This window comes from Mycobacterium sp. (genome assembly GCF_050701515.1).
GTDB lineage: Bacteria > Actinomycetota > Actinomycetes > Mycobacteriales > Mycobacteriaceae > Mycobacterium.
This window is the reverse complement of record NZ_JBOGDB010000054.1, coordinates 1-101632: the sequence shown is the minus strand read 5'-3', so window position 1 is coordinate 101632 and position 101632 is coordinate 1. Positions and strand designations below refer to the sequence as shown.

At 67.0% G+C, this 101632-nt stretch carries 96 protein-coding genes, 4 tRNA genes and 3 pseudogenes; 53 read left to right on the top strand and 50 right to left on the bottom strand.

The annotated features are described in order from the left end of the window. The 3 genes and pseudogenes from ACRDU5_RS04885 to ACRDU5_RS04875 all read left to right on the top strand — a co-directional run. A pseudogene (locus ACRDU5_RS04885) lies at positions 1-270 on the top strand (hypothetical protein); the annotation flags it as partial. 61 nt (positions 271-331) lie between these two features. Next, positions 332-823, top strand: coding sequence for an ImmA/IrrE family metallo-endopeptidase (locus tag ACRDU5_RS04880; protein ID WP_526613237.1), 492 nt, complete (start codon positions 332-334; stop codon positions 821-823). Next, entirely contained in the window at positions 820-1989 is a 1170-nt protein-coding gene (locus ACRDU5_RS04875; protein WP_526613236.1) for a hypothetical protein, read from the top strand. Before ACRDU5_RS04880 ends, ACRDU5_RS04875 begins: the two co-directional genes overlap by 4 nt. A 48-nt stretch (positions 1990-2037) precedes the next feature. Here the strand turns inward: ACRDU5_RS04875 and ACRDU5_RS04870 are convergent, their stop codons facing one another. The 4 genes from ACRDU5_RS04870 to ACRDU5_RS04855 form a co-directional block, all read right to left on the bottom strand. After that, positions 2038-2436, bottom strand: coding sequence for a transcriptional regulator (locus tag ACRDU5_RS04870; RefSeq protein ID WP_526613234.1), 399 nt, complete (start codon positions 2434-2436; stop codon positions 2038-2040). Positions 2437-2842: 406 nt separating this feature from the next. Beyond that, complete coding sequence (locus tag ACRDU5_RS04865; RefSeq protein ID WP_526613253.1) at positions 2843-3526, bottom strand: TMEM165/GDT1 family protein; 684 nt, start codon at positions 3524-3526, stop codon at positions 2843-2845. 257 nt (positions 3527-3783) lie between these two features. Beyond that, a complete protein-coding gene (locus ACRDU5_RS04860) occupies positions 3784-4317 on the bottom strand; it encodes a peptidase (RefSeq protein ID WP_526613232.1) in 534 nt (177 codons plus the stop codon). Positions 4318-4380: 63 nt separating this feature from the next. Then, the gene (locus ACRDU5_RS04855; protein WP_526613252.1) at positions 4381-4665 is read right to left on the bottom strand and encodes a S24/S26 family peptidase; all 285 of its coding nucleotides are present in this window, start codon (positions 4663-4665) and stop codon (positions 4381-4383) included. Positions 4666-4750: 85 nt separating this feature from the next. On the opposite strand from ACRDU5_RS04855, the gene sodN reads away from it, so the two are divergent. Then, positions 4751-5173 (top strand): superoxide dismutase, Ni, encoded by a 423-nt coding sequence (gene sodN / locus ACRDU5_RS04850; protein ID WP_526613230.1) that lies wholly within the window; start codon positions 4751-4753, stop codon positions 5171-5173. Positions 5174-5184: 11 nt separating this feature from the next. Here the strand turns inward: sodN and ACRDU5_RS04845 are convergent, their stop codons facing one another. Further along, positions 5185-5343 (bottom strand): hypothetical protein, encoded by a 159-nt coding sequence (locus ACRDU5_RS04845; RefSeq protein WP_526613229.1) that lies wholly within the window; start codon positions 5341-5343, stop codon positions 5185-5187. A 322-nt stretch (positions 5344-5665) separates the two neighbouring features. Here ACRDU5_RS04845 and ACRDU5_RS04840 point away from each other — a divergent pair, with 322 nt between their 5' ends. Then, the gene (locus ACRDU5_RS04840; protein WP_526613227.1) at positions 5666-6709 is read left to right on the top strand and encodes a DUF4328 domain-containing protein; all 1044 of its coding nucleotides are present in this window, start codon (positions 5666-5668) and stop codon (positions 6707-6709) included. Positions 6710-6713: 4 nt separating this feature from the next. Next, on the top strand, positions 6714-7568 hold the full coding sequence (locus ACRDU5_RS04835) for a glycerophosphodiester phosphodiesterase (protein WP_526613226.1): 855 nt from the start codon (positions 6714-6716) through the stop codon (positions 7566-7568). Between the two features lie 458 nt (positions 7569-8026). Here the strand turns inward: ACRDU5_RS04835 and ACRDU5_RS04830 are convergent, their stop codons facing one another. Genes ACRDU5_RS04830 through ACRDU5_RS04820 form a run of 3 tightly spaced genes read right to left on the bottom strand, consistent with a single transcriptional unit; the run spans position 8027 to position 10796 of the window. Next, positions 8027-9190, bottom strand: a complete 1164-nt coding sequence (locus ACRDU5_RS04830; protein ID WP_526613224.1) for an LCP family protein — start codon at positions 9188-9190, stop codon at positions 8027-8029. A gap of 31 nt (positions 9191-9221) precedes the next feature. Then, positions 9222-9986, bottom strand: coding sequence for a CPBP family intramembrane glutamic endopeptidase (locus tag ACRDU5_RS04825; RefSeq protein ID WP_526613223.1), 765 nt, complete (start codon positions 9984-9986; stop codon positions 9222-9224). A gap of 24 nt (positions 9987-10010) precedes the next feature. Further along, positions 10011-10796 carry a DUF2470 domain-containing protein gene (locus ACRDU5_RS04820; RefSeq protein WP_526613222.1) on the bottom strand — a complete coding sequence of 262 codons (786 nt, stop codon included), beginning with the start codon at positions 10794-10796 and terminating at the stop codon, positions 10011-10013. A 118-nt stretch (positions 10797-10914) separates the two neighbouring features. Here ACRDU5_RS04820 and pheA point away from each other — a divergent pair, with 118 nt between their 5' ends. Beyond that, positions 10915-11865 (top strand): prephenate dehydratase, encoded by a 951-nt coding sequence (gene pheA, locus ACRDU5_RS04815; protein WP_526613221.1) that lies wholly within the window; start codon positions 10915-10917, stop codon positions 11863-11865. Continuing rightward, a complete protein-coding gene (locus ACRDU5_RS04810; protein WP_526613220.1) occupies positions 11862-12548 on the top strand; it encodes a histidine phosphatase family protein in 687 nt (228 codons plus the stop codon). The genes pheA and ACRDU5_RS04810 overlap by 4 nt, the downstream gene beginning before the upstream one ends. Before the next feature lie 7 nt (positions 12549-12555). Here ACRDU5_RS04810 and ACRDU5_RS04805 read toward each other — a convergent pair whose 3' ends face one another. The 3 genes from ACRDU5_RS04805 to ACRDU5_RS04795 form a co-directional block, all read right to left on the bottom strand. Next, positions 12556-12777, bottom strand: coding sequence for a hypothetical protein (locus ACRDU5_RS04805; protein ID WP_526613218.1), 222 nt, complete (start codon positions 12775-12777; stop codon positions 12556-12558). A gap of 118 nt (positions 12778-12895) precedes the next feature. Continuing rightward, complete coding sequence (locus ACRDU5_RS04800; protein ID WP_526613217.1) at positions 12896-13246, bottom strand: metallopeptidase family protein; 351 nt, start codon at positions 13244-13246, stop codon at positions 12896-12898. Between the two features lie 5 nt (positions 13247-13251). Next, on the bottom strand, positions 13252-14727 hold the full coding sequence (locus tag ACRDU5_RS04795; protein WP_526613215.1) for a septum formation family protein: 1476 nt from the start codon (positions 14725-14727) through the stop codon (positions 13252-13254). A gap of 112 nt (positions 14728-14839) precedes the next feature. Between ACRDU5_RS04795 and serS the strand changes: the two genes are divergently transcribed. Further along, positions 14840-16096 (top strand): serine--tRNA ligase, encoded by a 1257-nt coding sequence (gene serS, locus ACRDU5_RS04790; RefSeq protein ID WP_526613214.1) that lies wholly within the window; start codon positions 14840-14842, stop codon positions 16094-16096. On the opposite strand, the gene ACRDU5_RS04785 is transcribed toward serS, so the two are convergent. Both ACRDU5_RS04785 and ACRDU5_RS04780 read right to left on the bottom strand, forming a co-directional pair. After that, positions 16093-16434 (bottom strand): hypothetical protein, encoded by a 342-nt coding sequence (locus tag ACRDU5_RS04785; RefSeq protein ID WP_526613212.1) that lies wholly within the window; start codon positions 16432-16434, stop codon positions 16093-16095. The genes serS and ACRDU5_RS04785 overlap by 4 nt on opposite strands. After that, the gene (locus tag ACRDU5_RS04780; RefSeq protein WP_526613210.1) at positions 16431-18008 is read right to left on the bottom strand and encodes a Rieske 2Fe-2S domain-containing protein; all 1578 of its coding nucleotides are present in this window, start codon (positions 18006-18008) and stop codon (positions 16431-16433) included. The genes ACRDU5_RS04785 and ACRDU5_RS04780 overlap by 4 nt, the downstream gene beginning before the upstream one ends. A 183-nt stretch (positions 18009-18191) precedes the next feature. On the opposite strand from ACRDU5_RS04780, the gene ACRDU5_RS04775 reads away from it, so the two are divergent. Genes ACRDU5_RS04775 through ACRDU5_RS04765 form a run of 3 tightly spaced genes read left to right on the top strand, consistent with a single transcriptional unit; the run spans position 18192 to position 20546 of the window. After that, positions 18192-18965: a lysophospholipid acyltransferase family protein gene (locus tag ACRDU5_RS04775; RefSeq protein WP_526613209.1), complete on the top strand. Its 774-nt coding sequence runs from the start codon at positions 18192-18194 to the stop codon at positions 18963-18965. Positions 18966-18972: 7 nt separating this feature from the next. Further along, complete coding sequence (locus ACRDU5_RS04770) at positions 18973-19734, top strand: lysophospholipid acyltransferase family protein (protein WP_526613208.1); 762 nt, start codon at positions 18973-18975, stop codon at positions 19732-19734. Then, on the top strand, positions 19731-20546 hold the full coding sequence (locus ACRDU5_RS04765; protein ID WP_526613206.1) for a Cof-type HAD-IIB family hydrolase: 816 nt from the start codon (positions 19731-19733) through the stop codon (positions 20544-20546). The genes ACRDU5_RS04770 and ACRDU5_RS04765 overlap by 4 nt, the downstream gene beginning before the upstream one ends. Positions 20547-20553: 7 nt before the next feature. Here the strand turns inward: ACRDU5_RS04765 and ACRDU5_RS04760 are convergent, their stop codons facing one another. Beyond that, the gene (locus ACRDU5_RS04760; protein ID WP_526613250.1) at positions 20554-22134 is read right to left on the bottom strand and encodes an N-acetylmuramoyl-L-alanine amidase; all 1581 of its coding nucleotides are present in this window, start codon (positions 22132-22134) and stop codon (positions 20554-20556) included. A 121-nt stretch (positions 22135-22255) separates the two neighbouring features. Then, positions 22256-23173: a hypothetical protein gene (locus ACRDU5_RS04755; RefSeq protein ID WP_526613205.1), complete on the bottom strand. Its 918-nt coding sequence runs from the start codon at positions 23171-23173 to the stop codon at positions 22256-22258. A gap of 176 nt (positions 23174-23349) precedes the next feature. Between ACRDU5_RS04755 and glf the strand changes: the two genes are divergently transcribed. The 12 genes from glf (at position 23350) to ACRDU5_RS04695 (ending at position 42800) form a co-directional block, all read left to right on the top strand. Further along, a complete protein-coding gene (glf, locus tag ACRDU5_RS04750) occupies positions 23350-24546 on the top strand; it encodes a UDP-galactopyranose mutase (RefSeq protein WP_526613203.1) in 1197 nt (398 codons plus the stop codon). Between the two features lies 1 nt (position 24547). Then, on the top strand, positions 24548-26464 hold the full coding sequence (locus ACRDU5_RS04745) for a glycosyltransferase family 2 protein (RefSeq protein WP_526613248.1): 1917 nt from the start codon (positions 24548-24550) through the stop codon (positions 26462-26464). 34 nt (positions 26465-26498) lie between these two features. Further along, positions 26499-27029 (top strand): phosphatase PAP2 family protein, encoded by a 531-nt coding sequence (locus tag ACRDU5_RS04740; protein WP_526613246.1) that lies wholly within the window; start codon positions 26499-26501, stop codon positions 27027-27029. Further along, positions 27026-27982: a decaprenyl-phosphate phosphoribosyltransferase gene (locus ACRDU5_RS04735; RefSeq protein WP_526613202.1), complete on the top strand. Its 957-nt coding sequence runs from the start codon at positions 27026-27028 to the stop codon at positions 27980-27982. The genes ACRDU5_RS04740 and ACRDU5_RS04735 overlap by 4 nt, the downstream gene beginning before the upstream one ends. Next, the gene (gene aftB, locus ACRDU5_RS04730; RefSeq protein WP_526613200.1) at positions 27960-30038 is read left to right on the top strand and encodes a terminal beta-(1->2)-arabinofuranosyltransferase; all 2079 of its coding nucleotides are present in this window, start codon (positions 27960-27962) and stop codon (positions 30036-30038) included. The genes ACRDU5_RS04735 and aftB overlap by 23 nt, the downstream gene beginning before the upstream one ends. A 146-nt stretch (positions 30039-30184) precedes the next feature. Next, a complete protein-coding gene (locus tag ACRDU5_RS04725) occupies positions 30185-31246 on the top strand; it encodes an alpha/beta hydrolase (RefSeq protein WP_526613199.1) in 1062 nt (353 codons plus the stop codon). Between the two features lie 143 nt (positions 31247-31389). Further along, the gene (locus tag ACRDU5_RS04720) at positions 31390-32274 is read left to right on the top strand and encodes an alpha/beta hydrolase (protein WP_526613197.1); all 885 of its coding nucleotides are present in this window, start codon (positions 31390-31392) and stop codon (positions 32272-32274) included. A 56-nt stretch (positions 32275-32330) separates the two neighbouring features. Then, positions 32331-32816, top strand: coding sequence for a DUF732 domain-containing protein (locus ACRDU5_RS04715; RefSeq protein WP_526613196.1), 486 nt, complete (start codon positions 32331-32333; stop codon positions 32814-32816). A 9-nt stretch (positions 32817-32825) separates the two neighbouring features. Continuing rightward, entirely contained in the window at positions 32826-33836 is a 1011-nt protein-coding gene (culp6, locus tag ACRDU5_RS04710; protein WP_526613194.1) for a carboxylesterase Culp6, read from the top strand. 188 nt (positions 33837-34024) lie between these two features. After that, entirely contained in the window at positions 34025-35917 is a 1893-nt protein-coding gene (gene fadD32 / locus ACRDU5_RS04705) for a long-chain-fatty-acid--AMP ligase FadD32 (protein WP_526613193.1), read from the top strand. Positions 35918-36018: 101 nt separating this feature from the next. Further along, the gene (pks13, locus tag ACRDU5_RS04700) at positions 36019-41253 is read left to right on the top strand and encodes a polyketide synthase Pks13 (RefSeq protein ID WP_526613244.1); all 5235 of its coding nucleotides are present in this window, start codon (positions 36019-36021) and stop codon (positions 41251-41253) included. Then, positions 41250-42800, top strand: a complete 1551-nt coding sequence (locus ACRDU5_RS04695; RefSeq protein ID WP_526613191.1) for an acyl-CoA carboxylase subunit beta — start codon at positions 41250-41252, stop codon at positions 42798-42800. Before pks13 ends, ACRDU5_RS04695 begins: the two co-directional genes overlap by 4 nt. Here the strand turns inward: ACRDU5_RS04695 and katG are convergent. The 11 genes from katG to ACRDU5_RS04640 form a co-directional block, all read right to left on the bottom strand. Continuing rightward, complete coding sequence (gene katG, locus ACRDU5_RS04690; protein WP_526613189.1) at positions 42797-44986, bottom strand: catalase/peroxidase HPI; 2190 nt, start codon at positions 44984-44986, stop codon at positions 42797-42799. The genes ACRDU5_RS04695 and katG overlap by 4 nt on opposite strands. Further along, positions 44979-45425 carry a Fur family transcriptional regulator gene (locus tag ACRDU5_RS04685; protein WP_526613242.1) on the bottom strand — a complete coding sequence of 149 codons (447 nt, stop codon included), beginning with the start codon at positions 45423-45425 and terminating at the stop codon, positions 44979-44981. The genes katG and ACRDU5_RS04685 overlap by 8 nt, the downstream gene beginning before the upstream one ends. Before the next feature lie 125 nt (positions 45426-45550). Beyond that, positions 45551-48757, bottom strand: coding sequence for an arabinosyltransferase domain-containing protein (locus ACRDU5_RS04680; protein ID WP_526613188.1), 3207 nt, complete (start codon positions 48755-48757; stop codon positions 45551-45553). Further along, the gene (locus ACRDU5_RS04675) at positions 48721-52050 is read right to left on the bottom strand and encodes an arabinosyltransferase domain-containing protein (protein ID WP_526613186.1); all 3330 of its coding nucleotides are present in this window, start codon (positions 52048-52050) and stop codon (positions 48721-48723) included. The genes ACRDU5_RS04680 and ACRDU5_RS04675 overlap by 37 nt, the downstream gene beginning before the upstream one ends. A 24-nt stretch (positions 52051-52074) precedes the next feature. Next, positions 52075-55299: an arabinosyltransferase domain-containing protein gene (locus tag ACRDU5_RS04670; protein WP_526613185.1), complete on the bottom strand. Its 3225-nt coding sequence runs from the start codon at positions 55297-55299 to the stop codon at positions 52075-52077. After that, positions 55299-57164 (bottom strand): arabinofuranosyltransferase, encoded by a 1866-nt coding sequence (locus ACRDU5_RS04665; RefSeq protein ID WP_526613183.1) that lies wholly within the window; start codon positions 57162-57164, stop codon positions 55299-55301. The genes ACRDU5_RS04670 and ACRDU5_RS04665 overlap by 1 nt, the downstream gene beginning before the upstream one ends. Before the next feature lie 2 nt (positions 57165-57166). Continuing rightward, the gene (gene dprE2 / locus ACRDU5_RS04660) at positions 57167-57928 is read right to left on the bottom strand and encodes a decaprenylphospho-beta-D-erythro-pentofuranosid-2-ulose 2-reductase (RefSeq protein ID WP_526613182.1); all 762 of its coding nucleotides are present in this window, start codon (positions 57926-57928) and stop codon (positions 57167-57169) included. Continuing rightward, positions 57929-59299 (bottom strand): decaprenylphosphoryl-beta-D-ribose oxidase, encoded by a 1371-nt coding sequence (gene dprE1, locus ACRDU5_RS04655; RefSeq protein WP_526613180.1) that lies wholly within the window; start codon positions 59297-59299, stop codon positions 57929-57931. Positions 59300-59330: 31 nt separating this feature from the next. Then, positions 59331-59726 carry a GtrA family protein gene (locus tag ACRDU5_RS04650; protein ID WP_526613241.1) on the bottom strand — a complete coding sequence of 132 codons (396 nt, stop codon included), beginning with the start codon at positions 59724-59726 and terminating at the stop codon, positions 59331-59333. A 28-nt stretch (positions 59727-59754) separates the two neighbouring features. After that, positions 59755-61350 (bottom strand): HNH endonuclease signature motif containing protein, encoded by a 1596-nt coding sequence (locus ACRDU5_RS04645; RefSeq protein ID WP_526613178.1) that lies wholly within the window; start codon positions 61348-61350, stop codon positions 59755-59757. Positions 61351-61440: 90 nt separating this feature from the next. After that, positions 61441-61917 (bottom strand): nitroreductase family deazaflavin-dependent oxidoreductase, encoded by a 477-nt coding sequence (locus ACRDU5_RS04640; protein ID WP_526613176.1) that lies wholly within the window; start codon positions 61915-61917, stop codon positions 61441-61443. A gap of 69 nt (positions 61918-61986) precedes the next feature. Between ACRDU5_RS04640 and ACRDU5_RS04635 the strand changes: the two genes are divergently transcribed. After that, positions 61987-62757, top strand: coding sequence for a phosphotransferase family protein (locus ACRDU5_RS04635; protein WP_526613175.1), 771 nt, complete (start codon positions 61987-61989; stop codon positions 62755-62757). Here the strand turns inward: ACRDU5_RS04635 and ACRDU5_RS04630 are convergent. The 7 genes and pseudogenes from ACRDU5_RS04630 to ACRDU5_RS04600 form a co-directional block, all read right to left on the bottom strand. After that, entirely contained in the window at positions 62754-63083 is a 330-nt protein-coding gene (locus ACRDU5_RS04630; RefSeq protein WP_526613173.1) for a TFIIB-type zinc ribbon-containing protein, read from the bottom strand. The two genes, ACRDU5_RS04635 and ACRDU5_RS04630, sit on opposite strands and share 4 nt — an antisense overlap. Positions 63084-63129: 46 nt before the next feature. Continuing rightward, positions 63130-63960 carry a galactan export ABC transporter permease subunit Wzm/RfbD gene (wzm, locus tag ACRDU5_RS04625; RefSeq protein WP_526613171.1) on the bottom strand — a complete coding sequence of 277 codons (831 nt, stop codon included), beginning with the start codon at positions 63958-63960 and terminating at the stop codon, positions 63130-63132. Continuing rightward, positions 63957-64919, bottom strand: coding sequence for a galactofuranosyltransferase GlfT1 (gene glfT1 / locus ACRDU5_RS04620; RefSeq protein ID WP_526613170.1), 963 nt, complete (start codon positions 64917-64919; stop codon positions 63957-63959). Before glfT1 ends, wzm begins: the two co-directional genes overlap by 4 nt. Beyond that, entirely contained in the window at positions 64916-65716 is an 801-nt protein-coding gene (wzt, locus tag ACRDU5_RS04615) for a galactan export ABC transporter ATP-binding subunit Wzt/RfbE (protein WP_526613168.1), read from the bottom strand. Before wzt ends, glfT1 begins: the two co-directional genes overlap by 4 nt. Before the next feature lie 11 nt (positions 65717-65727). Next, entirely contained in the window at positions 65728-66249 is a 522-nt protein-coding gene (locus ACRDU5_RS04610) for a proteasome activator (RefSeq protein ID WP_526613167.1), read from the bottom strand. A 28-nt stretch (positions 66250-66277) separates the two neighbouring features. Next, positions 66278-66466 (bottom strand): annotated as a pseudogene (locus ACRDU5_RS04605) (hypothetical protein); the annotation flags it as partial. A gap of 1 nt (position 66467) precedes the next feature. After that, a pseudogene (locus tag ACRDU5_RS04600) lies at positions 66468-66983 on the bottom strand (DUF6541 family protein); the annotation flags it as partial. Between the two features lie 110 nt (positions 66984-67093). On the opposite strand from ACRDU5_RS04600, the gene ACRDU5_RS04595 reads away from it, so the two are divergent. Then, positions 67094-68290: a cysteine desulfurase-like protein gene (locus ACRDU5_RS04595; RefSeq protein ID WP_526613165.1), complete on the top strand. Its 1197-nt coding sequence runs from the start codon at positions 67094-67096 to the stop codon at positions 68288-68290. A 4-nt stretch (positions 68291-68294) separates the two neighbouring features. Here ACRDU5_RS04595 and ACRDU5_RS04590 read toward each other — a convergent pair whose 3' ends face one another. Then, a complete protein-coding gene (locus ACRDU5_RS04590) occupies positions 68295-69278 on the bottom strand; it encodes an NAD(P)H-quinone oxidoreductase (protein ID WP_526613163.1) in 984 nt (327 codons plus the stop codon). A gap of 65 nt (positions 69279-69343) precedes the next feature. Here ACRDU5_RS04590 and ACRDU5_RS04585 point away from each other — a divergent pair, with 65 nt between their 5' ends. The 3 genes from ACRDU5_RS04585 (at position 69344) to ACRDU5_RS04575 (ending at position 70841) form a co-directional block, all read left to right on the top strand. After that, on the top strand, positions 69344-69856 hold the full coding sequence (locus ACRDU5_RS04585; protein ID WP_526613161.1) for a MarR family winged helix-turn-helix transcriptional regulator: 513 nt from the start codon (positions 69344-69346) through the stop codon (positions 69854-69856). Between the two features lie 18 nt (positions 69857-69874). Then, positions 69875-69961, top strand: a tRNA-Ser gene (locus ACRDU5_RS04580). A gap of 22 nt (positions 69962-69983) precedes the next feature. After that, positions 69984-70841, top strand: a complete 858-nt coding sequence (locus ACRDU5_RS04575; RefSeq protein WP_526613160.1) for a class I SAM-dependent methyltransferase — start codon at positions 69984-69986, stop codon at positions 70839-70841. Here ACRDU5_RS04575 and ACRDU5_RS04570 read toward each other — a convergent pair whose 3' ends face one another. Together ACRDU5_RS04570 and ACRDU5_RS04565 are read right to left on the bottom strand one after the other, a co-directional pair. After that, complete coding sequence (locus ACRDU5_RS04570) at positions 70842-72686, bottom strand: glycosyltransferase family 2 protein (RefSeq protein ID WP_526613159.1); 1845 nt, start codon at positions 72684-72686, stop codon at positions 70842-70844. A gap of 20 nt (positions 72687-72706) precedes the next feature. Next, positions 72707-73150: an SRPBCC family protein gene (locus ACRDU5_RS04565; protein ID WP_526613157.1), complete on the bottom strand. Its 444-nt coding sequence runs from the start codon at positions 73148-73150 to the stop codon at positions 72707-72709. A 31-nt stretch (positions 73151-73181) separates the two neighbouring features. Between ACRDU5_RS04565 and ACRDU5_RS04560 the strand changes: the two genes are divergently transcribed. Then, entirely contained in the window at positions 73182-73475 is a 294-nt protein-coding gene (locus tag ACRDU5_RS04560) for a dihydrofolate reductase family protein (RefSeq protein ID WP_526613156.1), read from the top strand. Here ACRDU5_RS04560 and pdxR read toward each other — a convergent pair. Next, a complete protein-coding gene (pdxR, locus tag ACRDU5_RS04555) occupies positions 73435-74820 on the bottom strand; it encodes a MocR-like pyridoxine biosynthesis transcription factor PdxR (RefSeq protein WP_526613154.1) in 1386 nt (461 codons plus the stop codon). The two genes, ACRDU5_RS04560 and pdxR, sit on opposite strands and share 41 nt — an antisense overlap. A 46-nt stretch (positions 74821-74866) precedes the next feature. Between pdxR and ACRDU5_RS04550 the strand changes: the two genes are divergently transcribed. Then, positions 74867-75283: a DUF4345 family protein gene (locus ACRDU5_RS04550; protein WP_526613153.1), complete on the top strand. Its 417-nt coding sequence runs from the start codon at positions 74867-74869 to the stop codon at positions 75281-75283. Then, complete coding sequence (locus tag ACRDU5_RS04545; protein ID WP_526613152.1) at positions 75283-76194, top strand: NAD-dependent epimerase/dehydratase family protein; 912 nt, start codon at positions 75283-75285, stop codon at positions 76192-76194. The genes ACRDU5_RS04550 and ACRDU5_RS04545 overlap by 1 nt, the downstream gene beginning before the upstream one ends. Positions 76195-76267: 73 nt before the next feature. On the opposite strand, the gene ACRDU5_RS04540 is transcribed toward ACRDU5_RS04545, so the two are convergent. Together ACRDU5_RS04540 and ACRDU5_RS04535 are read right to left on the bottom strand one after the other, a co-directional pair. After that, positions 76268-77092: a crotonase/enoyl-CoA hydratase family protein gene (locus ACRDU5_RS04540; protein WP_526613151.1), complete on the bottom strand. Its 825-nt coding sequence runs from the start codon at positions 77090-77092 to the stop codon at positions 76268-76270. Positions 77093-77111: 19 nt separating this feature from the next. Continuing rightward, positions 77112-77573 (bottom strand): hypothetical protein, encoded by a 462-nt coding sequence (locus ACRDU5_RS04535; protein ID WP_526613150.1) that lies wholly within the window; start codon positions 77571-77573, stop codon positions 77112-77114. Between the two features lie 40 nt (positions 77574-77613). On the opposite strand from ACRDU5_RS04535, the gene ACRDU5_RS04530 reads away from it, so the two are divergent. Next, on the top strand, positions 77614-78198 hold the full coding sequence (locus tag ACRDU5_RS04530) for a TIGR03086 family metal-binding protein (RefSeq protein ID WP_526613148.1): 585 nt from the start codon (positions 77614-77616) through the stop codon (positions 78196-78198). Here the strand turns inward: ACRDU5_RS04530 and ACRDU5_RS04525 are convergent. Further along, positions 78195-79256 (bottom strand): pyridoxal phosphate-dependent aminotransferase, encoded by a 1062-nt coding sequence (locus tag ACRDU5_RS04525; protein WP_526613146.1) that lies wholly within the window; start codon positions 79254-79256, stop codon positions 78195-78197. The genes ACRDU5_RS04530 and ACRDU5_RS04525 overlap by 4 nt on opposite strands. A gap of 82 nt (positions 79257-79338) precedes the next feature. On the opposite strand from ACRDU5_RS04525, the gene ACRDU5_RS04520 reads away from it, so the two are divergent. Together ACRDU5_RS04520 and ACRDU5_RS04515 are read left to right on the top strand one after the other, a co-directional pair. Then, positions 79339-79430 (top strand) — tRNA-Ser (locus ACRDU5_RS04520). 15 nt (positions 79431-79445) lie between these two features. Beyond that, a tRNA-Arg gene (locus ACRDU5_RS04515) sits at positions 79446-79518 on the top strand. Here the strand turns inward: ACRDU5_RS04515 and ACRDU5_RS04510 are convergent. Then, positions 79484-80107: a TetR/AcrR family transcriptional regulator gene (locus ACRDU5_RS04510; RefSeq protein WP_526613145.1), complete on the bottom strand. Its 624-nt coding sequence runs from the start codon at positions 80105-80107 to the stop codon at positions 79484-79486. The genes ACRDU5_RS04515 and ACRDU5_RS04510 overlap by 35 nt on opposite strands. 1 nt (position 80108) lies before the next feature. Next, positions 80109-81863, bottom strand: a complete 1755-nt coding sequence (locus tag ACRDU5_RS04505; protein WP_526613143.1) for an N-acyl-D-amino-acid deacylase family protein — start codon at positions 81861-81863, stop codon at positions 80109-80111. A gap of 83 nt (positions 81864-81946) precedes the next feature. Between ACRDU5_RS04505 and ACRDU5_RS04500 the strand changes: the two genes are divergently transcribed. The 4 genes from ACRDU5_RS04500 to ACRDU5_RS04485 are packed head-to-tail and all read left to right on the top strand — an operon-like array spanning position 81947 to position 84088. Next, on the top strand, positions 81947-82333 hold the full coding sequence (locus ACRDU5_RS04500) for a nuclear transport factor 2 family protein (protein ID WP_526613142.1): 387 nt from the start codon (positions 81947-81949) through the stop codon (positions 82331-82333). Positions 82334-82336: 3 nt separating this feature from the next. After that, positions 82337-82843, top strand: coding sequence for a metallophosphoesterase family protein (locus ACRDU5_RS04495; protein ID WP_526613140.1), 507 nt, complete (start codon positions 82337-82339; stop codon positions 82841-82843). Further along, a complete protein-coding gene (locus ACRDU5_RS04490; RefSeq protein WP_526613139.1) occupies positions 82836-83246 on the top strand; it encodes an MmcQ/YjbR family DNA-binding protein in 411 nt (136 codons plus the stop codon). Before ACRDU5_RS04495 ends, ACRDU5_RS04490 begins: the two co-directional genes overlap by 8 nt. A gap of 8 nt (positions 83247-83254) precedes the next feature. Further along, positions 83255-84088, top strand: a complete 834-nt coding sequence (locus ACRDU5_RS04485) for an SDR family NAD(P)-dependent oxidoreductase (protein WP_526613137.1) — start codon at positions 83255-83257, stop codon at positions 84086-84088. On the opposite strand, the gene ACRDU5_RS04480 is transcribed toward ACRDU5_RS04485, so the two are convergent. Beyond that, positions 84085-84630, bottom strand: coding sequence for a cupin domain-containing protein (locus ACRDU5_RS04480; protein WP_526613136.1), 546 nt, complete (start codon positions 84628-84630; stop codon positions 84085-84087). The genes ACRDU5_RS04485 and ACRDU5_RS04480 overlap by 4 nt on opposite strands. Positions 84631-84679: 49 nt before the next feature. Between ACRDU5_RS04480 and ACRDU5_RS04475 the strand changes: the two genes are divergently transcribed. Then, on the top strand, positions 84680-86557 hold the full coding sequence (locus tag ACRDU5_RS04475; RefSeq protein WP_526613134.1) for an alkyl/aryl-sulfatase: 1878 nt from the start codon (positions 84680-84682) through the stop codon (positions 86555-86557). Positions 86558-86560: 3 nt separating this feature from the next. On the opposite strand, the gene ACRDU5_RS04470 is transcribed toward ACRDU5_RS04475, so the two are convergent. Next, a complete protein-coding gene (locus ACRDU5_RS04470) occupies positions 86561-87322 on the bottom strand; it encodes an SDR family NAD(P)-dependent oxidoreductase (RefSeq protein ID WP_526613132.1) in 762 nt (253 codons plus the stop codon). A 17-nt stretch (positions 87323-87339) separates the two neighbouring features. On the opposite strand from ACRDU5_RS04470, the gene ACRDU5_RS04465 reads away from it, so the two are divergent. Continuing rightward, positions 87340-87948, top strand: a complete 609-nt coding sequence (locus ACRDU5_RS04465; protein WP_526613131.1) for a histidine phosphatase family protein — start codon at positions 87340-87342, stop codon at positions 87946-87948. A 9-nt stretch (positions 87949-87957) separates the two neighbouring features. Beyond that, a complete protein-coding gene (locus ACRDU5_RS04460) occupies positions 87958-88995 on the top strand; it encodes a phosphotransferase family protein (protein WP_526613129.1) in 1038 nt (345 codons plus the stop codon). 2 nt (positions 88996-88997) lie between these two features. On the opposite strand, the gene ACRDU5_RS04455 is transcribed toward ACRDU5_RS04460, so the two are convergent. Continuing rightward, a complete protein-coding gene (locus tag ACRDU5_RS04455) occupies positions 88998-89396 on the bottom strand; it encodes a LapA family protein (RefSeq protein ID WP_526613239.1) in 399 nt (132 codons plus the stop codon). Between the two features lie 129 nt (positions 89397-89525). On the opposite strand from ACRDU5_RS04455, the gene ACRDU5_RS04450 reads away from it, so the two are divergent. Genes ACRDU5_RS04450 through ACRDU5_RS04430 form a run of 5 tightly spaced genes read left to right on the top strand, consistent with a single transcriptional unit; the run spans position 89526 to position 93622 of the window. After that, positions 89526-90464, top strand: a complete 939-nt coding sequence (locus tag ACRDU5_RS04450) for an ABC transporter substrate-binding protein (RefSeq protein WP_526613128.1) — start codon at positions 89526-89528, stop codon at positions 90462-90464. A gap of 7 nt (positions 90465-90471) precedes the next feature. Beyond that, positions 90472-91569 (top strand): ABC transporter ATP-binding protein, encoded by a 1098-nt coding sequence (locus ACRDU5_RS04445; protein ID WP_526613126.1) that lies wholly within the window; start codon positions 90472-90474, stop codon positions 91567-91569. A 3-nt stretch (positions 91570-91572) separates the two neighbouring features. Beyond that, positions 91573-92253, top strand: a complete 681-nt coding sequence (locus ACRDU5_RS04440) for an ABC transporter permease (RefSeq protein ID WP_526613124.1) — start codon at positions 91573-91575, stop codon at positions 92251-92253. Continuing rightward, the gene (locus ACRDU5_RS04435; protein WP_526613123.1) at positions 92250-93029 is read left to right on the top strand and encodes an ABC transporter permease; all 780 of its coding nucleotides are present in this window, start codon (positions 92250-92252) and stop codon (positions 93027-93029) included. Before ACRDU5_RS04440 ends, ACRDU5_RS04435 begins: the two co-directional genes overlap by 4 nt. After that, a complete protein-coding gene (locus ACRDU5_RS04430; RefSeq protein WP_526613122.1) occupies positions 93026-93622 on the top strand; it encodes a putative glycolipid-binding domain-containing protein in 597 nt (198 codons plus the stop codon). Before ACRDU5_RS04435 ends, ACRDU5_RS04430 begins: the two co-directional genes overlap by 4 nt. Here ACRDU5_RS04430 and ACRDU5_RS04425 read toward each other — a convergent pair. Next, positions 93585-94544: a prephenate dehydrogenase gene (locus ACRDU5_RS04425; protein ID WP_526613120.1), complete on the bottom strand. Its 960-nt coding sequence runs from the start codon at positions 94542-94544 to the stop codon at positions 93585-93587. The genes ACRDU5_RS04430 and ACRDU5_RS04425 overlap by 38 nt on opposite strands. A gap of 94 nt (positions 94545-94638) precedes the next feature. Here ACRDU5_RS04425 and ACRDU5_RS04420 point away from each other — a divergent pair, with 94 nt between their 5' ends. The 3 genes from ACRDU5_RS04420 to ACRDU5_RS04410 all read left to right on the top strand — a co-directional run bounded on the left by ACRDU5_RS04420 (position 94639) and on the right by ACRDU5_RS04410 (position 95726). Beyond that, positions 94639-95154 carry a tRNA adenosine deaminase-associated protein gene (locus tag ACRDU5_RS04420; protein WP_526613119.1) on the top strand — a complete coding sequence of 172 codons (516 nt, stop codon included), beginning with the start codon at positions 94639-94641 and terminating at the stop codon, positions 95152-95154. After that, positions 95151-95606 (top strand): nucleoside deaminase, encoded by a 456-nt coding sequence (locus tag ACRDU5_RS04415; RefSeq protein WP_526613118.1) that lies wholly within the window; start codon positions 95151-95153, stop codon positions 95604-95606. Before ACRDU5_RS04420 ends, ACRDU5_RS04415 begins: the two co-directional genes overlap by 4 nt. Positions 95607-95635: 29 nt before the next feature. Continuing rightward, positions 95636-95726 (top strand) — tRNA-Ser (locus ACRDU5_RS04410). Between the two features lie 32 nt (positions 95727-95758). Here ACRDU5_RS04410 and ACRDU5_RS04405 read toward each other — a convergent pair. The 3 genes from ACRDU5_RS04405 to ACRDU5_RS04395 form a co-directional block, all read right to left on the bottom strand. Further along, the gene (locus tag ACRDU5_RS04405) at positions 95759-96427 is read right to left on the bottom strand and encodes a cutinase family protein (protein ID WP_526613116.1); all 669 of its coding nucleotides are present in this window, start codon (positions 96425-96427) and stop codon (positions 95759-95761) included. Positions 96428-96485: 58 nt separating this feature from the next. Beyond that, positions 96486-97442 (bottom strand): antibiotic biosynthesis monooxygenase, encoded by a 957-nt coding sequence (locus ACRDU5_RS04400; RefSeq protein ID WP_526613115.1) that lies wholly within the window; start codon positions 97440-97442, stop codon positions 96486-96488. Positions 97443-97515: 73 nt separating this feature from the next. Beyond that, positions 97516-97980, bottom strand: coding sequence for a lipoprotein LpqH (locus tag ACRDU5_RS04395; protein ID WP_526613113.1), 465 nt, complete (start codon positions 97978-97980; stop codon positions 97516-97518). A 157-nt stretch (positions 97981-98137) separates the two neighbouring features. Between ACRDU5_RS04395 and tgt the strand changes: the two genes are divergently transcribed. Together tgt and ACRDU5_RS04385 are read left to right on the top strand one after the other, a co-directional pair. Further along, positions 98138-99361: a tRNA guanosine(34) transglycosylase Tgt gene (tgt, locus tag ACRDU5_RS04390; RefSeq protein WP_526613112.1), complete on the top strand. Its 1224-nt coding sequence runs from the start codon at positions 98138-98140 to the stop codon at positions 99359-99361. A 67-nt stretch (positions 99362-99428) separates the two neighbouring features. Then, a complete protein-coding gene (locus ACRDU5_RS04385) occupies positions 99429-100652 on the top strand; it encodes a cytochrome P450 (protein WP_526613111.1) in 1224 nt (407 codons plus the stop codon). On the opposite strand, the gene ACRDU5_RS04380 is transcribed toward ACRDU5_RS04385, so the two are convergent. Then, a complete protein-coding gene (locus ACRDU5_RS04380) occupies positions 100653-100937 on the bottom strand; it encodes a hypothetical protein (RefSeq protein ID WP_526613109.1) in 285 nt (94 codons plus the stop codon). A 34-nt stretch (positions 100938-100971) separates the two neighbouring features. Here ACRDU5_RS04380 and ACRDU5_RS04375 point away from each other — a divergent pair. Beyond that, positions 100972-101632 (top strand): saccharopine dehydrogenase family protein (locus tag ACRDU5_RS04375; protein ID WP_526613108.1); only part of this gene is annotated, 661 nt, incomplete at its 3' end.

Below are 101632 nucleotides of genomic sequence, written 5' to 3'. Positions count from 1 at the left end.
GGTCCGGGCTTGCCGGGGTCCCCCCGCGGCGCAGAGCCGCCGGCGGGGCGTGAACGGCTGCCGGCCAACATCGGCGGTAACGCCGCTGCGTCGTACCGGATCGGATACACCCAATACCTGCGGACCGCAGGACTGCCGCAGGTCGCGGCCTTGGCAGTTCCGGGCGTTGGGGGCATCCTGGTACTCACCGGTGCCGGGGGATTGCTGGGGTACCGCCAAGCCAAGGCGGGCCACGCGGTGCGCTCGGGCACCGCGCGGTTCATGACCTAGGCCAAACCGTCCCCATTGACCAAGGGGACAGCACATAGTGGACTCGTCCAGAGGGGGTCATATGCCAGCCAGTCGCCGCGTTACCCGCGCCGTGAGTGCGGTGCTGGATCTCGCTCCACGACGGGGTGAAATCTCGTTGCCCTGTCTTGTCGACGCCGTCAGCAAGGATCGCTCGCGGCCGATCGAACTCAAGATGTCGGACCTGCCGCCCGGGGTATGCGGGCAATGGCGCCAATACACCGACCGTGACGTCTTCATGATTCAGAAGGGCCTGCCGGCCTGGGACCGCACCCTGGCCCACGAACTCGGGCATCTGGTCCTCGGCCACGAGGGCATCCCGGTGGTCCAGGCGGCCCGCGAGAAAACCGAGATCGCCAGCTCCGACTTGATCGGATACATGCTCAACCAGCGGACGGGCTGTATGGGTCCGAGCGGTGAAGAGGCCGAGCAGGAAGCGGAGGATTTCGCGGCCCTGCTCATCTATCGGCTGGGCAGGCTGCCATCCGACCGCTCCTCGATCGTCCAGGTCCGGCTGGGGGAGGCGTTTGGTTGATCATCTGGGTGATCGCCGGACTGCTCGGTCTAGCCACCGGCCTGCGCATCGGTTGGGCCCTCGTCAACAAGCAATCGCTGGTGAGCACCGCGATGATTCTGGCGCTCGGCAGTCTCGGGTTGGTGGCTGCGCTCAACTGGCAGCCGTTGACGCTTCTGCTGGACACCCTGCTGCGCTGGCCCAACATCTCGATGAGTCTCAGCCAGGTGGCGTTGATCGGCTGCGCCGCCGGCAGCTGCGTGATGATCACGACGGTTTCATCGGCGCGTAAACCCGCCACCCTTCGCCGGATCGCGATCGCGCAGTATTGCCTTGCCGTTGTCATCGCGGTCGTGAGCATGGTGACGTTCCTGGCCGCCGGCCAGCAGCCGGAGATGTCACCCGCGGAGTATCTGAGACGCAACCTCGGTTCCAATGGGACGTCGTTGCCGTGGCTGCTGCCACTGCTGTACGTGCTGCTGGCGCTGACGCTGGTGTCCTGGGCCGGGATGCGTCACTCGAACCGCAGCCGCCGCGGCAGAGCGTTGTTCGTGTTCAGCGTCGGCATCGTGCTGATCGTGCTGGCCAGCGCATTCTTCTTGCTACGCGCGGTGGGCACCACCCACCTCGTCGGTGTCGGTGCGGCCGCCACCCTGCTCGGGTGCGCCATGCTCGTGGTGGCCGCCGGATCGCTGCTACCCAGTGTCGAAGACTGGTTCGGCGCGCGCCGCGAATTGCGCACCATCGAGCCGCTGCTCGACGAGCTCGGACGCCGCCATCCCGACGTGGGTATCGGCGTGCGGCCACGTGGACCGCTGGTGTTCCGGGTCGCCGAGCGGATGTCGCTGATCTCGGATGCGCTGTTTCTGGAGGCGACCGCCGCAGACGCCGCCCGGCGCCGCAGAGTTGATGCCACCGCTACCTTGCCCGGTCGCGAACAAGAGCGGCAGCTGGGTGACTTTTCCGATGTCGAGCCGCCGCCGGTCACGCCCGAGGAACAGGCGCACGCGATTGCGGAGTGGATCTACGCCGGGCGCGGTCAACCCGACCAGCACACCGAACCCGAATCGTTCCCAGGCCTGGGATGGCTGCGTCAGCCCACGTCATACTCGGATCGGGAATGGATCCTGGCCATCGCCCAGCAATACCGCAAACTGGACCGCACGGGTGCCCCGGCAGTGACGTAGCGACGTCTAGGCGGACTTCGCCGGGGCCGCGTTGCGGCGCCCAGCGGGCTAACCGTCGAGATGCTCCCTGCGGCGCAACTCGTCAACCTTTTGGACGATATCCTGCTGCGCTTCTGCGGACAGGCCGACGGTGCGCGCCGCAATACGCCGCACACCCTCGTCGCGCATATTGGCGAGCCACGACAATTCCTTGTCGAGCTTCTCGTAGTACTCGTCGTCGGTGAAGTAAGCCGGCTTGATACGGAAGAAGTTGGCAAGGGCCGCCATGGTCGCCGCAGAGGGGTTCGTGCGGTTGCCTGAGCGGAGCTGTGACAGGTAGGGAGCCGACATGGTGACGCCCTCTGCCTTGAGCGCGGCAATCACCTCGGCCGACGTATGCGGACCACGCCCGGGCGGGTAAACCGTGTCAAACAGCCGGTTTAGGCGGGCGGCGAACGTCTTGCTCATCGATTTGACCTCCACTTGCGGACTGAGCGGACTAACTTGGCGGCATATTTGCTGATTATCGTAGCGAGACTTCCGCCAACAGCCAAGTGCAAACTACGGATAAGTTAACTTAGCTTTTATCTAAAGGCGCTCGATACCTCGGGTAGCAGCGTGTTTGCCCGATATCGGCTACCCGTGTTCATGGTGCTGGAAAGCAAATTTTGACGCTGGCGTAGCCATGCCGCGCCTCATTTAGCGACAGGTCATGGTTACCCGCTCGCCAGGACCGCCCCGGGCAACGGACCGCACGGGCCACGGATCGAATCTTTGCGTTTGCTAAATCCGCGCCCGCGCGGGACCGGAACAGCCGGGATCGCGGCCCTGCGACCACCTGACAGCCGTTAGCGCGGGGACTGACGAGCGCAGCTCAATCCCGCACCCGGGCATTGCCGAGGGGTGGCGAGCCAACGAATCGGGTTGCGACGGTGGCCGCGGCAACCGTGGCCACCGTTCCGGTCGCGGCGATGGCAGCCCACCTGTAGCCCAACGCGCCATCGAACAGCAGCCACAGGCCGAACAACAGGAACAGCACCCCGGCGAGGTTGTGCAAGAACCGCTCGGGCAGCCGCTTGTGCAGCACCGCGCCGGCGGCGATCGCGACACCGTCGGCCAGCACCATGCCCGCGGTGGCCCCGAGCCACACGCCCGCCCAGTGGTAGTCGCTGGCCAGCGCGACCGTTGCCAGCATGGTCTTGTCGCCGAGCTCGGCCAGCACGAACGAGGAGATGACAGCGAGCAGCACGTGACGGGGCTCGGCGACCGGCCTAACCCCGTGCTCGTCGACGTGCCGACCATCGCGCCAGGTCCACAGCGCAAACAGCAGGAATGCGATGGCTGCGGCGAACGCAATGGGACGGTCGGGCAGCGTCAGCCCGAGGAAGTGACCGATCGTCACCGAAATGCCGTGTACCAGGAACGAGGCGATGCCCACCCCCGACAGCACCACCCACCAGCGATGACGCAGGGCGTACGTCATCGTCATCAATTGGGATTTGTCGCCGAGTTCGGCGACGAATACGACTCCGAGGCTGATAAGTGTGGCGGCGAGCACGTGAAACCTTTCGACACGTCGCCGGCGGCCGAAATGCTCACGGTCCGTCGGACATTCGGTCGAAGGTCTCACCCACCGCAATCCTGCGGTTCGCCGGCCGGGCTATTCGCCAGTATGTCGACGCGACGATTTGGGGCTACTCCCCTTCGCTGATGAACCAACAATAACGTCGGATTGGAACTTGCGCCACCTCGCGGCAGAAGTTCGGACACCCTTATCCAGCGTTTCGCGTACTGAACTAAAAGCTTCGAAAACCCTTATGCGGCAAGCAGCATCGCCAAGATCGCGGTATCGGGGTGGCTGATGGGATCGACGCCGACGCGGCTGACCATCGACGTGACGGTGCCGTCGGATTCCGCTTCCACCCATGCGGCGCGGTGTTCCAGGCCGAGGTGGGGAAGGCCGGGCAGCAGCACACAGCCGGACGCCGCGCCCGAACACTCCGGTAATGACGGGGTCGTCTCCGACGGCGGATGCAGCATGAGCAGGGCGGGCGGTTGGTGGTCAGCGAAATACCCTGGCGGCACGGCACTTTCACCAACGACGGTGCCTTCGGCCATTACCAGACCGACAGTGCCGGGCTCAGGCGATTCCGGCAGCTCTTCCCGTGCGCCGAAAATCGTTGTGGTGGAAAGCAATCCGGGCAGCGAGGCGACCCGGACGGCGACCATCAGCACTTGAGCCCATTCTTTGGTGGAATCGGGCCAGCGGCCCGACACCACGAATCCCTTGAGTGACCCCCGCGAATGAAATGGGGCGATCTCGATCGCCCGACCGGACCCCGTATCCATCTCGCCTCCTAGATCCGCTCAGCATGCGTTAGCCGACGCCTGGCACGCAAGAGGACACGACTGCTAACGGTCAAGTTTCGTGTTTGCCCGGACGGTCCACACCACGCGGTAGGAGCCGGCCGCGGGCACCCAGCCGAACTGCCGTGAGTCAACAACGCCGGATGCGTGCGGATTGTCGGAGCGGGCCTCGAATGCCACGCCGCGTCCGGCGCCGCGCACGTCGCCGACGCGCTTGACGAGCCACCGCGACGGCTGCGTCGGGTCACGGAACACCCGCAGCTGGCCGGGCCGAGGATCGCCGCCGCGTATCGCCAGCAGCCCGTCGCCGGGGCCGAGCGCCGGGCTCATCGAGTCTTCTACGACGGCGAACCGACGCAGCGGCCAGCATCGCAACGGATGGTTACGGCCCACCCTCAAAGGGTAAGTTAGGACCATGCTGCATCGACTCTTCGCAAACGCTACCCCTGCCCACGCCCACTGCGACCTGTACTGCGGCGTCTACGACCCCGCACAGGCCAAGATCGAGGCACTGTCGTGTCTGAAGAGCCTCGAGAAGTTCCACGACTCAAAAGATGACCATTTCCGCACTCGCGCCATCGTCATCAAGGAGGAGCGCGCCGAATTGGTCAAGCACCACCTGATGGTGCTGTGGGCGGACTTCTTCACCAAGGACCACTTCGAGCAGTTCCCCAACCTGCACCAGCTGTTCTGGGACGGCATTCACGGGGCGGGTGAGGTCAAGAAGTCGCTCGACACCGCCGAGGCCGAGAAGCTGCTCAAGACGATCGACGAGATCGCCGACATCTTCTGGCAGACCGAGAAGGCCAAAAACTCGGGGGTCTACCCACCCGCCTGAGAACGGGCGGTTCAGAACAAAACGATGACGGCCAGAATGGCCAACAGCACAAGCGCGATCACGCCGGCGCGCAGGAACGCCATGAGTTGGCCACGGGCGTATACGTGTGCCGACGAGTGCCACTCAGGCGACGGCACAGCGGATCCCGGTCCGACCGGATGTGACGCCATCAAATGCTCCTGACCTGCACAATCAATTCCCGCCCCGGTGAGATCTGTCACAAGCTGCTCGTTGTGACGCCGATCATAGCCTCTCCGGTGGCGGGAGCAACAATCGTTAGCGCGGCAACCGATTTCGCTCGGGGGCGTCCGAGCCTGTTGATCACCGCCGTCGGCGGTGCCTCGTTATCCACAGGATTGCCGGGACCCACCCAGATGTCGAAGCTCAAACCGGGTTTGCCCCGATTGGGCCTGTGGATGAACCTGTGGAAACTGTGGATAGGCCCACATTGCTGACAGGCACCGTCTGGACAACCGTCGCTAGGCTGGTCCGATGATCCAGGTGTGTTCCCAGTGCGGAACGCGGTGGAACGTGCGCGATCGGCGACGGGTCTGGTGTCCCCGGTGTAACGGCACTCTGCTGGCGCCGTCGGGCCCGCCGCCGCATCCGGAGTGGAGCGCGCGCGCGACCTCGCCGGCGATCCGCCCGAACGGGGCCCCGCCGCGACTGCCACCGGGATACCGGTGGATCGCCGTTCGGCCCGGTGCCGCGCCGCCGCGCCGACGCAAGCGGGTGCTGGGCCCCACTCCGCGCTATCCGGTGATTCCCCGCTGGGGCTTGGCGGAGCGATTCGACACCGCCGACTTCGATCAGCTGCCGATGCCGCGTACCGGGCCATCGCTCGCGGCATTGCGCGCCACGCTGGTAGCCACGATGCTGGTGCTCGGCGTGGCCGCGCTGGTGCACCTGGTGCGCCACCTGTTGCTCATTGTGAACCGCACCACGCTGCTGAACCCGGTGGTGGCGTGGTTGGCCACCTGGCTGGGCGTCCTGGTCAGCGTGGCGGCGATCTTCATGGTGTTCGCCAGCGCGGTGGTGCTGACGAACTGGTTGATCGCCCGCCGCGCCGCCGCCTTCAAACACGTTGGGCGCGAAGAACATCGTCCGCTGGGGGCATTGCGCGCAGGCTGTTTGATGCCGCTCGTCAATCTGGTCTGGGCACCTGTGTTCGTGCTCGAATTGGCCGCCGTCGAAGATCGCTTGGCCCGGCTGCGCCATCCGATCATCGTGTGGTGGATCGTCTTTCTGCTCAGCACCGCAATATCGCTGTTCTCGATCGCGACCAGCTTCACCACCGACGCCCAGGGCATCGCTGACAACACCGTCACCACCACGGTGGCCTACCTGTTCGCATTGGCGGCGCTGCTGTTGGCAGCTCGGGTGCTCATGGGCTTCGAGCGCAATCCGGTCGAACGGCCGGCCAACCGCTGGGTGATGGTTCCCGCCGGGGAGCCCACAGAACCGGCACCGGAGGGCGACGCCGAGCGCGAATCCGGCGTTCCGGTTGAGTCCAAAGGGCAGAACCCGGCAGCATAGCCCTATGAATTCGGGCGACGCCGGAGCCGCCTGGTCGGCGCCATCCGGCCCGGCGCTCGGCGGTCACCCGTTCGTGGTGGCACATCGGGGAGCGTCGGCGGACCGCCCGGAGCACACGCTGGGCGCCTATGAGCTGGCGCTTCAGGAGGGCGCCGACGGCGTGGAATGCGATGTCCGGCTCACCCGAGACGGGCACCTGGTGTGTGTGCACGACCGCCGGGTGGATCGCACATCCAACGGAACCGGTCTGGTCAGCGAGATGCCGCTGGCGCAGTTGAAGGAACTGGACTTCGGTTCCTGGCACGCCAGCTGGCGCCCCGACGGCTCGCACGGCGACACCGGGCTGCTGACCCTGGACGATTTGGTCTCGCGGGTGCTGGACTGGCATCGGCCGGTGAAGATCTTCATCGAGACCAAGCATCCCGTGCGCTTCGGCGCATTGGTGGAAAGCAAGGTGCTCGCGCTGCTGCATCGGTACGGGATCGCGTCTCCGGCGTCGGCCGACCTGGCTCGCGCGGTGGTGATGTCTTTCTCGGCGGCCGCGGTCTGGCGAATCCGAAGGGCAGCGCCGATGCTGCCGACCGTCCTGCTCGGTGACACCTCCCGCTACCTCGGCGGCGGCGCGGCCACCACGGTCGGCGCGACCGCCGTCGGCCCCTCGATCGCGACGCTGCGCGAGCATCCCGAGCTGGTCGACCGCGCCGCCGCGCAGGGCCGCGCCCTGTACTGCTGGACGGTCGACCATTACGAGGATGTCCGGTACTGCCGCGATCTGGGTGTGGCATGGGTCGCGACGAACCACCCCGGCCGCACCAAGGGCTGGCTGCAGAACGGGCTGACCGGCGCCGAGCGCGACTAGCGCGGCCGCACGCGGCCTGCCGGCTAAACGCGGTGTCCGGCAGTGAGGTCAGCTAGCACGCCTTCTGCACTGCGTGTCGCTGCGCGACAGAGCCGAGTGGTGAACGCGTTGTTCAGCGGGTGGCGGGATCGCTTGCCCCAGCGGGCTACCGTGTCGAGCGCCACTTTGTGGCCACAGGATTCGACGTCCTGGGACTCCAGCGCCAGCCGACTCGCCGCGTCGGTGCCCATCCCTCCCATTAGCCGGCATGCCGCCGCGATCTCATCAGCGGTCAATGACGTTGGGTAGCTCCGACATTGACTGAGTAGTCGGAGTTCCTCGAACGCATGAGTGTCGCGAGCAAGGGGTCGATGTCAGCGAGAATGCGTTGGCTTGACTTACGACGCCGGGGCAGCGCTGCAATCGATCGTGGCCGAGGAAGAGACACAGGGGCCGTTCTAGGCCTGCTATAGCGCTGGCTACGGCTGTGCGGCGTCCAGTACTTCCTGCGGTACCGGTGTGTCGGACGACAGCGCGGCGAACAACTGGTCGGCGGTGTCGCTGTCCCAGACCACCGAGCCGCCGCCGGTGAAATCGCCGATCGGCACCGAGGTAGTCGTGACGTCGCCGCGAAGTGCCCACGCCAGCCGGGCCAGATCCCAAACGTGGTCGCCATCGTCGACCGTGAGCGCGTCGGTGACCCCCTGGGCCATCGAATACCAGCGGAACGGATTGAGCGCGACGGTCGGGCTGGCGGCCCGGCGCATCAGGGCCGACATGAACTGACGCTGGTTGATCATGCGGTCGAGATCGGCCCGCGGCGTGGCGCGCGAACGGACATAGCCGAGCGCGTTGCGGCCGTCCAGCTTCTGGCAGCCGGCCGGCAAGTCGACGCCGGCGAGCGGATCGGCGATCGGCTCGGTGGGGCAGACCGTCACCCCGCCAACGGCGTCGACGAGCACCGCGAACCCGTCGAACTCGATCTCGGCGTAGTGGTCGAGTCGCAGACCCGTTGCCTGCTCGACGGTCTGCGCCAGCAGCGGGGCGCCGCCGAGCGCGAACGCGGTGTTGATCTTGTCGCTGCCGTACTCGGGGATTTCCACGTAGGAGTCGCGGGGAATGGAAACCATCGTGGTCGGTGTGCTCGACCCGAAGGCGGGGACGTGCACCAGCATGATGGTGTCGGTGTGCCCGGTGCCGATGTCGCCACCGGTGGTCAGCTCGGCCTGTTGCTCGGGGGTGAGCCCCTGCCGGCTGTCCGACCCCACCAGCAGCCAGGTGGTGCCCTTGCCCGCGGCGGGTCGCTCCGGGTAGTCGGCCAGCGCCGCAATGCGATGCAGCTTCGTGTCGATCCAGAAGCCGGTGCCGATTACCCCGGCGACGCCCAGCACGAACAGTAGGAACAACGCCAGCGCGACGCGACGCCAGCGCCCTTTGCGGCGCGTCTTGCCTACCGCGGCCGGCGGGCGCGGCGGGGCCGGTCGTCGACCGGGCGGTGGTGGGGCCGGTGGGGGCGGCGGTCGCCTCGGTGGTGTCGGCGGATTGACCGGCCACGCTGGGGGCGGCCGATAGCGGGGGTCGCGGCGGATCACCTGTGACGGCTCGCGCGGTGGAACCGGTCGACGCCGCAGCGGGTCATTCACGGCTCAGAATCTACGCGGAGGATCTGCACGATCAGTTGAGCCAACCGAGCTGGCCGGCCAGCAATGCGTAGCCGACGAACGCCACCGAGTCGATCAGGCCGTGCGCGATGACCAGCGGCCACAGTCGCCCGGTGCGCCGCCACACGTACCCGAACACCAGGCCCATGGCCAAGTTGCCCAGCCCGGCGCCCCAGCCCTGGTAGAGGTGATAGGCCCCGCGCAGCAGGCTGGTGCCCACCAATGCCACGACCGGGTTGACCCGCAGCTGTTGCAGCCGGGTGAGCAGGAAAGCGACGACGATCACCTCCTCCGCCCATCCGTTGGCGAACGCCACCGCGATCAGCACCGGAATGCGCCACCAGGTGTCGTCCAACGCCGACGGCACCACCGACACGTTCATGCCCAACGCCCGCGCGGCGAGATAGAGGCCCAGACCGGGCAGACCAACCAGCGCGGCAAGCCCGATGCCGCCAAGCACATCCGAGCGCACGCGGATCCGCCCCAATCCGATTCGCGCCATCGCAAAGCCGCTGCGCCACAACAGATATACCCCGAGCGCGCCCCAGGCGACCAACTGCGCAACCCGGGCCAGATGCAGCCCGAGGTTGATCAGGTCGAACGGGGAGAGGCGCGGGTTGAGCGCCACGGTTTGGGCGGCCAGATTGAGCAGGATCGCCTCGATGAGCGCCAGCAGCGCGGTGTACGCGCTGAGCCCGAAAGTGACCGCCAGCACGATGACGATCTCGATGCGCAGCGCGCGCCGCTCGGATTCGGTGAGCTCATCGGGCTCGGTCACCGGAGCTACGCTAGCGGGCCTTCGTCAGGGTCGCCGAGCCCGCAGCCCGTTGAGGAACGGGCAACCCATCAGTATCCGAATCGCCTGGCTGAGCCCGGTGACGTCGTCGACGGGCTTGGCGAAGGCCAACCGCACATCGTGGTCACCGTCGTCGTTCTCCACCCGCAGCCGCACGCCGTATCGGTCCAGCCCGAGTGGGCGGACCCGCCCGCGCCGCAACGCCATGGGCAGCCGCGCGGCCAGGCGGTCGACCACCTCACGATGGGCCGCGTCGATGTGCTGCAGCCAGCATGACTCCATCGCGCAGAACGGGTCCGGGCTGGCTTGCAGCAACGTGGGGACTCCGACCGCCTCGGCGCCGGTGGCGTCGGCGACGACGACCGATTCGACCTCGAGCCGCATCAGTGTCAACCGGGTATCGCCCTCGACATCGGCGGCGGTATTGATTTGCAGGAGTGCCGGATTCGGATCCTTGGCGGCGATCAGATCGAGCAGGCCGGGCACCTCGGCTGCCGGGACGTGGTGTACGCGGCCCCGGATCCACACCAATGACCGCACCGGCTCCCGCAGCGGAAGCGGGGCATAGTCGGTCATCTCCAAGACGGCCTGCACGCCCGCGGTTCCGGCGGCGGCGACCATGTCGGCGACCAGGCCGTCGACGGGAACGGTGATCGCGAACGAGCCGTCGTCGAGCAGGTGGTGCACGGCGGTAGCGGTCGGCTCGATGCCCTCGACGGCGAGCATGGCGCCGCCCGCCCGCACGCAGGTGCTACGGATCCGCTCGGCCGTTGTCGGCGCCGCTGCCGGCATCACATCGCCTTCCGTCGACGAAATAAGGTAAGCCTAACTTAACTACTCCGGGCCCGGCTGGCAAGACGCACCTCGCGACGTCAAAGGGCCGGGCCGGCTCAACCGATAGGGTTGAAATGTGCCCCGCATCGCCTACCTCGGACCCGAAGGGACCTTTACCGAGGCGGCGCTGATCCGGATGGCGACCAACGGCATGGTGCCCGGTGACGGGCCATCGCATCAGGTCACACCGGTTCCCGCCGAGAGCACCACCGCCGCGCTGGCGGCGGTCCGGGCCGGAGAGGCCGACTACGCGTGCGTGCCGATCGAGAACTCGATCGAAGGCTCGGTGCTGCCCACGCTGGACAGCCTCGCGACCGGGACGGAGCTTCAGATCTTCGCCGAACTCACCCTCGATGTGGCGTTCACGATCGTGGTGCGGCCCGGGGAGACGGCGGCCGATGTGCGCACGGTGGCCGCGTTCCCGGTGGCCGGCGCACAGGTGCGGCACTGGCTGGCCGCGAACCTGCCGAAGGCTCAACTGGTTCCGGCCAATTCCAACGCGGCGGCTGCGCAGGACGTCGCCAACGGCGATGCCGACGCCGGGGTGAGCACCGCCCTGGCCGCCGAACGCTACGGCCTGACCGCGCTGGCCAATGACGTCGTCGATGAGCCCAATGCCCGGACCCGCTTCGTGCTGGCCGGCCCGCCGGGGCCGCCGCCGCCCAGCACCGGCGCCGATCGGACGTCTGTGGTGCTGCGGCTCGACAACGTCCCGGGCGCGCTGGTATCGGCACTGACCGAATTCGCGATCCGCGACATCGACCTGACTCGCATCGAATCCCGGCCCACCCGAACAGAGTTGGGTACCTACATCTTCTTCCTGGACTGTGTTGGGCATATCGAAGACGACGCCGTCGCCGAGGCACTCAAGGCGCTGCATCGTCGTTGTGCAGATGTGCGATATCTGGGTTCGTGGCCGACGGGATCGCCAGCCGGTGCCCTGCCGCCACCGTTGGACGAGCCGTCGCGGTGGTTGATGCGGTTGCGAACGGGAAAGCCGCCGGCCGATACGGGGTCCGGCCGGTGAGTGGACGGCTGGTACTGATCCGGCACGGACAGTCCTACGGCAACGTCGAGCGCCGGCTGGACACCCGCCCGCCGGGGGCGGAGCTCACCGATCTCGGCCGTGACCAGGCCCGGACATTCGCCCGAAGCTGGTCGCACAGCATCGCGATGATTGCGCATTCGGTTGCACGGCGGGCGGGTCAGACGGCCGCCGAGATCGGCGACGAACTCGGTCTGCGGCCCCAGGAGTTCGAGGGCATCCACGAGGTCCAGGTGGGCGAACTCGAGGACCGCAGCGACGACGCGGCCGTCGAGGAGTTCAACACCATCTACCAGCGTTGGCACCAGGGCGATCCGGACCTGCCGCTGCCCGGTGGTGAGACCGCCGCTACGGTGCTGGACCGCTACCTTCCGGTGGTCAAGCAGCTGAGGATGCGATACCTCGACAACGACGCGTGGCGCGGTGACATCGTGGTGGTCAGCCACGGGGCGGCAATCCGGCTGGCGGCGGCCACGCTGGCGGGCGTGGACGGCAGCTTTGCGCTCGATCACCATCTGGGCAACGCCGAATCCGTTGTGCTGACGCCGATCACGGACGGGCGATGGAGCTGCGTGCAGTGGGGCTCGCGGACGCCGCCGTTCTATCCGGAGCCCGACGTCCACCCGGTCGAGGACGCGTTGCAGTCGGCCGATCCGCTGGGCTGACCGCGGTTTACATCGCCAGCGCCACGGCTGCCCCGCAGCTGCAGCCGACCGCCTCGCAGTCGATGCCGTATGCGTGCACCACGTCGGGGGTGGTGCAGTCGCCCTCGGTGCACTCCGACCGACGCAGCGCGTGGTGGATGAGCGTGCCGTGGCAGTGCGCAAGACCGGCTCGACACTCCCGGCACTCGCTGCTGTCTGTTCTTCGCGCAAGCGGCTCATCACCACTCATGGCGCTCTTTTTAGCACCACCCGCCGACAATCCGGGGTTGCCGCGCTGATTGCCTCGGCTTCTGCTCGCTCCGGTCCTCGCTCCGCTGCGATCCTCACTCGCACGCGCCTTCGGGTGCTTACGCCCAGCCGAGTTCATGCAGGCGATCGTCGTCGATTCCGAAGTGGTGGGCTATCTCGTGGATGACCGTGACCGCGACCTCGTCGACGACTTGCTCCTCGGTATCGCAGACGTCGAGCAGGGCGTCGCGGTAGATCGTGATGGTGTCCGGTAGCGACCCGGCGTACCAGGAATCCCGTTCGGTCAGTGCGACGCCCTGATACAGGCCCAACAGTTCGGGTTCCTCTGGGTTGCGCGCCTCGACCAGCACAACGACGTTGTCGATTGCCGCGGCCAGTTCGGGTGGGATCAGATCAAGTGCGTCCGACACCAGCTCGTCAAACCGTTGCGGGCTCATCCGCACGGTCACGACGGCTACGGCACCGGCGGCGGGACGGGTTCGGCCGGCGGGGGTGCGGGCGCCGGCGGTGGTGGTGGCGGCGGCGCGAGCCCCGGTGGTGGTGGCGGCGGTGGCGGTGCCAGCTCCGGTGGTGGTGGCGGTGGTGGCGGTGCCAGCTCCGGTGGTGGTGGCGGCGGTGGCGGTGCCTCGGGTCCCGGCGGTGGTGGTGGCGGTGGTGCCTGTCCCGGCGGTGGTGGTGGCGGAGGCGGTCCGCCCACGAACGTATTGCCCTGCTCGGCGGGTGTGGCCGGCTGACCGTGCGTCGCTGTCCCGTCCGACTGCTGTGGCCCATGTTGGCTCTGGGTCGACTCGGTTTCGTCGGACTGGCCGGTCTGACCGGTCGACGACGAGGTGTCCACGGCGTCGGGCAGCGGGATCGGCGGGACGTTCAGCCGCTCCTCCGGGATGTCCGGCGGTGGTATCGGCGGCTGGCCGTTGATCATCAGTCCGGCCTTGGCGCTGTTGAGCAACGTCGACCAGCCGCCGTTGCCCAGCGTGGCGCCGATGCTGCACGACACCTGGTGGCTGCCGGCCGACCAGCCGGGCAGCGAGATCGTGCTGTAGATCAAGGTGAGCGTGGTGCTGCGCAGCTGGATCGGCGCCAGATACGCGTCGGTCATCCGGGTGCACGCGTCCTTGATGAACGCGTCCTGTTCGGGTTCGGGTGGCAGCCCAGCGGGGAACTTCTCGGCCAGGTTGACCGCGCCGGTCACCTCCATGGCGTGCGGGCCCGCGCAATCGACCGGGATGTCGGTGGGCTGGTTGGTGACCTGATCGATGCCCAAACAGGTACCGGTCGGCCAGACTTTCGACTGATCGACCTCGGCGACCTTGCCCTGGAACGCCAGCTGCTGATTGTTGGGGCCGGGCAATTGCAGGCCGCACAACATCCGGCGCTCACCCGACTGCCGCCACGCTTTGTCGCCGGACCACATCATGCTGACGGTGAACCGGCTGTTGGGGTCGAAACGCGGGCCCAGGTAACGGCGCACCGCCACCTGGCATTGCTCCTGGCTGATCTGCTGGATGCGGGCGGGCGACGGCGGTGCGGCGTTGGGCCCGTACTCGCTGCCCGGGAAGGTGCGCATGTCCACGGACTCGGCCACCTCGAAGCGGTGATCGTCGCGGCAGTCGACGATGGTCGCCGCGTCGGGGGTGCGCTCCGGCCAGTTCAGGCAGTCGCCGGCCTTGGCCTTGTTGAACGTCTGGGTGCCCCGCGCGCCCAGGGGTATCGCGCTGGCCTCCAAACCGGCCCGCCCGCCCGCGCCCTCGCTGCGCGGCAGCGCGGTCAGCAGCCCGGCGATGAGCAGCCCACCGAGCGCGGTCAACAACAGCGCGCGCCGCGTGGGCGTGGCGTGCAGACTTCGCCACCACGTCAGGTGACGCCAGGGCTGTTCTGCCCCGTCGGCGAGCGCTTCGTTCCGCTCGGGTGCCTCCAACATCTGCTCCATTGTGACAGGCGTGGCAGGTGCTGTGACAAATGATGCAGTTGTAAAGTTATGGGGTTGTGCTGCGGCGCGCCCCGGCATGTCCGGCGCCGGCGGCCAAACGTAGGGTTGCGCCGTGATCGACCTCAAGCTGCTGCGCGAACATCCGGACGTGGTGCGGGCGTCGCAGACCGCCCGTGGCGAAGATCCCGGACTGGTGGATGCGCTGCTGGATGCCGACGCGGCGCGGCGTGCCGCGGTCTCGACCGCGGACAACCTGCGTGCCGAACAAAAGGCGGTAAGCAAGAAGGTGGGCGCGGCGTCGCCGGAAGATCGCCCGGCGCTGCTGGACAGCGCCAAGGAGCTCGCCGAAAGGGTCAAGGCTGCCGAGGCCGAGCAGGCCGATGCCGAAAAGGCTTGCACCGCAGCGCAGATGGCCATTTCCAACGTCATCATCGACGGTGTCCCGACCGGTGGCGAGGATGAATTCGTCGTGCTGGATAGCGTCGGCGAGCCGTCGGCCATCGACAACCCGAAGGACCATGTCGAACTGGGCGAGTCGCTTGGCCTGATCGACCTGGAGCGCGGCGCGAAGGTTTCGGGCTCACGGTTCTACTTCCTCACCGGCTACGGTGCGCTGCTGCAACTCGGCCTCATGCAGCTCGCGGTGCAGTTGGCAACGGAGAACGGCTTCACCCTGGTCATCCCACCCGTTCTGGTACGACCCGAGGTGATGTCCGGCACCGGGTTCCTGGGCGCGCACAGCGAGGAGGTGTACCGGGTCGAAGGTGACGACCTCTATCTCGTCGGAACCTCCGAGGTGCCGCTCGCCGGCTACCACGCCGACGAGATCCTGAATCTGACTTCAGGACCGCTGCGCTACGCCGGTTGGTCGTCCTGCTTCCGCCGCGAGGCCGGCAGTCACGGCAAGGACACCCGCGGCATCATCCGGGTGCACCAGTTCGACAAGCTCGAGGGCTTCGTGTACTGCCGGCCGGAGGAGGCCGAGGCCGAGCACGAGCGCCTGCTGGGTTGGCAGCGGCAGATGCTTGCGGACATCGAGGTGTCTTACCGCGTAATCGATATCGCTGCAGGCGATTTGGGGACATCCGCGGCGCGGAAGTACGACTGCGAGGCCTGGATTCCGACCCAGCAGACCTACCGGGAGTTGACCTCCACGTCGAACTGCACGACGTATCAGGCCCGCCGGCTCGCGATTCGTTACCGCGACGAGAACGGCAAGCCGCAGATCGCGGCCACGCTCAACGGGACATTGGCCACCACCCGATGGTTGGTCGCGATCCTGGAGAACCACCAGCAGCCCGACGGCAGCGTGCGGGTGCCTGCTGCGCTGGTGCCGTTCGTCGGCACCGAAGTGCTGGAGCCCCGCTAACGGGAGTCCAGGAGCTCGTCGAGCTTCGCGAGAAACTCCTTTGGGCGCTGCGGGGTGAACGCGGGTTTGGGCCGCGCACCCGCCACGTCGAGCGTCACCAGCGTGGACTTGACCGGCCGCCATACGTCCAGTGGCAGCCAGCGGCGCAGATCCGAGCTGCCCCAGAGCCGGAACCGCTGCATGAACATCCCGAGCGGTTCGGCCTTGTAGCCACGGATCGCCCGCAGTGGAATGACCTTCGACGTGCCCGACGGAAAGTGATAGCGGCGCAGCGTGATTGCCTGGCGGTCCAGCTGGATCAGCCCGTCGTCGTAGTACTGGCGAGGTGCGCCGCTCATGCCGGCTCGCTCGGTGATTTCTGCTCCTTGCGTGCGCAGCGAAGTTCGTGGCCTTTGGACGTCAGGCAGCGGCCGGTCGCCAGATTCCATTGCCAGCCGTGCAGGTTGCAGGTCAATGTGCTGCCCTCCACCACACCGAACTTCGACAGGTCTGCCTTGAGATGGGGGCAACGGCGTTGCATCCGGAAGCCATCCAGGTCGATCGACGCGGTGTCGTCGTGTGCTTCGGCGAACCAGCCGTCGGCGTATGCGATGCGTTCGTCGGTCAAGCACTTGAAGAAGGTGTACAGGTACTCGTTGTAGCCACCCACCCGCCAGGCCTTGAACCGGGTGGACAGGAAGATGGTGTTGACCCAGTCCGGCTCGCCATCCCGCAACACCGTGCGCACCAGCTCCGGGGCGATGGCAAAGCCGTAGCGGAACTTCTCATCGGGGATGGCTTCGCGCACTGCGCGTTTCGGGAAGTCGAGCACTACGGTCTCCGGACCGAGACGCAATTCCACCGGGTACCCGATGCCGTCGCAGATTTCGTCGCTCTGGCTCATGATCGGCTCGAGTGCCGCGCGCAGCGGCTCCAGCAGCGGTTCACCTTCGGCTTCTGCCCAGCATGCTGTCTCCGCCGCCAGCACCGGCGCCATTCGGCCGGCATAGTCGGCGATGTAGTCGGCCTTGCCGGTGGTGAAGATCGACCGTACCTCCTCCTCGGGCAGGGGATGAGTCAGCGAATTCAACTGTGTACCAGTGAAATCAGCGGTCGAGCCGGGAATCATCAGCAGCCCGCCGTCATGCCCGTGGGCGCGCATCTGGTCGAGGAACACCACCTGGTCGGGGAAGATGTTGGCCGGGTCGCCGTGGTCGTCGTTGAGGTCGCGCAGCTCCGGATCAAGGAAGCACGGCGGGCCGGCGGACGGGATCACCCAGGTGGCGCCGACCTGGGTGATGTACTGGCGGCACCGGTCCATCTGACGCTGGCGCTTCTGGGTGCCGAACGCCTCCTTGGCGCGCGCCGGCATGTCGTAGACCATCGGATACCAGATCGCCCCGGAGTACTGCAGCATGTGCACGTCCACCTGGCCGAAATCCGCGTGCACCACATCCAGGTCGACGGGCCGGGCGTCGTTCATGTTGAACGCCACCGTTTCTCCGTCATCGACGACCAGGCCGGAGTCGCCGATCGGGCCGTCGGCCGGGGCGCGCAATGCGATGATCATCACCTCCAGGTCGCCCTTGGGGCCGCTGACGGTGTGCTTGACCGAGTCGGTCGTCTGGAAAAAGCGGTGGAAGCCAAGCTTTTCCAGCTCGCGCTGCAGATCGGGCACCGGGTAATCGGGCAGCAGTACGACCGCGTCCTTGTTGACGTGCGCGCGCAGATTCTTCGGATCGAAGTGGTCCTTGTGCAGATGCGAGACATAGAGGTAGTCGCAGTCGCCGAGGGCGTCCCAGTCCAGCTCGCTGTTGTCGGGGAATGGGAACCACGAAGCGAAGTAGGCCGGGTTCACCCAGGGGTCGCACAGAATGCTCCCGGCCTGCGTGTCGATCCGGAAACCGGCGTGCCCGACGCTCGTGACCTGCACCAATACCCTTTCCCTGCGAAACTCCGTCCGGCCAAGCTTAATGGGAGGAGATGTCGCCGGCGTTCCAGACGGCGCCGACCGGCCTGCCCGCCGCGATGTCGGCGACGACCTCGGGCACCGGCAGTGACTCGGATGGGATGCTCACCTGTCGCCCTTTCTGTGCGGAGCACTACGCTTGCGGCTGTGGAACCGGTATACGGGACTGTCATCCAGCTCGCCCGCCTGATATGGCGGTTGCAGGGGCTGACGTTCACCGTCACCGGTGTGGAGAACCTGCCCGTCACCGGCGGCGCGGTGGTGGCCATCAACCACACCAGCTACTTCGACTTCACCTTCGCCGGGCTGCCCGCCTACAAACAGCACCGCGGCCGCAAGGTCCGCTTCATGGCGAAGAAAGAGGTCTTCGACCACAAGATCGCCGGCCCGCTCATGCGCAGCCTGCGCCATATCGAGGTGGACCGGGACGACGGCGGGGCGTCCTACGACCAGGCCTGCAGGACGCTCAAGGAAGGCGAACTGGTCGGCGTCTACCCGGAGGCGACCATCAGCCGCAGCTTCGAGATCAAGCAGTGCAAGTCGGGCGCCGCCCGCATGGCGATAGCCAGCGACGTGCCGATCGTGCCGCACATCGTCTGGGGCGCACAGCGGATCTGGACCAAGGGCCACCCGAAGAACATGTGGCGCCCGAAGGTGCCGATCTCGGTGGCCGTCGGCGAACCGATCGCTCCCACGCTGCCCGCGACCGAGCTGACGGCGCTGCTGCATTCGCGCATGCAGCATCTGCTGGAACGGGTACAGGACGGCTATGGTCCCCAACCCCCCGGCGAGTTCTGGGTGCCGCACCGGCTCGGTGGCGGAGCGCCGTCGCTGGCCGAGGCGAACCGGATGGACGCCGAGGAGGCCGCCGAGAAGGCCGCCCGTCGTGCCCAGCGGGGCCCGGCCGGAGCGCCGGGGTAGGTGCCCGATGGAGCCGGTTTTCCGGATGCTGGAGATCGCCGTCCCGGCGGCCGTGGCGGTCTCCGGGAGCCGCATCACCTATCACGGTTTGGAGAACATCCCGGAGCGTGGCGGCGCGGTTGTCGCGATCAACCACACCAGCTACATCGACTGGTTGCCCGCCGCGGTGGCCGCCTACAAGCGGCACCGGCGGCTGCGGTTCATGATCAAGGCCGAAATGGCGGAGGTGAAGGGCGTTCGGTTCCTGATCAAGCACAGCGGAACCATTGCGGTCGACCGACGGGCCGGAGCCGGCGCTTTCGCGGTGGCGGTGGAGCGGCTGCGGGCCGGCGAGCTCGTCGCCGTCTACCCGGAAGCCACCATCAGCCGCAGCTTCGAGCTGAAGGAGTTCAAGACCGGCGCGGCCCGAATGGCGCACGAAGCGCAGGTTCCGATCATTCCGATGATCGTCTGGGGTGCGCACCGGCGCTGGACCAAGGATCATCCGAGGAAGCTTGGCTACGCCAAGATTCCGATCACCGTCGCGGTCGGTCCGCCGGTGTATGCGGCCGAAACCATGGAGCAGACGGATGCCGCAATGCGTGAGTCGATGACGGCGCTGCTGCACGGGGTTCAGCAGGCTTACCAGCACCCGGAGGGGGCGTACTGGGTGCCGCGCCGGATGGGCGGGTCCGCGCCGACGATGGCCGAGGCCAAGCTGCTCGACGAGGCCGAGCTGGCTGAGCGCGCCCGCAAGCGGGCCGAAAAAGAGGCGAGAAGCCGCCGGTGACACTGCCCGCACTGATCGCCAGTGACGTGGATGGCACTCTGCTCAACAACGACGAGACGATCAGCTCCCGTACCCGCAACGCCGTTCTATCCGCGGTGGATGCCGGCGCCCGATTCGTGCTGGCCACCGGGCGCCCGCCGAGGTGGGTGCACCCGGTCATCGACGCGCTGGGCCTGCAGCCGATTGCGGTGTGCGCCAATGGCGCGGTGATCTACGACCCGGCTACCGACCGCATCGTTTCGGTTCGCACGCTGTCGGCCGACGCGCTGGGTGAGCTTGCGGAGATCGCCACCCGCGTCATTCCGGGGGCCGGTCTGGCGGTAGAGCGGGTGGGCCGCAGCGCGCACGACGCGGCGACACCACAGTTCATCAGCTCGCCGGGATACGAGCACGCCTGGCTCAATCCCGACAACACCGAGGTATCCGTCGAGGATCTGCTGAGCGCCCCGGCGGTCAAGCTACTCATCCGCAAGGCCGGTGCCCGCAGCTCCGAGATGGCGGCCGCATTGACCAAACACGTTGGCCTGCAAGGCGATATCACCTACTCCACCAACAACGGTCTCATCGAGGTGGTGCCGTTGGGCATCAGCAAGGCCACCGGCGTGGAGGAGGTCGCGCGTCCGCACGGCATCACCGCCGAGGACGTGGTGGCATTCGGTGACATGCCCAACGACGTGCCGCTGCTGCAGTGGGCCGGGCTCGGCGTGGCGATGGGCAACGCGCACCCCGAGGCGGTCGCGGCGGCCAACGAAGTGACCGCGCCCAACACCGACGACGGCGTGGCGCGCGTGCTGGAACGCTGGTGGCTCTAAGTGCGGCTCAGCCCGGATCGATCGGCTTGAACCGCTCGAGCTGCATGGGCGGTCCGTCCGCCGGCGGCGGCGGCAGTTCCACCGGAACCCCATCGATGACCCTTGTCACCGTGCCGTTCAAGCGGTCGAAGTTCAGCGTGCCGTGCTGGAAGTTCTGCACGATCCATTGCGGCTCAGGTATCTCGCCGCTGGTCGGCAGGCCAAGGGCGCCGCGCTCATAACCAAGCGAGGCCCACGCGGTGTAGATCGCTCCGGTGACGGCTTCGGCGCCGCTATCCGGCGACCAGTACACCGCGCCCTTGTCGAAGGTGACATAGCGGGCCCCACCCGCGCCGGATGCTTCGGGTGACTTCGGTGCCCCGAGTGGGCCGTTGGGGCCGCCCATTGACTCCCATCGGGCGAAGATCGCGCCACCGCGCAGGGAATCGGCCAGGTCCGGCGGGTCGTTGAAGCGGGCGGCGATGTCGCGGATGTGGTTCATCGCCGCGTAGGCCGCGTTGCCGGGGCAGTCGGTGTTGCCGGCGTCGCGGTGGGTGAAGATCGCGGGCAGCGTCGGGGTCGCGCCACGCGGGAAGTGGCTGGACGATCCACCGGCCGACGTCAATACCGCTGTGCCCCTTGGGTCGACGTGGTCCATGCCCAGCCGCCAGCCCAGCAGCCGCCCCACCGTGCGCAGCTGAATCGGTGTCGGCGGCACGGTGTCGAAGTTGCCGAGCATCGCCACTCCCCAGGTGTTCCTGTTGAACCCGCCGGTGTGGGATCCCGCGACCGGTCTGGTCATGCCGCCGGCTCGGCCCTCGAAGACCTGACCGTACTTGTCCACCAGCGCGTTGTACGCCACGTCGCACCAGCCCAACGTGCGGGTGTGATAGGCGTAGATCGATCGGACGATCGCTGCCGAATCCTGCGGCGAGTAGTCGTTGCTGCCCGCCGTATGGTGCACGACGCCGGCCCGAATCCCGTCGTCGTACACCGGATTTGGGCACCGCATCGACTCGTCGGCACCCCAGTGTGCGCGGCTGATGATGTGGGGTGGCTGGCCGGGCGCGGTTACCGCGTTCGGCAGCGGCAAGTTGTCCATCGGCGTCTGCGGCGGGCTGATCAGTACCGCGTTGACGTTCTGCCCGAACGGCCGATCGGCGGTGGCCGGCAGGTAACCCAATTCGGGCTTGGCGGGGCCGCTGGCCGTCGGCTGGACCGTCACCGCGGCACCGGCCGGCCGGGACACCGCGATCTGCACGGTGGTGGTTCGGCCGACGAACACCGGCTCGGTGCCGCGCGGGCCGGGCGCTCCGTCGCCAACGCCGTCGAGGGCCTCGGCCTCGTACCACGGCCCCCAGGACCCGTCGGCCTTCTTCGCCCGCACCCGGGCCGATGTGCCGCTGAGATCCTCGGCGGTCAGCGCGACGAGTGAAAACGGCGTGTGCTGGTGGATCTCGCGGATGGTCTCACCGCCGCCGAGACCGGTCAGCGGCTGCTGGGTCAGCTGGGTCTGTGCGGCAAGCGGCGGCCGGTCCGCGGCGGACGGCAGACTCTGGACTGCCCACGGCAGGATCACCACGGTGCCCGCGATCGCGGTAAACAGCATCGACGGCGCGGGTCGGCGGGACGGCACGGCCCGATGTTACGTATGGGTCAGTTGTTACAGGTGTTTCGACACGGCGGATTGGCCGACCTATGTGTCCTGTGTGTCCTGCAACGGCACCGACTTATCCGGCGGGGGCCGGCGGCGGCGCCGGAACCGGCGGCGCCGGAGCCGCCGGAGCGGCTGCCGCGGGCAGTTTCGTCGCCGACATGATCGCCGGCATGACCACGCCCTTGAGCAGGTCGATCGCCTGGCCGGCACCCAGCTGCTGCGCCGCGCTACTCAGATCTCCCATGAGACCACCGCCACCGCCGGTGGCCGGCATGGCCGGCAGGGCGCCCAGCGATGGATCGCCGAGGATCGGGTAGGTACCCGCAGCGGGGTCGAGCCCGATCGGCGCCGAGATCGGCACCTCGCCGGGCGCGGGCAGTCCCGCGGCGTTGGAGATCGGGGTGGTCGCCAGTGCCGGGTCGGCACCGGGAATCGGCGGCGTCGTCAATCCGCCCGGAGTCTGTCCGGTCGGACTGGTCAACGCGGGGTTGGTCGCTGCGGCGGGGTCGGTCAGCGCCGGGTTGGTCAGCGCCGGGTTGGCCGCCGCCGGATCAGTCAGCGTCGGGCCGGCCGCCGCCGGATCGGTGAGCGCCGGAGCGGCCGGCGTGGTGAGACCCGGTGAGGTGAGGCCCGGAGTCAGGCCCGGTGAGGTGAGGCCCGGAGTCAGGCCCGGAGTCAGGCCGGGTGAGGTCAACCCCGGTGAGGTCAGGCCCGGTGATGTCAGCGCCGGCGGGATCGATGAGCCAGAGCCGGTCAAAAGGCCGGTCGGCATCGGCGGCAGGTTGACGCCGAATTGCGACAGCCCCTGCGACAGCGCGGACATCAGCTCGTTGGGCAGGTCGGTAATCATGGCGGCCTGCACGAACTCACGATGCTGTGGGGCGGGTTTGGTCAGATCGGTTATGGCGATAACGGCAAATGGACTCGCAACGGCCAGGGCGGCGACTGCGCTCATGGCTGTCGAGAGCTTGCGTCGACGTCGGTTTGGCACGGAAGTCTCCTCAATATCTGGACTACGTATTCTTCTGCGTTCAAGAGCCAACGTGATCGATGGTACTGGTGTGACTGATGGGTCTAGAGTGGCGATACAGAATTGTGAGCTAATCGCGACCTTGGGCCGTTAGTGGATTCGGGTCGGGTGCGCGTGGTCGGATACCCTGGCTGCCGATGACCGCTCGTTTTGACCTCTTCGTCGTCGGTTCCGGATTCTTCGGCCTGACGATTGCCGAGCGCGTGGCGACCCAACTGGACAAGCGCGTGCTCGTCGTCGAGCGACGCCCGCATATCGGCGGCAACGCCTATTCCGAGCCGGAGCCGGAGACCGGCATCGAGGTGCACAAGTACGGTGCCCACCTGTTCCACACCTCCAACCGGCGGGTGTGGGATTACGTCCGGCAGTTCACCGAATTCACCGGCTACCAACACCGGGTGTTCGCGATGCACAACGGGCAGGCCTATCAATTCCCGATGGGCCTGGGACTGGTGTCGCAGTTCTTCGGTAAGTACTTCACCCCTGACGCGGCGCGCCAGCTGATCAGGGAGCAGGCGGCGGAGATCGCGACGGCCGACGCCCAGAACCTTGAAGAGAAGGCCATCTCGTTGATCGGCCGCCCACTCTACGAGGCGTTCGTCAAGGGCTACACGGCCAAGCAGTGGCAGACCGACCCGACGGAGCTGCCCGCCGCCAACATCGCCCGGCTGCCGGTCCGCTACACCTTCGATAACCGCTACTTCAACGACACCTACGAGGGCCTGCCGGTCGACGGGTACACAGCGTGGCTGAAGAACATGGCCGCCGACGACCGCATCGAGGTGCGGTTGGACACCGACTGGTTCGAGGTGCGCGACCGGCTGCGCGCCGAGAGTCCGGACGCCCCGGTGGTATACACCGGTCCGCTGGACCGCTACTTCGACTACGCCGAGGGCCGGCTTGGCTGGCGCACACTGGATTTCGAGGTCGAGGTGGTGCCGACCGGTGACTTCCAGGGCACCGCAGTGATGAACTACAACGACCTCGATGTGCCCTACACCCGTATCCACGAATTTCGGCACTTCCACCCCGAGCGCGATTACCCAGGAGACAAGACGGTGATCATGCGGGAATACTCGCGGTTCGCCGACGACGACGACGAGCCGTACTACCCGATCAACACCGAACCCGATCGCGCCCTGTTGGCCGCCTACCGGGCCAGGGCCAAGACCGAGACAACCAAAGCCAAGGTGTTGTTCGGCGGGCGGCTGGGCACGTACCAGTACCTCGATATGCACATGGCCATTGCCAGCGCGCTGAGCATGTACGAAAATGTCCTTGCGCCGCACCTACGCAACGGTGCTCCGCTAGACGAAGGCGGCACCGGTGAGTGACATCCCGTCCGGCCCGCGGGAGTCCCGGGATTCACGGGCGGTGAGCCTGCTGGGCCGGGTGATCCTGCCGCGGCCCGGCGAGACATTGGATGTCCGCAAGCTCTATATAGAGGAATCCACCACCAACCGCAGCCGTGCGCACGCGACGACCCGTACCACGCTGCAGATCGCCGCCGAGTCAGAGGTGTCGTTCTCGACATACTTCAACGCGTTTCCGGCCAGCTATTGGCGCCGGTGGTCGACGCTGAAGTCGGTCGTGCTGCGCGTCGAGCTCACCGGGACCGGACGCGTCGACGTCTACCGCACCAAGGCGACGGGAGCACGGATCTTCGTCGCGGGTGGGGCATTCGGCAGCGACGGGGACGAGCCGACCGGCTTGGAGTTCGAAGTGGGGCTGGAGCCCTTCGAGGACGGTGGCTGGATCTGGTTCGACATCACCACGGACAGTGCGGTCGTCATGCACGGGGCGGGGTGGTATGCGACCGATCCTGCGCCCGGTGTCGGGAACATCGCGGTGGGAATGCCGACGTTCAACCGGCCTAATGACTGTGTCAACACGCTGCGCGCGCTCACATCGGATCCGTTGGTGGACAAGGTAGTCGGTGCCGTCATCGTGCCGGACCAGGGCAAGGACAAGGTACGCGACCACCCGGACTTCGCCGAGGCCGCTGCGCCACTTGGCAATCGGCTGTCGATCCACGACCAGCCGAACCTTGGCGGCTCCGGCGGGTACAGCCGGGTGATGTACGAGGCGCTGAAGAACACCGACTGCCAGCAGATCCTGTTCATGGACGACGACATCCGCGTCGAGCCCGACGCGCTGTTGCGAACACTGGCGATGAACCGATTCGCCAAGTCCCCCATGCTGGTTGGCGGCCAGATGCTTAATCTGCAGGAGCCGTCGCACCTGCACATCATGGGTGAGATCGTCGGCAGGGGGAACTTCATGTGGACCCATGCCCCGAACACCGAGTACGACCACGACTTTGCCAAGTACCCGTTGAGCGACGACAACAAGCACAGCAACCTGCTGCACCGGCGGATCGACGTGGACTACAACGGCTGGTGGATGTGCATGATCCCGCGGCAGGTGGCCGAGGAACTGGGCCAGCCGCTGCCACTGTTCATCAAGTGGGACGACGCCGACTACGGGCTGCGCGCGGGGGAACACGGCTACCCGACCGTAACCATGCCCGGCGTTGCCATCTGGCACATGGCCTGGAGCGACAAGGACGACGCCATCGACTGGCAGGCCTACTTTCACCTCCGCAACCGGCTGGTTGTGGCGGCGTTGCACTGGGACGGCGACGTCAAGGGACTGGTCCGCAGTACGGTGAAGGCAACCCTGAAACACCTTGCTTGCCTTGAGTATTCGACGGTTGCCATCCAGAACAGGGCCATCGACGATTTCCTTGCCGGCCCGGAGCACATCTTCTCGATCCTGGAGTCCGCGCTGCCGGAGGTACACCGGATGCGCAACAGCTTCCCCGACGCGGTGGTGCTGCCGGCGGCCAGCGAACTGCCGCCACCGTCGGGCGCGGTCGGCGCCATCGGTGAGCCGAAAACGGCGGTCGGCAAGGTGATCCGGCTGGCCCAAGGCGTACTGCACAACATCACCAAGGCCGACACCGCACACCACGAACGGCCACAGCTGAATGTGGCTACGCACGACTCCCGGTGGTTCTTGTTGTGCAATGTCGACGGTGTCACGGTCACCACGGCCGATGGCCGTGGTGTGGTCTACCGACAGCGCGACCGAGCGAAGATGCTTGCGCTGCTGTGGGAATCGCTACGCCGGCAGCGCAAGCTGCTCAAGCGTTTCGACGAGATGCGCAAGGCCTACCGCGAAGCTCTTCCGGTGCTCACCGGCGTGCAGAACTGGGAGGCGGTTCTTTTGGAGTCGCCCGCACATGGATGAGACCTCCCTCCCCTGCCCTTCGGGCGTGGGCCCAGTGCTTCGCGCGTGGGCCCAGCGCGGTGAGGAAGCCGCGTTGGTGGCTGTGCAGTCGGCGCTGGCCGACCGTCCCGGCGTGCTGCCCGGAGCGCGCGTGCTGTCGCACTTCGGTGAGCACAGCATCGGCTGGCTGGCCGTCGCGGCGCTGGGCGCGCTGCTGCAACCGCGGCGCCGCCGGGCATGGCTGGCCGCGGGCGCCGGGGCGTTTACCGCCCATGCCGCCGCCGTCGTGATCAAGCGGCTGGTGCGACGGGAACGACCGCGCCACCCGGCGGTCGCCGTCAACGTCGGCACCCCGAGCCGGCTCAGCTTCCCGTCTGCGCATGCCACGTCGACCACCGCCGCGTCGATGCTGATGGCGCGCACCACTGGCCTGCCGTTGCCGATGCTGCTGGTGCCGCCAATGGCATTGTCCCGCTTGGTACTTGGGGTGCATTACCCCAGCGACGTGCTCACCGGGGTGGCGGTCGGCGCGGCCGTCGCGAAGGCGGTGGGCACCTTCGCCGACCGGGCCGAAGGAGAACGATGAGCATCTCAAAGGAAAGCAGCGCCGAGAGCGCGGCACAGCGCAGCGATGAACCGGCGGCGGACGGCGGCCCACCCCGCAATGTCGTCACCGGTCTGGTCAAGGCGGTCCGTCCGCGGCAATGGGTGAAGAACCTGCTGGTGCTGGCGGCGCCGGTAGCGGCCCTCGGTGGAGACGTCCGCTACGACTACTTCGAGGTGCTGATCAAGGTCGCCATCGCGTTCGTGGCGTTCTGCCTGGCCGCTTCGTCGGTGTATCTGGTCAACGACGCGCGTGACGTCGAGGCGGACCGGCAGCACCCCACCAAGCGGTTCCGGCCCATCGCGGCCGGGGTGGTCCCGGAATGGCTGGCCTACACCGTGGCGGCGGTGCTCGGTGTTGCGTCGCTGGCGATTTCCTGGCTGGCGACGCCGAACCTCGCTGCCGTCATCGGCATCTACATAGCCATGCAGCTGGCCTACTGTTTCGGCCTGAAACACCAAGCGGTGCTGGACATCTGCATCGTGTCATCGGCGTATTTGATCAGGGCGATCGCCGGTGGCATCGCGGCGAACATCCCGCTTTCGCAATGGTTCCTGCTGGTGATGACGTTCGCCTCGTTGTTCATGGTGGCGGGCAAGCGCTACGCCGAGCTGCAGCTTGCCGAACGAACCGGCGCCAAGATCCGCAAGTCGCTGCAGAGCTACACGTCGACCTATCTGCGCTTCGTCTGGACGCTGTCGGCCACCGCGACGGTCGTCTGCTATGGACTATGGGCCTTTGAACGTGACGGCGCCAACGCGTCCTGGTACGCGGTGACGATGATCCCCTTTACCATCGCGATTCTGCGCTATGCCGTGGACGTCGACGGTGGGCTGGCCGGGGAGCCGGAGGAGATCGCGTTGAAGGACCGAGTTTTGCAGCTTCTCGCCGTGGCGTGGATCGGAACCGTCGGTGCCGCCGTCTTCCTCGGTTGACAGGGTGAGTTCGACGGTCGCCGGCCGGCTGGCACGCTGGCCGGCCTTTCCCTATGACGCCACCGCTCGGATCAGCCTGTGGATGAGCGTGCTGGTGGTCACCGCGCTGTTCGGCTGGGGTGCCTGGCAGCGGCGCTGGATCGCCGACGACGGACTCATTGTGCTGCGCACCGTGCGAAATCTGTTGGCGGGCAATGGCCCGGTCTTCAACAAGGGTGAGCGGGTCGAGTCCAACACCTCGACGCTGTGGACCTATCTGCTGTATGTGGGCGGCTGGGTCGGCGGCCCGGTGCGGCTGGAGTACGTGGCGCTGGTGCTCGCCCTGGTGCTCAGCGTGGCGGGTGTGGTGTTGGCGATGTTGGGGGCCGGCCGTTTGTATGCACCGAGCCTGCTGGGCCGGCGGGCGCTGCTGTTGCCCACGGGCGCGCTGGTCTACATCGCGGTGCCGCCCGCCCGCGACTTCGCGACCTCGGGGCTGGAGAACGGATTGGTGCTGGCCTACCTGGGCCTGTTGTGGTGGATGATGGTCTGCTGGTCGCAGGCCTTGCGTGCCTCCCCCGCGGTGGATGTCCGGCCCGCGCTCGCCCGCCGCGGCAGCCCCCCGGCCGGCCGGACCGTCGAAGTGACCGGGCACAACGTGGTCGGTCGGGGCTTCGATGCTGCGCTGGCCTTCGTGGCGGGCCTGTCCGTGCTGGTGCGACCGGAACTTGCACTGATCGGCGGGCTGGCGCTGATCATGATGCTCATCGCCGCCCGCGGCGGACGCCGCAAAGTTCTGATCGTGGTGGCCGGCGGGTTGGTGCCGGTGGCATACCAGATCTTCCGAATGGGCTACTACGGCTTGCTTTTTCCCGGGACCGCATTGGCCAAGGAGGCTGGGGGCGCCAAATGGCCGCCGGGCTGGATGTACGTTGCCAACTTCGACGAGCCCTACCTGTTGTGGCTTGCGGCGGTGCTGCTGGTCGCGTTGACGGTGGTGCTACTCGTCACGCGCAGCCGGCCCTGGTGGATCCGGCGGGCGGCCCCGCCGGGCTACGGCAGGTTGTCGCGCATGGTGCAAAGCCCTTCGGCGGTGGTGATTTTCATCCTGGTGAGTGGCCTGCTGCAAGCGTTGTACTGGATCCGGCAGGGCGGCGACTTCATGCACGGCAGGGTGTTGCTGACGCCGTTGTTCTGCCTGCTGGCACCGGTGGCGGTGATTCCCGTCGTATTGCCGGACGGAACCAAGTTCAGCCGCGGAACCGGATACCAGCTCGCCGGTGTGACGGCGGTGCTGTGGCTGGCGTTGGCGGGCTGGTCGCTGTGGGCGGCGAACTCACCGGGTATGGGTTACGAAGCCACCAGGGTGACCTACTCCGGCATCGTCGACGAGCGGCGGTTCTATTCCCAGGCCACCGGCAACGCGCACCCGGTGACGGCCGCCGACTATCTGGACTATCCACGGATGCGGGCGGTGCTGGTCGCCCTCAACAACACCCCCGATGGTGCACTGCTGTTGCCGTCGGGCAACTACGACCAATGGGACGTGGTACCGGCGATACCTCCGCCCCCACCGCCACCGGACGCACCGCCGCCGAACCCCGACACGTCCCAAAACCGGCCCCACACAGTATTTTTCACCAACCTCGGCATGCTTGGCATGAACGTCGGACTCGACGTCCGCGTCGTCGACCAGATCGGTCTCGCCAACCCGCTGGCGGCGCACACCGGGCGGCTGGAAGACGGACGCATCGGGCACGACAAGAATCTCTTTCCGGACTGGGCGATTGCCGACGGGCCGTTCTTGAAGACCCATCCGTTCATCCCGCCGTATATCGACCAGGATTGGGCCGCGCAAGCCGAAGCGGCATTGAAATGCCCGGCGACCGACGCCATGCTCACCTCGGTGCGCGGGCCGTTGACCCCCCGGCGGTTCTTGTCAAACGTCCTGCATGCGTACGAGTTCACCAACTATCGGATCGATCGGGTGCCGGCCTATGAGCTGGCCCGGTGCGGACTGGAGGTGCCGGAGCCGTCCGGTACCCCCTACACTGGCTTGCCGGCAACGGGGCCTTAGCCGCACTGAACGGCCGAGGGTGACCTGCGAGGACACCCGCTGAAGAGAGAGATCACCCGAAGGTGTGGTTGACTACACGGGCGCCTGAGCCGGGGGGGTGCCTCGGATCTTGGGTGCGGCATACGACAGATGGGATAGGTAGAAGCATGAATTTGGTTGGGAGAGTCCGGGACACGGCCAGGGGAATGTCGCGCCGGCTCACGGTTGCGGCCCTGATGGCCGCGGTGCTGCCCGGCCTGGTCGGCGTCGCCGGGGGCTCGGCGACTGCTGGGGCGTTCTCACGCCCGGGCCTGCCGGTGGAGTACCTGATGGTCCCGTCCGCCGGGATGGGCCGGGACATCAAGGTCCAGTTCCAGAACGGCGGTCCGAATGCACCGGCGGTGTACCTGCTCGACGGCCTCCGTGCCCAGGAGGACTTCAACGGCTGGGACATCAACACCCCGGCCTTCGAGTGGTACCTCGACTCGGGTCTTGCGACGGTCATGCCGGTCGGTGGCCAGTCCAGCTTCTACAGCGACTGGTACGAGCCGGCCTGCGGTAAGGCTGGCTGCACGACGTACAAGTGGGAGACATTCATTGCGCAGGAGCTGCCGGCCTATCTGGCGGCGAACAAGGGCGTGAACTCCAGCCGCACCGCCGCGGTAGGCCTCTCGATGGCTGGCTCGGCCGCAATGGTCATGGCGATGTACTACCCGGAAAAGTTCCAGTACGCGGCCTCGCTGTCGGGCTTCCTGAACCTCTCCGAGGGCTGGTGGCCGATGCTGCTCGGGATGTCGATGGGTGACGCCGGTGGCTACAAGACCGAGGACATGTGGGGCCCGAAGGACGACCCGGCGTGGAAGCGCAACGACCCGATGGTCAACATCGACAAGCTGGTCGCCAACGGCACCCGGCTCTGGGTGTATTGCGGTGACGGCAAGCCGTCCGAGCTGGACGCCGGCATGAGCTCGGGCAACCTGTTCAACGCGAAGTTCCTGGAGGGCTTCACCCTCCGCACGAACAAGACGTTCCAGGAGAAGTACATCGCCGCGGGCGGCAAGAACGGTGTGTTCAACTTCCCGTCCAACGGCACCCACCAATGGAACTACTGGGGTCAGCAGCTCCAGCAGATGAAGCCCGACATCCAGCGGGTACTGGGTGCGACGCCGCAGTCATCCACCCCAATCGCGACCGAGGCGTCGGCTGTGACGCCAGAGGGCGAAGGCTGAGCGGCTAGCGCTAGATATGAGGTCGGCGGCGGCGATACCCATGCGGGGGTCGCCGCCGTCAGCCGTTTCCGGAGCGGCCCGTCGCACAGATGTGATTGGATGTCTTGCGGTGGGGACTGGCCGAGCGACGTGAGGTGGGGTAGATGCGTGGTGGGTTCGTTCGAGCGATCTTGACCGTGGTGCTGGCCGCCGGATTGGCCTCGGCCACACCTCCAAGCGCCGGGGCCGAAGCCGTCGAGTACCTGATGGTGCCGTCGGCGGCGATGGGACGCGACATCCCGGTCGCATTCCAGGGCGGCGGGCCGCACGCCGTCGTTCTGCTCGACGCCTTCAACGCCGCACCGGATGTCAGCAACTGGGTGACGGCGGGCAACGCGATGAACACCCTGGCCGGAACGGGCATCTCGGTGGCCGCGCCCGCCGGCGGAGCCTGGAGCCTGTACACCAACTGGGAGCAGGACGGCAGCAAGCAGTGGGAGACCTTCCTGGCCGACGAACTGCCGAATTGGCTGGCCGCCAACAAGGGCTTGGCGCCCAATGGGCACGGCATCGTCGGCGCCGCCCAGGGCGGCACCGGGGCGATGACGCTGGCGACGTTCCATCCCGACCGGTACCGCTACGCCGGATCGCTGTCCGGCTTCCTGACGCCGTCGAGCACCACCGTCAACGGAGCCATCACGGCGGGGCTGCAGCAGTACGGCGGCGTCGACATCCGCAACATGTGGGGGTTGCCACAGTTGGGCCGGTGGAAGTGGCACGACCCGGACGTGCACATCCAGTTGCTGGCCGACAACAACACCCGGCTGTGGGTGTTCAGCCCGCAAACGCTGGGCTGCAGCGATCCCCCCGCGATGATCGGCTACTGCGACCACGCTCAGGGCACCAACCGAACGTTCTATCAGCACTATCGCTCCGTCGGCGGCCACAACGGGCACTTCGACTTCCCGGCCGGCGGCCAGCACGACTGGTCGACGTGGGGTCCGCAGCTGGCCGCGATGTCCGGCGAACTCGTCACCACCATCAAGTAGCCGTCGCAACGGTTGCGCTGGCCGGAGCCCGCCGGGTCGGCCGGTACCTTGGAGGAGTGCAGCACACGGTTCGGCGGTCGCCGAAGGGCTCGACAAGCGCCGCGGCGGCGTCGGTGCTGGCCGCTTTCGCCACCGCGCTGGTGACCGGATGCGCCTCCGGTGGCGGCCTGATGCCGACGATGGCGGTGCCGCCGTCCGCGACGACGAAATCCGGCGCTGACCCGCGGGGCGGTCCGCAGCCGCCCGCCGCGATCACCCAGCCGAGCACCCTGATCGTGACCGGACAGCAGCGGGCGTATCTGGACGCACTGAGCGCCGCGGGTGTGCGGCCGTCGAGTGATCTGATGGCGCTGAGCATCGGGTCGTACGTGTGCCAGGCGCGCGCGGCCAAACAGACCGAACAAGCGGTGTGGGATTACGCGTTGCCGTTGGTTCGCGGCGACGTCCGCGATGCCGGCCGGAATGCCATGGCACCGTCGGCGTCCGAGGTGAACGCCCTGACCGCCGACTACATTCGCATCGCAACCGAACGACTCTGCTAGCAGGAGAACATGCCGAACAACGCTCGACGACGTAAGCGCCACCGGATCCTCGCCCTGGTCGCGGCGGGGGCGATGGCGGTCGTCGTGGCGCTGGTCGCGGCGGTGGTGATCATCGTCGTCCGTCAACCCGAACGACCACCCAGCGCCGTGCCGCCGACGGCGGTGCCGCCAACCGCCGTGCCGCCGACGAAGAAGCCGCGCCCGGAGTTCCAGGACGCCAGCTGCCCCGACGTGCAGCTGATGTCCATCCCGGGCACCTGGGAATCGTCGCCGCAACTCGACCCGTTCAACCCGGTCCAGTTCCCGATCGCGCTACTGCTCAAGGTCACCAACCCGATCCGCGCCCAATTCGGCACCGACCGGCTGGAGACGTTCACCGTGCCGTACACGGCGCAGTTCCACAATCCGCTGTCGGCCGACAACCAGATGTCCTACAACGACAGCAGGGCCGAGGGCACCCGCGCCGCGGTGCAGGCGATGACGGACATGAACAATCGCTGCCCGCTCACCAGCTACGTGCTCGTCGGCTTCTCGCAGGGCGCCGTGATCGCGGGCGACATCGCCAGCGACATCGGCAACGGCCGTGGTCCGGTCGACGAGGATCTGGTGCTGGGTGTGACGCTGATCGCAGACGGCCGTCGTCAGCAGGGCGTCGGTCAGGACGTCGGGCCGAACCCGGTCGGTCAGGGCGCCGAGATCACCCTGCACGAGGTGCCGATGCTCTCGTCGATGGGGCTGACGATGTCCGGTCCGCGCCCGGGCGGTTTCGGCGCGCTCAACGACCGCACCAACGAGATCTGCGCACGGGGTGACTTGATCTGCTCGGCCCCCGAAGAGGCGTTTTCGCTCGCCAACCTGCCCAAGACGATGGAGGTGCTCGGCGGCGGGGCGGGCCAGCCGGTGCACGCCATGTACGCAACGCCGGAGTTCTGGAATCTCGACGGTCAGCCCGCAACGGAGTGGACACTGGGATGGGTGCAGAACCTCATCGATAACGCTCCGCATCCAAAACATGGCTGACATGTGACCGGACCGATTTGGCCTTGGACAGACGGTCGCCTAACATTAAGAAAAAACTAAGAGTGGTTGGTTACGGCTGGCCGCAAGCGCGTGGTCAGGGTCCATTCCGACCCGGACCACGCAGTGCTGCGGCGACCCGACGATCCGCGCGAGCACGTGCGACGAGTGTGGTTTGACAGGAGAGTGCGATGGGGTTCCATAACCCGTTCGTCAAAGACGGACAGATCAGGTTTCCCGAGAACGGCAGCCTGGTCGGCCACGTCGAGCGATGGGCGAAGGTGCGTGGAGACAAGCTCGCCTATCGGTTCCTCGATTTTTCCGTTGAACGCGACGGCGTGGCGCGCGAGCTGAACTGGGCCGATTTCGGCGCGCGCAACCGTGCGCTCGCCGCCCGGCTGCAGCAGGTCACCCAGCCGGGTGACCGAGTGGCGATCCTCTGCCCGCAGAACCTCGAGTACGTGGTCGCGATGTACGGCACGCTCTACTCGGGCCGCATCGCGGTGCCGCTGTTCGACCCTTCTGAACCCGGCCATGTCGGCCGCCTGCACGCGGTGCTCGACGACTGCCAGCCGTCGGCCATCCTGACCACCACCGAGGCGGCCGAGGGTGTGCGCAAGTTCTTCCGCAGCAGGCCCGCCAAGGAGCGTCCGCGCGTCATCGCCGTCGACGCGGTGCCCGTCGAGGTCGGGGCGACTTGGGTGCCGGTCGAGGACGTCACCGCCGACACGATCGCCTATTTGCAATACACGTCCGGGTCGACCCGCATGCCCACGGGTGTGCAGATCACCCACCTCAACCTGGCCACCAACATCGTCCAGATCATCGAGGCGCTCGACGGCGAGGAGGGCGACCGCGGGTGGTCGTGGCTGCCGTTCTTCCACGACATGGGCCTGATCACGGCCATGCTGGCGCCGATGATCGGGCACTCCTTCACCTTCATGACCCCCGCGGCGTTTGTCCGCAGGCCCAGCCGGTGGCTGCGGGAGATGTCGGCCAGGCCCGACGATACCGGCGGGGTGATTTCGGTGGCTCCGAACTTCGCGTTCGACCATGCCGCGGCCCGCGGCCTGCCGAAGGACGACGAGGCGCCGCTGGACCTGTCCAGAGTCAAGTGCATCCTGAACGGCAGCGAGCCCATCTCTGCGGCCACCGTGCGCAGGTTCAACGAGGCGTTCGCCCCGTACGGCTTCAAGCCGCAGGCCATCAAGCCGTCGTACGGCCTGGCCGAGGCGACGCTGTTCGTGTCGACCACTCCGATGGGCGATCACCCGAGGATCATCTCCGTCGACCGCGAGGCGCTGAATACCGGTACCTTCGTCGAGGTTTCCGCCGATTCACCGAGTGCCGTGGCGCAGGCCGGCGCAGGCAAGGTGGGCGTTGCCGAGTGGGCCGTCATCGTCGATGCGGAGTCCGCCTCCGAGCTCCCCGACGGACAGATCGGCGAGGTCTGGATCAGCGGCCAGAACATGGGCACCGGCTACTGGGGGAAAGAGGACGAGACCGCCGAAACTTTTCATAACATCCTCAAGTCGCGGACCAACCCGTCGCACGCCGAGGGCGCATCCGACGACGCGACGTGGGTGCGGACCGGCGACTACGGCGCCTTCCACGAGGGTGAGCTCTACATCACCGGCCGAGTGAAGGATCTGGTGATCATCGACGGTCGCAACCACTATCCGCAGGACCTCGAGTACTCGGCGCAGGAGTCGACCAAGGCGCTGCGGGTCGGGTACGTGGCCGCGTTCTCGGTGCCAGCGAACCAATTGCCCGACGAGGTGTTCGCGAACACCCACGCCGGCCTCAAGCGCGATCCCGATGACACCTCCGAACAGTTGGTCATTGTCGGTGAGCGCGCACCCGGTGCGCACAAGCTCGACATGGGTCCGATCGCCGACGACATCCGCGCCGCCATCGCGGTGCGCCACGGCGTCACCGTTCGTGACGTGCTGCTTACTCCGGCGGGGGCGATCCCGCGCACCTCGAGCGGCAAGATCGGTCACCGGGCCTGCCGCGCCGCCTACCTGGACGGCAGTCTGCGAAGCGGGAAGGTGGCCAACGCCTTCCCCGACGAGACCGACTGACGAATATGGCTGATACCGAACTGGATTCGCAAAACCCCGACGGCGACGGCGAAGGCTTTAAGCTCGCCCCCGAACGCACCGCTACGCCGGCACGCACCGACATGACCGTCGCCGAGATGCGTGACTGGCTGCGCAACTGGATCGCAAACGCCACCGCCCAGTCCGCCGACGCGATCGACGACTCCACCCCGATGGTGGAGCTGGGCCTGTCCTCCCGCGACGCGGTCGCGATGGCCAGCGACATCGAGGACCTCACCGGAGTGACGCTGACGGCCACCGTCGCGTTCCGGCATCCCACCATCGAATCCCTGGCCACCGTCATCGTCGAGGGCGAGCCGGAGGTCGACGACACCGCCGAAGAGATCGACTGGTCGCGCGAGCGCGACGTGGACGACATCGCGGTCGTCGGGCTGTCCACCCGTTTCCCGGGCGACATGAACACGCCCGACGAGACCTGGCAGGCGCTGCTGGAGGGTCGCGACGGGATCACCGACCTGCCCGAGGGCCGCTGGGAGGAGTTCCTCGAGGAGCCGCGGATCGCCGAACGGGTCGCCAAGGCGCGCACGCGTGGCGGCTACTTGAAGGACATCAAGGGCTTCGACTCCGAGTTCTTCGCGCTGTCGAAGATGGAGGCCGACAACGTCGATCCGCAGCAGCGGCTGGCGCTGGAGCTGACGTGGGAGGCGCTGGAGCACGCCCGCATCCCGGCGTCGGCGTTGCGCGGCGGGAGCATCGGCGTGTACATCGGCAGCTCCACCAACGACTACAGCTTCCTGGCGATGTCCGACCCGTCGGTCGCCCACCCGTACGCCATCACCGGCACCGCCAGTTCGATCATCGCCAACCGCGTCTCCTACTTCTACGACTTCCGCGGCCCGTCGGTGGCCGTCGACACCGCATGCTCGAGCTCGCTGGTCGCCGCGCATCAGGGTGTGCAGGCGCTGCGTGCGCGCGAGGCGGACGTGGTGCTCGTCGGTGGGGTGAACGCGTTGATCACCCCGCTCGTCACGGTCGGTTTCGACGAGGTCGGCGGCGTGCTGGCATCCGACGGCCGGATCAAGTCGTTCTCGCAGGATGCCGACGGCTACGCACGCTCCGAGGGCGGCGGCATGCTGGTGCTCAAACGCGTCGCCGATGCCCGGCGCGACGGCGACGAGATCCTCGCGGTGATCGCCGGCACCGCGGTCAACCACGACGGCCGGTCCAACGGCCTGCTCGCGCCGAATCCCGATGCGCAGGCCGAGGTGCTGCGCAAGGCCTACAAGGATGCCGGCATCGACCCGCGCACCGTCGACTACATCGAAGCGCACGGCACCGGCACCATCCTGGGCGACCCGATCGAGGCCGACGCGCTCGGCCGGGTCGTCGGCAGGGGCCGTGCCGCGGACCAGCCCGCCCTGCTGGGCGCGGTGAAATCCAATGTGGGCCACCTGGAGTCGGCGGCCGGCGCGGCCAGCCTGGCCAAGATGGTGTTGGCGCTGCGCAACGACAAGGTACCGCCGTCGATCAACTACACCGGTCCCAACCCGTACATCGACTTCGATGCGGTGCACTTGAAGGTGGCCGACACGGTCACCGACTGGCCCCGCTACAGCGGGCACGCCATCACCGGGGTGTCCGGCTTCGGCTTCGGTGGCGCCAACGCGCACCTGGTGTTGCGCGAGGTGCTGCCGTCGGATCTCGTCGAGCCCGAGCCCGAACCCGAACCGGTCGCCGAGAAGCCGGCCGCCGCCGAGGCCAATGCGGTGTACGTGGGCGGCGTCCGGATGGACGAGTACGGCGAGTTCATCCACGACGACGACGATGAGACCGCCGGTGACGAGCTCGGTCAGCACGCCTACGACACCGACGACCGCGAACCGGAATTGCCCGGCCTCACCGATGAGGCCAAGCGGCTCAAGGAGGTGGCGCTGCAGGAGTTGGAGGCCCTGGAATCTCAGGAGCCGCACACACCCGTTGTGCCGCTGGCGGTTTCGGCGTTCCTGACCTCTCGTAAGAAGGCGGCGGCCGCCGAGTTGGCCGATTGGATGGACAGCCCCGAGGGGCGGGCGTCCGCACTGGAGTCGATCGGCCGTGCGCTGTCACGGCGGAATCACGGCCGGTCCCGCTCGGTGGTGATGGCGCACGATCACGACGAGGCGATCAAGGCACTGCGGGCGCTGGCCGACGGCAAGCCGAACCCGAATGTGTTCAGCGCCGACGGCCCGGTCACCAACGGTCCGGTGTGGGTGCTGGCCGGTTTCGGCGCCCAGCACCGCAAGATGGCCAAGAGCCTGTACCTGCGTGACGAGACCTTCGCGGAATGGATCGACAAGGTCGACGCACTGGTTCAGGACGAGCTGGGCTACTCCGTGGTCGAGTTGATCCTCGACGACTCGCAGGACTACGGCATCGAAACCACTCAGGTCACCATCTTCGCGATTCAGATCGCGCTGGGTGAGCTGCTCAAGCATCATGGCGCGAAACCCGCTGCGTTGGTGGGTCAGTCACTGGGCGAGGCCGCCGCGGCGTATTTCGCCGGCGGGCTGTCGCTGGCCGACGCCACCCGCACCATCTGCTCGCGCTCGCACCTGATGGGTGAGGGCGAGGCGATGCTGTTCGGCGAGTACATCCGGCTGATGGCGCTCGTCGAGTACTCCGCCGAAGAGATCAAGACGGTGTTCTCCGACTATCCCGACCTGGAGGTGTGCGTCTACGCCGCACCGAGCCAGACGGTGATCGGCGGCCCGCCCGAACAGGTGGACGCGATCATCGAGCGGGCCGAGAAGGAGGGCAAGTTCGCCCGCAAGTTCCAGACCAAGGGCGCCAGCCACACGCAGCAGATGGACCCGCTGCTCGGTGAGCTGGCGGCCGAGCTGCAGGGCATCGCGCCGCGACCGCTCACCACCGGATACTTCTCGACGGTGCACCAGGGCGGCTACATCCGGCCGGGCGGCGAACCGATCCACGATGTCGAGTACTGGAAGAAGGGGCTGCGGCACAGCGTCTACTTCACCCACGGCATCCGCAACGCGGTCGACAACGGTCACACCACATTCCTCGAGCTGGCGCCGAATCCGGTGGCGCTGATGCAGGTTGGCCTGACCACCGCGGCCGCCGGACAGCATGACGCGCAGCTGATCGCAACGCTGGCGCGCAAGCAGGACGAGGTCGACTCGATGACCGCGGCGATGGCTCAGCTGTTCGTGTACGGCCACCACCTCGACTTCCGGACGCTGTTTTCTCGGGCGTCTTGCCCGGCGGTCGACTACGCGAACATCCCGCCGACCCGGTTCCGCCGCAAGCCGCACTGGCTGGAGGCGCGGTTCACCGGTGACAGCTCCATGATGATGCCGGGCAACCACGTCGCGATGCCGGACGGCCGCCACGTGTGGGAGTATTCGCCGAGGGGCGCGACTGACCTCGGTGCACTCGTGAAAGCCGCAGCGGCCCAGGTGTTTCCGGAGGCCAGGGTGACCGCGTCGGAGCAGCGCGCGGTGCCCGGCGCGGGCGCTCGCCTGGTGACGACGCTGACCCGCCACCCCGGCGGCGCCAGCGTGCAGGTCCACGCGCGCATCGACGAGTCGTTCACGTTGGTTTACGACGCCATCGTGAGCCGCGACGGCCAGAGCGCCGCACTGCCAGCGGCGGCGGCGACCGGGGTTGTGGTCACCCAGGAACTGGTCGAAGACGATGCTGTTCCCGATGTCGCCGCTGAAGCGGCTCCAGAAATCCTGTCCGACAACCTCACGCAGGGCGCGAATCTGGGTGCGGGCTTTGCGAAGTGGACGCCGGATTCCGGCGAGACCGTGCACGACCGGTTGGCAGCGATCGTCGGCGGTGCGATGGGCTACGAGCCCGAGGACCTGCCGTGGGAGGTGCCGCTGATCGAGCTCGGGCTTGACTCGCTGATGGCGGTGCGGATCAAGAACCGCGTGGAATACGACTTCGACCTGCCGCCGATTCAGTTGACCGCGGTGCGGGACGCAAACCTGTATGCCGTCGAGAAGCTCATCGAGTACGCGATCGAGCATCGCGACGAGGTCGAGCAACTGCACGAGCACCAGAAGACGCTGACGCCCGAGGAGATCGCGGCGGAGCAGGCCGCGATGATGGCGGGCACCGAGCCGGCGACGGACGCACCGGCACCGGTTTCGGATGCGCCGATCCCGCCGCCGCCCACGGACCCTTCCGGTCCGGACGCTGATGGCAACAAGAGTGCGGCCGCCCTGGCGGCCCAGGTGCTGACGCAGGAGGCCGTCACCGATGCGCTCGGCGCCGACGTGCCGCCGCGGGAAGCCGCCGAACGGGTGACGTTCGCGACGTGGGCGATCGTCACCGGCAAGTCTCCGGGTGGCATCTTCAACGCGCTGCCCGCGCTGGACGACGAGACCGCCGAGAAGATGGCGCAGCGGCTGTCCGAACGCGCCGAAGGCACCATTACCGCGGACGACGTGAAGACCGCGCCGACGATCGAGGCGCTGGCGTCTATCGTGCGCGAGCACCTCGAAGCCGGTGAGACCGACGGGTTCGTGCGCACACTCCGCGCCCCCCGGGATGGCTCCGACAACGTCCCGGTGTTTGTGTTCCACCCGGCGGGTGGGTCGACGGTGGTGTACGAACCGCTGCTGAAGCGCCTGCCGCCGGAGACTCCGGTATACGGCATCGAGCGGGTCGAGGGCTCCGTCGAGGAACGTGCGGCCGAGTACGTGCCGAAGCTGCTGGAGATGGGTGGCAAGGGGCCGTTCATCCTGGCGGGTTGGTCGCTCGGTGGGGTGCTGGCCTATGCCTGCGCGATCGGGCTGAAGCGGGCGGGCGCCGACGTGCGGTTCGTCGGACTGATCGACGCGGTGCGCGCCGGAGAAGAGGTCCCGCAGACCAAGGAGGAGACCCGGGCCCGCTGGGACCGCTACGCCCGGTTCGCCGAGCGGACGTTCAACGTGCAGGTTCCGCCGATCCCGTACCAGCAGCTCGAGGAGCTCGACGACGAGGGGCAGGTGCAGTTCGTCCTCGACGCGGTCAAGGAAAGCGGAGTGCAGATCCCGGGCGGCATCATCGAGCACCAGCGCACGTCCTACCTCGATAACCGGGTGATCGACACCGCGAAGATCGAACCGTACGACGGGCACGTCACGTTGTACATGGCCGACCGCTACCACGACGACGCGATCTTCTTCGAGCCGCGCTACGCCACCCGCAAGCCGGACGGCGGCTGGGGGGAGTACGTGTCCGAGCTGGAGGTCGTTCCGATCGGGGGCGAGCACATCCAGGCGATCGACGAGCCATACATCGCGAAGGTCGGCGCGCACATGAGCGAGGCCATCAACCGCATCGAAGCCGAGGGCGAGAGCAAGTGACGAACCAGACCACCGCTGAACTGCTCGCCGAACTGCGTGAAAAGCTGGAGCTGGCAAAGGAACCCGGTGGTGAGAAAGCCGTCGCCAAGCGCGACAGGAAGGGCATTCCGAGCGCCCGGGCCCGCATCCACGCGCTGCTCGATCCCGGCAGCTTCCTGGAGATAGGTGCGCTGTGCAAGACACCGGGTGATCCCGATGCGCTCTTCGGCGACGGCGTGGTCACCGGACACGGCACCATCGGCGGTCGCCCGGTCGGCGTGTTCAGCCACGATCAGACGGTGTTCCAGGGCTCGGTCGGCGAGATGTTCGGTCGCAAGGTCGCCAAGCTGATGGAGTGGGTGGCGATGGTCGGCTGCCCGATCGTCGGCATCAACGATTCGGCAGGCGCCCGCATCCAGGACGCGGTGACCTCGCTGGCGTGGTACGCCGAACTGGGCCGCCGCCACGAATTGCTTCGTGGGACGGTGCCGGAGGTTTCCATCATTCTCGGGAAATGCGCCGGCGGAGCGGTGTATTCGCCGATTCAGACGGATCTTGTTGTGGCGGTGCGCGATCAGGGCTACATGTTCATCACCGGGCCCGACGTGATCAAGGACGTGACCGGTGAGGACGTCACACTCGACGAACTCGGTGGCGCTGACGCGCAGGCCCGCTACGGCAACATCCACCAGGTTGTCGAAGACGAGAAAGCGGCGTTTCAGTATGTCCGCGACTACTTGAGCTTCCTACCCGGAAACACATTCGACGACGCGCCGATCGTCAATCCCGGTCTCGAGCCGGCGATCACGCCGCATGACCTGGAACTCGATTCGATCGTTCCCGACAGCGACAACATGGCCTACGACATGCACGAGATCCTGCTGCGGATCTTCGACGACGGCGATGTCTTCGACGTGGCCCAGCAGCAGGGCCCGGCGATCATCACCGCCTTTGCCCGGGTCGACGGGCGGGCGGTCGGTGTGATCGCCAATCAGCCGATGTTCCTATCCGGCGCGATCGACAACGAGGCTTCGGACAAGGCTGCCCGGTTCATCAGGTTCTGCGACTCCTACAACCTTCCACTGGTTTTCGTCGTCGACACCCCGGGTTTCATGCCCGGTGTGGAGCAGGAGAAGAACGGCATCATCAAGCGCGGTGGCCGGTTCCTCAACGCCGTCGTCGAGGCCGACATACCGAAGGTCACCATCACGATTCGCAAGTCCTACGGCGGCGCGTACGCGGTGATGGGGTCCAAGCAGCTGAGCGCCGACCTGAACTTCGCCTGGCCCACCGCCCGAATCGCGGTGATCGGCGCCGAGGGCGCCGCGCAGTTGTTGGTGAAGCGGTTCCCCGACCCGACGGCGCCGGAAGTGCAGAAGATCCGGGCCGACTTCATCGAGGGCTACAACCTCAACATGGCCACCCCGTGGATCGCCGCAGAGCGCGGCTTCATCGACGCGGTGATCCAGCCGCACCAGACCCGACTGCTGCTGCGCAAGTCACTGCATCTATTGCGGGACAAGCAGATCAGCCGGGTCCAGCGCAAGCACGGCCTGACCCCGATCTAGGCCAAGTCGAACCGATCGTTGTTCATCACCTTGACCCACGCCTTCACGAAGTCCGCCACGAACTTGTCCTTCGCGTCGTCGGTGGCGTAGACCTCGGCAAGCGAGCGCAGGATCGAGTTCGAACCGAAAACCAGGTCAGCTCCGGTGGCGGTCCACTTGGGCTTACCGCCGGTGGCACCGCGATCGCGACCCTCGTACACGTTCTCCGTCGACTCGGAAACCTTCCACTCCGTGCCCATGTCGAGCAGATTGGCGAAGAAGTCGTTGGTCAACTTGCCGGGCTGATCGGTGAACACGCCGTGCTTGGTCTGACCGAAGTTGGTGCCCAGCGCCCGCAGGCCGCCAACGAGAACCGTCATCTCGGGTGCCGTCAGGTTCAGCAGGTAGGCCCGGTCGACCAGCAGGTGCTCAGCCGACGTCTTCAGCCCGGCGCGCAGGTAGTTGCGGAAGCCGTCGGCCTGCGGTTCGAGCACGGCGAACGACTCCACATCGGTCTGCTCCTGCGAGGCGTCGGTGCGTCCGGGTGCGAACGGCACCGCGACGTCGAAGCCGGCGTCCTTGGCCACCTTCTCGACGCCCGCGCTGCCGGCCAGCACGATCAGGTCGGCAAGCGAGACCTTCTTGCCGCCAGACGCCGAGCCGTTGAAGTCCGACTGGATCTTCTCGAGGGTCTGCAGCACCTTTGCCAGTTCGGCAGGCTGATTGACTTCCCAATCCTTCTGCGGGGCAAGGCGAATCCGCGCCCCGTTGGCGCCGCCGCGCTTATCGGTGCCGCGGAAGCTGGCCGCCGACGCCCACGCCGTGGAGACCAGCTGGGAGACCGACAGACCCGACTCCAGGATCTTGGACTTGAGGGCCGTGACGTCCTTGTCATCGATCAGCTTGTGGTCGACGTCGGGGACGGGGTCCTGCCACAGCTGCGGCTCCGGCACCCACGGGCCGAGATAACCCGAGACGGGTCCCATGTCGCGGTGCAGCAGCTTGTACCACGCCTTGGCGAACGCCTCAGACAGCTCTTCGGGGTGGTCCAGCCAGCGCCGGGTGATGTCGGCGTAGATGGGGCTCTCCCGCATCGACAGGTCGGTAACCAGCATGGTCGGCGCCCGCCCCGGTCCGTCGAACGGGTCGGGAATGGTGCCGGCACCGGCCCCGTCCTTCGCGACGTACTGCCAGGCACCGGCCGGGCTCTTGGTCAGCTCCCACTCGTAGCCGTACAGGGTCTCCAGGTAGCTGTTGTCCCACTTGGTCGGGGTGGGCGTCCAGACCACCTCGAGGCCACTGGTGATCGAGTCCTTGCCCACGCCGCTGCCAAAGGGACCCGTCCAGCCGAGCCCCTGGAGTTCCAGCGGGCAGCCCTCGGGCTCCGGCCCGATGCCGTCGTCCGGGCCGGCGCCGTGGGTCTTGCCGAAGGTGTGGCCACCGACGATAAGCGCGGCGGTCTCCTCGTCGTTCATCGCCATCCGGCCGAAGGTCTCGCGGATGTCTATTGCCGCGGCCACTGGATCCGGTTTGCCTTCGGGGCCCTCCGGGTTCACGTAGATCAGACCCATGGTTGTCGCGCCATAGGGTTTCGCGAGTTCCCGTTCGCCCGAGTAGCGCTTGTCGGTGCCCAACCAGGTGTCCTCCTGCCCCCAGAGGATCTCGTCGGGTTCCCAGGTGTCCTCGCGACCGAAGGCGAAGCCGAAGGTCGGCAGGCCCATGTGTTCGATGGCGCAGTTTCCGGCGAAGACCAGAAGGTCGGCCCAGGAGATCTGCCTGCCGTACTTCTGTTTGAGCGGCCAGAGCAGCCGGCGCGCCTTGTCCAGGCTCGCGTTGTCGGGCCAGCTGTTCAGCGGGGCGAAGCGCTGTGCGCCTTCGCCGGCGCCGCCCCGGCCATCGGCGATGCGGTAGGTGCCGGCGGCGTGCCAGCTCATCCGGATGAACAGCCCGCCGTAGTGGCCGTAATCGGCGGGCCACCAATCCTGCGAGTTCGTCATCAGCTCGAACATGTCCTGCTTGAGCGCTTCGACGTCAAGCTTCTTTACCTCTTCGGCGTAATTGAAGTCGTCGCCCATCGGGTTGGCCTGCGGTGCGTGCTTCTTGAGAACCGAGAGGTCCACCTGATCCGGCCACCAGTCCCGGTTCGTCAGGGGAATATGCGCCTTGGGTTCGGGTGAGGGGATTACCGGATTTTCGCTTTCAGACACGTCGGTCCTTCCTTCCAGGAGTGGGTGAATCGGGCTGTTCCGAGCATTCGGGGCACACGCCCCAGTAGATGACCTCGGCTTCCTCGACGACAAAGCCATCCAGAACGCCGCCGTCGTCGGCGGCGGTCAGGCAGGGCGCATCGCCGACGGCGCAGTCGACGTCGGCAATGACACCGCATGACCGGCACACCACGTGATGGTGGTTGTCACCGACGCGCGACTCGTAGCGAGCCACCGAGCCGGACGGCTGAATGCGTCGCACCAGACCCGCTGCCGTCAGCGTGTGCAGCGAGTCGTACACGGCCTGATGGGACACGTCGGGGAGACCGTTGCGCACCGCCCGGATGATCGAATCCGTGTCGGCGTGCGGATGCTCATGCACCGCGCTGAGCACCGCCAACCGAGGGCGGGTCACGCGCAGAGCGGCCTCGCGCAGCATCTGCGGGAAATCCGAGGCGATGGACACGTTCCGCAGTCTTGTCGCTTTTCTGGAATAAGTCAAGAAACCAAGGTCGGCCTAGATCGCGGCCATCGCCAGCCAATCGTCCACCGGTCCACCACCGCTTACGGGCCGATCCGGATCTCGTTGGGCTTCCACAGCCCGCTGCGGGTGGCGGTGCCCAATTCGAGCTGCGCAGGCTCGGCCTTCACAATGGTGTCGAACTTGCGCAGTGAACCCCAGTCGCGGCCCCAGTCCCGCGACAGATACGTCGCCATTACATGCGCCCTCAGCAGCAGATCGGTAATGCCGAGCAGCCCGCCGTTGAGGCCGTCCTCCCAGGTGTCGGTGTCCTGCTTCTTGGCGGTGTAATCCGGCGTGATCCGGAAGGCCGGAATCTCGGTCACCCCGTTGGCGTGCAGCATCGGATGCTGGCACGGGAAGGCCAATCCCACCGCCCAGTCCATCAGCACCGGCTGCTGTGAGCCGACGTACTCCTGCAACGACCGCAGCTCGGGCACCCGCGGCGGGGTGACCGCGATCCAGTCGCCCCGCGTCAGCGATCGGTCCTCGGCGATGACCCGCACCGCGACGGCATCGGCGGGTATGTCCGAGCGGGCGAACCGCAGGTTGCGCCACGACGGAGCGGGCCCAAGGTCGTCGGGCACCAGCCGTCCGGCCGGGACGGGTGCGCCGTCGGGACCCGGCCGCGCGAACTCCAGCTCGACGGTCTGCCCGTCGGTGAATCCTTTCAGAACGCTATTGCCTGTGATGGTGCCGGCCGCGGTGACCACCACCAATGGATGGGCGTCGTCAGGGGGCGGCAGTTCGTACCACGCCGAGGCGAGCGTGCTCTGCTGTTGCGGGCCGTCGGCGTAGCTGCCCGCGACCGGAACCCGTTCTGGATCGAGGCCGTAGGGCAGCGGCACCGTGGACCCGTTGATGCCCTCGGTGTCCAGCTTCGTCGGGGCGTCCCAGTCGTAGTCGGTGCCGGGCTGCGGCAATGTCATTCGGATGGCTTCGGCGACAATGTGTTCGGGCACCCCATTGTGGGTGAAGCCGACCGGCGCATCGCCCCCCAGCGGACCCAGCGGGCCGTAGTTCCCCGGCAGCGGAGTCATGAAACCCGCATTGGCATCGGGTTCGACCAGCACATCGTCGGCCAGCCCACAGCCGCCGGTGAAGGCCCGCAGGTTGGCCCACGCGTTGGAGTACGTCGGATACTGCCGCACCACGCCGACCAGCATCGAGGCCACGAACACCACCACCATGAAGCCGGCCGCGACCGGAATGGGCGCCGTGGTCAACGCCCGCGCGATGCGGCCCTCGCCGCGGTCGCGGGAGGCGAAGTGCAACCAGATCGTGTACACCGCGGCGAGCGCGAACAGGGCGAAGAAGATCGTGCTGACCGTGACCCCGCCGATGCGCGGCACCGCGTTGTTGAACGGCACGCCGTAGCTCGAGACGTACCACCAGCCGTTGGTGGTGGCGAAGCACAGTGCCAGCAGGAAGAGCAGCGCCGCCAGGAACGCCATCCGGTTGCGGGACCAGCGCAGCACTTTCGGTGCCACCAGCACGGTGGCCAGCGCCGCCATCGCCGCGCCCACCGCTGCGAACAACCCGAAGTGGTGCACCCACTTGGTCGGGGTGAACATCAAGAAGAACACGGTGCCGAAGATGACGCCCATCAGCCGCCACGCCGGGCCACGGGCCACACCCGGAATTCGCTTGCGCCGCAACATGACGAACATCGCGGTGAACAGGCTCAGCGCGGTGATCAAGAAACCGAACCGCCGAGACAGCGAGCCGTCGACGGTCGGCAGGATCAGGTAGTAGTAGCGCAGGTTCTCGGTGTACCACGCCTGGCTGGGGCCGATCGCGGTGCGAATCCTGGTGGCCTCCAACACCGTTGCCAATGTCTGGTCGGCGAACACAACGGTCAGCACCACGGTGCCGGCGGCCAGCAGCGGTGCCACCACCGGCCAGGTTCCGACGATGCGGTGCCGGCGTACCAGGATCCTCAGTAGCGGCCGCCCGCCCGCAAGCAACGCGGCCACCGCAATCAAGCCGGTCGGCTGAATCCCGAGGGTGAACGCCGCGGCGACGACCGCCAGCGCGGCGGGAGTCATGCGACCCGACACGATGGCCCGCTCGATCAGCACGTAGGTGATCAGCGCACCGGCCGCGATGATCGCTTCGGGCCGCAGGCCGTTGTTGAACGGCATCCAGGCCGCCAGCAGCACCAGGCCGGCCGCCCATACCGCGGCCTTGGACGACGCCACCGCGGGCCCGAGTCGGGGCAGCACTTCGCGGGACAGCAGCAGCCAACACACAAGCGCCGCAATCAGATCGGGCAAGCGCATCCAGATGCTCGTGTCGCTGACATGGGTCATCAGCGCCAGCAGGTTGTAGTACCAGCCGAACGGGTCCTCGGGGCTGCCGAACCAGCGGAAGTAATTGGACATGTAGCCCGCGTGGTCGGCGACCCGTGCCATGCCGAGGATGTAGCCGTCGTCGGATGAGTTGGCGCCGATCACGTGCCACAGCAGGAATCCGCCGACCACCACGACGTCGGCAGCGGTGAAGGTGCGCCAGCGTTCCGGGATCAGGCGGTGCATTCGGCGGCCGTCGATGCGGTCCAGGCGCCACAGCGCGACCAGTGCAATGACGGTCGATGCGATCGCGAGCAGCATCGCCGCCAGCTTCAAAGGCGTTGGCTTGGTGGAGAACCGGGTGTCGATGGTCGCCGACAGCGACAGGCCGGGCGGGGCCGGCCCAACCAGGTCGGTGAAGATGCCGACGATCGACGGTCGCAGGTTGGGGTCGTCGAAGCCGGTGCGCAGCGGCTTACCGGTTTCGTCGGTGAGGCCGACAAAGGTGGCGAACGTCCCGGCCTCCGTCGACGTGATCTCGATGCGCTGACATCCGGGCGCCATTACCCGCGCCCGCTGCACGCTGGCCACCACGACGTTGCGGTCGGTGATGTCGACCCGCTGGCTGGTGACATGGACGAACAGCGCGTTGAGGGCGGCCTGCTTGCCGCCCTTGGGCGCGGTGCCCAGTACCATCCCGCCGGACGGCGGCATCGAGCGGATCACGTCGCAGGGGATGGTGACGTCCATCGTGACGGGCACCTGTGAAATGAGCGGAGCGGTCACATTGCTCAGCTGACCGTTCTGCGGCCAGTTCAGCGTCGCCGTCGTCTGCACCACCGGCAGCAGCGGCGTCGCCACCGAGAGCACGAAGCCGATCAGGCCCGCGATCGTCGCGACCCATCGGGCGACCCTGACTTCGCTCATGGCAGCGCCCTGATCGGTCCGGTACGGCTCCATCCGCCCACAGTCACAGCACCCTCATCGACGACGGCGTCGGGCGCCTCGGACTCGGGCACCAGCCGGTAGTACCGTTCGATGGCTCCCCAGTCGCGGTACCAGTCGTCGCGCAAATAGGACGGCACGGCATCGGAGCGCAGCAGCGCCCGGGTGATCAGCAGCGGGCCGCCGTCCTCGGAGGATTGCCACTGGTTCGACGACACCACCGTCTGCTTGAGGTTGGGCAGGATGCGGTACACCGGAAGTTCAGCCACGCCAAGGTGTTGGGAGAACGGCCGCTGGCACGGGAAGTTCGCCGCGGTGGCGATGTCCATCAGCACCGGCGTCTGCGACCCGAGCAACTGTTGCGCGGTCGACAGCACCGGCACCCGCGGCGGAGTGAACGCGAACCACTGATCCTCGGACAGATTGGGGTCATCGGCGACGATGCGGACCACGTTGGCCTCCGGCGGTGCCCAGGCCAGCGGGAAACGCAGGTTGCGCCAAGCCTTTTGCATGAAGATGTCGATCGGCTGCACCTGGCCCAGTGCCTGGTACGTCCCGTCCGGTCGGTGCACGCCCCATTGCAGCTTGAGCGACTGGCCGTAGTTGAACGAGCCGTCCTCCTCGTAGTACCAGATCGCTCCGGCAGCGGCGACGGTCACCAGCGGGCGGTCCGGCGTGCGCGGCGGCAACTGGTACCACGCCGAAGTGGCCTTGGCGGCGACGGTGTTCTCGTCGTAGCTGCCCATCACCGGGGTGCGTTCGGGGTCCAGACCGAACGGTAGGAAAACCCTCGACCCGTTGACTCCCTCCGGGCCGTACCCGCCGCTGGTGCCCGCCGCATAGCCGACCCCGATGTTCGGTTTGTTGGGGGACCCGTCGGAGTTCACCGTGCCGGGATTGGCGGTCACCGGCTCCGCGGGCTCCAGGGTGTCACTGACACCGTTGGGGGTGAACCCGACCGGGTTCTCGCCACCGAGGGGTCCGTACCGCCCGAAACGCTGCCCTGGAACCGGTTGCAGCAGACCGGCATTGGTGTCGGCCTCGACCAGCACGTCGTCGGCCATCGCGCAGCTGGTCTTGCTCAGGCCGGAGGCCAGTGCGTCGACGTTGGCCTTGGCGGTGGTGTAGACGGGATAGCGCTGCACCGCGCCCTTGGCCATCGAGCCCACCTCGAGCACCACCATGATGGTTGCCACCACCAGCAGCGGTGTGGAGGCGAGTACCCGGTTACGACGTGTGTTGGCGACCTCGGTGTGCCCGGCGTAGTCCATCCGGAAATGCAGCCAGCCCGCGTACAGGCCGGTCAGGATCGCCAGGATCAGGAAGATGAAGGTGACCAGGAAACCGGCGATCACCGGCTGCTTGTCAAACCAGGGCACGCCGTAGTTGCCGACGTAGAACCACGCGTTGATGCCGGACGTCGCCCAGGCCAGTACGAAAAGCAACGCGGTCACGTACAGCGCGAGATTGCGACGGGTGTGCAGGCCGACGCGGGCGAACACGAACGCGGTGACCGCTCCCAGCGCTCCGGCCAGCCCGGCGAATGCACCCAGCTGCACGGCCCACTTCGTCGGTGTGAAGGTCAGCAGCAATAGCCCAACGGCGGTGGCGCCGATCAGCCGCCACACCGGCCCCGCTGCCACACCGGGCAGGTGTCCGCGGCGCAGTAGCACCGCGAGCATCCCGAACAAGCAGAGCAGCAGCACCAGCCCGGCGAAGCGACGGGTCAGCGACGAGTCGGCGCTCTCCTCGACGGTCAGGAAGTAATAGCGCAGGAAGTCCTGGTACCAGGGGACGGTCGGGCCGACGACGTACTTGATGCGGGCGGACTCGGCGACGGTGGCCAGGGTCTGGTCGCGGAATACGATCACGAAAATCAGCGACAGCGCAGCGGCCAGAGTCGCCAGCGGGGCGAACACCCCGTCGACGGGCCGGCGGCTGCGGATGATCCGGGCGATCGCCCGCGCGCCCACCAGCAGCGGAGCCAGCGCGATGAGGCCTTGCGGCGCCGTGGTGACGGTGAACATCGCCACGATGATCGCGACCGCGGCGGGCCACAACCGGCGGGTGCCGATCGCGTTCTCCACCAGTACCCAGGCGGCGACGGCGCCGAACGCGATGAGCGGCTCCGGGCGCAGCCCGTTGTTGAACGGCAGCCAGGTTGCGAGGAACACCGCGCCCGCCGTCCAGACCGCAATCCGGTTGACGGCGAGCGGTCGACCGAGCCTGGGCAGTATGCAGCGGCTGATGATCAGCCAGGTCGCGATCGCCGCCGCGGTGGCGGGCAGCCGCATCCAAACACCGGCCGTGCTGATCGACGCCAGCTGCGCGAGGACGCTCTGATACCAGTCGAACGGGGCTTCGGTGGCGCCGAAGAAGCGGTAGTAGTTGGCCGTGTATCCGGCCTCTCCGGAGACCCGGGCGATCGTCAGGTTGTAGCCGTCATCGGACGAGATGGCGCCGATCACGTGCCAGAGCAGCAGCGTGCCGATCACGCCGACATCGGCGATCCAACTGGCCAGGCCGACCCGAAGGAAACGCCGCCAGGCGCGTTGAATACGCCTCCCGAGCTCAGGCCGAATGTCGCCGCCTGAGCGGCTCCGGCGGTCAAGCACCGCCAGCGCCACCATCGACGCGATCACGCAGACCACCCCGAGCACCATCACGGCCAGCTTGAGTGCCGTCGGCGTGGTGATGAATCGGGTGTCGACGTCGATGCGCGCCGACAGCCCCGGCTGGGCCGCCACTTCCAGGTCGGTGAAGACGCCTGCGACCTGAGGCTTCTTCTCCGGCGCGAGGGTGCCGGCGGCGCCCGGTATGCCGACGAAGTCGGCACCCACCTGGCCGACGTTGGCCCAGATGTGCAGCACGCTGCAGCCGCCCGCGGCCACCGCGGGGCGCGGGGCAACCGCGGCCACCGAGTCGCGGAATGCGACGACCACGACGTCGGCGGTGGCCCGGACGAACAGGCCGCCCTTGGTGGCGTCGGTAGCTTCCGTTGGCACGGTGGACAACACCAGGCCGCCGTCCGCGGGCAGGGTGGCGATGGCTTGGCAGGGAATGGAGACGTCGAGCGCCAGCGGAGCACCCGACACCAGCGGGGCGGTGACGTCGGACACCATGCCGTCGGTACTGGATGTCGCCGGCTCACCGGCTCCCGCGCGGGCGCCTTGAGGCCAAACGATGGTGGCGGTGGTCTGCTTGACCGGCAGCAATGGCACCAGGCCGCACAGCAGCACCCCGGCAATGCCCGCGACGACGGCGATCAGCCGGGCGAACCGGTACGTCCGCTCTTCGTCGCGTGGCACGAGGCTCGATGTTAGGCGACGAATCTAATGACGCAGCGGCGCCGGGCTCCACAATCCGCTGCGGGTGGCCGAACCGAGATCAAGTCGTGCCGGCTCGGCGCCCGGATAGTACGGCGTGAGCTGCTGCAGGGCACCCCAGTCGCGGAACCAGTCGTCCTTCAGATAGGTCGGCACGGTGGTCGCCCGCGCCAGCAGCTCGGTGATGCCGAGCGGGCCGCCGCCCACGTTGTCCATCACCGGCGAATTGGCCTCGGCGCCGAACCGATCCGGCATGATGCGCCATTTCGGCACCTCGATGACGCCGTGTTGGTGCCCGAACGGGCGTTGGCACGGGAAGGCCAGCCCGACCAGCCAATCCAGCAACACCGGATCCTGCGATCCGACGACCTCTTGCAGCGTCCGCAGTTCCGGGATCCGCGGCGGGGTCAGGGCGACCCAGTGCTGCGGCGACAGGTCGTCGTCGGTGGCGACCAGACGCACCTGTGTCGCGTCATCGGGAATTGCGGCCAGCGGCGCGCGCAGGTTGCGCCACGCCGGCGCCGCGCCGACGTCGGCGAATCCGAGGCCGCCCGCGGGCTCACCGTCATCACCCGCCCACTGCAACACGACGTCGCCGGGATCGAAGCGCCCAGCGGTGGAGACCACCAGCAGCGGATCGGCGTCATCGCGGGGCGGCAGCCGGTACCAGGCCGAGCGCAGCAGCGCCGGTTGCTGGGTGCCGCTGCGCCAACTGCCCATCACCGGCGTGCGGGTGGGGTCCAGATTGAAGGGCAGGCGGGCCCGTGACCCGTTGATACCGGCCGCGGCGGTGGTGCCGCCCTCGGTATCCGCCTCGCCGATCGTTTCTTCCCCTTCGGGGGACTCGGCGAAATTGCTGGCGGTACCCGGGCCGTCGCCGATCACCTCGTCCGGGGAGACGTCGGAGGGAATGCCGTTGGGGCCGAAGCCTTCAGCGGTGTCGGCACCGAGTGCCTCGGCGAGGGGTACGCGGACGGGCGTCAGCATCCCGGCGTTGGGGTTCTGTTCGACCAGGACGTCCTCCGCCATCCCGCACGTCTTGCCGGCCAGCGCCTCGAGATTCGACCGCCCGACGCTCCACGCCGGGTACTGATCGATCATGGCGAGGGTCAGTGACATCACCTCGAACACGACGACAAGCCACGCGGCAATGGCCAACGGCGACTGGATGATCCGCGACCACCGTCGCGGACGCTCCCCGGGTGGCGAGCGGTCGTGGCCGTAGAAGTGGAACCAGGCCGCCACCAGTAGGGCAACCACGGCGCAACCAAGCAGGATCGTGGTGAAGCCGAACCGCCACTCCGGGAACGCGTTTGACCACGGCACGCCGAAGTTGGAGACGTACCACCAGCCGTTGACGCTGGCGAAGGACAACGCCGCCACAAACAGCACCGCGGCGGCGAACATCGCGCGGTTGCGCCTCGACCGCATGGCGGCGGCGGTGACCGCAACCGCGGCCAGCGCCCCCAGCGATCCCGCGAGTCCGGCGAACACGCCGAAGTGGTGTGTCCACTTGGTCGGGGTGAACATCATGGCAAGGAACGAGATGATGGTGATGCCGATGATGCGGCGGCTCGGGCCGGCCGCGGTTCCCGGAATCCGGCCCTTGCGCAACGACATCGCCACCGACACCGCCAGCGCGAGCAACAGTGTCAGCACCGCGAACCGGCGCGCGATCGAGCCGTCGGGAGTGGCCATGAACAACCGCTCGTAGCGGATGTGCTCGTCAAACCAGCTCAGGCTGGGCCCGACCGCGGCCTTGAAGGCGCTGGCCTGGATCTCCGCGGCCAGGGTTTGGTCACGGAAGATCAAGATGATCGTGACCGTGCACGCGGCAAGGACGGGTGCCAGCAACGCCTGGTAGCCGAATCGCGAAGTATGTGCGGCCACAATGGTTTTCAGCGGCCCGACGGCGACCAGCAGGGCGCCGACAGCGGCGATGCCGGTGGGACCGGAGAACAGTGTCAGTGCGCCGATGATGATCGCGATCGCCACCGGCAGCAGCCGGCTGGTGGCCACGCCGCGTTCAACCGAGCACCAGGTCAGCAGGATGCCCAGCGCGATGATCGGCTCGGGCCGCAGCCCGTTGTTGAGCGGCAGCCAGACCGCCAGGAACATCCCGGCCGCCGTCCACGCCGCGGCCTGACTTGTCTTGACCGCGTGCCCGAGGCGCGGAATCACCTCGCGGCTGATCAACCACCAACAGGTCAGCGCCATCACCAGCGTCGGCAGTCGCACCCAGGCGCTGTGCGTGCTGACCTGCGCCCACAGCGCCAACAGGTCGTAGTACCAGCCGAACGGCGCCTCCGGCGTGCCGAACCAGCGGTAGTAGTTGGCCATGTATCCGGCGTTTTCGGACACCCGTGCCATGGTCAGGATGTAGCCGTCGTCGGCGGTGTTGGCTCCGACGAAATGCCACCACATCAGCACCGCGGCGACCACGCCGTCGAGCGGGCTGAGAGACCACCAGCGCGGCGGCAGGAATCGCCGGTGCCGCATGCCGTCGGCGGTGTCCAAGACGTGCAGCGCGATCAGTGCCACCACCGTCATCGCGACGCCAAGGATCATCACGACCAGCTTCAGCAGCGTCGGCGACGTGCTGTAGCGGGAATCCAGGGTCGCCGAAAGCTGCAGGTTCGGCGGGGCCGGGCCGGCCAGATCGGTGAAGACGCCGACGATCTGCGGGCGGAAGTCGTAGCCGCTGCGCTCACCGCGCAGTGGTTCACCCGGGTCGTCGGCATCGGGACCCTGCACCAGGCCGACGAATTCGCCGGTGACCTTGTCGGCCTGCGCGGTGAACGTCAGCCGCTCACATGCCGGGCTGAGCACCTGGTTCAGCGGCGCGCTCACCACCGGAGTGTTCCGGACGATGACGAGCAGATCGTTGTTGACGCGTTCGATCAGCAGGCCGCGGTCGACGGCCTTGGGTGCCTGCTTGGGCACCGTCGAGAGCAACACGGTCTTGCCCGCGTTTTGCGGCCCGGCCAGGCCGGCGGCCGCCTGGCACGGCACGGTGATGGTGAGGTCGGTGGCGACGTAACCGATCAGCGGCGCGTCGACGCTTTGCAGCACCCCGTCCTGCGGCCAGTTGAGCTCGGCGGTGGTTTGGCTGACCGGCAGCAGCGGAGTGGCCAGTGCCAGTGCCGCGCCCAGCAACCCGGCGATGATCGCGACGATCCGGGTGGCGCGGTGGTTGGTCGCCGCGGCGGTCACGGGGCTTGATGGTGCCATCAGGGCTTCCTGATGGCCAGCACGAACGGTCCGATGTCGGTGACGGTGAAGCTGGGGTGGTCGAACAGCGCCGCATCGAGCGCCACCTGGTAGCGGCGGACGTTGGGCTGGTTCGGATACACATCGGCGGCCAGCCGCAGCGTGTAGGTGTCAGCCGAATTACCGGGGCCGCCGCGACGCATCAGAAACACCGTCGGCGGCTTCCACGGCAGCGTGTCGAGATCGGCGATGAACTGGTCGGCCCGCTGCATCCTCGACCAGTTCTCGATCGCGGCCGCCCGTTTATCGAACTGGGCCAGTGGGTTGGCGTAGTGCGACGTCAATCCCTGGAACCCGTAGTACGGGTAGTACGACAGGAAGCTGTAGTCGGCGGTGAGCACCACCGTCTCGTTGCGCGGCCGGCCGGTGACCTGCTGGATCCTGGCGTCGATCTCGTCGTAGTACCTCTCGGCGCCGGGCGGACGGCGATCGGCCCGCTGGCCATTGCCGTCGGTGTCGGTGTAGGCGACGACGATGTCGGACCGCAGCACGTCGGGGATGTCCTGGGCGAACGTCAGCGCACCGATCGCGCCGAGCGTGCCGGCCGCGGCGACGATCCGTCGTCCGATCGCCGGGCGGTAGCGCCGGGCGAGTGCCAGGGTGGCCTCGATGAACCCGAAGGTCCCGGCCACGGTGAGCAACACGGTCAGCGTCGGCTGCAGGCGGAAAGACAGCAGCGTGGTGCCGGCCAGCGTGGTCAGCATTGACAGCAGCGACCAGAGGTAGACGGCGACCACGCCGAACGCCAGTGCGCCCGCGCGCGTCGAGCTGCCCGCCCGGACCACCAGCCACAGCGTGCCGACCATGCACAGCGCACCCAGCAGCGTGAACTCGAGCATCGGGAACGGCAGCTCCGCGCCGTCGGGTGGCAGATAGTGCAGCGCGGTGCCCGAATCGGCGGGCGATCCGCCGAGCGCGGCCAATAGGTATGGCAGCCAGCCGATCAGCGCGATGGCCCCGCCGACCACTGCGATCACGCCGAGGCGCAGCAGCGGATCCCATGCGCGGCGGGCGACTGCCAGTGCCACCGCCATCAGCGCCAGCGTGAACGCGCTGTAGGCCAGCAGCAGGGTATAGAACAGCGCGGCGAACCCGAGGAACACTCCGACACCGATCACCGCCGCCCAACCGCCGGATCGCGTTCTGCCGCGCAGCCCCGACCAGGCCAGTACCAGGACCGGCGGCAGCAGCACGGTGATGATCGCGGCATACGGCTCGGCCGGTGCGTACGCCAATGTCGCCGCGGCCGTGGCCGTCGACACGATCAGCGCGTACTCGAAGCTAATCAGGCTGGCCCACAACACGAATGCCACCACGATGGCCGCCGTGATGGAGGTGATCGCCCACGGCTTGAACATCTCCCACCCGGGCGTACCGGTCAGCGCCGCGATCCGTCCGCCGATCCAGAACCAGCCCGCTGGGTAGAACGGAGGCAGCCCGTAGTACGTCATGTCGCGCAATGCGGCGGTGTCGGTGAGGCGGGTGAGGAACTCGGTGCGGAACTGCTGGTCGACGGAGATGCCGAAGAGATAGAGCTTGGTGGCGGCCAACGGCATCGCCAGCGTCACGACGGAGAACGCGGACAGGAACACCAGGGCACCGGCCCGCGCGAGCAACTGGCGGCCGCGCCGCCACAGCCAGCCGGACACCAGCAGCCCTGCCAGGCAGGCGAATTGGCCGACTGTGGTCAGCGCATGCAATTGGTTGGACGAGTTGTAGGCGGGCCAGTCCACCCGCGATATCGCGATCAGGGATGGGCCTGCGACGACGACCGCCACGGCGACCGCTACCAACATCTGGCCCACTACGGCCAGCGCGCCGCGCATTGCTAGATGGGGAGCTTGCGGAAGATGGGGCGCGGAATGTGTCGCAATACCATCATCACGTACCTGAACGCTCCCGGCGCCCATACCAGTTCCTTGCCTTTGGCCGATGCCGTGACTGCCAGCTCGGCGACATACTCTTTGTCGACGGTGAGTGGCGCTTCCTTGATGTGCGCACTCATCCGGGTGCGCACCTGCCCGGGCCGGATTACCAGCACCCGAACCCCGTACTCGCGCAACGCTTCTGAAAGACCGAGGTAAAAGCCGTCGAGACCGGCCTTGGTGGAACCGTAGACGAAGTTAGATCGCCGCACCCGCTCGCCCGCCGCCGAGCTCATTGCGATGATCTGACCGAAGCCCTGCCCGCGCATTCTGTCGGCGAGCAGTACACCAACCGAAACCGCAGCGGTGTAGTTGATCTCGGCGATCTGGACCGCTTTACGCTGGTTCTGCCACAGCTCCTCGGCGTCGCCGAGGAGGCCGAACGCGACGATCGCCACGTCGACATCACCTCCGGTGAAGGCCTCGTCCATCACCTTGGGATGACTTTCGGTGTCGACGGCGTCGAAGTCGATAAGCTCGACGGAGCGGGCTCCGGCGGCCTTCATCTGCTCGACAGCGTCGTCGCGGCCGGGGTCGTCGGGCAGCGCGGCCAGCACGACGCGAGCCGGCGCGGTGCGCAGGTAGCGCTCGCATATCGCCAGCCCGATCTCGGATGTTCCGCCGAGCAGCAGGATGGTCTGCGGATTGCCTACCGCATCGAGCATCTAGACCAGCTCCAAGCGTCGGGCCATGTCCGAGGCGAACACCCCGTGCGGATCGACCTTGCGGCGCACCGCAATCCATTCGTCGATGCGCGGATACATGGCGTGGAAGGTGTCGGCGGTGGTGCGTGAGTCCTTGGCGGTGTAGAGCCGGCCACCGAACTGCAGCACCCGGCGGTCGAGTTCGGTGACGAATTCGGCGAGGCCGGTCTTGATCGGGAAGTCGACGCAGACGTTCCAGCCCGGGATCGGAAAGCTGAGCGGCGCCTGGTTGCCCTTGCCGAACAGCTTGAACACGTTGAGGAACGAGTAATGGCCGGAGCGTTGGATGTCGACGATGATGCTCTTGAACTCGTCGACCGCCGCGGTCGGGACGACGAACTGGTACTGCAAGAAGCCGGTTGGCCCGTAGGCGCGGTTCCACTCGCCGAACATGTCCAGCGGGTGATAGAACTGCGTCAGATTCTGGATCTTGCCGCGGTAGGTGCCCGACTTGCGGTACCACAGCTCGCCGATCGGCCCGAACGTGTATTTGTTGGCCAACCCGTTGGGGAAGATGTCGGGCAGGGTGAGGAGTTGCGGCGCATCGAATTTCAACGGATGGCGCGCCAGCTTCGCCGGTAGCTGATCGAGGGTGGCCAGCGAGCCGCGGCTCAGTGCCGCCCGGCCCAGCTTCGGTGGCGCGCTGATCGCATCGAACCATGCGCTGGAATAGGTGTAGTTGTCCTCACTGCCGTCGCTGTGCAGCGCGATGGTCTCCTCGAGACTGGCGGTGACGTCGCCGTCGGCGATGAAGTAGGCCGTCTCGGTCGGCGTCATCTCGATGGTGGCCCGCAGGATGATCCCGGTCAGGCCGTTGCCGCCGATGGTGGCCCAGAACAGTTCGGTGTCCGGGCCCTCGGGAGCGAGCCGGCGGATGTCGCCGTCGGCGGTCAGCAGATCAATCGAGCGGACATGGTTGCCGAAGCTGCCCGCACTGTGGTGGTTCTTGCCGTGGATGTCGCAGGCGATCGCACCGCCGACGGTGACCTGACGGGTCCCGGGCAGCACCGGCACCCACAGGCCGAACGGGAGCGCGGCCTTCATCATTGTGTCCAGGCTGACGCCGGCGTCCACCTCGACGACGCGGGTTTCGCCGTCGATCGAGTGGATCTTGTCCAGCGGCGTCATGTCGATGACCAGGCCGCCGCCGTTCTGCGCGTTGTCGCCGTAGGACCGGCCGAGTCCTCTGGCGATGACCCCGCGGGTGGCCCCGTCGGCCGCCCGGGCGACCGCCTTCGCGATCAGCTCCGGGTCGCGCGTCGACAACACCTGGGCGACCGACGGGGCGGTGCGCCCCCAGCCGGTCAGCCGCTGTGTGGTGGTCGGAAACATCGTGACGAGGGTACCGTGCCGTTTCGGCCGCTCAGCGCAGCCGGAATATCACCGAGCGCTGCACCACGAAGTTGATCACGGTCGCGGTGCCCTGGGCGATGACGTACGCGACCGGCACCCGCCACGGCTGGTTTTCGAACTGCATGTAGAACACGTAGTTGATGCCGACCTGCACGGCGTAGGTCAGCGCGTACAGCGCGCACACCGCGATGAAGCGGGCCTTGCTCGGCGGTGCCTGGAACGTCCAGCGCCGGTTGATCAAATACGCCGTGACGGTACCGGCCACGAAGCCGATGGTCTTGGCGACATTGACGTGCAGTCCGAGTGCCAGCAACGCGACGTACAGGCCGAAGTCCACGATCGCCGCCAGGCCGCCGGTGACGATGAACCGCGATACCTGGGTTTTCAGGCTCAACGTCGGCGGAATCAAGGGCTCGGCCACCCGGGCAGCCTACTCAGAAGGGTGGTGGATCATTCGAGCACGGCGCGGGGTGACGCCATGGTCCGTCGAGGTAGTCGGGCTGGCTAACCGTTGCGGCGTTGGACTCGTTGACCGTCATGACGCCAGTCTCGTTTAGTCTGCGTTCGGTGTTGATGCAGTGGGCGCGGTCTTGTGCGCGGGTGCGCCGCCGTTTGGGCATGGTCAGGCCGCTGGCCGGCTGGGTGGTGGTTGTCGCCTGCACAGTCACGGGCGCGGTGGGTCGGCACAGGGTGGGAAGAAGCGCCAGGCTGCCGGGCCGGGTGGTGTGGGTCTGACCGCCAGGAGCAGTCCATATCACGGTGCCATCGGGTAGCTGTTGATCGCGCCAGCCGTGGGGTCCGCCCCAGAAGGTCTTGAGCAGGTGGTGTTTTCGGCACAGGCACTTCAGGTTCGACGCACACGTCGGCCCGACCGGATAGGCGATGGTGTGGTCCAGATCGCAGACCTCGGCGGGCTGGTTGCAGCCGGGAAACCGACAGGTCAGATCGCGGCAGCGGACAAACGCGGCCAGCGCCCGCGACGGCACATACCGCGGCTCGGGCGGCGCGTTTCCGGGATGGATCAACCGGCGGATCGTCGCGCCGGCGGCCACTTTGGCGGCCAACAACGGTGCGGGCAGGATGCCGCCGCCCATCATCACCGCCGGATTGGTGTGCGCCGGGCCCGTTGGCGGCGGGCAGGCCAGCGCTTCGGCCAGTGTCATTTCTCGCAGCGGCTTGGTGGGGCGGTCGGGATCGACGCCGTCCATGGCCACCACGGTGTCATCGGACAGACTGTCCTGTTCGGCGATCACATACACCACCACCGCATTGGGCTGCTTTTCGGCGGCGGCGCAGTCAGTGGCCCCGCAGCCGCAGCCCAGCCGGTCAGCCCCCGCCGCCAACGCCCCCAGCGCATCGGCGCGGCGCTGATCCAGCGTGCGCGGGTCGGCGTCACACACCGCGCGCGCCATCACGTCCAGCCGCTTGTCCAGCGTCGCTGCGTCGTGATCGAACAGCACCGCCTCGATCGTCGACGCGCCGCCACCGTCCGGCCGGGTCACGTCGACGTGGCGGCCCCGGGCGCGGGTCTCCATGCGCCGCAGGGCATAGGGGTCGTAGCGGTCCACCCAGTAGTCGATGGCCCGCTCGATCTTGACCTCGGACAACCGGCCCCACCCCGTTACCGCCGCGGACAACTCGATGTCGACCTTGGCGTGCGCCTCCGGGTCGGCGATCAAGGCGGTGCGGTAGACGATCGTCGACACCAGCCGCACCCCGATCCGGCCCGCCGAGAACACTTCGGCCAGCCGAGGTAGCCGCTCGCGCAACGCCCGCGCCAACATCAGTTGATGCGACGCCACCCCCAACGAGACATCGTGGGCGGCGGCGACCTCGGCGGCAACGGCATACCAGTTGTCCAGGCACCACTGCTCACGATCGGCCGACCCATCCTCGCTCAGCCGGGCCTCCAGCATGTCGGCGATCGCCGACAACCGCCGCGCGCACGCCGCGTTCTCCACCCGCGCCCACGCACCGACGGCGTCGGCGCCCGACGCCGGGGTGGCGGCTGCGGCAAGTTCATCGAACATATGAGCGAATCTAGTCGGCTCCAAAGACGCAAACCACCACATAGGCCAGCTCAAGCCGCATCTGTGGATGAAATTACGACTGTGGATAACTCAGCGAGTCGCGCGCTCCAACTTGACCAGCGGGATCGTCCGGTCGCCCGCGCGCTGCTCGTAGTCGGCGTAGCCGGCGTACTGATCCAGCGCGAGGTCCCAGACCCACTCCCGCTCGCCCGGATCGGTGATCTCGCTGGCGGTGTAGGTACCGCTGTGCTTGCCCGCCACCACCTCGACCTTGGGGTTGGCGACCAGGTTCCGGTACCACGCCGGTTGGCTTGGCCTGCCATAGTTCGAGGCCATCAAGAAGAGCCGGTCGCCCTCGGTGAGATACAGCAGCGGCAGCGTGCGCGGCTGGCCGGTCTTGGCCCCGGTTGTGGTGAGCAGCATGACCGGTGTGGGATACACGCTGCTGACGCGCCCCCCGGTCAGCCGAAGCAGTGGCGGGTCGATCTTTGGCGCGACCTTCCGGACAAACCAGTACCCGACGGGCGTTCTCGCGAACTTCTCCATCGCGCGTTCGTAAAGGCTCATGTGACGACGCTCGGGACTCATGAGCCATACCTTGCCAGCCCGCTGCCCGCGCGCTAATACCGTTGAGGGGTGCAGACCCGGTCCGGTGCGGAGATCGTCGTCGACGCCGACGTGGTCTACAAGCTGCACCGGCCGGGTACCGACCCGCGGGCATTGGCGGCCCGACTGGGCATCGCGGCCGAGGCGGACTCTCTGCTGACGCCGTTGGCCGCCGCACCGGATCGCATCGGCACACGTTTGCGAACCCGTTGGCCGCTGGTGGAAATCGTTGTGCCCCAACCCGAATGTGTGCCATGGGCCGAGGCGGGGCGACTGCTGGCCAGCCTGCATGGCGAGACGGTGGCAAAGCGCCCGCCGCCGCAGGGTTGGCCACAGCGGCTGAGACGCGCCGTCGAGACACTGCGGCAGACCGGGCACGGCGACACCATCCGCCGGGCCGCGGCGGGTCTGCCGTCCGAGGTGTTGCGACCCGGCTCGGAAGATCGGCCGCGGACCCTGGTGCACGGCGACTGGCATCTCGGTCAGCTCGGCCGCCGTTCACCCACCGCACCGTGGGTACTCATCGACATCGACGACCTTGGCGTCGGTGATCCGGTGTGGGACCTGGCCCGCCCGGCCGGCTTCTGGGCAGCGGGCTTGCTGCCCGACGCGGACTGGCACACCCTGCTGGAGTCCTACCTCGCCGCGGGCGGGGTCGCGATTCCCACAGACGACCCGTGGCCGGTGCTCGAGCCGTTCGCCCGGGCAGCGGTCGTAGTGGCGGCCGCCGCCGGCCTGACGCATGACGAAGACGACGAGGCGCAGGAAGCGCTCGTCGCCGCGTGCGCGCGGATGCTTTAGCTGGAGAAGAACAGCCGGCCGAAGCCCTGTTTGCGGTAGTGCCTGTTGCCGCGGTGTCCCCAACCTGGCCCGTAGTCGTACCCGTAACCCGGCTGCGCCGGAGGTGGTGGCGGCGGGGCGGCCTGCACGAACCTGTTCTCCATCTGGGTGAGCGACTCGAGCTCACCGAAGTCGAGGAAGATGCCTTTGCATGTGTCGCATTGCTCTAGGTGGATGCCGTTGCGCTCGCAGGTGTTCATGACACCGGCGCACTTCGGACACAGCAGGGTCTTGCCTGCTCCGGGCGATGGGGCGGACTTCGGGGGTTCGTATTGCGGGATGCTCATAGCTCCATAACGGTAGAGCCTCGGCCAAAGTGCCTACCCGACGGCTCTAAACCCAATACGGAACCCGGGCGCGGTACTGCCGCATGGCGATCGCCGCGAGGGTCCATCCGATGGCCGTCAACACCAGCACGACCACCCAGTGCCGCACTTCCTGATCGGCGCCCAGCAGCGGGGCCCGGACGATGTCGAGGTAGTGCAGCAGCGGATTGAGCTCGATGATCTTGGCGTACGACTCCGCACCCTGCTGCTGCAGGGTGGCCTCGTTCCAGATGATCGGCGTCATGAAGAACAACAGCTGCACGAGGCTGAACAGCAGCGGGCTGATGTCGCGGTAGCGGGTGGCCAGGATGCCGAAACACAGTGACACCCAGACACAATTCAGCACGATCAGGCCGAACGCCGGGATGACCGCCAGGTCGGTCCACTTCCATGGTTTGGGATAGATGATCGCGATGACGACGAAGATGATGATGTTGTGTGCGAACAGGATGATCTGCCGCCACACCAGCCGGTAGACATGCACGGACAGTGGCGTCGGCAGCTGCTTGATCAGGCCCTCGTTGGCGACGAACACGTCGGCGCCCTCGAGGATGGCCGCGTTGATCAGGTTCCAGATGATCAGCCCGAGCGTGACATAGGGCAGATGTTCGGCGAGCGGGAGCTTGAACAGCTTCGAGTACAGCAGTCCCATGGCAACCGCGGTGGCCCCCGTCGCAATCGTGATCCAGAACGGCCCCAGCACCGATCGGCGGTAGCGCTGCTTGACGTCCTGCCAGCCCAGGTGCAGCCAGAGTTCGCGGCGGTGGAATCCGTCGACCAGGTCGCGCCAGGCCCGCGACATCGTCCTGGACTGGGCGGCGGCGTCGGTGAAGGTCATGGTGCGGGTTTTCCGAATTTCTCGTCGCGCCCGAGCCGGCGCAGCCGAATCCAGTCCCGCAAGCCCGCCGGGTCGCGTCGGGACACCAGGAAGTACCAGCCGAACCGCAGCCACTCCTGCGGCAGCAGCTTGCGGAGCCCGGGCTGGGACAGCAGGTAGCCGCGGTTGCGGTAGGTGAAGTACCGCTTGGCCGGGTCGTCGGGATATTGGGTGTGCATCCGGCCACCGAGAATGGGCTTGAATTCGTCGGTGCCGCACGGATGCAAATAGATTGCGTCCAAACAGGTTCCGAACGGCAGACCCGAGCGCACCAGCCGACGATGCAGTTCAACCTCGTCGCCGCGGACGAACAGCCGCAGATCCGGCACGCCGACCGCCTCGACGGTCGCGGCGCGGAACAGCGCACCGTTGAACAGCGATGCGATTCCCGGCAACAGTCCCCCGCAAGCGGGTGGTACCCCCACCACACCGCCACCTTCGGTGCGCAGCTCACTCACCAGCCGCCGCCACACCAGCCCGCGACGCAGTGGAAATGCCAGCCGGTCCGGCTCGTCGAGATTGCACACCATCGGCGACACTTCGGCGAGACCGTGTTTATCGGCGCACGCCAGCAGGGTTGCCAGCACGTCGCGGTCCTTGGGACGCCCGTCATCGTCGGCTAGCCAGATCCAGTCGGCGCCCAGCGCCAGCGCATGCAGCATGCCCAACGCGAAACCGCCTGCGCCGCCGAGGTTTCGGCGTGACCCCAAATAGGTGGTGGGGACCGGCTGGCCGGCCACCAGGTCACGGACCCGTTCGTCGTCACCGTTGTCGACGACCACGATGTGATCGGGCGCGCGGCTCTGGGTGGCCAGCGCGTCCAACGACTTGGTCAGCTCGTCGGGACGGCGATGCGTGACCAGGACGGCGTAAACCGTCCGCTCTTCGCGCGAGCGCTCATCGCCAACCGTCTCACTCATGTCGTCTCACGGGCGTCCTCTTCGAGAACCTCGCGCACATGGCGCGCGGCGTCCTCGCCTTCGTAGGCCCGCACGACTTCCTCGATGCCGCCGGTCAACTTGATGCTGCCGTGGTCGATCCACATCGCGGTCTTGCACAGCCGGGCAAGGAACTCGTTGGAGTGGCTGGCGAACACGAGGATGCCCGACCGCTCGACGAGGCCCTGTAGGCGCGCCTGAGCCTTCCGCAGAAAATCGGAATCGACGGCGCCGATGCCCTCGTCGAGCAGCAGGATCTCGGGGTCGATGCTGGTGACCACGCCCATCGCCAGCCGCACCCGCATGCCGGTGGAGTAGGTGCGCAGCGGCATCGACAGATAGTCGCCGAGTTCGGTGAACTCGGCGATCTCGTCGACCTTGGCCAGCATCTGCTTGCGGGTCTGCCCCAGGAACAACCCCCGGATGATGATGTTCTCGAATCCGGAGATCTCCGCGTCCATGCCGACGCCGAGGTCGAACACCGGCGCCACCCGTCCGGTCACCGACGCCACGCCGCGGGTGGGTTCGTAGATTCCCGACAGCAGCCGCAGCAGGGTCGATTTCCCCGCGCCGTTGTGCCCGACCAGACCCACCCGGTCGCCGAGTTCCAGCGCCATGGTGACGTCCCGCAACGCCTCGACGACGACGACATTGGATGCGTTGCGTCCAATCGTGCCACCGGCCTTGCCGAGAAACGCTTTCTTCAACGAGCGCGCCTTGGCATCGAAGATGGGGAATTCCACCCACGCGTTGCGCGTCTCGATGTGCGGGGCTACCACCGGTGCCGTCGCTACAGGTACTGCCCGGTCCCGGGGTGCGCGGGTCCGCCGCGTTGTCCGGGCGCACTGATGCCGGGTGGCAGCGCGCCCTGTCGCATCTGCTCCAGTTGTTGACGGGCAGCCATCTGCTGGGCGAACAACGCCGTTTGGATGCCGTGGAATAGCCCCTCCAACCAGCCGACCAATTGCGCCTGCGCGATCCGCAGCTCGGCGTCGGACGGGACGTCGTCCTCGGTGAGCGGCAGCGTCAATCGCTCGAGCTCCTCAACCAACTCCGGCGCCAGGCCGTCCTCGAGCTCACTGATGCTGGTCTTGTGGATCTCGCGTAGCCGGTTGCGGCTGGCGTCGTCGAGCGGTGCGGCCCGCACCTCCTCCAGCAGTTGCTTGATCATCGTGCCGATCCGCATCACCTTCGCGGGCTGCTCGACCAGATCGGTCAGCGACCGGTCGTCGTCGGAATCGCCTTGCGCCGACCCCACCTGCGGCTCGCCGCCGATGATTTCGATGTTGTCGTCGTCGGTGTTGGTAGTCATCCCTCTAGAGTGCCCCGCATTCCCTTCCTCAAAGGTTCCCGCGCCATTCGTAGATACGGGCCTCGCCGTTGTCGTAGATCCTCTCCCACGACCGCGACGTCTCTAGCGACACTAGCCCGTCGGGCATGGCGGTCTTCAGCACCACCGGTGTGCTGGTCAGCACATACCGGATATGGAGGGCCTTCACCGCCTCGGCGACGCGCGGATCGGTGTCGGCCGCGCAGCAGGTGCCACGTCAACGCCGCGGCGCTCACCGGGAACAACCAGACGGTCGCCGCCAGCGAGCTGAGGGTGTAGGCGGTGGTGGGTGCGGCCCCGGTCAACTGACTGAGCACGGAGGCGAGTACAGCGCTTCGTGGGTCTCGATGTTGCGCAGCTCGCCCATGTGGGTCGGGGAGGCCTACCCGGTGTCGAGGATGAATCGGATGGTGTTGGCGTGCCAGACGGCATCCCAGGTGCCGCGCCTCCGCGGCGCGGTCCGGGTAGCGGTTCAGCACCGTCGGCAAACACGCCGCGAGCACCGTCGCCAGCGCCAGAGCAAAGAATGCGGTCCACGCGTTCCATGGGATGCCGAGCGCGCCGAACGGAACGATGGCCAGCGCAACGATGCCGTAGGTGAGTGCCGGCCCGACGGCCACCGCGATGGGCCAGGACAACCGGCTGGCGCGTGCCACGATGGTCCCGGGGAGCACCAGCAAAAACGCCGCGATTAGCACGCCGAACGCCAAGCCCACTGGACTAGTATGGCTGGCCAGGTGACCCGGTCCGGCACGGCGGAGGCGCGGTTGGGCACCCGCCAAACCGTGTCGGTTTGTGGACTGCACAGAGCTCTAAGGTGGCTGGCATGGCATACGACGTCGCCCGGGTGCGTGGGTTGCATCCGTCTCTGGGTGATGGGTGGGTGCACTTCGACGCCCAGCACGGCATGCAGCTGCCGGACTCCGTTGCCACCACCGTGTCCACCGCATTCCGCAATTCGATGACCACCACGGCCGGCCCGCACCCGGCGGCCCAACGCAGTGCCGCGGTGCTGAGCGCGGCCCGCGACGCGGTCGCGGATCTGGTCAACGCCGACCCTCGGGGCGTGGTGCTGGGCGCGGACCGCGCGTTGTTGCTCACCTCGCTGGCCGACGCGTCGTCGTCGCGGGTGGGTCTGGGCTATGAAATGGTGGTCACTCGGCTCGACGACGAAGCAAACATTGCACCGTGGTTGCGCTCCGCCAATCGCTATGGCTCCAAAGTGAAATGGGCCGAAATCGACATCGAGACCGGAGAGTTGCCCACCTGGCAGTGGGAGAACTTGATCACCAAGTCGACCCGTCTGGTCGCGCTCACCTCCGCCTCTTCGACATTGGGCACCATCACCGATCTACGTCCCGCGACGAAGCTGATGCACGACGTGGGCGGTTTCGTGGTTGTCGACCATTCGGCGGCCGCACCGTACCGTCTGGTCGACATCGACGAGATCGACGCCGACGTGGTTGCGGTGAACGCGCTCGGCTGGGGCGGCCCGCCGATTGGCGCGCTGGTTTTCCGCGACCCGGCGCTCATCGACTCGTTCAGTTCGGTGGCGCTGAACCGGTATGCCACCGGGGCGGAACGCCTGGAGATCGGCGTGCACCAGTTCGGCTTGCTTGCCGGCTTGGTCGCCAGCATCGAATATCTTGCATCGCTCGACGAGTCGGCCACCGGAACGCGTCGGGAAAGACTGGCGATCTCGATGCAGTCGGCCGCGTCATACATGACCAGGCTGTACGACTACCTGTCGATATCGCTGCGGTCGCTGCCACTCGTCATGGTCATCGGCAGACCCGAGGTCTCCATCCCGGTGATCAGCTTCGTAGTCAGAGAAGTGCCGGCCGAAAGGGTGGTGCAGCGGCTGGCCGACAACGGCATTCTGGCCATCTCCAATGCGAGCTCGCGGGTCCTGGACGTGATCGGCGTCAACGACATCGGTGGGGCGGTGACCCTTGGCCTGGCTCATTACACGACGACCGCCGAGGTCGATCAGCTGGTTCGCGCGCTGGCCTCGCTCGGCTGACGCGTCAGTCCGCCACCCGCAGAAGCACCTTCCCGGCCACCTCGCCGGAATCGAGCAGTTGGTGCGCCGCGGCGGCCTGCTCGATCGGAAACTCCGCCCCGATCACCGGTCGCACCCGGGCGTCGGCGATCATCGGCCAGATATTGCGGACCACTTCGGCGACGATTTCGCTCTTGCTGCCGGGGCCCTGCACCGGCCGCGCCCGCAGCGCGGTGCCGATCACGGCGGCGCGCTTGGCGATCAGCTTGCCCAAATTCAGTTCGCCCTTGACGCCACCCTGCATGCCGATCACGATCAACCGCCCGTCGTTGGCCAGTGTGTCGACATTGCGGTCGAGGTAGCCGGCACCGATGATGTCCAGGATCACGTCAGCCCCAGCGCCGTCGGTTTCGGCGCGCACCCGCTCGACGAAGTCTTCGTCGCGGTAGTTGATCACGATCTCCGCGCCGAGCTCCCGGCACAGTTCGAGCTTGGCTGCCGACCCGGCGGTCACCGCGACCCGGCTGTCCAAGCCCCGCGCCACCTGGATGGCGTGCGTGCCGACCCCACTGGCGCCGCCGTGAATCAACACCACGTCGCCCGCAGCCAAGTGCGCCGTCATCAGCAGGTTGGACCACACCGTGCAGGCCGCCTCGGGCAGTGCGGCGGTCTGGTGGAGTTCGACCGGCGCTGGCACGGGCATCACCTGACCGGCCGGAACCGTGACGAATTCGGCGTAACCCCCACCGGCCAGCAACGCACAGACCTGCTGCCCGACCTGCCAGCGATCGACACCTTCGCCCAGTTCGGCGATGACGCCTGACACCTCCAGTCCCAAGATCTTGCTGGCACCCCGCGGGGGCGGGTACTTGCCGGCGGCCTGCAGCAAATCGGCTCGGTTGACCCCCGCGGCGCTGACCTTGATCAGCACCTCGCCACCTGTGGGTGGCACATCGGGCACTTCTTGCCAGGTCAGACGGCCGGGCGCGGTGACCTCTACGGCGTGCACGAACAAAACGCTACTACCCGGGAATTTCGGCCCGTAGCAATGGTCTCGTCATTTACCATGACGAAATGGAGGGGACGATTGCCGGGCGTACGGCCAGCGATATGCCCGGTTTGGACATCGCTGAGCAGAGGTCGTGGCAAAACTTCCTCGACGCGGCGCTGCGGATGTACGCGACCTTGAATCGGTCGCTGGTGGAAGCACACCATCTGACGCTGAACGACGTGCGCCTGCTTGACATGTTGGACGAGTCCGCGGCCGGGTCGGCGCGCATGGGAGATCTGGCCGATGGGCTGATGTCGCTGCCGAGCAGGGTGACCCGGCAGATCCGCCGGCTGGAGGTGCAGGGCCTGGTGCGGCGCGGGGCCAGCCCCGACGATGGCCGCGGCGTACTGGCCACCATCACCGACGACGGCAGGGTACTGGTGCGCCAAGCGATGACCACCTATGGCGTGGGTGTCCGCGATCATTTTCTCGGCAAGCTGACCCGGCCGCAGATCGCCGCGATGGGAGAGAACTGCCGCCGCATCAGCGCGGGCCTGCGGACGGGTTCGTCGGCCGCCAAGGTCGGCCGGGTCTAACCCCGTACTCTTGTCGGCGGTGGCGTGGCAGAGCGGCCTAATGCACTCGCCTTGAAAGCGAGAGACGGCTGAAACCGTCCGGGGGTTCAAATCCCTCCGCCACCGCCCTGACGGAGAGGACTGGTGAATGCTCGACCGGCTCAAGAAGGCCGCCAGGCAGAAGCTGCAACGTGCCGTCGCCGAAGTTGTCGAGGCGGAGCTTGCTCGACGGCAACAAGAGCTGGACCGGCAGCTAGACCAACGGCAACAACAGCTGCGGGACATGCACTCCGAGAACATGGCGGCTCTCGACAGGATGGGCGAGCGCATCGTTGAGCAGGGCGACCGTCTGCACCACCGGCTGTACGACTTGGAACAGATTGCCCGCCGCGACATCTTGCATTCGCAAGACACAGCCGCTGCCAACGACAGCGCGGCCTTCGTCCTCGAACAGATGCCCACCGCATCGGTGTTCTGGCATCCGCACGACACGCTGCGATACGCGCTCGGCGAGATCAAGGGACCCGGACTGGCGCTGGAGTTCGGGGTGGCGACCGGGACCACGCTCAAGATCATCGCCGATGCCGTGCTGAGCGACCGAACGGTCGTCGGTTTCGATGTATTCACCGGCTTGCCCGAGACCTGGCGGACCGGGTTCCCGGCGGGGGAGTTCGCACAGCAGGAAGTGCCCGATATTCCGGGTGCACAACTCATCGTCGGCATGTTCGAGGACGAACTGCCCGGCTTCCTCGCCCGCAACGAGGAACAGATCACGTTCGTGCATGTCGATTGCGACCTGTACTCGTCGACCAAGACGATATTGGACCTCACCGGAAACCGTCTCGCCCCCGATGCGGTGCTGGTGTTCGACGAATTCTTCAACTACCCCGGCTGGCAGCAGCACGAGTATCGGGCCTGGAGGGAGTTCATCGAGCAGTCCGGGCGCACCTTCGAATATCTGGCCTACACCGGCAACAACGAGCAGGTCGTCGTGCGCCTGCATTGATCAGCTGTCGAAAAGCCGTGCCCAGTTCTCCCGGCCGGTCAACACGGGAACTGCCTCCCGATAGCGAGTCTGAAGCGACGGTGTCTCCGCGCGGAACCGTCGAAGCGTCTTGCGCATTCGCTTTGACAGCTCTTTGAGCTTCTTCTTGTCGCGGCGCCGGACCCGTACGCCGGTTTGGGAAGCATCCGTGACAACCGCGTGCCCGAAAAGCGAGACGTGCCACCACTCGTTGTGCGCGGCCGTGATGGCGACCGGCCCGGGAATGACCCGTCCCAGCCACTGGTACACCACGCGTTTGGCCAACACGAGATTGATTCGGTCCTTGCGCGGCCGATGGCCGATCGGATGAATACGCGGCACGGCGCCGGTGATTTCACCAATGTTCACCGCGGCGTGGACGACCGTTTCGGCGAACTCCGATCGCTCCGCGCGTATGGCGGCCAACGCGCCGGGTCCGCCGTCCTGCAGCACAGCCGGACCTTCGAGGAAGTCTTCGATTCCGCGAATCATGGTGTAGGCCAAGCCGTATTGCATCGAAACCAGACACTCGGTCATCTCGCGCGCCAACCACCGGCTGGTGGTCTTGCGGTCGATCTCGCCGTGCACGGCATGAGTGATCAGCGCGTTGCGCACGCTGAAGTAGCGGATGAACTCGTCGCGGTCCTTCCAGTGGAAGTCGGCGTGCCAGACACCCGCGTTGGGCAGCGTCGTGGTCGGAAAGCCCGCGGCCCGGGCCCGCAGTCCGTACTCGATGTCGTCCCACTGGAAGAACATCGGGATCGGAAGGCCGACCGCGGCGATCACCTCCGACGGCATCAGACATGACCACCACGCGTTGTACTCGGCGTCGACGCGCTGCTCCTGTCGGTACTTCAACATGTTGGCGTTGTGCAACGCGTTGGGGGCCCAGCGGCCCGCGCGCAGCCTGGGCATCTCGGTTTGTTCGGCGCCGACGTGCAGCTGGCGGGTGTTCTTCAGGTAGAGCATCTGCGCGCCGACAATCGTCGGTTTCGGGGTCAGATTGGCGAAAGCGTTGAGCCGCAGCAGCGTTTCGGGTTCGCAGAGGATGTCGTCGTCCATCAGGATGACGTTGGCGTGGTCGGCGATGCTTGACACCTCGTAGAGCCCTCGCGCGAACCCGCCTGCGCCGCCGAGATTCGGCTGCCGCAGGTATACCAATTTGTCGCCGAGATGGGCGGCGACGTCCTGGAACAGCTGGCGGGTCTCGACGGCGTCGGTCCCCTGGTCGGCGACATACACCGCGTCGATGCCGGCCAGCAGACTCTTGTCGCCGGCGATGGTCGCGAGGTTTGTTGCGCAGTCGTCGGCCCGGTTGAACGTACAGATGGCGATCGCGGCCGGCCGGATGGCCCTGGGCCCGGGCACCGTCCACTCCTGATCTGTGATTCTCAGTGGACCGCTCACCGCCCTGCATTCCATCCACAGGGCGCCGCCGTCGACGAATTCGTTCAGCCGGGTCGAGAGCACCGCGGTGCCGGTGCCGTCCATCTCGGTGCTTGTGACGGTCCGCTCGGTGCCGCCGGCGTCCGACGCGCGCAGCAGCAAAGTGGCGGGGCCGGACGTCTCGTACGCGAGTTTCAGTTGCACCTCGGTGGCGATGGTCCACCGCTGGAAATAGCTGGCGGGCAGCCGGCCGAAGTAGGTGTTGGTATCGACGGTCGCGCCGTGCTCGAGGTGCAGGGCGTTGCGTTCGCGGTGGGCCTTGCCGCTCACGATCCGGGCGTACATGTCGTCGGGCACCTGGGCGCTCGGGCCGGTGAACAGCCCGCGCGCCACCAGCAGCCGCTCGGGTGCGGCGTGCTCGGTGAGCGCATGCTTCAGCACGTCGGGAGCCTAACAAGCCCCTAGCCCGACTCGAGAATCGACTTGAGCCGGGCGAGGTCCTTGGTCGTCGCGCGCCGGATCGCCGTCGCCACGATCGGGGTCGCCAGCGCGGCGAAAGCCGTCGGCTCCCCGCGATTGCGTAGCGTCATCAAGGTGGACCCGTCCGGGGCGTCTTCCCACGAGTAGGTCGTTTCCATCGGGAACGGACCCTGGCTCGCGCGCATCACGAATCGCTGTTCCGGCACCAGCTCGACCACTTCGTAGGTGTACGTCAACGTCCGGCCGAGAAAGCCGCTGGTGAACGAGAAACGCGAGCCCAGCGTCACCGGCTTGGCCGTTTCCCATTGCACCGCTTTGATATTCGCGTACCACGCGGTGGCGTTGTCCGGATCGCAACAGTACGCGGCGACCTCCGGACGGGGCCGGTCGATCGTCGTGTGGACCTCGACATCCACCGTTGCCATGCCCACAGTCTCGCGGGCAGCATCTTCAGGTGTGGCGAAATTCCTCTACTCGGCCGCAATGTCTGTCGACGGTTTCATCGCCGGTCCGGATGGAGACATGTCGTGGCTGGCCGACTACCTCGGACCCAATCCAACGGTTGACGATCTGATCCCACAGGTCGGGGCCTTGCTCGTGGTCCGCCGCACCTTCGGAGGCGACGACCCGTACAAGGGACAGCCCGGCGAGGGTGAAGCGTTCGGTGGTGGCTGGGACGGCCCGCAGTCGACGAACCTGTGGTTCCGCGTCATCCGGCAGCCCGCGCAAGTGCCTGAATCCCGGCGTTGATCTGCGACTCGGTCAGGTTGGCGTAGCCGAGCATCAGCCCAGGTGGCGCCGTCGCCGGATCCGCATAACACGGCGCGAGCGGCTCGACGTTCACCCGCATTGCTGCCGCCCGCCGGACCAGGTCGGTAATCGGATAGCCGGCGGGGAACCGCACGGTGAGGTGGACGCCGGCGGCAGCGCCCAGCACCGTCGCCTGCGGGAGGTAGCGGGCCAGGGCTTCCAGCAGAGCGTTTCGGCGGCTCAGGTAGCGACGGCGCATCTGGCGCAGATGCCGGTCGTAGCCGCCCGATGTCAGCAATTGCGCGAACGCGATCTGGTCCATCACCGAACTGCCGGTGTCGGCCAAACCTTTCGACAGCCGGGCCGCACCGACGAGGTGCGGGGGCAACACCATCCACCCGATGCGCAGTCCGGGCGCCAGAGTCTTGCTCGTCGAACCGATGTAGATCACCCGATCGGGTGCGATGCCCTGCAGTGCACCGACCGGCGCCCGGTCGTAGCGGTACTCGGCGTCGTAGTCGTCCTCGATCACCAGGTGGCCGGCCCTGGCCCATTCCATGAGCGCGGTGCGCCGGCCGGCGGAGAGCACCACGCCGGTCGGCGACTGGTGCGCGGGGGTGGCCAGGACCGATGCTGCGTCGCTGTCCGCCAGCGCGGCCACGTCGAGGCCGTCGGCATCCACCGGAACGGCGAGCGGCTCGATGCCGTTGTGGCGCAACACCATCCGATGAAGCCAGAATCCGGGATCTTCCATCGCCAACGGCATCTCAGTGTCCCCAAGTACGCGGGCCAGCAGTGCGATCGCCTGCGTCGCGCCCGAACACAGCACGACGTGCCGCGCGTCGGCCTGCACGCCGCGGGTGCGCCGCAGATAGTCCGCGACCGCTGCGCGCGCGGCGGGCAGTCCCTGCGGGTCGACGTAACCGAACGAATCCGAGCCGATCTCGGCCATCCCCTGTCGCAGCGCACGCAGCCACGCGTGGCGGGGGAAGCTGCTGAGATCCGGAGAGCCAGGGAGGAAGTCGACGTCGAAGCGTCGCGTCGGTTCAGTGTGTTGCGGCGCGCTCGCCACATCGACGGTCGCCACCCGGGTGCCCGAGCCGTGCCTGCTCAGCAGGAAACCTTCCGCGATCAGCTGGCTGTACGCGTCGACGACAAGCCTTCGGGAGACGCCCAGGTCGGTCGCGAGTACCCGCGTCGACGGCATTCGGGTGTGCGGTGCGAGGCGACCGGTGCGGATGGCGGTGCGCAGCCCGTTGGCGAGCTGGCGGTGCAGTGGTTCCGGGCCGGCACGGTCGAGCTCGACCAGGAGCTCTGGACTCGAAGTGGTACCCGAAACTGCCATGAAAGTGGAGCCTATCTTGAGGCCATTAACGGATTAGCGTGAACGTATGACAACGACACCTACTCGCACAAGAGCCGGGTTCGTCGAGGTGACCCTGATCGTGTTCGGGCTGTACGCCTTGACCATCGGGCTGTTCATGATGTTCGCGCCCGGAGCGTTCTTCGACACCCTCGGGACTTTCGGCGTTCGCAACGATCACTACATCTTCGACAACGCAACGTTCGAGGTACCGCTGGGCCTGATGCTGCTGGCCGCGGTGCGGTGGCCGTCGTGGCGGACTCCGGCGTTGGCGTTCGCCACCCTGCATTGGGCGCTGCACGCGATCAGCCACATCATCGACCCGCACCACGGCGCAGGCGATTGGATCGGGTGGCTCGAGGCAGGCGGCCTGGTGGTGACCACGGTGATACTCGCGATTGCGTTGCGCGCCAACGTTACTGCGGAGAAAGCGGGCCAGCGCTGATGCGTATTCTGGTTGCAGGGTCCACCAGCGTCCCAGGTCTACCCCTGCTGCGAGAGCTGAATGTCCGCGGCCACGAGGTCGTCGGCCTGACCCGTCAGGCGGCGAAGACACCGCAGATCGAGGAAGCTGGCGCGAAGCCCGTGGTGGCCGACGTCTTCGATGCCGACGAGATCGACAAGATCGTCGCCGATATCGAACCCGAGGTGGTGGTCAGCCTATTGACCACGCTGCCGAAGCGGGGGCCCATGCGGGTCAAGGACTTTGAGCCGGCCCGTGCGCTATGGGGCCGCGGGGCACCGAACCTGGTGCGGGCCGCGCAGCGCGCAGGTGTGCGCCGGGTGGTGGCCGAGTCGGTGGTCTTCGCATACGGCTATCCGACAAGCGGGCCTGCGGTGATGGACGAGACCGACCCATACCCTGGCCCGCCGCCCAAGGGCGGGGACGACATGCTGGCGGCGCTGCGCGGCATGGAGCAGACCGTGCTCACATCCGCCGAGCACAGCGACACCGAGGGAATCGTGTTGCGCTACGGCATCTTCTACGGGCCAGGAGTGCCGCACACCGAGTTGTTCACCCGGCTGGCGAAGTGGTGGTTGATGCCTGCAATCACGGGCAACGGAATCGTGTCGTGGATTCACATTGACGACGTTGCGAAGGCGACGGCAGACGCCCTGGAAAAGGGACGAGGCGGGCAGATCTACAACATCGTCGACGACCGACCCCAGTCGTTCGGCGACTACATCCGCGAGCTGTCCGCCAAAATTCACCGGCCGCCGCCGCTGCCTTTCCCGCGGCGACTGTTCGGTTTGGTCGCCCCTTACGGTGCGATCGCATTCGGCGACACCTGGCTGCCGCTGTCCAACGCCAAGGCGAAGGCCGAGCTCGGCTGGACGCCTATTCCCCGGGTCTGACTCTCCCCCTACGCTTCGCGTGGGCGGTACCCCCACAACGCGGCTCGTACCTCGCCGCTTGATCGTCGTCCGACTATTCCCCGGTGAAGTTCGGCGCCCGCTTCTCGAACGTCGCCCGCAGGCCTTCGGTCAGGTCCTTCGACGGCAGGAACGCCGCGTTCCAGGCCGCCACATAGCGCAGGCTCTCCGACACCCTCGCGATGCGCTGCTGATCGAGCACGTCCTTGATGCCGTTGACCACCAGCGGCGGGTTGGCGGCGATCTCTGCGGCGGTCTGATGCGCGGCGGCCAACGACGCCTCGGCGTCGTCGAACACGTCATTGACGAGGCCGATCTTCTCGGCCCGCGCGGCGTCGATGTCCTTACCCGTCAGCGTCAGCTCGCGCAAATGACCGTCGTTCAGGATCAGCGGCAGCCGAGCCAGGCTGCCGACATCGGCCACGATCGCCAGCTTGACCTCGCGCACCGAGAACCTCGCGTCCGCGCTGGCGTAGCGGATGTCGACGGCCGAGATCAGATCCACCCCGCCGCCGACACACCAGCCGTGCACCGATGCGATGGTCGGGGTGCGGCAGTCGGCGACGGCGTTCATCGCACCCTGCATCCGCAGGACGGTGGCGTGCAGGTCCGCCCGCGGCCGGGCCGAGGCGCCGTCGGACATCGCACCCGACAACGTCCCGCCCATCGCGGGCAGGTCGAGGCCGTAGCTGAAGTTCTTACCCGAGCCGGTGAGCACGATCGCGCGGACATCGCGGTCGGCGTCGAGCTTGCCGAACACTTCGGGCATCTCCGCCCAGAACGCCGGCCCCATCGCGTTGCCCTTGCCGGGACCGACCAGTGTCACCCGCGCGACGTGGCCTTCGATGTCGACGGTCACGGATTCGTATGCATCACCCATGACAGGAGAGGCTAGCCACTCACGGCGGCGACCCGCCCAGCGCCACCTCTTTCACGACGGCGCCGGGCAGAAGCTGACACATGGAGGAGGCCAGGATGAGCGCGACCATCTCGTCCTCGTTACCCTGCCGGTTCTGCTCCTCGGCCAGGATTGCGCGGATCACCGCCAGTTGGGTGGCCTCGTCCAGGCCGTTGTACTCGCTGCACGTCATGGTCAACGCGTTCGGCGGTGCAGGGACCTCCGGGACGTCGGTGCTCCCCGGCATCGGAAAACCCGGTATCTGGGGAAGACCCGGAATGTTCGGAAATCCCGGGATACTCGGGAAGCCGGGTTCCTCCGCCGACGGTGTTTGGTTGGGCGAGGCTATGGGTGGACCCGGCTCGGTCGTCATCGCCACGGTGCCGGGTGTGGTGCGCTGGCAGCCGGTGATCACGCCGAGAAGGATCAGCGCCGCGGCGGCGACCCGCAGATGGGTGCTCATCTGCGCAACGATAGGCGCACGCACGACGTAGCGTGGGCTCATGCCCGCCGATTTGTCCCCCGGTCCGGATTCACCGCCTACCGACGAACTCGCCAGCGCGGAAGCCAGCCTGGCAATCCTGCAGAACGTGCTGCACCCGATCGCCAACGACGACTTGTCCAAGCAAACTCCGTGCCGAGAATTCGACATCGCCAAACTGACCGATCACCTGATGAACTCCATCACCGTCATCGGCGGCGCCGCAGGCGCGGAGCTGCCCGACCGTGACGCAGGCGACTCGGTGGAGCGCCAAGTCGTCGCTGCGGCCCGTCCGGCGCTGGACGCCTGGCACCGCCGCGGACTCGACGGCACGGTGACTTTCGGGCAGAACGAAGCCCCTGCGCGGGTGATGGCCGGCGTACTGTCCGTCGAATTCCTCATCCACGCTTGGGATTACGCAATGGCGATGGGACGCACGGTGGATGCGCCGGACTCGCTGGCCGACTACGTGATGGGACTCGCGCAGGTCATCATCACGCCGGAGGGCCGTACCAACGTCGGCTTCGACGATCCAGTCGATGTGCCGGCCGAGGCGGGCGCACTAGATCGACTGATCGCGTACACCGGTCGCAACCCGAGCGGCTAGGCGCCGATCCAGCGTTGGGCGAACTCCAGGAACGCGTCGTTCTCGTTCGGGGCGGCTACGGTTACTCGCACTCCGTCCTCGCCGTAGGGCCGGACGATGATTCGGCTGTTCGCCGAGTCAGCGGCGAATTCCTGGGCTCGTCCGGGCAGCGGCAGCCAGACGAAGTTGGCCTGCGACGGTGGCACTTCGTAGCCGGCCTCGCGCAGCGCCGTCGTCACCCTGACCCGTTCGGCGACGACGGCGTCGGTGCGGGCCAGCAGCTCGTCGCCGGCGTCCAGCGACGCGACCGCCGCCGCCTGCGAGATGCTCGTAGCACTGAACGGCACGTAGACCTTTCCGACCGCGGTGATGATGTCGGGGTCGCCGACCGCGTAGCCGACCCGCAGGCCCGCCAATCCGTATGCCTTCGAAAACGTCCGTAGCACAACGACATTGCTGTGTTCGCGGACCAGCCCGAAACTGTCGGGCAGCATGCCGTCGCGAATGTACTCGACGTAGGCTTCGTCGAGGGCGATCAGGATGTCCGACGGCACCGCCTCGATGAACCGGCCCAATGCGTCCGGGTCGACGACGGTGCTGGTCGGGTTGTTCGGATTGCACACGAAGATCAGCCGGGTGCGGTCGGTGACGGCGTCCAGCATCGCGTCGAGGTCGAAGGTGTGGTCGGTCAGCGGCACCTGGATCGGGGTGGCACCAGCGGTGCGCACCTGCAACGGGTAGATCTCGAAGCTGCGCCAGCCGTAGACGACCTCGTCGCCGACGGTCGAGGTGATCTGGATGAGCTGCTGGCACAGGCTCACCGAACCGCATCCCACCGCGATGTGCTCCGGCCCGAAGGCCCCGTTGTCCAGGTATCTGGCCAACCGCTCCTTCAGCTCGACGTAGCCGTTGTCCGGATACCGGTTGACGGTGTCGGTGGCCTTCTCAATAGCCGCGCGCACGCTCGGCAACGGTCCGTGCACGGTCTCGTTGCTCGCGATCTTGATCGCGCCCGGCACCGTCCGGCCCGGGGTGTAGGCCGGCAGATCGGCCAGCTCAGGGCGCAGGCGGGCGGTCACCCGACCAGTCTATGGGGGCCGAACTGCGCTTTGCCTGGTGCCATTGTGGATGTGTACGCTGTCGGATCGGCGGTAAATGTCGGGAGGCGTGCCAGAGCGGCCGAATGGGACTCACTGCTAATGAGTTGTCGCCCTTAAAGGCGACCGGAGGTTCAAATCCTCTCGCCTCCGCCACACAACTACAGACATGCGCCCGTAGCTCAACGGATAGAGCATCTGACTACGGATCAGAAGGTTGGGGGTTCGAATCCCTTCGGGCGCGCAGCGGTCAGCAGCGACGTCAGCAATGGGATCCGCTGTTCCTCGATCTCGGGTTGCTCCAGCACATGCCGGACGATTGCGGCGCCGTCGAAGGTGTTGATCAACACCGCCACCAAGGCGACGAAGTTCTGCTCCCCGAATGCTTCCAACTCGTCGGCGGACGGCAGCGTTCGCGCGGCGTCGTAGATCTTCTCGCTGTACACGGTAAGGACGTCTTGCAGGGTCACCCGCAGCTTCTCGTCGGTGCGCGCGGCGACCATCAATTCGTACATCACCGTGTTCGTCGGGTTCGAGGTTATCTCACGCAGAATCGCCAGTACCGCCTCGAGAGCCGGCTTGTCCGCCGGTATCTCGGCGACCCGTTTGGCGAACACCTCCAGCTGGCGCCGCATCACTTCGTAGGCCGTCGCCGCCATGAAGTCGCTCATGGTCGGGAAGTGCCGGAACAGGGCGCCGTCGGATACCTGTGCGCGCTGGCTGATCACCTTCGCCGAAGCCTTGGCGTAGCCGACCTCGACGATCGTTTCGATGCTGGCGTCGAGCAGGCGGGCGATGGTGTCCTCGCGGCGTTGCTGCTGGGTTCTGGCCATGTCAGGCTGCCCGTAGGAAGCGTCCGGACTTGGCGGTCTGGCCATAGCCGTCGCGGAACTCGCCGTTGCGGTACACGACGGTGCCCCCGACTCCCGTTGCGACGACGGCGGCGTCATTGCGATTGACCATCCGGCTCAGGTCGCCGTAGAAGGGGACCTTCTCCTCGTGGTAGGCGTCCACCGAGTCGTCGAGGCCGGCCGGGTCGATGACCACGAAGTCGGCACGCTCACCTTCGCGCAGGGTGCCCGCGTCGAGGCCGAACCAGTCGGCCACCTCGGCGGTAAGGCGATGAACCGCATGCTCGATCGTCATGAACGGTTCGCCGGCCCGGTCGGCGTCGCGGGTGCGCTTGATCAGCCGTAGGGCGTAGTTGTAGAAGGCCATGTTGCGCAGGTGCGCGCCGGCGTCGGAGAAGCCCATGTGGATCGTCGGTTCGACGGCCAGCTTGTTGAGCTGCTTGGGCCGGTGGTTGGCGACCGTGGTGGTCCAGCGGACGTTGCGCTCGCCGTTGTCGACCAGCACGTCGAGGAACGCGTCGAGCGGGTGAATTCCGCGCTCGTCGGCGATCTGCCCGAAGCTCTTCCCGATCAGGGTTTCATCCGGGCACTCGACGATGACGGCGTCGTGAAAGTCACGGTGCCACAGCGACGGTCCGAGCTTGCGGCGGTCGAATGATCGCCGGAATCGGCGGCGGTACTCGGTATCGGCGAGCAGCTTGTTGCGCTCGAGTTCGTCGCGAAGGTGCAACGCCGCGGTGCCCGCACCGAACTCTTCGAAGACGGGCAGATCGATTCCGTCGGAGTACAACTCGAACGGCACCGGGAGGTGCTGGAACCGAATTTTCGCATTGAGAAGCGCGTTGAGAAGTCTCGTGCCAGGCCCGAACACGTGCACCGCGGCGGGGTTCGACTTGGCGTCCGCCGACACCAGCAGGCTCATCCGCACGCCGCGACGCCGGCCGAAGATCCGGCTGCTGGACAGGAAGAACAGCAGTGCCGAAATCGGGTTCTTCACGTCGGGCGCGCTCTGCAGGAGACGGCCGCGGTTGCGCAGCACCTTGATCAGCCTGCGGCGCTCGCGCCACGTCGCGAAGGTCGATGGCAGCGCGCGGGATCGGAAGCGATCGCCGTCGAGCTTGTCGATCGCCGCATCCATGCCGGACATGCCGAGCAGGCCGGCGTCGAGCGCCTGGTCGAGCAACTCGGCCATCTTCTCCAGCTCGGCGTCGGTCGGCCGGACATCGTCGGTGGTGGCCCGGTCGAGGCCGAGCACCGAGGTGCGAAGGTCCGAATGACCAAGCATGGAACCGACATTCGGCCCTAGCGGCAGCTCGTCGAGTGCCCGCACGTATTCGGCGGGTGTCGACCACGTCTTCTTGGCCTCCAGGGCGCCGAGCACGTACTTGCGCGGCACCGCCTCGACGCGACTGAACAGGTCGGCAGCGTCTTCGGAGTCGGCATACACCGTCGACAGCGAGCAGTTGCCGAGCAGAACGGTCGTCACGCCGTGTCGCACCGACTCGCGCAGACCGGGATCGAGCAGCACCTCGGCGTCGTAGTGCGTGTGGACGTCGATGAAGCCGGGAACGATCCACTTGCCCTCGGCGTCGATGACGTCGGGGCAGTCGGTCTCGTCGAGCGGCTCGGCGGACACCGTAGCCACCACACCGTTGCGAATGCCCAGCGTGCGGGACTGTGGAGCGGCACCGGTTCCGTCGAACCACAGGCCGTTGCGAACGATCACGTCGTAGGTCATAAAGTGACCGTACCAAAGATAGTGAGCACTTACAATCTTTTGGCTTTTGGGCGGATTTCAGCCCCGTCGATAGTGTCACTGCCATGACCCCACCGGTGATTGCCCGCTGGATCGACGTCATCGAGAACGACCGGGTGGCCGAACTCAACACCCTGCTGGCCGCGGACGCGGTCTTCTACTCGCCTGCCGTGTTCACGCCGCAGGAAGGCCGCGACAAGGCGGTCGCCTATCTAACCGCCGCAGCAAAGATGTTTTCCGGCACCGACTTTCACTACATCGAGCAGTGGTACGGCGAGAACTCCGCGGTCCTGGAGTTCGCCGCGACGATCGACGGCATGTACGTGAACGGCGTCGACATGATCCATTGGAATGACGATGGCCAGATCGTGTCGTTCAAGGTGATGATGCGACCGATCAAGGGGTTGCAGACGATCATGCCGAAGATGGCCGAGCTGCTGGCGCCGGGGTAGGTCGTGCGGCTGCTGCTGATCGCCGATACCCATGTTCCCAAGCGGGCCCGCGACCTGCCCGCGCGCGTGTGGGACGAGGTGGCTGGCGCCGATGTTGTCCTGCATGCCGGTGACTGGGTGGATCCGTCGCTGCTGGACGCACTGGAAGCACGGGCCAATCGGCTTGTTGCCTGCTGGGGCAACAACGACGGCGCCGAGCTGCGGGCGCGGCTGCCCGAACGGGCGGACGCCGACCTGGGCGGGGTGCGGTTCACGGTTGTGCACGAGACCGGGGCCGCGAGGGACCGGGAGGCGCGGATGGCCCAGCAGTACCCCGACACCGACGTGCTGGTGTTCGGGCACAGCCACATCCCGTGGGACACCACCGCGCACACCGGCCTGCGATTGCTGAATCCGGGTTCACCCACCGACCGTCGGCGACAACCGTTCTGCACCTACATGACCGCAGTTGTCGACAACGGCGCGCTGTCCGACGTCGACTTGCACCGCCTGGAACGCCGCAATGGGTGATCGGCCGGCGCGTCTCGCCGACGTGCACGAAATCGCCGCTGGGCTGCCACATGTCAAGCGGATCGAGGGGCCGAAGGGTAACCCGATCTATCAGGTGGGCGGGAAGTCGTTCGTGTTCTTCCGCACGCCGCAGCCCGACGCCGAAGATCCCGAGACCGGTGAACGCTACCGCGACGTGATCATGATTTGGGTGGAGTCCGAGAGCGACAAGCTGGCCCTCATCCAGGATCCGGACTCGCCGTTCTTCACCACCGGCCGTTTCGACGGGCATCCGTCGGTGTTGGTGCGCGCCGGCGCATTAGAAAGGATCGGCCGGGTCGAGCTGAACGAACTGATCCAGGACGCCTGGCTTTCCCGGGCGTCAAAACGTCGGGCCGAGCGCTGGTTGGCCGAACGGGGTTAGGGTCAGGCATGGTAAGAGCGGCCGCAGTCAACGGGAAGGTCATCGTCGTCACCGGCGGGGCGCGGGGCATCGGGTATGCCACCGCGAAGACGCTGCACGAGCTCGGTGGCCGAGTGGCCATCGGCGATATCGACGAAGCAGCGGTCAAGGAGGCCGGCACCGACCTGGATGTGGGCTTCTACGCGCGGCTCGACGTCACCGACCGGCAATCGTTCACGACGTTTCTCGACGACGCAGAACGTGAGCTGGGCCCCATCGACGTCCTGGTCAACAACGCGGGAATCTGTCCGGCCGGCCGGTTCGTCGACGAGCCCGACGAAGTCACCCGGCGAACGATCGCCATCAACACCTTCGGCGTCATCCTCGGCACCAAGCTCGCCGCCGAACGAATGCTGAAACGGGGGAAGGGCCACATCATCAATATCGCCTCGGTCGCCGCGGTGAACGCAGTGCCGGGTGTCGCCACGTATTGCGCGACGAAGCATGCGGTGCTCGGGTACACCGACACCGCCCGGCTGGAGTTGCGCGACACCGGGGTGACGCTTTCGGCGGTGATGCCGACGCTGACCAACACGTCGATGATCGACGGCGTGGCCAGCATGCCGGGACTGCGCAACGCCGAGCCAGAGGACATCGCGGCAGGCATCGTGAGTTTGATCGCAAAGCCGAAGCCACGCTTGGTTGTTACGCGCGCCGTGGGAGCGCTGATAGCGGTGACGCGGCGGATGCCACTACGTATCGGAGAAGCGGTCAGTCGCGTTTTGCGCGCCGACACCCTCTTCGCCGAGGCCGCCGACAAACAGGAGCGGCGCGATTACGAGGACCGCGCTCGCCACAGTTAGCGCGGCGGCACGTTGGCGTGGTGTGCCCCACAGATGAACAGCGCCAGCCGAGCAGGCTTGTCGCCCGGATTCTTCCACCGGTGCCGGGTCCCGTTCTGTACCACGGTGTCCCCGGGATGCAACGTGACCTCCGCGCCGTCATCGAGCTCCAGGACGATCGTGCCGTCGAGAACTACCTCGAAGTCGATGGTGTCGGTGGTGTGCATTCCGGGATCGGACGGGTCCATGTAGCTAAGCAGTCCCGGAAACTTGGCCTCGCTGTCGGCCACCGCCGCCTCCATGTCCGGCGTGGCCGGCGCCGCTGTTGTATCCGGTGCGAGCGAGAACACTCCGAACCGGAAGCCACCGATCGGCGGGAAGTAGGTGTGCCACTCGGGCATGGAGCCGTCATCCGGGAACTGTGGGGTCTCGTCTCCGCCCCAGAGCAGATGAGCTTGGAACTCCGGCAGCACCATGGGTACGACGGGCTCCACCGAATCGTCGCTGACGAAAACTGATTTGCCGGAAGCGTCATGTCCGGTCACCACTCGGCGCGCATTCATTCGGTCAGTCAACCACCGGCAGCGCGGTTCGCGTGGCAATCTCTGCGTCATGAATCAGAAGCCGCCCACCGCCGTCATCGAGTCTGCACACCGCGACCACCTCGGTAACCTGCCATTCTCCGACAGATCGGACTTCGAGGGCGCCGACCGGGGATTTATTGCCGCACAACAGCCGTGCGTCATCAAGGCAACCGACGGCCGAGTGGTCTGGGACAACGACATGTACTCGTTTCTGGCCGGCGACGCGCCCACCTCGGTGCATCCCAGCCTGTGGCGGCAGTCCACCCTGGCCGCCAAGCAGGGCCTCTATGAGGTCGTGGAAGGCATCTATCAGGTGCGCGGGTTCGATCTGTCCAACATCACCTTCATCGAGGGCGACACCGGCATCATCGTCATCGACCCCCTCGTCTGCACCGAGACCGCGGCTGCCGCCCTGGCGCTGTATCGCGCACACCGAGGCGATCGGCCGGTAGTCGCCGTCATCTACACCCACAGCCATGTCGACCACTTCGGCGGGGTACTCGGAGTGACGACACAGGCCGACGTCGACGCGGGGAAGGTCGCCGTCATCGCACCCGAGCACTTCACCGAGCACGCCGTGCAGGAGAACGTCTACGCCGGGACGGCGATGGCGCGACGGGCCGCCTACATGTACGGGGCGGCGCTGGCCCGCGGGCCGCAGGGTCAGGTGGGCTGCGGGCTCGGACAAACTCCGTCGACCGGAGAGGTTGCTCTGATCGTGCCGACGCTCGACATCTGCGAAACCGGGGAGAAGCACACCATCGACGGCGTCGAGATCGAGTTCCAGATGGCGCCGGGCACCGAGGCGCCCGCCGAAATGCACTTCCACTTCCCGCGATTCCGCGCGCTGTGCATGGCCGAGAACGCCACCCACAACCTGCACAACCTGCTGACGCTGCGCGGCGCCCTGGTGCGCGACCCGCACGGGTGGGCCGGCTACCTTACCGAGGCCATCGACCGCTTCACCGATCGCACCGACGTCGTCTTCGCATCACACCACTGGCCCACGTGGGGCAAGGACACGATTGTCGAATTCCTTTCGCTGCAACGGGATCTATATGCCTATCTCCACGATCAGACGTTGCGACAGCTGAATCAGGGCTTCACCGGGATCGAGATCGCCGAGAAGTTCCAGATGCCGCCCGCCCTCGAGAAGGCCTGGCACACCCACGGCTACTACGGTTCGGTCAGCCACAACGTCAAAGCGGTGTACCAGCGCTACATGGGATGGTTCGACGGCAACCCGGGCCGGCTGTGGGCGCACCCGCCGGAGGCCATCGGGCCGCGCTATGTCGAGGCCATGGGTGGTGTGGACCGCGTAGTCGACATCGCCCGCACGGCGTTCGACGACGGTGACTTCCGTTGGGCGGCAACACTGCTCGATCACGCGATCTTCACCGATCAGAACCACGCCGGCGCCCGTGAACTCTACGCCGACACTCTCGAACAGCTTGCGTACGGCGCCGAGAATGGTGTCTGGCGCAACTTCTTCCTGGCCGGCGCTACGGAGCTGCGGGAGGGCAACTTCGGCACCCCGACCCAGACGGCATCGCCGACGCTACTGGGCCAACTGACCCCGGAGCAGATGTTCGACACCTTCGCGATCAACATCAACGGCCCGCGCGCCTGGGATCTCGACGTCGCCGTCGACGTCACGTTCCTCGACACCGCGACCAACTATCGGCTGACGCTGCGCAACGGTGTGCTGGTCTACCGCAAGGTACCCGCCGACGAATCCACGGCCCAGGCGACCATCAAACTCGCGAACAAGCTGCGGCTGTTGGCGTTCGCGGCCGGCGATGCGGATTCGCCTGGGCTGGACATCACCGGAGACGCCAATGCGCTGCCATCGGTGCTGGCGGTCTTGGATCGCCCCGACCCGGGCTTCAACATCGTTACGCCGTAGCCGCTAGGGAATCCCGCCATCCACGCGGATGATCGACCCGCTGGTGAAACTCGACGCGTCCGACGCCAGAAACAGTGCGGCGCCGATGATTTCGGCTGGCTGCCCCAACCGCTTGAGCGCAAAGTTCTGTGCGCCTTTCGTCGTCGCCGGGATGTCCCAGGCCTTGCTGATGTCGGTGAGGAACGGACCGGGCATCAGGGTGTTGACGCGCACGGTCGGCCCGAACGCCAACGCAAGTCCTTCGGTCAACGAGTTGAGCCCGGCCTTGGCCGCCGAGTACGGCAGCTGCTCCGGCCGTGGCCGACGCGACCCGCTGGAGCTGATGTTGATGATCGACCCGCCGCCGTCGGCCACCATTCGCTCACCCACCAAGGCCGACAGCCGGAACGGGCCCTTGAGATTCAGGTTCACCACCGCGTCGAACAGCTTCTCGGTCACCGACGTGAGCGAGTCGTACAGCGGCGACATTCCAGCGTTGTTGATCAACACGTCGACCTTGCCGAACCGTTCGTAGGCCGCATCGACCAGACCGTCGAGCTGATCCCACCGGCCGACGTGCACCTGGTACGGCAGCGCGGTGCGGCCGGTGGCCGCGGCGATCTCTTCGGCGGTCGCCTGACACGACTCCAGCTTGCGACTGGCGATGATCACGTCGGCACCGCACTGAGCGGCGGCGAACGCCATTTCCCGCCCGAGCCCGCGGCTACCACCGGTGACCAGCACAACCCGGTCGGTGAGGTCGAACAGTTCGTCGGCATAGCCCACGGCCCTATGGTGTCACGGTGCAGTTGCTTCTCATCCGCCATGCGTTACCGCTGCGCAGCGAACCGGGGCAGGGCTCAGACCCTGACCTGTCCGAAGAAGGTGTTGAGCAGGCCAAGAGGCTCCCTGACGCGCTGGCGCGCTTCCCGATCACCCGGCTGGTCAGCAGCCCGCAGCGGCGCTCGGTGCAGACCGCGCAGCCGGTCGCCGATGCCCTCGGGCTGACGGTCGAGATCGACGATCGGCTCGCCGAGTACGACCGCGACATGGCGCACTATGTCCCGATCGAGCAGATCGCTGCCGAGTTCCCCGAGGAGCTGGAGCGACTGGCGAGCGGTCATCTACCGAGCAGCGTTGACGAGGTCGCGTTTCTGGCTCGCATCAACGCGGGAATTCATGACATCGTGGCCGCGGGCGATCACGAGGACACGGTCGCGGTGTTCAGCCATGGCGGTGTGATCAATGGACTGCTGTACAGCATCCTGGGTACCGAGAAGATCCTGTCTTTCAACGTCGACTACGCCGGCGTCACCCGACTGCTGTCTTCTCGTGAGGGCAACCTGTATGTGGCCGCCGTCAACGGCACCGAGCATGTATGGGAGCTGCTGCCCAGAAATCAGCGATGGTAGACAAGTCCAGTGACTACACCGCCGACATCGCTCGAAGGGCTCGACCTTGATGCGCTAGACCGCCACCTGCAGTCCGCCGGCATTCCGCGCACGGGTGCGCTGCGGGCCGAGCTGATCTCCGGCGGGCGGTCCAACCTGACGTTCCTGGTGTCCGACGACGCGTCCAAGTGGGTGCTGCGCCGGCCGCCGCTGCACGGGCTGACTCCGTCTGCGCACGACATGGCGCGCGAGTACCGGGTGGTGGCCGCGCTGCAGGACACGCCCGTTCCGGTGGCCCGCGCGGTCACCATGCGCAACGACGACTCGGTGTCCGGCGCGCCGTTTCAGATGGTGGAGTACGTGCCCGGTCGCGTGGTGCGCTACGCCGACCAGCTCGAGGCGCTGGGGGACAAGGTCGTCATCAACGACTGCGCGGACGCGTTGATCCGGGTGCTGGCCGATCTGCACTCACTGGACCCCGAGGCTGTCGGCCTCGGCGATTTCGGCAAGCCCAGCGGTTATCTCGAACGCCAGGTGCGGCGCTGGGGCTCGCAGTGGGAGCTGGTGCGGCTGCAGGACGACCCCTGCGACGCCGATGTGAGGCGCCTGCATTCCGCTCTGGCGGAAGCGATTCCGGCCCAGAGTCGCAGCTCGATCGTGCACGGCGACTACCGCATCGACAACACCATCCTCGATTCCGAGGACGCCACCAAGGTGCTTGCCGTGCTGGACTGGGAGATGTCGACACTCGGTGATCCGATCAGCGACGCCGCGTTGATGTGCGTATACCGCCACCCGCTGTTCGACCTGGTACACGCGGACGCGGCGTGGACGTCGCCGCTCATCCCCGACGCCGACCAACTCGCGCACCGGTACTCGCTGGCGGCCGACCAACCCCTGGATCACTGGGAGTTCTACATGGCGCTGGCGTATTTCAAACTGGCGATCATCGCGGCGGGCATCGCATTCCGGGGCCGGATGGGTGGCGGCGTCGCCGACGACGCCGGCAGAGTAAGCGAGGTGGTCCGTCCAATGATCGCCGCCGGGCTGAGCGCACTGCGCGCGTAACCCTAGAGGCCGGACCGCAGGTTCTTCTTGGCTGCTCGACGAAGCTGAACGATCCTCGCACTACCCGCGGCGACCGTCAGCAGGCCGCCGCACACGGCGGCCAACAGAATCGCCACACCCACCGGCAGATTCCACTGCCAGGCAAAGAGGTGAATCGTGGTGGAGTCCGTATTCTGCATGATGAACACGAGCAGCAGGATGAGGATGATGAATCCGGCGATCAGCGCTGACCACAGCGCCGCTGCACGAGTGAACTTGACCGCCGACTCGGGCGACACCAGGTATCCGCCGGGAGTGGCGGTCGGCTCCGGTGGGGTCCCTTCCGACGATGCCGGCGGCGGTTCGGCTGGCGGCGTCGCCTCGGGCGGCCGGTCGGGCGATACGGACGGATCGCTGGTCATGGGATCATCTTTGCGCTTTCGGGTCACGAAGGAAACCACTTCGCGTTTTAACGGTGCGGCAAAGCGCGGCGTGCGGGCGCGCATCTCGATAGTGTCCGGTGGAGCTAGTGCGCCGAGAGGACATTGGATATGTCGAGCACACGCAGGTGGAACCTGGCGATCCTGGCGACCATCCTGGCCCTGATAACCGCCGCATGCGGGAGCTCCAACCCGCTGGGCGGCGGATCCGCGTCCGGCGATCTCAAGTCGGTGGTCGTCGGCTCGGCCGACTTCCCGGAGTCGAAGATCATCGCCGAGATCTACGCGCAGGCGATGGAGGCCAACGGGTTCACCGTAGGCAGGCAGTTCGGCATCGGGAGCCGTGAAACCTACATTCCCGCGGTCAAGGATCATTCCATCGACCTGATACCCGAATACACCGGCAACCTGTTGCAGTACTTCGACCCGGAGGCGACGGTCACCACCCCAGACGCTATTGAGCTCGCGCTGTTCCGGGCATTGCCTGGCGACTTGTCGATCCTGACGCCGTCACCGGCCGAGGACAAGGACACGGTGGCGGTCAATGCGGAAACCGCAAAGAAGTGGAACCTCAAGACCATCGCCGACCTCGCGGCGCATTCGCCCGAGGTGAAGTTCGGTGCACCGTCGGAATTCCTCAACCGCGCAGAGGGCTTGCCGGGGTTGAAGAAGGATTACGGGCTCGACGTCGCGCCGAACAACTTCGTCGCGATCAGTGATGGCGGCGGGCCCGCCACGGTGCGCGCGCTGGTCGACGGCACCGTCACCGCAGCCAACATCTTCAGCACGTCGCCGGCCATCCCGCAGAACAACCTGGTGGTGCTCGAGGACCCAAAGAACAACTTCCCGGCAGCCAACGTGGTCCCACTTGTCAGCTCGCAGAAGAAATCTGACCAACTCAAGACGGTGCTCGACGCCGTCTCGGCCAAGCTCACCACCGAAGGACTCATCGAGCTCAACACCGCGGTATCCGGAAACACCGGCGTGGACCCGGACGAAGCAGCACGAAAGTGGGTACAAGACAACGGCTTCGACAAGCCGATTCAGTGATAAGTGGATGATCACGTTCGACGGCGTCACCAAGCAGTACCCCGACGGCACCGTCGCCGTCGACGACCTCACTCTCGAGGTAGCAGAGGGCACACTCGCGGTCTTCGTCGGGCCGTCCGGCTGCGGCAAGACCACATCGATGCGGATGATCAACCGGATGATCGATCCGACCTCGGGCACCCTGACGGTGAAGGGCGACGACGTCACCAAGGTTGATCCGGTCAAACTGCGGTTGGGCATCGGCTACGTGATCCAGAGCGCCGGGCTGATGCCGCATCAGCGGGTCGTCGACAACGTCGCCACCGTGCCGGTGCTGAAGGGCGAGTCGCGCCGCGCCGCGCGCAAAGCGGCACTCGGCATGCTGGAACGGGTCGGGTTGGATCCAAAGCTGGCCAATCGCTATCCAGCACAGCTGTCCGGCGGTCAGCAGCAGCGTGTCGGCGTTGCCCGGGCACTGGCCGCGGACCCGCCGATCCTGTTGATGGACGAGCCGTTCAGCGCGGTCGACCCGGTCGTACGCGAGGAGCTACAGACCGAGATCCTGCGGCTGCAAAGCGAATTGCACAAAACGATCGTGTTCGTCACGCACGACATCGACGAGGCCATCAAGATCGGCGACAAGGTCGCCGTGTTCGGCCGCGGCGGCGTGCTGCAGCAGTACGACGAACCGCCTCGGCTGTTGTCCAATCCGGCCAACGATTTCGTCGCCGGCTTCATCGGCGCCGACCGTGGCTACCGCGGTCTCCAGTTCCGCCACGCGACCGGCCTGCCAGTGCACGAGATCCGCACCGTCACCGAACCGGAGATCAACGAACTCAGTCTCGGCCCGAGTGACTGGGTGCTGGTGAACAAGTCGGACGGGACGCCGTACGCATGGATCAACGCCGGCGGCGTGACGCTGCACTGCGACGGTAAGTCTTTGTACGACAGTACGATTGCTGGCGGCTCGCTGTTCCGACCTAACGACTCGCTGCGTCAGGCGCTTGACGCCGCGTTGTCCTCGCCGTCGGGTCTGGGTGTGGCCGTGGACGGTGACGGGCGCCCGATCGGCGGCGTGCTGGCCGACGATGTGCTGACGGCGTTGAAGAAGCAACGGGATGGCTAGCCGGTGAACTATCTGCTCAACAACCTCGACGACGCGTGGGCGCTCGCGGTGATTCACCTTCGCCTGTCGCTGATCCCGATCGTTCTCGGACTTCTGATCGCGGTCCCGCTGGGGGCGCTTTTGCAGCGCACCACCGCGCTGCGGCGGTTGACGACCATCACGGCAAGCATCATCTTCACCATCCCGTCGCTGGCCCTGTTCGTCGTTCTGCCGCTGATCATCCCGACGCGCATCCTCGACGAGGCCAACGTGATCGTCGCACTCACGCTCTACACCACGGCGCTGCTGGTGCGCGCCGTCCCCGAAGCACTGGACGCCGTGCCGGCAGCGGTCCGCGACGCCGCCACCGCGGTGGGCTACAAACCGTTCACCCGTATGCTGAAAGTCGAACTGCCGCTATCGATTCCGGTGCTCGTTGCCGGACTGCGCGTCGTCGCTGTCACCAACATCTCGATGGTGGCAGTCGGCTCGGTGATCGGCATCGGAGGCCTGGGCACCTGGTTCACCGAGGGATATCAATCCAACAAGAGCGACCAGATCGTCGCCGGCATCATCGCGATCTTCCTGCTGGCGATCGTCATCGACACACTCATCATGTTCGCCGGTCGGTTGGCCACTCCGTGGATCCGGGCCTCCCGCGTCGGCCGCATCAACCGGCCTAAGGCCAAGGCGGTGGCGGCATGAACTTCCTCGAACAGGCACTGGCCTACATCTTCACGGCGGCCAATTGGGGCGGACCGGCCGGCCTGGCCGCCCGCATCGCGGAGCATCTTCAGTACACCGTCGTCGCGGTGCTGTTCTCACTTTTGATCGCCGTCCCGATCGGCATGCTCATCGGGCACACCGGCCGCGGCACCTTCCTGGTCGTCACCCTGGTAAACGGCCTGCGCGCGTTGCCCACCCTGGGCGTGCTGCTGCTCGGCGTGCTGCTGTGGGGCCTCGGCCTGATTCCGCCGACGGTCGCGCTGATGCTGCTCGGCATCCCGCCATTGCTGGCGGGAACCTATGCGGGCATCGCGAACGTGGATCGCTCGGTGGTCGACGCCGCACGATCGATGGGGATGACCGAGCTCCGGGTGTTGCTGCGCGTCGAGGTGCCCAACGCGATGCCGCTCATCGTGGGCGGTTTACGCACCGCGACATTGCAGATCGTCGCGACCGCCACCGTCGCCGCCTACGCCAGCCTCGGCGGCCTGGGGCGGTATCTCATCGACGGCATCAAGGTGCGGCAGTTCCATATCGCGTTGGTCGGCGCGCTTATGGTCACCGCGCTCGCGTTGATCCTCGATGCGGCGCTGGCCCTTGCGGTGTTTGCGTCGGTGCCCGGCACCGGCCGATTGAGGAGGATGCCGCAGCCGTTGCTGGGCGACGAGGTCGCCCTCGAATCGGGCATGGCGGGGAAAAGCACATCGTCAGCACACTACGAACGAGGCGATCCGTCGCTTACGGTAGACGGGTGAGTGGTGCCCAGACTGATGCCACCGAGAGCGCCTGGCCGGCGATCTTGACCTGGCGCGCGCATGACGTTCCGCGGATGGAATCTGTGCGGGTGCAGTTGTCCGGCAACCGGATCAAGGCCTACGGCCGGATTGTCGCGGCGGCAACGGCATCGCACCCGCCGTTCTCCGCGTCCTACGATCTGGTCACCGACGAGACCGGGGCAACCAGGCGGCTGTCACTGACCGTCACGCTGGCCGAGCGGGAACGCCAGCTGTCCATCGCTCGCGACGAAGAGAACATGTGGCTGGTACAGGACCACCAGGGCCAGTCCAACCGGGCGGCCTATGACGGCGCACTGGACGTCGACCTGTTCTTCAGCCCGTTCTTCAACGCGCTGCCGATCCGCCGGACCGGCCTGTATCGAAGCACTGACTCGGTCGCGCTGCCGGTGGTTTACGTGACACTGCCCGACCTGACGGTCAACCCGGCCACCATCACCTACAGCAGCGTGACCGACGGAATCAAGCTGCACTCACCGGCCGCCGACACCACCGTCACGGTCGACTCGGACGGCTTCATCCTGGACTACCCAGGGCTGGCAGAGCGGATTTGATCACCCCGCCCGCGCGTCCGGCCGCGGCCAATTCTTCGCGCCAGTCGCTCGCCCCGACGACGATGGTGATGATCTGGGACCGCTTGAAGCTGGCGTACCGCATCCGGGCCGCGTGACCTTCGTGCACCAGATCGGCCACCGATCCGTGTGTGGCCAATGACTTGCGCGCCTTTTTCAGCGATTCGATGGACCGGTCGAGTGCGGGCAACAGCTGTTCGGAATTCGCTTCACACATCGCCCGCACCAGGTCGGGTGCGGTGGCGGCAACCCGGGTGCCGTCGCGGAACGATCCCGCCGCCAGCGCGAAGGCCAGCGGCATTTCGCCGGCCGTGACGGCCAGCGCCTCGGCGAGCAGGTGCGGCAGGTGCGAGATCCTTGCGGCCGCGGCGTCGTGCTCGTCGGACTTGGCCGGCACCCCGACCGCGCCGCAGTCCAGCGCCAGCTCCATGACCATCGCCCAGACGTCCGGGTCGACGTGGTCATCCACACTGATCACCCACGGTGCGCCCACGAACAGCCGCGCGTTGCCCGCGGCCCAGCCCGATCGCGCGGTGCCCGCCATCGGATGACCACCGACGAACTTGGCGAGCAGGCCGACGGACTTGACTTCTTCGATGACACATTCTTTGACGCTGGTGACGTCGGTGAGCGGACAGTCCGGGGCGAAATCGCGGATGTGCGCGAGCATGATGGGCAGGGCAGGCACCGGGACGGCGAGCACGATCAAGGCGCCGGCCTCGGCGGCGCGCGTCAACGCCGCCTCGATGTTCTCGGTGGCGTCGAACCCGTCGGCAGTTGCCGCCTGGACGCCCTCAACGGACCGGTTGTAGCCGAAGACCTCACGGCCGGCTGCTGTCGCCGCGCGCATCACCGACCCGCCGATCAGGCCCAAACCCAGCACGCAAACGGGTGCTTTCGTCACGCCTCCCAGCGTGGCATACGGCTCAGTTCGGCTGACGTCCGGCTGGTGTCGATTGCTAGTCAAAGTCCCTGGTCGGGGACTAGCGTAAGCGGCCATGGGACCACAGCGGGCGCAGGACCAGGCCGCCGACCTGCCCGACGGCTTCGGGGTTGCGGTCGTCCGCGAGGACGGCAAATGGCGCTGCTCCCCAATGCGCCCCGCCGCGCTCAGCAGCCTGGCCGCCGCCGAAACCGAGCTGCGTGAACTGCGCAGTGCGGGCGCCGTATTCGGTCTGCTTGACGTCGACGACGAGTTCTTCGTCATCGTGCGGCCCGCACCGTCGGGTACCCGCTTGTTGTTGTCGGATGCCACCGCGGCACTGGACTACGACATCGCCGCGGAGGCGCTCGAGAAGCTGGACGCCGACATCAGTCCCGAAGATCTCGAAGACGCCGACCCGTTCGAGGAGGGTGACCTCGGATTGCTGTCCGACGTCGGGCTGCCGGAAGCCGTGCTGGGCGTGATCCTCGGCGAGGAGGATCTGTACGCCGACGAACAGCTGGGGCGCATCGCGCGGGAGATGGGCTTCGCCGAGGAACTGTCCGCGGTCCTCGACCGTCTCGATCGGTGACCGACGAAGAGCTCATCCGCGCCGCCCTCGATGCCTCCGGCAGCGCCGGACCCCGCGACGTACCGATCGGGGCGGTGATCGTCGGCCCCGACGGAACCGAGCTGGCGCGGGCGGCCAACGCGCGCGAGGCGCTCGGCGATCCGACGGCGCACGCCGAGATGCTGGCCATGCGCGCCGCCGCGGAGGTACTCGGCGACGGCTGGCGACTCGAGGGCACGACGCTGGCGGTGACGGTCGAGCCCTGCACGATGTGCGCCGGCGCGCTGGTGATGGCGCGGGTCGCGCGGCTGGTGTTCGGGGCCTGGGAACCGAAGACGGGCGCGGTTGGCTCACTCTGGGATGTGGTGCGCGACCGGCGGCTGACCCATCGGCCGGACGTGCGCGGCGGTGTGCTGGCGGAAGAGTGCGCGGCTCCTCTGGAGGCGTTCTTCGAGCGCCAGCGATTGGAGTAGACCGGCGGTCGGCCGGTAAGCTGCCGGGCGGTGGCGTGTCCGAGCGGCCTAAGGAGCACGCCTCGAAAGCGTGTGACGGGTAACCCCCGTCCGAGGGTTCAAATCCCTCCGCCACCGCCAACTTCTCCCCTGGTGTTACGCAGGGGGAGCTGCTACAGGCGACTCATTGCGAAAGTCGCGGCCTCGGCGGTCATCCCGTTCACGTTGTAGAGGTTGTGGTTGGCGCCGTTGCCGTTGTCGGCGCAGATCGGGTCGTTGGCGACGCACAGGTCGATGGTCTTGGGCGCGTACAGCGGGCCGATCTCGACGGGCGGCTCGCCGATCGTTTCCATGAACTGGGGTGATGGTTTTCCGAACAGGGCGACCGCGGCGACCTTGTCGGCCACCGCGGGCGGCATCGGGTCGGGCACGTCCTCCGCAGGCGCTCCACTCGGTACCGCCTCCGAGGTGACGAAACCCATCACCGCTGCCCCTTGGGAGAATCCGCCGAGCACCATTTTCGTGTCGGGACAGTTGGCCGCCGTCGCCTCGACGTGGTTGGCCGCGTCCCGAATACCTTCGACGGCGGTGGGGAAGTCGGTGCTGGCGGGATAGTTGACCGCGTATACCCCGACCGATTTGCCGCCGGCCCGCGAGCGCACCGCATCGACGAACGACTGGCCGATCCCCCCAACTCCAGGTGCCTCGAACGTGCCGCGGGCGAACACCACCTCGACGTCGGGACACGGCGCGGCAGTGGCGGCGGGGAGGGGTGCGATCAGCAGCGTCGAGGTTGTCACCACGGCAGCACCAAGGAAACGAGCGAAGTAGCGGGCAGGCATGACTCCATGCTGACATAGGTCGACGACGGCCCGCCTAGCGCGCCGTTTGTGCAGGCGGTCAATGGGTCCAGAAGTGCAGCCAGTCCACCGCGGCGAATATCCACAGCGTCACCGCGTACACCGCGACGACCGTGACGGCGCCGAGCACCGACACCCGCACCCCCGCCCCGTCGACGGGGTCCAGCCAGCGGGTGAATGCCCTGGTGGCCAGCGGCATCAGGGCATATGTCATGACCGCGACGCTGAGGATCTGACTCAGCCACATCGACAGCCACGGCTCGGTGCCCCAGTCCCGCAGAACCGGACCGAGGAACCGGGACAGCGTCATCACCGTCGGGTAGAGGATCAGCAGGACGATCATCGCCGTCTTCCAGGTCGGCGTCACCCTCGGGCGGCCGTGGTCGATGCGCAGAATCGAGCCGAACGGCGCGTCCACCGACAGAGTGTCGAAGTCTCTTCTCAGGTGTGTTCGCAGCTGCGCGAGACGGCGGGACCGTTCGGCGGATGACGACCACGCGGCCAACTGCTCGTCGGTGCGGAAGGCGAGTATCGATGTCCAGTCGTTGATGCCGGCATCCGGTGCCGGCGGCAGCAGCACGGTCGCGGTGTACCCGGGAAACTGCGCGGTCGACGCCGCGATCTGCGTCTGGGTGTCGATGAATTCGGCGGTTGCCGTCTCGATCACCTGGTGGCGGAACGCGGCGGTCCCCGGCGGCAACCGGTGTCCTTCGACGATCAGCAGGTCCGACGATTTGCGAAGCACGCCAACGGCATTGCCGTCGGAAAGCGCGGCGAGCCATGCGTCGGAGTCCAAACAGTCGTGCAGCTGTTCGGCGGTGTCGAAGGTGACGGCCACCGCGGGCTGCAGGTCACCTTCGGTTACCGCCATGCGCAACGTTTGAAACCCCGGCATCGACCGGGCCACATCGGTCGCGCGGTCGATCCAGGGTCGCAGTCCGCGGTCGGGAAGCGGATGCAAGAGCACGACGCCGGTTGCGGACGACTTTTCGGGCATGTGCACATCATCTACGACAACGGCGGCGCCCCGAGTGGGACGCCGCCGCCGTGTCGAACGGTTGGGTACCTGGCTACGGGCAGGTCACCTCGATTTCGAAGGGCTTGTTCACCGGCTGCATCGGGTTGGCCATGTCGACGCCGGCCGCGGTGCCGGAGATCTTGTAGGTGTTGCCGTCCTTCTCGACCGTCGCCTCACCCTGCCCGGCGTTCTCCTGATAACCCAGGTTGACGTTGTTGACGTTGCCGAGGCCGACCGAACGGACCACCGGGCTGTCGCCCGTGCTCACCACGGCGCCGATACCGGTCATGGCTTCGCCGATCGCGATGTTGACGGTCTCGCCCATCGTGCTGCAGACCACCGTGCCTTGGACCTGCTGGTCCTGGCCGTCGATCGTGACCGTGCTCTTGCCCTCTGCTGCGGCAGCCGTGTCTGTCTCCCCGGTAGTCTCGGACTTCTTCTCGTCCGATCCGCAGCCCGACAGGCCGGCGATGACAATCGCCGCGCCGCCTACTGCGACCAAGAACCCACGCTTCACCAGTGTTCTCCTTCTGTTGGCGCGGTCCGTCAAGATCGGCGGACCGTCTCACAGAGTATGGTGTGCCGCTCACCAGCGGTCATGCGATTGGGTGAAAAAATTTGCCCGGACGTCACCTGGCGATTGGCGGCGATTCGGCGATTGATTGAATACACGCGTGGTCGAGCCGTCTTTCAGCGTCGAAGCGGAGCTTCCGGGGCGGCTCGGACGTGCGGGTGTCATCCGCACGCCGCACGGCGACATTCACACCCCGGCGTTCATCGCGGTCGGCACCCAGGCGACCGTGAAAGCCGTCATACCGGAAGCCATGAAAGAGCTTGGCGCACAGGCCGTCTTAGCCAACGCTTACCACCTGTACCTACAGCCCGGCGCCGAGATCATCGAAGAGGCAGGCGGTCTGGGCGCATTCATGAACTGGCCGGGCCCGACGCTCACCGACAGCGGTGGCTTTCAGGTGTTGTCGCTGGGCGCCGGATTTCGCAAGGTGCTGGCGATGGACACCGAACGCGTTCAGGCCGACGACATCATCGCCGAGGGCAAGGAACGGCTGGCCCGTGTCGACGACGACGGCGTGACCTTCACCTCGCATCTGGACGGCTCCACCCATCGCTTCACCCCCGAGGTGTCGATCCGGATCCAGCACCAGATCGGCGCGGACATCATCTTCGCCTTCGACGAACTGACCACCCTGGTGAACACCCGCGGCTACCAGGAGGAGTCGGTGCGGCGTACGCACGGCTGGGCGGTGCGTTGCCTGGCCGAACATCGCAGGCTGACGGCCGCCGATCCGGACCGGCCCGCCCAGGCGTTGTTCGGTGTGGTGCAGGGCGCCCAGTACGAGGACCTGCGTCGAGACGCGGCGCGCGGATTGGTCTCCATCGTCGACGACGACGGTGGTGGCTTCGACGGCTACGGCATCGGCGGGGCGTTGGAGAAGCAGAACCTGGCCACCATCGTCGGCTGGGTCAGCAGCGAGCTGCCCGCCGACAAGCCGCGCCACCTGTTGGGGATCAGCGAGCCGGACGACCTTTTCGACGCCATCGCCGCGGGTGCCGACACGTTCGACTGTGTGTCGCCTTCGCGCGTGGCGCGCAACGCCGCGGTGTATTCGGTGACCGGTCGATACAACATCACCGGCGCACGCTATCGCCGCGACTTCACGCCGATCGACGCCGAATGCGACTGCTACACCTGTGCGCGCTACACCCGGGCCTACATCCATCACCTGTTCAAGGCCAGGGAGATCCTGGCCGCCACCCTGTGCACGATCCACAACCAGCGGTTCGTCATCGGGCTCGTGGACCGGATCCGCGCAGCGATCAGGGCCGGCGAGTTCGACGAGCTGCGGGCGCATGTTCTGGGCCGGTATTACCGGCGATGAGCGCTTGCGCGAAGAGCAGATTGCAAAGCTGACCTGCGCTGCTCTTTGACGCGTGCACAATAAATGCATGACGACCACCGCTGACTCGCAGGCGCTGTTGGTGCAGCTGCTCAACCCGGCCAACCGGGCCAACCCGTATCCGGCATACGAGCAGATTCGTGAGCGCGGCCCGCTGCAACTGCCGGAGTTCAACCTCACGGTGTTCTCGTCGTATCAGGACTGCGACGACGTGCTGCGGCACCCGTCGTCGGCCAGTGACCGGCTCAAGTCGACCATCGCGCAGCGCGAGATCGCGGCCGGACACCAGGCCCGGCCGCTCGGCCCGCCCGGATTCCTGTTCCTGGACCCGCCCGACCACACCCGGCTGCGCAAGCTGGTCAGCAAGGCGTTCGTGCCGAGGGTGGTCAAGGCCCTGGAGCCCGACATCACCACGTTGGTCGACTCGCTGCTTGACAAGGTTGCCGCCGCCGGCCATTTCGAGGTGATCGCCGACCTCGCCTATCCGCTGCCGGTGGCGGTGATCTGCCGCCTGCTCGGGGTGCCGTTGGAAGACGAGCCCAAGTTCAGCCGGGCCTCCGCGCTGCTCGCGCAGGCGCTGGATCCGTTCATCACCTTCACCGGCCAGGCGCCCGACGGATTCGAGGACCGGATGCAGGCCGCGGTGTGGCTGCGCGACTACCTGCGCGACCTGATCACGCAGCGCCGATCCGATCCGGGTGACGACCTCATGTCGGCCTTGATCCACGTGGAGGAGTCAGGGGATCAGCTGACCGCGGAGGAGATCATCGCGACGTGCAATCTGCTGCTGGTCGCCGGTCACGAGACGACCGTGAATTTGATCGCCAACGCGATTCTGGCGATGCTGCGCCATCCGGGGCAGTGGGCCGCACTGGGTGCCGACGCGTCACGGGTGTCCGCTGTCGTGGAGGAGACGTTGCGCTACGACCCACCGGTTCAGCTGATGGGCCGAATTGCCGCCGACGACATGACGATCGGCGACACCACGGTCGTCAAGGGTGACACCATGATGTTGTTACTCGCCGCCGCTCAGCACGATCCGGCGGCCTTCGATCGCCCCGACGAATACGATCCCGACCGAGAGTCGATCCGGCACTTGGGATTCGGCAAGGGCCCGCACTTCTGCCTGGGCGCACCGTTGGCCCGGGTGGAGGCAGCCGTTGCGTTAACGGCGGTGACGGCGCGTTTCCCGCAGGCCCGAATGGCCAGCGAGCCGCAATACAAACAGAACCTGACGTTGCGGGGGATGTCGACGCTGCCGGTGTCGGTCTAGCTAGAGCGCCACCTCGGTGAGAATCCGGGCGGTCGGGGCACCCACCAAGGCCGGCGCGGTCTCCGGGGACGCCCATATCCGCTCGATCAGAAACCTACGGAAATTGCTTGCGGCATCTACGTTCTCGAAGCGCAGATTGACCACGATGTAGTTCGGGTGGTCGTTCGGCTGAAACACCTCGGCCTGCGTGACGCCGGCCTGCTCTCGAGCGGGCGCGAACTTCCTGAAGGTCTCCAGCCAGGTCGACAGGTCGCTGATCTCGTGCTCGATGTGCAAAATGGGCATTTCGACAGTGTGGACCGGGCGTACGGTCTTGCGCATGCGAATCCTGTTGGTTGGCGCCGGCGGTGTGGGCTCGGCCTTCTGCTCGATCGCCCTGCGAAGAGAGTTCTTCGATCGGATCGTGGTCTGTGACTACGACGAGACCCGGGCCAAGCAGGCCGCCGACGCCGTTGGCGATGGCCGGTTCTCCGCCGCGCAGGTCGACGCGACATCGGCCGACGCGGTGGCCGAACTGGTTCGCCGCCACGAGATCACGCATGTGATGAACGCCGTCGACCCTCGGTTCGTCATGCCCATCTTCAACGGGGCACTCGCGGGTGGCGCGGATTACCTCGACATGGCGATGAGCTTGTCGCAGCGTCACCCTGAAGAGCCCTACCGGCTCACCGGTGTCAAGCTCGGCGACGAGCAGTTCGCCGTGGCGGACGACTGGAAGTCGGCCGGACGGCTCGCGCTGGTCGGGATCGGCGTGGAACCCGGGCTGTCCGACGTATTCGCGCGGTACGCGGCCGACCATCTGTTCTCCGACATCGATGAACTCGGGACCCGCGACGGGTCGAATCTCACGGTCGACGGTTACGAGTTCGCGCCGTCGTTCTCGATCTGGACCACGATCGAGGAGTGTCTGAACCCGCCGGTGATCTGGGAGGCCGACCGCGGCTGGTTCGTCACCGAACTATTCAGTGAGCCAGAGGTTT

Bases quoted from the DNA above. Each gene is read 5' to 3' on its own strand.
- ACRDU5_RS04670 (WP_526613185.1), bottom strand. From the start codon at position 55,299: ATGGCACCATCAAGCCCCGTGACCGCCGCGGCGACCAACCACCGCGCC.
- ACRDU5_RS04855 (WP_526613252.1), bottom strand. From the start codon at position 4,665: ATGAGCCCGGCGCTCGGCCCCGGCGACGGGCTGCTGGCGATACGCGGC.
- ACRDU5_RS04835 (WP_526613226.1), top strand. From the start codon at position 6,714: ATGAATTCGGGCGACGCCGGAGCCGCCTGGTCGGCGCCATCCGGCCCG.
- ACRDU5_RS04445 (WP_526613126.1), top strand. From the start codon at position 90,472: ATGATCACGTTCGACGGCGTCACCAAGCAGTACCCCGACGGCACCGTC.
- ACRDU5_RS04405 (WP_526613116.1), bottom strand. From the start codon at position 96,427: ATGCCTGCCCGCTACTTCGCTCGTTTCCTTGGTGCTGCCGTGGTGACA.
- glf (WP_526613203.1), top strand. From the start codon at position 23,350: ATGACCGCTCGTTTTGACCTCTTCGTCGTCGGTTCCGGATTCTTCGGC.
- ACRDU5_RS04595 (WP_526613165.1), top strand. From the start codon at position 67,094: ATGGCATACGACGTCGCCCGGGTGCGTGGGTTGCATCCGTCTCTGGGT.
- ACRDU5_RS04455 (WP_526613239.1), bottom strand. From the start codon at position 89,396: ATGACCAGCGATCCGTCCGTATCGCCCGACCGGCCGCCCGAGGCGACG.
- ACRDU5_RS04720 (WP_526613197.1), top strand. From the start codon at position 31,390: ATGCGTGGTGGGTTCGTTCGAGCGATCTTGACCGTGGTGCTGGCCGCC.
- ACRDU5_RS04400 (WP_526613115.1), bottom strand. From the start codon at position 97,442: ATGCCCGAAAAGTCGTCCGCAACCGGCGTCGTGCTCTTGCATCCGCTT.
- ACRDU5_RS04640 (WP_526613176.1), bottom strand. From the start codon at position 61,917: ATGAGCCTTTACGAACGCGCGATGGAGAAGTTCGCGAGAACGCCCGTC.
- fadD32 (WP_526613193.1), top strand. From the start codon at position 34,025: ATGGGGTTCCATAACCCGTTCGTCAAAGACGGACAGATCAGGTTTCCC.
- ACRDU5_RS04575 (WP_526613160.1), top strand. From the start codon at position 69,984: ATGCTCGACCGGCTCAAGAAGGCCGCCAGGCAGAAGCTGCAACGTGCC.
- sodN (WP_526613230.1), top strand. From the start codon at position 4,751: ATGCTGCATCGACTCTTCGCAAACGCTACCCCTGCCCACGCCCACTGC.
- ACRDU5_RS04530 (WP_526613148.1), top strand. From the start codon at position 77,614: ATGCCCGCCGATTTGTCCCCCGGTCCGGATTCACCGCCTACCGACGAA.
- ACRDU5_RS04540 (WP_526613151.1), bottom strand. From the start codon at position 77,092: ATGGGTGATGCATACGAATCCGTGACCGTCGACATCGAAGGCCACGTC.
- ACRDU5_RS04680 (WP_526613188.1), bottom strand. From the start codon at position 48,757: ATGGAGCCGTACCGGACCGATCAGGGCGCTGCCATGAGCGAAGTCAGG.
- ACRDU5_RS04795 (WP_526613215.1), bottom strand. From the start codon at position 14,727: ATGGAGCAGATGTTGGAGGCACCCGAGCGGAACGAAGCGCTCGCCGAC.
- ACRDU5_RS04450 (WP_526613128.1), top strand. From the start codon at position 89,526: ATGTCGAGCACACGCAGGTGGAACCTGGCGATCCTGGCGACCATCCTG.
- ACRDU5_RS04645 (WP_526613178.1), bottom strand. From the start codon at position 61,350: ATGTTCGATGAACTTGCCGCAGCCGCCACCCCGGCGTCGGGCGCCGAC.
- ACRDU5_RS04490 (WP_526613139.1), top strand. From the start codon at position 82,836: ATGGGTGATCGGCCGGCGCGTCTCGCCGACGTGCACGAAATCGCCGCT.
- glfT1 (WP_526613170.1), bottom strand. From the start codon at position 64,919: ATGAGTGAGACGGTTGGCGATGAGCGCTCGCGCGAAGAGCGGACGGTT.
- ACRDU5_RS04385 (WP_526613111.1), top strand. From the start codon at position 99,429: ATGACGACCACCGCTGACTCGCAGGCGCTGTTGGTGCAGCTGCTCAAC.
- ACRDU5_RS04860 (WP_526613232.1), bottom strand. From the start codon at position 4,317: ATGGATACGGGGTCCGGTCGGGCGATCGAGATCGCCCCATTTCATTCG.
- dprE2 (WP_526613182.1), bottom strand. From the start codon at position 57,928: ATGCTCGATGCGGTAGGCAATCCGCAGACCATCCTGCTGCTCGGCGGA.
- ACRDU5_RS04840 (WP_526613227.1), top strand. From the start codon at position 5,666: ATGATCCAGGTGTGTTCCCAGTGCGGAACGCGGTGGAACGTGCGCGAT.
- ACRDU5_RS04545 (WP_526613152.1), top strand. From the start codon at position 75,283: ATGCGTATTCTGGTTGCAGGGTCCACCAGCGTCCCAGGTCTACCCCTG.
- ACRDU5_RS04805 (WP_526613218.1), bottom strand. From the start codon at position 12,777: ATGAGTGGTGATGAGCCGCTTGCGCGAAGAACAGACAGCAGCGAGTGC.
- ACRDU5_RS04420 (WP_526613119.1), top strand. From the start codon at position 94,639: ATGGGACCACAGCGGGCGCAGGACCAGGCCGCCGACCTGCCCGACGGC.
- pdxR (WP_526613154.1), bottom strand. From the start codon at position 74,820: ATGGCAGTTTCGGGTACCACTTCGAGTCCAGAGCTCCTGGTCGAGCTC.
- wzm (WP_526613171.1), bottom strand. From the start codon at position 63,960: ATGACCTTCACCGACGCCGCCGCCCAGTCCAGGACGATGTCGCGGGCC.
- ACRDU5_RS04565 (WP_526613157.1), bottom strand. From the start codon at position 73,150: ATGGCAACGGTGGATGTCGAGGTCCACACGACGATCGACCGGCCCCGT.
- ACRDU5_RS04610 (WP_526613167.1), bottom strand. From the start codon at position 66,249: ATGACTACCAACACCGACGACGACAACATCGAAATCATCGGCGGCGAG.
- ACRDU5_RS04585 (WP_526613161.1), top strand. From the start codon at position 69,344: ATGGAGGGGACGATTGCCGGGCGTACGGCCAGCGATATGCCCGGTTTG.
- ACRDU5_RS04785 (WP_526613212.1), bottom strand. From the start codon at position 16,434: ATGAGCGGCGCACCTCGCCAGTACTACGACGACGGGCTGATCCAGCTG.
- ACRDU5_RS04630 (WP_526613173.1), bottom strand. From the start codon at position 63,083: ATGAGCATCCCGCAATACGAACCCCCGAAGTCCGCCCCATCGCCCGGA.
- ACRDU5_RS04380 (WP_526613109.1), bottom strand. From the start codon at position 100,937: ATGCCCATTTTGCACATCGAGCACGAGATCAGCGACCTGTCGACCTGG.
- ACRDU5_RS04770 (WP_526613208.1), top strand. From the start codon at position 18,973: ATGGAGCCGGTTTTCCGGATGCTGGAGATCGCCGTCCCGGCGGCCGTG.
- ACRDU5_RS04685 (WP_526613242.1), bottom strand. From the start codon at position 45,425: ATGCTGCGCGAGGCCGCTCTGCGCGTGACCCGCCCTCGGTTGGCGGTG.
- ACRDU5_RS04480 (WP_526613136.1), bottom strand. From the start codon at position 84,630: ATGAATGCGCGCCGAGTGGTGACCGGACATGACGCTTCCGGCAAATCA.
- ACRDU5_RS04510 (WP_526613145.1), bottom strand. From the start codon at position 80,107: ATGGCCAGAACCCAGCAGCAACGCCGCGAGGACACCATCGCCCGCCTG.
- ACRDU5_RS04475 (WP_526613134.1), top strand. From the start codon at position 84,680: ATGAATCAGAAGCCGCCCACCGCCGTCATCGAGTCTGCACACCGCGAC.
- ACRDU5_RS04505 (WP_526613143.1), bottom strand. From the start codon at position 81,863: ATGACCTACGACGTGATCGTTCGCAACGGCCTGTGGTTCGACGGAACC.
- ACRDU5_RS04735 (WP_526613202.1), top strand. From the start codon at position 27,026: ATGAGCATCTCAAAGGAAAGCAGCGCCGAGAGCGCGGCACAGCGCAGC.
- ACRDU5_RS04845 (WP_526613229.1), bottom strand. From the start codon at position 5,343: ATGGCGTCACATCCGGTCGGACCGGGATCCGCTGTGCCGTCGCCTGAG.
- ACRDU5_RS04665 (WP_526613183.1), bottom strand. From the start codon at position 57,164: ATGCGCGGCGCGCTGGCCGTAGTGGGCCAGATGTTGGTAGCGGTCGCC.
- ACRDU5_RS04435 (WP_526613123.1), top strand. From the start codon at position 92,250: ATGAACTTCCTCGAACAGGCACTGGCCTACATCTTCACGGCGGCCAAT.
- ACRDU5_RS04485 (WP_526613137.1), top strand. From the start codon at position 83,255: ATGGTAAGAGCGGCCGCAGTCAACGGGAAGGTCATCGTCGTCACCGGC.
- ACRDU5_RS04820 (WP_526613222.1), bottom strand. From the start codon at position 10,796: ATGCCGGCAGCGGCGCCGACAACGGCCGAGCGGATCCGTAGCACCTGC.
- pks13 (WP_526613244.1), top strand. From the start codon at position 36,019: ATGACCGTCGCCGAGATGCGTGACTGGCTGCGCAACTGGATCGCAAAC.
- ACRDU5_RS04500 (WP_526613142.1), top strand. From the start codon at position 81,947: ATGACCCCACCGGTGATTGCCCGCTGGATCGACGTCATCGAGAACGAC.
- ACRDU5_RS04880 (WP_526613237.1), top strand. From the start codon at position 332: ATGCCAGCCAGTCGCCGCGTTACCCGCGCCGTGAGTGCGGTGCTGGAT.
- ACRDU5_RS04725 (WP_526613199.1), top strand. From the start codon at position 30,185: ATGAATTTGGTTGGGAGAGTCCGGGACACGGCCAGGGGAATGTCGCGC.
- dprE1 (WP_526613180.1), bottom strand. From the start codon at position 59,299: ATGTTTCCGACCACCACACAGCGGCTGACCGGCTGGGGGCGCACCGCC.
- ACRDU5_RS04870 (WP_526613234.1), bottom strand. From the start codon at position 2,436: ATGAGCAAGACGTTCGCCGCCCGCCTAAACCGGCTGTTTGACACGGTT.
- ACRDU5_RS04760 (WP_526613250.1), bottom strand. From the start codon at position 22,134: ATGCTGTTTACCGCGATCGCGGGCACCGTGGTGATCCTGCCGTGGGCA.
- ACRDU5_RS04550 (WP_526613153.1), top strand. From the start codon at position 74,867: ATGACAACGACACCTACTCGCACAAGAGCCGGGTTCGTCGAGGTGACC.
- culp6 (WP_526613194.1), top strand. From the start codon at position 32,826: ATGCCGAACAACGCTCGACGACGTAAGCGCCACCGGATCCTCGCCCTG.
- ACRDU5_RS04535 (WP_526613150.1), bottom strand. From the start codon at position 77,573: ATGAGCACCCATCTGCGGGTCGCCGCCGCGGCGCTGATCCTTCTCGGC.